Raw genomic sequence first — 115,343 nt, forward strand, 5'->3', positions numbered from 1 at the left:
TTAATTTTAAGTTCTACAACTTAAAATTACCTTACACTTGTAATCAAAATCTTGTTCAGTTTTCAAAGATCTACTCTTGATTGTTGCCGTTTGATTCTTCCTCAACGCAACATATATAATTGTACTACGTTGTGTTTTCAATGTCAACAGATAAACTCAATTATTTTAAATTTATTTGTTCAAGCATCGTATCCGGAGAACCCAGACAACAAAGACTATTATACAACGCTCATAATGAAGATGCAAGAGAAATGATTAAAATAATTAATTCAGTTCATAATCAGTGACTAATCGATTATTATCAAATCACTTTGTCTCCCTCACTGAGCATTTACTACTATACATGCGCTCAAATCATTTGTCAACACTTTTGGTCAAAAAAGGTCAAACTTTTTTAATTTTCATTTTTTATCAAGAAAATTGGCCTACTTTTTCTTTGAATATAAGTCAATTCCATCTTGCGGGTGTTGTCTTAGATAACGCGTCGTAAAAGCATCCACTGCACTCTTATCCTCTAAATCAACGTCAGCATCTTCCATCGCACTAACCAATTTCTTATAAAAGGCATCAAAATTAGAATCGTACATTGAACGTAATGCTTTACTATTATTTTCTACCCATTTATTCAAACTAGGACCATTACTAATAATTCCCTGATCGTTTAAATAAGAAAATAAATGGATTAAGGCAAAGGGAATTAGTTGAAACAGCGAGTCCGTTTTCTCATCACTATCTAGCATCAAAGTAAAACGATTAAACATTACGTTAGTAACTAAATCAACGTTCCAGTCTTTGGGCTGAACGCCTAAACCAACAATCGCAATTTCAGCAAAACTATCAATGATGGTATCAATCTCGTCAATCTCATCCTGCGTCTTCTCTAAGACATCAGGTTCATCATCAATATCATTTAACCAACGATCGATCATTTCCCCTACTTGTTGTACTTCTTCATCCTTATCCATGACTTCATCTCCTAAAGTATTTTTATTATTCACTTTATTATAGTAGAAACTCGAAATTAACATTAACTTTTGCACTTTAAAAAAAGTTAAGTAAAAACATGTATAATTATCAACGAATCATGTCAAAGGAGCATCGAATCTATGAATGACAATATCGTAATTGTAAGCGCAAAGAGGACTCCGATTGGTAAAATCAACGGCACCCTCGCTAGCCTAACTTCGGTTGATCTTGGAACCATTGCCGCCAAGGCAACCATCAAAGACGCGGGCATTGATCCAAAACAAATCGACCAAGTCATCTTTGGAAACGTAATTCAAGCGGGCGGTGGACAAAACGTCGCCAGACAAATCGAGTTAAACGCTGGCATTTCTGACACAGCCACTGCCTCCACCATTAACCAAGTTTGTGGTTCCGGTATGAAAGCAGTCCGACTGGGGCAATCTGCCATCCAAATGGGCGATGCTGACATCGTCCTTGTCGGAGGAACCGAAAGCATGTCGAACGCTCCATACCTAAATATGAACGAAAGAAGGGGCCACAAGTTTGGCCCAATCACTTTAGAGGACAGCATTCAAAAAGACGGACTAAACGACGCCAGGAGTGGAAAACCGATGGGAATGACCGCCGAAAACGTTGCCGACCAGTTCAACATTTCAAGAAGGGATCAGGATGCTTTTTCCCTTCAGTCCCATCGAAAAGCCAGTGCCGCCCAACAAAATGGTTACTTTAATGAAGAAATGATCCCAATTGAAATCCAGAATCGCCATGGGAACACTATGGTTGATAAGGATGAGGGCGTTCGTTTTGATACCTCAATGGAACAATTAAAAAAGTTAAAACCATCCTTTAAAGAAAATGGCACGGTGACGGCCGGAAATGCTGCCAGCCTAAATGATGGGGCTTCCGCAATCCTATTAATGAAGCAAAGTAAGTCCAACGAGCTTGGTCTAACTCCGCTGGCGGTGCTGGATGACTACGCCGAAGCTGGATGTGACCCTAAAATCATGGGATATGCCCCCTACTACGCCGTTAATAAACTACTGGATAAGACGGGTCAACAAATCAGTGACTTTGATTTGTTTGAACTAAACGAAGCCTTTGCCTCTCAAAGTTTAGCGGTAGCACGGGACCTTCACATCCCAGACGCTAAGCTTAACATTACAGGTGGTGCCGTCTCAATGGGTCACCCCCTCGGCGATTCCGGTTCTAGAATCCTCATTACCTTAATTAACAACCTCAAACGGACTGGTCAGACTAAGGGACTGGCCACCCTCTGTATCGGTGGTGGAATGGGAATGGCGATGACAGTTCATACACTATAATGAAGATACAAAAAAAGATCTCGGTAGTTAGATTCATTTCTAACTACCGGGGTCTTTATTTATCCTTGCTTCAATTGTTTTCTGGTCTTTTTCGCTGCAAGAATCAATCCAATCGCAATTCCAATCAGGGCGAACAAAACCCATCCCATTCCGTACTGCGCCAGTGGCAAAAGATCATTGACCTTAAATAACCATGATAGTCCTGGCACGTGTTTCAACTCTGAAATGGTGGTAATTCCACTTAGAAAAGCTGGAATGGCGATGAACCAGATCGTCATTTGGTAAACAATCTTAGAGTTTTTAAGTAATGGTTTAATTAACGAGATCAAAATTAGACAGATGGAAAACGGGTAAACAATCATCAAGACTGGCATGATAAATTTAATCATTTCAGTCAGGCCCAGCGTTGCCAAAAGTGCTGACATCACCACCGCGAAGATCAGAACGGGAAGATACTTAAACTTGGGAAAAACATCTGACATCGTATCCGCAAAGGCACTACTCATCGCAATCGCCGTCTTAAGGCAGGCCACGATCACAATTAGCGCCAACAAAATGTTCCCATACCCACCAAAGTAGTGCGTCGCAATCTGAACAAGGGCAATGCCACCATTCGCCGACGGCTGAAAATCGCCCAGACTGCTAGCGCCCATGTAACTTAATAGAACGTAGACAACTGCCATCATCAATCCACCAATCAAGCCGGCCTTTCCGATGCTAACGGCTAACTGCTTGGGGCTTTTGGCTCCTAGTCCACGCACGGTTTCCACAATCACGATTCCAAAAGCAATCGATCCGGCCCCGTCAAGCGTGTTGTATCCCTCAACGAAACCCGAAAGGAGCGGGGAATGCCCGTATTCACCCATCGGATGATAGAAATGTGGCGACCCCATTGGTTTAACAATCGACATGACGATGATGACCGCCAGTAAAATCAAAAACAACGGAGTCAAAAATTTTCCGATGTATTCCAGTAAGCGCCCTTGATTATACGAGAGTAAAAAAATGGCAATGAAGAAAATTAAAATAAATCCGATTAAGCCTAACTGCTGACGACCAGAACTAAGAAATGGTGCAATTCCAATCTGAAATGAAGTGGCTGCCAAACGAGGAATGGCCAAAAGTGGTCCCATTATAAAAGAAATTAAAATCGTAAAGACGTACGCAAACGACTTGCCAACGTTTGAAGAAATTTCAAAGGCTCCGGAACTGTCAGTAACCCCTAACGCAATGATGCCTAGGATGGGGAGACCCACTCCAGTTAAAACAAATCCGAGGGTTGCCCACCAAACGTTGCCACCAGCCATCTGTCCCATATTAACGGGAAAAATCAAATTGCCAGCGCCAAAGAAAATCCCAAACAACATAATTCCAACGTAAATAATCTGCCTTACACTTAATTTCTTTTCCAAGTTTTCTCCAACTTTCCTAAATTACTGTTCAATGCATTTTACCAGAAAAAAAGCCGGCGCCCTAATTAATTTGGTGGTTGAAAAACCACATGAGCTTCACTATAATTATTTATCGTCTGATAATAAAAGTAAGGAAGTGTTATTATGTCTACTATTTACGTAAGAAAAGCTACCGAAGCTGACTTAAACGATATCTACACTATCATCAAAAACGCCAAAAAGTTTCTGGGAGAGCAAGGCATCGACCAATGGCAAAGTGATTACCCGAGTGAAGAGGATTTAGCCAGAGACGTTAAATTTGGCATCTCATACGTCCTAGATGTTGACGGAAAAGTTGCTGGAACCGCCACCCTGCATTTAGGAATCGACCCCGATTACTTACACCTTGAAGGTGGCGAGTGGGAAAATGGTGACCAAGGTCACTACTCTGCCATTCACCGTATCGCCGTCTCAAACGACTATCGTGGTCAGGGACTAGCATCCAAATTCATCAGTGGCCTATTCACCATCTCAGCCTTTCGTGGTTTTAAAGACGTCAGAATCGACACTCATCCCGACAACAAAGGAATGCAGCACGTCATTCTCTCAAATGGTTTCACTAAACGTGGTATCATTTACGCAAACGGTAAAAAGAGTCATGGAACAAAACGTTTCGCTTACCAAATCGAATTAAAATAATAACTAGGAAGTGGCCAAATTGGGCGACACAGCGGTATTAATCAAATTAATCATAATGGCAACGTTCGGATTGATCGTAATTTTGGGCTGCATGGGATGGACCTATCATAAGACCCACAAATTGACGTCAAAACGTTTTTTGGCATTATCAGTGTTGGCAATTTGTTTCATTATCATCCTAGTTATTCTGGCATAAAAAGAGGCTCAACCTATGATATTCATGGGTTGAGCCTCTTTTTTGAAATTTTAAAACATCTTACTTACATAAATTACTAATTCATTAAACGTCTTTAAGTGTTCCATAGTTATAGATGATGTGTTCCGTAAAAATATGCTTAATAAGTGAACCATACAAATCTTGTACATAACTTCCATAGGATCCTGTACTAGCAAACGCCTCAGTTTTAATAGCTTGATCATAATCATCTAAAGTAACGTCACTACTTTCATCGTTCAACTTATTAACGGCGACGATAATTTTAACCTTGTTACCAGAGCGTGGTTCAAATGTAACAATATCTTGGTAGCCTTCGGAGTCAATCGCACTAATAATTGTATTTTTATCCAATTTAACCTTGTTGTATAGGTCACTATCGCCACTTTTTCCAGCTTCTTCTATATTAGATGAAACTTTCGACCAACCATTCTTTTTTAACAATTGCGATGCTAATTTATAGTCCATATGTTCCACTCGATACCTTGCATGTTTTAATTCTTGTTCATGCTGGTAATTACTATAGCCTATAATCATTGCCAAAAATATAAATACCAAAACAACAACTAGAGTAACTTTTACAGGAGTAGAAGCATTTTTAAACCTTTTTACCATTTAATCATAGTCCTCCATTATTTAATGATTTAACCCTAAATCACATAATTATATAATACTGCTACTCCTCATATCTAACTACATTATTTTTATAATTGTACGAGATTTCACGTTAAACCTATTAATTATGTCATCTAAAGAATATAATTATTTATGTGTCAAAATTTAATAAAAAGTTAAAGGGTGTAAATTGGTTTGAAAAACAAGAAGAATATAATTATAGTCGTTTTAGTCGTTCTCCTAGCATTTGCTTTAGGAATAATATTTGCATTTAAAATAAATGGAAATAATAACAATAGTAATAAGAAAAATACTACCAGTATATCTAAGAAACGTAAGCCAAATAACCACAAAGATAAAAAAGCAACTAGCAACAAAAATAAGCAAACAACCGATCAATCTTCAACTAAAAATAACAGTTCAGATGCTGAGGAAACCGGAACAACTTTGCCTCAGTCATTACAGGGAGATTATAAAGGTCCCGACGGAGAAGATGGGATAACAGATACATTAACAATTGCTAGTGAAACTGTGGGACTCGGAACTAAAGATAGTAGTATTCTAGTTAAATCATATAAAAGGAATGGTAATACTTATACCATTAAAGGTGGTAGTAATTCTTACGATGGTGATACCACGGCATCATCAACTATGAGTAAGCCTGAAACAATTCAACTTACTAAAAATCAAAATGGTAGTATAACTATAACAGGAAGCACAAATGCCCATTTAAATAGTACATTTAGTGCCTCTAATTCTAGCGATAATAATTCTGACAACGATTCCTCAGATACCGATACCAATTCAAACGACGATAATTCAGATTCCAATACTGATTCTAATGATGACAATGACAATAACTCAGATACTGATACCAACTCTGACGATGACACAACTACAGAACCCAATACCAATAATGACCAAGATAATGATTAATCAATAAAAATATTCGGTTTTAATTATCATCCTAATTATTCTGGCATAAAAAGAGGCTCAACCCATGATATTCATAGGCTGGGCCTTTTGTTTTGGAATTTTTGAAATGACGAAAAACGTGTAAAATGAAATAGAGGTGAATTATAGGTGGGAAATAAATTAGACTATGATAAAAATCAAAAGGAAATTATAAGTAAAGCTTCAAAAATATCTAGGCACTTATTACTTTCATTAATTATAGCAATTCTAATCTTTATAATTGGAATTTTGATTTTATCTTCTACGAATAACAAACTAATTAATTATATTGTCTCATTTATTTTTGGTGTTTCTTTTACAATTATTGTCTCTAAAACTGGCTTAATTTTAATGCTTCACAAAAAGACAAAGAAAAAGGGAGCCAAACAATTACAAAGAAAGTCAGACATGATTAAGCTATTCACTATTATTTTAATGCTTTTAGCATTTTTTCTATTAATAACATCAATTATTATAGTAGTGTTTAGTAACAATCAGTTTGTAATTGATTATTTTACAAGTTTAGCAGGAGTATTCACTTCATTTACCCTACTATATTATTATTTATGCAAAAGCGTATTGAAGTAAGAAAGCATTGTAATTAAAAAGTTTAAGCAAAAAATACATCTTAATAGTTATTCCTATTCACTGACTTAACCGTAATAAAAGAGTATGCATCAAAATGCTGACCTTTTTGCATATTAAATAGTTTACTAGGAGTACATAAATGATATTTCATGACTTATATACAACATTTAAATGGATAACTTACATTTTAGCTTTATTGGGCTTTCTTTATATTCTTGTTGCATCTATTCGTTCTAAAATTTATTTAATAAAAAACCCATAATTCTAAATACAAATTGCATAACATTAAATATATGATTATGATATTTTTCTATTGTTGCATAACCAGTTACTTTAGCCACGCCTTCTTTGATAAACATTACATAACCAATAATGCAGAGAAGCGACGTCAATTTTTACTCCACAATAATCTAGTCTTTTTCATTTTAACTGTGTTAGCTGCTTACTTCATTATCCTCATCTTTTTAACTACTAGAAAAAAGTTAAATGATGATGCAAGTTTAACTGTTAAATCTATAGCATATCGAACATTAAAATCAAAGTTTTTTAAACACATTAACATTGCGTATTGGTTGGTAATTTGTTCTTGCGTCGCTGCAAGTGTAAACATCGTGTTAGTCACTATCTATCATTTACTTTAAGAAAAATAACATTTGAGGTGAAATAAAATGCCAGAAAAGGCCAATTACATTAAAGATCGAAAAGAATTTTTACATAAGTATCATATCGCTTCTCGCTTATTGATTCCTTCTATTATAATATCAGCAATTTTTTTAGCCATAGGATTTACCCTTATCAAGCTAGATGTAAATAGGGTTATTATTTTAATAATGGGATTACTGACTGGAATTGTACTGGCATTATTTATATCCTCATTAGGAGCATGGTTAAATTTAAAAATTAAAAAACCTAAGAGTGTAAATTTAATGAGAAAGAAATACTGCCTTAATTTATGGATCTTAATAATTTTATTTGTCTTTGGTATATTACTTTTTATTATTTTAATTGTACTGATGCCAATTTTACATAATTTAAGTTATATATATCTTGTTTCTAACATAACCACATTTTCAATCTTTGGAAGTATATTTATTTATTCGATGGAAAAAGACATCTTAAAGTATCGAAAAAAGAAGTATTTAAAAGAATTTACTGAAGGAATTAAAAATGATGAAATATAAGGGCATTGATAACGTACTTTTACTGGAGGGATTCTCTTGCAATCATATTTTCAATTAGGTTATTATTTGCTGGCTAAATTATTCTTTTTTTGTATGCTTATAGTAATTATCTATGAAATTGTTGCCTATGAGCGTTCCAAACATTATTTTAAAAAAAGGGGAGAAATATTTAACAATATTTCTCCCCTAATATACATTTTGATTCTTTTTCTATATTTCGCTTCTAATAATATCATTGGGCATACTTTAACTGACAATTATATGTGGAACAAAACATTAACAGATCGCTGGAATTATTTAATCGGGAACCCTAGTGGACTAATTATGCTAATGTCATACGTAATTATTCTGACTAGTATTGTTTTGTGCATGACAATTAAACGCTGGAACATTTACAATAATGGGAACCAACAGCCAAAATTAATTAAACAACTGAAACAATCATTTTTTAGACATATTAATTATATCTATATATTAATTATATTTACTTGCATAATTTCATTTATTAATGTTGCATTAGGAATAATCTACCATTTTATATTTTACTAATAAGGTAATATCATAATTGTGAGGAGGAAGATAAATGTATGAAAAACCGGACTACATCAAAGACTACCAAGAATACTTACATAAATACCACATTATGTCACGCTTATTGTTGCCATCCATTATATTGGTAATTATTACCTTCACTTTGGGATTCATTCTCCTTAATATGCATGCAAACAAATTCATCCTTTGGATCATGGGGACAATCGATGGAATTACATTCTCGCTATTTATTACCGCACTAGGAACTACAATAAGATTAATGATAGAAAAATATAAGATTAAGCATATGCGACCTTCAAGGTTAAAACATTATTATTGTTTATGGGTCATTATTTTATTTCTGTGTTTTGGAATTTTTGTTTTCATTGGATCAATTGAAATACTATTACTTTCAAACAATTTATGGGAGGCATATGAATCTCCAATGCTGCCAACGTTTTTAATTTGCTCTGGATTTTTATTATATTATCTTTCTAAAAGCACCTTAAAATATCGGAAAAAGAAATATTCAAAAGAACTTACTGAGGGAATTAAAAAGTTTAAAAAAAGTAAGCTACCTTAATAGATGATTTCTTTATTAACATAATCATAATAAGAAGGATCAGAATTAAGGAAAACTATTCAGCTTGATAGAAAAACATTAACGAACATTCTTATTGGAGGAATTCTTTTGCAATTTACTTTATCAACTACCTACTACATATCTTCCCATATCATTTACCTATGTTTTATTATAGTTATCATATATCTCTACATCGCATATGAACGCTCTAGAAGATATTTAGAAGGAAAAAACAAAAATTACAAAAACAATTCTTCAATTTTATATATATAGTAACTCTACTATTATATTTCTTTTTTCATAATATTATAGAAAATACTCTCTACAGAAAAAGTTTGTGGAAAATAACTTTAGACGATCGTTGGGACCTTTTATTAGGAAATACAAATTATTTTCTTGTATTAATGATATGCTCAACATTGTTTACCTCATTTATCCTATATTTAACCATTCATAAATTAAAACACTTTAATCATATGAGTAACACAAATAACGAATTTAAAAATCTAAAACAACACTTTTTCAAGCATGTTAACTTTATCTACTATTTAGTGATAGTTGCTTGTGCTTTGTCATTTATAAATATCATTTGTGGAATAGTTTATCATTTTATATTTTATTAATTAGGTAACCATAGTTATAAGGAGAAGAATAAAATGTCAGAAAAAGCCAATTACATTAAAGATCAAAAAGAATTTTTACATAAATATTATAAATTAACCAAATTATTTCCTCTTTTATGTGCTATCACAATTCTTTTTTTATTGCCAGCTTTATTACGATACAAAGTAATATCAATAAAATCATTATTTCTGTCATTGGAATTGTTGCGGGAGGATTTCTAATCTTTTAATTCTGTTCTTTAGGTGCAATCTTAGGAATTATCATTGTAAAAAATCGAAAAAGAAAAGATAGTAACTACCAAAATATTCGCTTAAAATGTACTATACTATATTTTCTCATCATACTAATATTCACTTTTAGCTTTTTGACAATAATACGTACAATTACTGGAATAGCTTTTTCAAACGATATAACACAAATTTATGAATTCTCTTTGATATCAGGTGGATTATTTAGTTTTGGCTCAACATTAACTTGGTTGCTTAAAGATATTTTAAAATACCGTAAAAAATCGTAAAAATAAGAAGAAAACAGTGAAGAGATGTAATTCCCTTCACTGTTTTATAGCAATATTCTTATAACATTTTTACATAGTCAGCAGCAATCCGCCTAAAATAACAACTACACTAAAACTAATATCAGCCATTACATACATTACCTGTGCGGGAGAAAGAGTTATGTTATCGATATCTTCTCCAACTTTAGATGAAATTTCATCATATGCATCTTCAAACTTTTTAAAATCTGGATAATCATGTGGATTAGACTCTATATCAATAGTCAATGTGAGATTAGTTTCAAATGTTCTACTATTAATTTTAACTTTGAAAATATTAATTTGAAAATCCACATACCAAGTCATATTTGAATGTTTAATTGAGATAGATAGCTGACCACTATCTATTTTTTGTATAAAGGTCCAGTTGTCAAATTGAGCTAAAATGTATTCTATTGTAGATTCATTAATATTATAAGTTTCACCTAACCACTTACCCATATCAATGCGCGGTAATTTCCCATTACTAATGGTAAACATCCCAGATCCATGGACTGGCTTAATATCAGCTTCACCTACTAAAGTAATTTTTAATGATTTATTATCATTGTATAGCACATAAGGAACATCAATTTCTACCTGTGTATTATCAACAATATTCTTTAAAGCTTCTTTAGCAGACATTTCTCCAATTTCCGTTGGCTTAATCTTATTAGTTCCATCATCTCTACCAGACGACGCATCTTGGTCAATCGCAATGTCACCTAAACTGTATTCAACAAATTGGTCAATTGCCCAATCTTTAGGCATCTGATAACCCAAATTTCCACTATATCCAGTTGACATATCAGATACAAAGGCCGTTTTTGCAAGTCCTTTACCAAGGACTTGAGCACAAACATTTCTGGTTCCGTAAATTCCTGCTTGATAACTTGAGCCGCCTAATGCTTTTTTGACTCCCTCCATATATGGAATAACCGTACTATCAATGTCACCAGCCTGAATATCAGTATCAACAGCAAAGTAAATAATAGTATCTTTTGGGAATCCAAGCCGTTGTGCTGTTGCATTTGCAATTCCTGCATCAGCACAACCCTGGCCGTAATTAAAGTATTCCTGACTGCCATCATTATCTTGATAGATTGGAAACACCTTTAGGCCACCATCAGTAATTCTTTTCAGTTCATCATCAGTCAGATTTTTGTTACGACGTTTTGAGCCAGTGCCAACTGATCCAGTTAAATAACGACCAACAATTTCAAAGCCATAATTTTTGATGTTTTTAACGTCTTTATCACTTAATTGAAATGAAGTATCACAAGCATTTGAATCTCGATTAGTATTCCCATTACTGGTAAGCAATCCTTTGATAACGGTTAAATCAGCTTTTTCCGTAAATGGTGGTAAATTCATAAACTTCCTAAAATTAACCACATCTTCAGCAACCGAATTATTAAATACTCCATCAACAGATCCACTCAGAAAATCATTAACCATTAATCCATATTGAAGTAGCTTAACGCCTGCACCTTTATCCCCTTCAGTTAAAGTTGGCGTTTTATTAATGGTTCCAGGTCCATAAACTCCGTTTGCTTGTCCAGGTGTCATTCCTTCAACAGCTTGCAGGGCATAAATCAAAGCTGTGTTTGTATTTCGTTGATACAAACCATCAGTTGAAACCAAGCCAAGATCATCACCAAAATAATCTAAATAGTTATGGTTTAAATATTGTTGCATTTGACGATATTTCCTTTTACCACCATCAAGTAATTCAAAGGCAGCCATATCAAATAGACCAGCCATTAATGGAACAGTAACTCCACCTTTATCTAATCCAGCATCATTACGTAATTTATTTACCGCATTCTGTGTATTTTTGGTATATTTTTCATCAAACGCATTCGGGCTAATTCCCTTACACCAAAAAGCACCTTGAATTAACTTCGCAATCTTGCCCTTGTAACCGACCTTCAACTGATCGACCATTCCACTTAGTGCTTTTTTGGTTTTGTCACCAAAACCACTGCCAAGTGGACTAATCCCTAGTTCATGCTGAAGTCCCATTCTTAAAGCATAAATTGTTGGCCAACCCGTCTTTCCATTCTCCTTGACCTTATCAAATCCCGAAACATTACCGTATTCTTCGTTCAACCACTTTTGAACGCTTAAAACTTGTTCATCCATAATTATTTCCTCCTAAATTTATCTTTATAAAATTTAAGAGCTAGCGCTAACTCGCACGTAAACACATCAAAATCAATTCGCAATCATGTAGAATAATCATTGAATCTTATAGACAAAAGTTCTACAATAATGGTAAAGAAAATCAGCTGAAATAATCTAAACCGACCTCTCTTCAAGGTTGTTGCTTGATTTCTCATCTGTTTACAGGAACAATCATATATCTACTATTTCTACATGTCAACAATTTTATAGATTATTTTTCTATGTAAGTAACTCAAAGGAGTCAAAAATGTCGATCTACCAACGTGTTAAAGAACTTGCTAAAAATAAAAATATTTCCATTCGCGAACTAGAACATCAACTTGGGTTCTCCAACGGAACCATGCAAAAGTGGGACCAAACCGCTAATTCGCAAAAACTAAAAAGGGTTGCCAACTACTTCAACGTCTCCGTTGACTATCTCTTAGGAAACTCAACCGGCAATTCGGCTGACTTAGATGACCTCTCAACGATCATGATGTTTGGGGGCAAACCCATCCCAGAAGAAGACCGTGAAACAGTCGTGGAAATCTTAAGGAAACTTCGAAATGCACGAAATCATCAATAGTCTTTTTAACTATGCGTTAGATAATGACATTGCCGTTGTATACACGGACAAACTCCATCAAAATACCCAATCCTTTGCGGACGTTCGTTCCCATTCAATTGTGATTAATGCCAACTGGCAGCCACGAAAACAACTTCCGTTTATCATTGCGCACGAGATTAGCCACGTCCTGCAGTGCGATCAGGATGACGCCATTCTTAGCTTTACCACTCTAATGAATCCCAAGTACGAACAGAAGGCCAACGTGAACGCCGTTAGGCTCCTAATTCCCTTCTACGCTGACAACAAGGAAATTGACCAGCTTAACCTAGAGGAATTCATGGATTTATTTGCCATCCCGGATTCATTACGTGACGTGTGTTTTACTGAAATTAAAGACTATGTTGATTGAAACATCAAAAAAGCTCAACTTCATTTCGAAGTTGAGCTTTTCATTTACGATCATCTATTCAAATAATTTTTTAGCGGCCTTGGCCAGAATCTTCGGATTCTTATCAAATCGTGGGTTGTCCACGAGTTTTGACATTGGAACACCAGCAAAGTGGTAAGCGGCCATTTCACCAGAACGAACTGCACTTTGTTCGGTGAAGACCATTTGGTAAGGTTGTTCAACAAACTCACCGGTGAAGGCTAGGTTCGTTGAATGGTCAGGGATGACCTTGGGACGGTCAATCTTAGCTCGGTTGTTAAACAATGCCGAAGCATACGGCATGTATACCGGAACCGAGTTGACAATTGAATCCATGATTTCTTTTTCTTTATCACGGATGTTTACGGGACCCGGATCGACCTTTGAAAGTTGTCCGATCAACTCTTGAACCATTTCTTTTCCAGTCATCTTGATGTACTGCTTGTCGACGAATTCACCGCGACGGTATGGATACAAGAAGTAACCCCAAAGAACGGTTTCGTTTGGCTTTTGGTCGGTGAAATGAGGTTGATGATGAACCACAATCGACATTCTCACGTCTTTTTGACCTAACGGAGTAATTGGACTCGTTGATAGGAAGGAGTTCAAAGCATTCCCAGGTAGTTGCGTAGTAATACGGGTGATTTCGTTTAAGAAAGTATGATCCTTAGTGGTTACGGTAAAACTACTCCAGCCACTGGCGTTCCGATCGGCGAAGAATTTGTCTGGATTCCCCAAGTTGTAGAAGTGATTGGTGGCTTTCTTCCACAGACTTGAAGCAGCTCCATAATCGGTGTTTTCACCGGACGGGGTGTTGAAGTCTCCAAGCGTAGCCGAATCGGTAATGGAACCATTGGTGAAGAAGACCGCGGTCTCGTCATCAACGTCAACGTGTTCATCTTTACCAGTGTCAACGTTCTCCATTTCTAGGCCCTTAACGGTAATTTCTTCGTTCATTGGAGTTTCTTTGAAGTCCCAATCATTAACCCGACGGTTCAAAACGAACGTTACGCCTTGCTTCTTCAAGTAATTAATTAATGGTAGCATCAAACTTTCGTACTGATTGTATCGAGTTCGGTTAACCCCCACGAGCGTGTTAATTTGGGTAAATTCGTAAATCATTTGGTGCATGTAACGCCTGAGTTCTTGAGCTGAACTTTGGGTACGAAAGGCAAAGGTCGTCTCCCACATGTACCAGAAGTTGGTTTGAAACATGTGGGGATCGTCCTTGAAGTAGTCAGCGATGGAGACGTTATCAAGTTCAGTCTCCTTGTCGTCTGGCATCATGATTAACTTCGTCAATAAGAACCGATCCTTGTTGTTAAAGCCCATTTTAGCGGAATTAATAATGCCCTTTTCGCCTTCCATCAAACGCGCTTTATCGTAGGTCCGGTGTTTAGAATCAAAGTCGCGCGTGTCCTCTGCGGCAGTCATCCCTTCTTCAGTGACTGACGGAACCCGACTTAAGAGATCCATCAAATCAACGTAGGTTCGGTAATTCAACATTCTTCCCCCACGAGCGACAAAGCCAGTCTGGTCAGACGTTTCGTGATTACGATTCCAGTATTCATTACCGGTCACGTCAGTTTTGGCACCATCATTTGCGCCATGGTCGTCCAAGGAATAGAAAGTGATGTTCTTTCCATCCCAGTGACCTTCTTGAATCAAGTAAACGGCGGCGGCCATGTTGGAAATGCCGGCGCCAATCATAATTGCTTTTTTCTTAGTCATATTAAACCTCCTAGATTTAAATACGTAGTAAGCACTGGTCTCTATGTTAGCAGTTTCACATATGCTTATATTTATATTATAACGTACCCAAAAGTTGGAGTGTAACTTATCAATTTGATTTAATAATTTATTTAATTAATGTTCTAATGTCAACCATTAAGCAACTCACATATCAGCCTGCGAATAGATAATTAAGGTCGTAATCTGGTACAATATAGTAGAAGAAAGGTGGTAATTACTATGCCAGAAACAGTATTTTTCAATCCCGGCGACTCACTTGGAAACTTTCACGACTATAATGATGCAGTTCGTTCTGCTCAACTTTACCGTGACAAACAAGTGGAGGCCAAAAACGTCGTAGTAGTTCATGGAAAAGACAAAAAATCATTCGATATTTTCCTTTCGGATAACGCTCAATCAGATGCTAAAAATAACGATCAAACTTCGCCCTATTACGTTAATAAACGAATCTAATTAATTGATTTAATTTAATTGGAAATTACGTAATTATTAGTGTACAATTGATTATATTAAATAACCAAACGTATGTTCGCAATTACGTAATATGTAAAAAGAAAGGAATTTTATGGCAAATTCTAAAAACAGTGTCGACGGGCGTCAAATCGAGCTCGATAAAGCACTTAGCAAGATCAAAAAAGAATTTGGGACCGGTGCTATCATGCGGATGGGCGAGTCCCCTAACCAAAACGTTGATTCCATTTCAACTGGTATTTTATCGTTAGATATTGCCCTTGGCATTGGGGGATTCCCTCGTGGTCGTGTGGTTGAGATCTTCGGTGCCGAATCATCAGGTAAAACCACGATCGCTCTTCAGACCGTTGCTGCTTTACAACAAGCTGGCGGAACGGCCGCATACATCGATGCCGAAAACGCGATGGATCCGGAATACGCTCACAGCCTGGGAGTTAACATTGACAACCTTTTGTTATCGCAACCAGGAACCGGTGAAGAAGGACTGCAAATTGCCGATGCACTGGTACAATCCGGTGCTATCGACTTAATCGTTGTCGACTCAGTAGCTGCCCTAGTTCCGAAGTCTGAAATTGAGGGTGACATTGGTGATTCTCACGTTGGTTTACAAGCTCGTCTAATGTCACAGGCACTTAGAAAACTAGCTTCCAGTATCAACAAGACCAATACCGTCGTTATCTTCATTAACCAACTAAGAGAAAAAGTTGGTGTGATGTTCGGTAACCCAGAAACAACTCCTGGTGGTCGGGCCCTTAAGTTCTACTCAAGTGTGCGACTCCGTGTTAGTTCTGGTAAGCAATCAAAGGAAGGTCAAGACGTCGTTGGTCGAGAAACCAAGATTAAAGTCGTAAAGAACAAGGTGGCTCCCCCATTCAAGACCGTTGACACTTTGATGAGTTTTGGAAAGGGTATCGAACCGATTGCTGACATGGTCAACCTAGCCGTTGACAAAGACATCGTCGACAAATCTGGATCATGGTACTCATACGGTGAGGAACGACTGGGACAAGGCCTAAATAAGACCGTGGCCAATCTGCGTGACAAACCTGAGATGGTCGAAGAAATCAAGAACAAGGTCAGAGAAGCCTATGGCATTGCCAATGATGAAGAATCAAAGGACGATGACAGTGACAAGGATGCAAAATCCAAGTCAACTGACAATAAGGCCACTACTAAGAAAACAACCAAAGCAAGTACCAAAAAAGATAGCGAAACTAAGTTAGACGTTTAATTAAATGGAAAAGCATCAAATCATTATGTAATGATTTGATGCTTTTTTAATACAAATAATAATCTTGATAAAGCTTTAAACAATATTTTAATTAAATCTACATAAGTCAAATATCGAATACTCAAATGAATTTTCAGTGTAATTACACAACTATAAAAAACAATTTTTATAACTTTTAAAAAATTGTTGACTTTCTATATCGTTTAATTTATATTAATTATGGTAATTAAGCCTCTCACAAGAAAGGAAGATTTAATATGAAGTACTTGCTTAATTTACAAGCACAACCAAACGTGGAGTTAAAGAAGAAGCGTCGTCATCACCATCACGGAGTACGAAGTAATATCAGTGTTCAATGTGATGTTCGAAGCAATGTAAGTGTCTTCTGTCAGTAATTTAACAATAGGTGTATTTATTATGAAAACTTTGCTAGACCTCCAAAAGACTGTGGGTAAAAATGCCAAGAAGCTTGTTGGCGGGAAAAAAGATTCTCATATTAGTGTTATGGGATGTGGCAACAACAGCAATATTAGTATTATGTGCAAATAATACTATAGGAGCATTTCATGAAACCTATTCTGCAATTACAACAACTTGATAATGTAGCATTAAGAAAAAAGCGCCGAAAAGGACGTAAGGGTTCTCATCTGAGCGTTGGATGCACAATTAACAGTGACGTTAGTATTCTTATATGCAAGAGATAAGAGAGCCCTAATAGGACTCTCTTTTTATTTTAAACTTAAAGGATGTAGTTATGGATTTAAGATATTTAGATTATTTAAAAAAAGGATCATTATTTTATCAACCCACCACAGCCGAAACAAACAGTTTAATTTATAAAGTTACTATTCACGACAAGGATAAATGGAATCATCATATCGATAAAAATTGGAATTATTTTATCAATAAAAATAGACAACTGCCAAACCAAGGGTGGAAAATTCATGTAACATCTCCCATTGATTACGCGCAAAAAACATTGGACCAAATCACACCGTATTTGATAGAAAATAACATTTCTTTTAAATTTGTTCCTACCAAAAAAGAATTAATTATGAAAAATTCAAAATATGGTGATCGATCTGCATGTGGAAAATTCATAACAATTTACCCCAAAGATGAAGATCAATTTATTCAACTATTAAGTCCCCTAACTGACCTAACCAATGACATCCCCAAGGGTGCATATATTTTAAACGATAAACAGTGGTACAGTTCCAACATCTTCTTTAGGTATGGGGGATTTATTGGAATGCCAATGGTACATGATGGAAAAACGATCATGGGAATCAAAAATCCAAATGGAGAGTTAGTGCCAGACTTAAGGGTTCCATACTATAACGTTCCCTCATTTATTTCTGAACCAAAAGAAATTAAAAAAATGGATAAAATACAAACGATTGAATATTCCAAAATTGATTTAACTAAATTCAAACGCTATGAGGTTATTTCCGCAATTCACTTTAGTAATGGTGGCGGCGTCTATCAAGTCACAAAAGATGGTAAAAATTATGTAATGAAGGAGGGACGAAAACAGTCTGGAATTGATGCACAAGGGAATGATGGTTTTTTCCGTGTAAAGAATGAATACAATACCCTAAAAAAATTAAATGGGATTAACAGAACAGTTAAGGTCTATGATTATTTTGAGATATGGGAAAATAATTACTTGATTGAAGAATTTGTTCCTGGAAATTCATTATCCGATTTCATTCCAGAAAACTTTCCTTTCTCATACGAAAAGAATCGAAATGAATATTTAAAACTTATAGATCAATTAATCAAACAATTAAAAGTGGCAATCACAGAAGTTCATCAGGCTGGTTTTGCTATTGGTGACTTAAATCCAAATAATATTATGGTTACTCCTAACAATAACATTAAACTAATCGATTTTGAGACTGCTACCCTCCTCTCAAATGAATATCATCCAGAACTACAAACTACGGGATACGTTAATTCTAAAATTAGTGACTTTAAAAGTGCTGATTGGTTTGCTTACATGAGGATCTCAAGATTTTTGTTACTACCGATTGAGTTCGTTTCTGATTTGTCTTTAAAAATTGAAGAAAATCAAAATAAATGGATAACAGATTATTTTGGAGAAAAAGCACTTGATATATTACAAAATACAGAAAAGGATTGTAAAAATTTCATTCCAAAATTAAAGAACATTTTCGACGTCCCAAAATTTGAAATCAATATAAAAGCAGTAGACAAACTCATCAATGGGTTAAAAACCGGAATAATTGAATATTCATCAAATCAAAATGATAGTTTTTCAGGTGGTGACATTAGACAATTTATTGACAAGCTTGGAAAAGTTAACATCGCTAATGGTGGTTTTGGAATACTAATGGCATTAAATCGGAGTAATACAAAGTTAACAAAAGAAATCAATTGGGCTAATAATAGCAGCAAAAATCTTATTAGCCACTTCAATGAAGACACCAGTCTTGGACTATTTAATGGTATTTCAGGAATCGCGTCTATTTTAGATGATTTAAACTTACAGGAACATTCAAACCAATTTCTTGAATTTATACTTGATCAAAAAAATAGAATTTTAAAAGAAACAGATTACACTCTTTACTCTGGATTAAGCGGAATTGGTTTAAGTTTACTAGCCTTCTTTAAAAAAAATAATAATAATAAATTTTTAGAAATGAGTAAATTAATCGCGATCCGCTTAAATACATTATTTATAAATGGTTCGGGAACTCAACCAGATGATGAAGATACCATTCCTTATGGATTAATGAATGGATGGTCAGGCGCGAGTTTATTTTTATTACTACTATTTGATGTAACAAAAAACAAAGAAACTCTGAAAAATGCCAAAGATATGTTGAATTTTGAACTAGATAAAAACATTGAAATTTCCGACTCACAATCTGCAGAGATTTTGGATAATTCAATTGGTTTTCCCAGAATACTTCCATATCTAGGAGAAGGAGGAGTTGGTGTCGGATTAGTATTGAGCCAATTTATTAGGCGCTTACATGAATTTCAAAACGAAAAATATTTAAACCTTCAAGAACAATTCACTAAAAATCTCCAAACTTACTGCACATACTCATCTGGACTAACCAGAGGGATCAGTGGAATTATCCTTATAGGAATTGATAATAAAAACAAATTATCCGACATCGATAAATTAGTCCAGTCATTAGAAAACTATCTGCTTGTAGATTCTAATAATAATATTATGTCACCCGGAACATATGGATATCGTTTTTCAAATGATTTGTTTACTGGAAATGCTGGTCTAATGACTGTCTTACAAGGCATTAAAGATAATAACGCTTGGAAATGGATGCCAGTGCCTAAATCTGTCTTAAATCAACTGTTTCTTTCCTAATCAAAATTAAATTAATGTCATCGTATAAAATCATTTATTATGATTAATTCTTAAATAAATTAAAAGTAGGAAAATAATGAAAAAGACAAAAATTAATTTCATTAAACTAGATGCCGGCTTCTTCGTTGGACTCGGTTTAAGTCTGATTGGAACAATAGTTTCTTTATTTATTCCCCTATTAATTGGTAAGGCTATCAACATTAAATCGTTACTCAGTCAAAAAAATAATACGTGGACAATTATTGGAATTTTGGCCTTGCTAATTTTTAGTGCCATTTTTACAGCAATTAGTGGATATTTGCTTAGTCGTTCAGGAGCCAAACAAATTGCAAATATTCGCACTCGTATTCAAGATCATCTTCTTTATTTACCAACTACCTATTTTGATAACCAATTAAGTGGAAAACTTTCTAGTAGAGTTATTAATGATGCCTCAATAATTCAAAACTTTACTACTGAAATAATCCCCTCTTCAATTAGTGGAATAATTACTGTGGTGGGAACATTTGCAATTTTATTTTCACTTGATTGGAAACTATCTTTACTTATCTTAATTGCATTTCCACTAGACGCGATGGTTACCATCCCAATTGGAATAATTGATGAGAAGGTTTCAATTAAATCTCAAGAGAAACTAGCTCAAATGAATGAAACCAGTTCTGAAAGTCTTAGAAACATTCGAGCGGTTAAATTAAATAACGCAGAACATAGTATCCAAAATAAATTCAAAAAAGACGTAAATGCTCTTTATCATTTATCACTAAAAATGAATGCAATTTTTGCTATAACAGGTCCAATTCAAACCATGTTTGGACTTTTATTGATTATTATAATCATTTGGTACGGTGGTGTTCGGGTATCAGCTGGAACTCTTTCCATTGGAACCCTAGTCGCTTTTCTAATGTATCTATTCCAAGTAATTGGACCAATTAATGTCATAGCTGATTTCTATGCAAGCTACAAGCAAGCAAAGGGAGCAACAAAACAAATTACTAGAATCTTACAGTTAAGTCCAGAAAATAACTATAAAAATCCTGTTATTAAAAACACTTCAAAAAATTCAGTTATTAAATTAAAAAATGTATCTTTTTCTTATGAAAATCACCTAGTACTAAGTAATGTTTCAATGGATTTTACTCCTGGTGATAAAATTGCAATCGTTGGTCCCTCAGGCGCTGGGAAAACCACTATTATCAATTTATTAACAAGACTTTATCCAATCCAATATGGAAAACTCTTGTTTGATGACAATGACGCTTCTAATTTTTCTATTTCGCAATGGCGTTCGCTTTTTGGAGTAGTAACTCAAGATAACACTATTTTTTCTGGAACATTTTATGATAACTTAGTTCTTGGTTTAGTAAATATCCCAAGCAAATCAGAAATATCAACAGCAATTAAAATTGCTGATTTAGAAAATTGTGTATCATCATTACCAGATGGAATAAAAACAATCATTGGTGAACAAGGACTTAAATTATCTGGAGGACAAAGACAACGATTACAAATTGCTAGAGCATATTTAAAACATCCTAAATTCCTAATTCTTGATGAAGCAACTTCTAGCCTGGACTCTGATTCTGAACAATTAGTAACATACGAAATTGATAAGATGATGACCGGCAAAACAATTATTGCCATTGCACACAGACTTTCAACCATTATAAATGCCGATAAAATATACTTTCTAGACCGTCACAAAATATTAGGCTTTGGAAACCACGAAGAATTAATGAATCGAGTTCCAGAATATCATCGCTTCGTAAATGAACAATTCATTGATAAAAACTAAAAAAGCATCAAATCATTATGTAATGATTTGATGCTTTTTTGTTTGTTATTAAATTAAGCTTTTCTCATCAATTTACTACCTACATAATAGATAATGGCAATCACAATCATAGAAATGAAAGTGGCTCCAACCGTCGCCTTAATAATTGGCAACATGTTTAGCGCAATGTACAATACCACCCCGATGGCGATACATAACATCGCAAACCAGTTAATTCCATTTTTGTACCAATATTTTCCTGCGGGAGTTTCTAAAGCTTTCAAATCGTATTTCCCATCTGACAACCCAAAGTAATCAACCACCAAGATGGCAATGATTGGACCAAGGAACATTCCAGTATAGTTTAGAAATGCGGTAAAGGCATCAAGGAAACTACCGTTAATCAAAGGAACCAGTGTCAAAATCATGGACAAGATGGTAACGATGAACAATGATTTATTCAAACTAATCTTAGGAATCAGATTATTTAGAGCGGAGCCACCAGACTGAATGTTGACGGCGTTGGCGGTCATACTGGTCAAAACAATGACAACCATCGCAATAACTCCCAGTCCCAATTTATTAGCAACCGTACTAGGATCGGAGTTATTAGGATTAAAGACCCCGGACGTCAAAGCAACACTCAGAGTCGTGCACAGACCAATAATGACAAAGCTGACCATCCCAAGAATGGCACCGACGTATGGAGCCTGGGTGGCAATGCGTTTACTGGAAGTGAACCGGGTAAAGTCAGCTCCACCAACTACCCAACCAAGGGCAGCCGCAGCAATCGTATCGAGGGCGACCCCAAATGGCATCCGGGCTTTCATTGGAACTTGATACTTGGCAATCTGTGAAAACGAAACGTCACGAAAAACCACGATGACTTCGATAATCACAAAAATAATTACCAAAATCACTCCAATTCGTTCGATAATTTGAACGGACTTGGGACCAGCGATGATACTAAGTAAGTGCAGAATGCTCATGATGATAATTCCAACAATAATCCCAAAGTAGCCGCCGGGTTGACCAAACAACGCCCAGCCAAACATACTGTGGAACAGATACGCAAGGGAAGTAGCGGCGATAAACGTGTTAACGGCCGTCCACCCCATAAAGAGCGTCAGATTAATGACTGATGGCACGACACTTCCCCGAATTCCAAAGGGAGCTCTGGACAAGATCGTGGTCGATGCCCCCGTTTGATATCCCATGTAGCCCACCATGCTCAAAAACGCGAAGGCAATTGCCGAAGCAATGATGGCCGAACTAATCCCACCAAAGAAACCAGCGGCGGCAATCACGCCACCAATGAACCAGGTTCCGTTGTTAGCGTTCGCTCCGAACCACGTGGCAAACATATCCCAATAATTCATGTCTCGTTCGGAAATTGGGATTGACTCAAATGCATATTTCTTATTTCGCTCCATTTTATCCTCCAATTATTAACGACTGGTTTGGTTTACTGTCTGATGGTCGTATTTGCAACTTATTTCAAGTATACCACTGAAAGAATCCTTCACAACGAATAATTTGAACGCATCCTCAATTACGAAAATTCTAAATTACATTAGGTAAATCATTAAGTTACCACAAATTTTATCATTCGTTTTTCTTTGAATCAATTAAGTTGTCTAGCCAATATTGTTCGCTTTTTATGAAAATAAAAACGCCAATCATTTTTGACTGACGTTCTTACTATTTACTTCTTAGCCCTAACCCGCTGCAAGGTATTATTTGATAGCAGGTATAAATATTCGTCTTTAACTGGTTTACCCAAGATGTCTGATAAAGCAATGCCATAGATATTTACCTGACCACGATACTGGTCAATGATCTTCTTGACACTCGCATCCGGTCTCTTCGGATTAACGAAATCGGTCTTGTAATCAAACAGAACGGCTCCATCGTCTAAATCAAGATAACCATCAATAATTCCGTGGACCAACAACTTTTGTTTTGAATCGTTTTCAAACTCAGAGAAAATTTGATCGGCCGAGACCAGCAGCGAAAACGGAACTTCCCGATGAAGTTGATCGGGATGAGCCTTAATTAGTTTGCCTAGGTCACTTTGATAAAACTCGACAACCGAATCAACGTTGACCTTTTTGGCAACCTCCGGCGTAATTAACTTATCATTAACCAACTGTGCCAAGAGTTCTGAAACCGTCTTGTGATTAACCGGTTCTTTGACGTTAATCTTCTGCAAAATCAGATGCGTTGCCGTTCCAATCTCCATCGAGTTGGGTTGTCCGACCGATTGCATAAACTGCGGCTGCATAAACGTTGAGTTATTGTATCGCGTTCGCCTTAAAATCATGTTGCGACTTTCGGCGACACTTCCCAGTTGAATGTTGTCCGGATCATCAAATAATCGTTTGATTTCCGAAACGGATTGATAGGCCGTGGTAGTAGTGGCTGCTTTGTATGGATATTTGAACCCCATAATCTGCTGAATTTGTGATTGATCAATTTGATCAGCTGGAAGTTCCTGTTCCTCTGTGGCCGACTTTGTTTCGGTCGTCCCAGGTTGCTTCAAATCCTTCGCCGTCACAAATTCGACCTTAAAGTTCGTCGGATCCTTCGCCAAAACGTGGGTGGCATCAACTTTTCCGCGGTCCTGATAGTAGTTCGGATGACGAGCAAGTGCGGCCCCAATCCAGTCCATAAAGTTATTCGCACTACTTCTCGTGGATTGATTTAAGACCAGGTCTGAACTCTGATAGGCACGTTCCCACTTCTTGGTCTCATCTTCAACCGACTTCTTGTTCTTAACAATCCCAGTGATATAGAGTTGTTGCTCAGCCCTGGTCAGCGCAACGTACAACTGCCGCATCTCTTCGGCTAACATACTGTTGTATTCTAAATCATTAATGGCCACGTACTGCAAACTGGGCAACAGTTCATGCTTTTTTTGATCTAAGTATTTAACCCCAATTCCCAATTTATTATTGAAAATGTAGTTTCCCCGGCTGTCAGAGTTATTGAACTGTTTGGTAGCGTCCATCAAAAAGACCACCGGAAATTCCAGCCCTTTGCTACCGTGAATCGTCATGACGTGGACCGAGTCGGTCTCAATTTCTGCAGGGGCCTCCGCTAAATCGTCGTCCTTGTCCTGCAATCGTTTGACAAACTGCACGAAGGCAAATAAACCCTTAAAACTACTCTTTTCGTATTCAGCGGCCCGTTCGTATAAAGCGTGCAGGTTAGCCTGGCGCTTCTTTCCGGCCGGCATCCCACCAACGTAGTCCAAGAAACCAGTCACACTGTAAATGTGCCAGATCAAATCTGAAAGTTCATGTTTTGTCGCAAAGTCCTTAAAATCATTCAATTGATCCAAGAACAACTGCACTTTTTTGGAAACCAAATTACCAAATTCGGTTGGTTCCTGTGTCGGATAGTTGTGGTAGAAATCAAGAAGCGACGTGAAATAGTCACCGGTCTTGTGGTTAATTCGCAGATAAGCCATCTCATTTTCATCCATTCCCACGATTGGCGAACGCAGGACCGCCGCGAGCGGAATATCTTGATAGGGATTATCAATAATCTGTAAGAGTGACATCATAATCTGAACTTCAGTGGTTTTAAAGTAGCTCTCGCCACCATCAATTGAAAGTGGGATCTGTTTTTGGGCAAATTCCTTGGAAATATCTAAATTGTTCTTACGGGTTGGTTCCAAGATGGCAATATCACCGTAACGAATGTCACGCATCTCGTGCGTAGTCTTGTCGTAGATTTGCATCTTCTTTTTCATTAGGTCCTGAATTTGATCGGCCACCATTTTAACCTGACCTTCAGAACTACTGTCTGGTTCAAGGGTCAGATCGTCGTCATCATGGTCTGAATCATCTACATACATCATAACGTTGGCGTTTGATTTGACGGCATCACCGTAGTAAGTGGCCCCGTACTTCAACTTGGCGTTGCCGGTATAGTTCATCTCACCAAGACCCCGGTCCATGATTTGAGAAAAGACTAAGTTGGTAAAGTCATCGACGTTTTTGGCCGAACGGAAATTATCGGCCAAAACGACCGCCGTATCCGGATTATCGGATTCTTGATAATCGTCTAGTTTTTCCAGAAACATCCCGGGATCGGCCAACCGGAAACGATAAATCGACTGCTTGACGTCTCCTACCATAAACATGTTCTCATGTTTCGGATTCTTCATGGCGTTTAAAATGGCGTCTTGAAGACGATTATTATCCTGATACTCATCAACCATGATTTCATTAAAGTAGTTCTGAAACTGATGTTGAATTTCAGGACTGTCCTTGCTGTTCCCAGTTAAAATGTTTAACGCAAAGTGTTCAATATCAATAAATTCGTAAGCGTGCTTTTGTTTTTTGACCTCAGCATAGCGCGTCGAAAACGTCTTAACGACGTCCACTAACTTGTTAACGATGGTTTCAGAATGATGAATCACATCCAAATTGTCAGCTTGTTTGGCAAAAAAGTACCGATTGGTAAGGTTCTTTTTGATCGTATCATCAGCATTTTTACGCAGTTCCATGGCTTGTTTCTTGAATTCTTTTTGAGAATCATCCACCTTTTTCCGAGACATGGTTCCCAGTTTAAAATCATGAAATACATCATAGAGGGCATCCCAGTCCGCTGTTTTCAACCGATCGTAAATCTGATTCAACTTTTTAATGTCAGCTTCAACCAAATCGGCCCGATCAGACATGGCACCGTTTAAAAATTCCTGACGGGACTGTTCAAGTAAGCTAATGGCCTGCTTCATTTTGTTTTGAAGTTCTGGGAGGAGGTATTTCTGGTAAAACGCACTCCGAGTGATACTACCGTCCATTTGATACAAGTCTGAAAGCTTATCTAACCACGCCACTGGATCTCGATCAACGTTTGCGAAATCATAAAGTCCCAGAACCACGTCGGTTAAACCGTCGTCACCTCGATCACTAGAAAAATTGCGGGTCAATCTGGCAAATGACCCATCCTCATCGTCTCCGTACAGGTCTTCACGCACGTCTTCCCAGACGGAATCCCGGAGCATCTCCAGCTCCGTTCGGTCGGCCAAAATCCGAAAGTTGGGATCTAGGTCAATAGCGTAGTAGTACTTCTGGACCAACCACTGGCAAAAAGCATCCATCGTTGAAATGTGGGCCACTGACAACTTCCGAATTTGTTTGACTAAGTTTCGTTTTTGCGCATTGTCACTGGTCTGATTAATTTGATCTTGGAGACCCTTTTTAATGCGATCCTGCATCTCCTTAGCGGCGGCCTTCGTGAACGTCACAATCAACAGATGGTCAACGTCAACGCCGTGTTCGACCTTATTTAGGACTCGTTGAACCAACACCCGGGTCTTTCCCGAGCCAGCTGAGGCCGACACTAACGCATTTCCCTGAAACTTTTCCGTAATGGCCTTTTCTTGTTCGGGGGTAAAATTCATACTATTGTTCGCCATTATCACGTGCCTCCTTTCTTAAGAAGTCAATCACGTCCTTGTTGTTCCCCATGTCTTTCACAATTCGATAGTTATTTTCAGTTAATAATGGGTCAAACTGCATCACCGGTTTATAGGGAGAATAAATAATCTTGGATTGGTCTTTATACTGAGACGGTTCCAATTTAATGTTTCCGGCAAAAATCTGCTTACCGGCATTCTTAATCCGATCCTCAGTCCGTTTCAGTAGAAGGTCCAAGTCACGTGGTTCAACAATACTGGTCTTGACCGCATTACTGTATAAATCACCCTTACTGGTAAACTGATATGGATAAATATTACCGGCATCGTCAACGTTATTGACCATGTCTTTTAACATACCATCGTTATTAACCAAGAGGCCCGTGTACTTATGAGCCTTCATCAATGCGGCTTCCAGCTGCTTCGGATCATCAAAATTCTTAACGTCTTGCGGCTTCAAAATCGGGTCAAAGATGTGCATATAAAGCGCTCCCGCTAACTTCACCTTGTCAGTAGTAGATAGCTTATCCTGATTTCGTAGCACCGCATCAAGGTAAGTCATCATCTGCATCCGCGTTCCGTCATAGGCTTCCGATAAATCAATCTTCTTTTCACCGGATTTATAGTCGACCAACCCGAGATACTCAGTCCCATCAATGAACATCTGGTCAATCCGGTCAATTCGGCCCCGCACGTTCACCGAGTGTTGACTGCCTAAATCAAAGTTCAGACCGTCAATGCCATTCGGTTTTCCGGGTTCACCAAAGATGACCTCGGTGTTTTTCGGTCGCATTCTGGTGTAATGGGACTGGTCTCTAAGTGCCGTCGCCATCTGGATCACCGTCTGGATTAACTGCTTAGCAATGTACTCCATCCGGTTGGAACTCTTCAGGATTTCGTACTGCAGGTTCGGGTCGTTTTCAATAATGGTATCAGTGATTTCAGTTACCATGTTTTTAATCTGTTCGTTGGTTAACTTAGTAATGTCAATGTGTTCGGCATTAATCTTCTTGACCAACTCATCAAGGGACTCGTGGTAGAACGTTCCCGTACTGCTGGGGTCAAGATTAAACTCGTCTCGTTCTCTTAGTCGTAGTCCATACTTCAAAAAGTATTCGTACGGATCATAGTAGAATTCTTCTAGCTTAGAAATGGAGGTATTAATCGTGTTCCCGTACAGCCCCGTCACAATTTGTGGCTTCAAAGAAGCTGGCACGTTCTCATACTTCAGACTACCAAGTAACTTCTGCGTGATGGTCCGCATCGTTGGGTCATTTTCAAGGTTCGCTTTAATCTGATTCCAAGCTGGACTCAATTTTTTACCACTAACCTTAGCATCGAGTGCGGCCTTGACCAAGAACTTTAAGGTGGCACGCTTGGAACCAATGAACTGCCGAACATCGTTAGAATCAGATGCTGGCGTCCCACTTACATGTTGCTCTTTTAGGTTAAAGTGATCCCTAATTCTGGCGATGTACGGTGAGATGGACTGAGTCACGTCTTCCTTTCCGCCACCCAAGTTGTACGAAAAGACCAATTTATCAGATGGGGTCATGAAGGCTAAATAATTTAAGTAGGGTTCGTTGACCATTTGGGTCTCACTGTTGTCATTTAAATACTGGTCATCAGTAAAGTTATCATTCATCTGGTCACGATCGGCGTCGTTAAAAAGACTATTGTTTTCAATCGTGGCTGGCATGCTATTGTCGTCAGCTCCCATTACAAAGGTCACTTTTTTATCGTTCAATTGGACTAGTCCGGTTTCAGAGATTGTGACCTGATCCAAGGTTGATGGAATCTGGGAATATGACGCTCCCTCAAAACCAGCCTTTAAGAGGTCCAGGAAGGTGTCCATCTCAAAGGGATGATCACCCAAAAAAGTAACAAAGTCGTCCAGTAAACCGCACAGTGTGTTCCAAACTTGTTCCGACTGACCAGCTTCCTGTAGGTCACCACGTTCAGTGGCATGATCCTGCCAGTGTTTTAGTTCATTAATTACACCATTTTCATCCAAAAATTGGTACAGCAGGTTGGCAGCATCTTTCCCCGTCTTGGCTTGCGCCATTTTCTTATAAAATGGTGGTAACGTTTCTTTTACAAAGTGGCGAATGACGTTGATGTCAGTGGAGATTTCCTTATTTCGATTTGACATAATGCCCGTATCGTTGTCAGAAACAGTGGCGTACTCCCAGTCTTCGTCCTGAGTCCAACATTTCCCCTCGTAGCCATTTTTTAGGACTAAATTTTCACACAACGAAAGACAGCGACGGTAACGATCAATGTTCATCGGCTTTCCGTCTTGATCCCTTGGCAGTAGTAATTCTGACTTTAGTAATCGCATCACATCGTCGTAGCGGTAATTCCGTTTCCGATCGGTACGATAGATGGAAAACAACGCGTCGATTAGTTCCACTAGGGGATGATTGTCCATGTGTTTCTGAATGTCCACGAAATACGGAATTTGTTGCATCTGAAAAATGGGATCAATGACGTTTTGATACTTGTCCAAATGTCTGGTAACCACCATGAAATCGGAGTAACGAAAGCGTCCCGTGGCAACCATCTGACGAATCATGGTCGCAATGTTCATCAACTCGTCATAATTGGAATCAGCCCGAAAAAGTTCGAGGTCCGAGTTGCCATTCGTGTTCGGCGAAATTGGTGTCCCGACCTGGCTACTTGAAATCCAGTAGTCCTCTAGTTCCTTAATGCCATCACTACAACGACAGTCGCCCGCGTACTGATCGGTCATGATTTTGACCCCGCTTGCCTTAGCGTACTGGTACAACTGGTTGTACAGTCTTCCCGAACGCAAAAAGAAGGCCGAGTTATCGGGCATTTCATTTGGATACGAACGGTCCAAGTTGAGGTCAATCGTGATGTCTTTGGCCTTATCAATCAACGTTTTGACGATGTCTAGTTCCGAAGCAGAAAATTGGGAGAAACCACTGATGTAAAAATGCATCTGGGACAGGTCGGTGTTTAGTAGGTACTGGTTTAACATTGTCAAAGTCTGTGAACTATAGACGTATTTTCCGTCCGTTTTTTTCAAGAATTCGCGATAAATCACGCTAATGTCTTTCAGTTTTCCCTGTAATTCGGGATTAATCGTTCCAGGATCAAGATCAGCAATCTTATCCAACGTATCGGGGTCAATCTTGCCCTGCTGCAGTTCGTTAATCTGATCAGCCACCTGCGAAATAAAACCTGGTTGGGCTCCTTCACCCTTAAATACGGATAATTGCTCTTGTTGATTTTCAATAATCTGAAAAATAATCATGTTGATGGCATCTTTTGAAAGCCGAGGTAGTTGATACTCCTTACTGTTGCCGAGAAAATACCACATCAATCGCGAAAAGGAAAAAACCTGGACCCGTGTCTCAGCAAACGTGTTCTGCTGCTTATGATTCAATTGTTTCAGCGTCCCTAGTTCGGACTCAAACTTAATATGGTTCGGTACCAAATAAAAATATGCATCGTGTGGATGCTGCTGCATGGACTGATCAAGATTTCCGACCACTTTTTTAAAATGGTCGTTACTGGCTTTGCCTAAGACAAATTGTAGTGCCATTATGCTTTCCTTTCTGAACGCTCCTCAATGAGTGCTTGTGACTGATTGATAAATTTCTCGTTCACGATTGCGTCAATTACAAAATGTGCAACCGTTTCATGGGAAACGTCTCCAACTGGAACGGACTTTCCTTCTTCAATCGTATGACCATCGTTGTGTTTGGTATTAACTACGTTAACCAAGCGAAAAACAGTGTAGGGGATTTCCGATTCATCAATGACTTTTATGGCATACTGTTGCTGCTTTAAAAATTCAGAGACGTCATCGACTCCCGGATAATCAAGTTTTCCGTCAACTTCTTTGTCAATGCCTGCTACCGAAAGAAAAATAACTCGTTCTAGTTGAAGGCGGTGCGAATAAATCACGGAAAACAACGCTTCCATGTCCAAATCAACGTCCATCGGTCCCAGAAAAGAAACCACGATATCAACATCCTTTAAGTGTCCCCGATACGTCCGTTCCTTAGTAAAATCGCCCGCGGTAATCTCAAAAACCTGAAATTTATTACTTCTATTAAAGTAGTTAAAGACCATTTGTTCGGCCGGAGTATTTCCTAATAATAAAATCTTCTTCATCTCTAAAACTCCATTCATACTCTAATTCTAACAAACATGTCAACGGACGTTAATGCACGATTTTTGCCTTGTAATTAGTATCGTTCGTGATTTGACACATTTTAACTTTGTGTTATCCTATTATCGTAATTCGTTTTTGAAAAACCGAATATTAATTTGATAGGAGTTGTGGAAATGGCTAATCGAATTGCCTCGTTTTTTCACTTTCAGGAATTAGGAACTAACTTCACCCGTGAAACGGTTGCGGGAGTTACGACTTTTGTTTCCATGGTGTACATTTTATTCGTAAACCCGAATGTTTTGGGTGCCGCAGGAATGGATAAAGGTGCCGTCTTTACGGCAACGGCCCTCGCCTCTGCCTTTGGCTGTTTCCTAATGGGAATCATCGCAAACTATCCGTTTGCATTATCCGCCAGTCTGGGGCTCAACGCCTTCTTTGCGTACTCCGTATGTATTGGGATGAAGATTCCATGGCAGACCGCACTAGCCGGCGTGTTTGTTGCCTCCATTCTTTTCGTCATCTTGACCTTGCTCAAGTTGCGAGAAAAAATCATTGATTCGATTCCATCTGACTTAAAGTCAGCCATTGCTGGTGGGATTGGCCTGTTCATTGCCTTTTTAGGATTAAACAATGGTGGGCTTGTGGTTGCTAACAAGTCCACTTTGGTGGGTCTTGGTTCGTTCAGTAACCCTCTTACTTTACTGACGGTTGCCGGCTTAGTCATCACCTTGTTCTTGATGGCCGCTAACGTTCCAGCCTCAATCTTCATTGGGATGGTTGCTTCAGCCGTAATTGGAGTCCTTTTCGGATTAATCAAAATGCCTACCGGAATCGTCTCGGCAGTTCCCAGCATTAAGTCCACTTTCCTAGTAGGACTATTCAATGTTGACAAGATCAACACGCCCCAGTTAATTGTCGTCGTGTTGACGTTCCTTTTGGTAACCTTCTTTGATACCGCCGGAACGTTAGTTGGATTAGCCGAACAGGCTGGTTACATGAAAAACAATAAAATTCCACGAATCGGCCGTGCTTTAGGTGCCGACTCGGTTACCATGCTGGTTGGTTCACTTCTTGGAACTTCGCCAATGGGTGCCTACGTGGAATCATCAGCCGGCATTGCGGTTGGTGGTCGTTCTGGATTTACGGTAATTGTGACCGGAATTCTGTTCTTGTTAGCAATGTTCTTCTCGCCACTATTGACCGTTATTACTAGTCAGGTGACAGCTCCCGCACTGATTATCGTTGGAATCTTGATGGCCAAGTCACTTGGTAACATTCATTGGAACAAGTTTGAAGTGGCAGCCCCAGCCTTTCTGATTGCAATTGGAATGCCACTAACGTACAGTATCTCTGACGGAATTGCACTTGGTTTCATCGCCTACCCAATTACCATGATTGCCGCTAAACGTGGTAAAGAAGTCGGTTGGATGATGTACTCGTTAGCAATTATCTTCCTAGTCTTCTTGTGGATCTTAAACGTAAAATAACAAAAAGCCCCAAAATGAATTTGAAAGTTCATTTTGGGGCTTTTTTAAGAAATGATAATACTAAGTTTTTTACCTAACGCCGTCGCAATTTTTGAAAGCGTCTTTACACTAACGTTATCACCCTTCTCAACGCGGTTAACGGTTGACTGAGGAATTCTAGCCTTTTTAGCAAGTTCTCTTTGAGAATATCCCGCATCTTTCCGTACTTTCATAACTGAAACAGCACCTTCTAATTTGCCTTCTTCTTTTTGAACCCCACTCTTAAAGCCGGGTTCTTTTTTATCTCTATCTAAGACATACTTTTCTAACTTATTCATTATATTCTCCCCTTATCAAGTATATATTTATTTTTTGTTCTTTTCCCACTTGCAAGATTTTTGTATCTTTTTCGTAAATATATAGGTAAATAATTTTTTCAAAACAATTAAGCCAATTTCATTGTAACCGCTTCCGAATGGATTATACTCAAGGTGAGATATGAGTTAGCTAACTGATTCTCATAGTTATTTGGTCACTAAAGTTTAATTCAAGTTTATTTATAATAAGGGAGAGTTATTATGGCATATGAGACTGTAAATCCATTTAACAACGAAACAATTAAGACTTATCCAAACGCTACCGACGCAGAATTAGAGCAAGTCCTAAAAACTGACGAAGCGCTTTATCAAAAAACGAAAAAACAAGACATTAAAAAACGAGCTAAAATCCTTCACAACGTTGCCAAGGCTTTGCGTGACAACAAGGACGATCTAGCTAAGACCGCTACCATTGAAATGGGCAAGTTGTTCCGCGAATCTCAAGGTGAAGTTGAACTTTGTGCCATCATTGCTGATTGGTTCGCCGACCACAGCGAAGAATTGCTTCAACCAAAGGCCATCTCTTCAATTGTAACTGGTGAGGCTGAAGTTCACTACCACGCCCTCGGGACGTTAGTCATGGTTGAGCCATGGAACTTCCCTTACTACCAGATCATGAGAGTCTTTGCTCCCAACTTTATGGTAGGAAACCCAATGATTCTAAAGGATGCCTCAAACATCCCAGACTCAGCCCAATCATTTGCGGACGTCATCAGAAAGGCTGGGGCACCAAAGGGCGCTTTAACCAATATGTTCCTATCATACGACCAGGTCACAAAAGCCATCGAAGACAAACGGGTTCAAGGAGTAGCACTAACTGGCTCCGAACGAGGTGGATCTTCAGTCGCTGAGGCCGCTGGTAAAAACCTCAAGAAAAACTCAATGGAACTGGGTGGAATGGATCCATTCCTGATTCTAGATGACGCTGATTTAGACAAAGCGGAAGACATTGCTTGGCGGGTTCGTCTCTATAACGACGGTCAGGTCTGCTGTTCTGACAAACGTTTCATCGTCATGGACAACGTCTACGACAAGTTTGTTGAGAAATTAAAGGAAGACTTCAGCAAGGTTAAAATGGGTGATCCAATGGACCCATCCACAACGCTTGCTCCAATGAATTCCAAGAAAGCTAAGGACAAACTTCAATCCCAAGTTGATGCCACCATTAAAGCCGGCGCTAAGGTAGTCTATGGCAATGAACCAGTTGATCTCCCAGGCCAATTCTTCATGCCAACCATTCTTACCGACATCGACAAGTCTAACCCTGGCTACACCACTGAATTCTTTGGTCCAGTTGCTTCGGTCTACAAGGCCCACAGTGAACAAGAAGCCATTGATCTTGCAAACGACAACCCTTATGGACTAGGTGGAATCGTCTTCTCCGGTGATCCCCAACATGGCGCCAAGGTTGCCGACCAGATTGAAACCGGGATGGTCTTTGTTAACAACTTCCTTGCTTCCCTTCCAGCCTTACCATTCGGTGGTGTAAAAGGTTCTGGTTATGGTAGAGAAATGAGTGACATTGGTCAAATGGCATTCGTCAATCAACAATTGATCGTTACCGCTCAAGAACCAGATATGCATAACCTGGCAGGTGCACTGGTTGCCACTGATCCTGAAAAATAAATCAAACTAAGAATGAACTTAAATAATTCATCCTTTTTAATAAAGAAGAGTCTAGATCGTTTAATCTAGGCTCTTCTTTATTTTTAAATTTGAACGTTAGAGAATTGGTGACAATAAACGGCTAAAGTGCTGCTTAAAGTTTAACCACCATGATTCCGATTCAAACATCTTCGTTGTCTGCAGGGTACTATTCTTCAAGTCCTCTTCAAAAATTGCTCCCATTTGTTTTCCAAATGCTTCATCATAGGTAAATGAATTAATCTCGAAGTTTAGTTTAAAACTACGATAATCCATGTTAGCGGACCCAACTGAGACAATTTTATCATCAACGACAACCGTTTTAGCGTGCATAAAGCCGTTATTGTAGTAGTAGACTTTGACCCCCAGTTTGGTTAACTGACGTGCATAGTACTGGGTGGCCCGGTATACGAACGGATGATCCGGCATGTCTGGCACGATGATTTGGACGTCAACGCCTGACATGGACGCAATCTTCAAGGCATCTAAGACCGATGGGTCAGGGATTAAATATGGCGTCGTAATCTGGACCTTGTGTTTGGCCATTTCAATCATCTTAATGTAGCCAATCTTAATTTGTTCCATACTGGTATCAGGGCCACTGGAAACAATCTGCATGACCGCTTCACCGTCGGTATGAATGATTGGATAGTACTTCTTGATCATTTCTGGGTTGTTGGGATTAATTTGGAGTTTCCCATCAGTGGCGTTCCAATCCAAAATAAACTGGGACTGGAGTCCATAAATGGCGTTTCCGTGAATTCGAATTGAACAGTCCTGCCAATTACCAAACTTCTTACTCCAACCCATGTACTGGTCGCCGATGTTAAAGCCACCGACGTAAGCATGCTCACCATCGATCACTAGAATCTTGTGGTGATCTCGAAAGTTAACCCGAAAATCAAAGAAATTAGAATGGGTGTGTAAAAATGGGTAAGCATGGCCACCCGCTTCAAACAGCGGTTTAAAGAATTTCTGCGTGGTCCCCATCGAACCCCATGAGTCATAGATGACCCGGACGTCAACGCCCTCTTTGGCCTTCTCAACCAATGCCGCTAAGACCTTTTTCCCAATTTTATCAGCATAAAAAGTGTAGAATTCAAGGTTAATGGAACTTTTCGCGTTCTTAATGTCAGAAAACATCTGATCCATCAACTTGTCGCCATTAGTGAAAACGTCGATTTTGTTGTTGTCATAGAGTGGCGAGGTATCAGAATTCATAAACATGCGAACCATGTTAGCTGACTCCCACGCAATCTGTTTTGATGGTGTGTCAGCATCCTTCGGTTTTTTAAGCATTGCTTTTTCTTCACTAAGTTCGTGTCTCACGTGTTTTTTCACGCTACCCTTTAACCGAAAGAACTTACTCTTAGGTAGTTTTCTCCCAAAGAAAGCGTAAATAATGAAACCTAGTAATGGTAGAAATACCAGTACTAAAAGCCATGCCCACGTTGCGGCGATGTCTCGGGGTTGCCTGAACACGGTAATAATCGCAAAAATCGCATTACCGATGACGATAATGTGCCAAATTAACATCCAATCAATTGCCATTGTAGATCCTCCTAGGTTTTATACGTCTATAATACATAATTTTAAAAGACTTTGCTTACTTTTTTGCTAACGATGGATTAAAATGATATGTACTTCGCATGAAATAGCAGGTGATGAAAATGAATTCTTACTTTGTCCTTGGACTACATGGTGTACACAGTTTTTCGATTCTTCATCGATTAGTCAACGCCCTGATTGCCAATCCGCAGGTCGCAACCGTGGTCTTTGCCGCCATAGTAATCGCGATCTTAGTTTATCAATTGTTTTTGAAAAAATAAAAGTGTTTCATAGTTGGCGATTAGTAAACATCGTTCACAACTACGGAACACTTTTTATTATTTGTTCATTTATATCGATAATGATGATTAATTGTACTCTGAACACGTTGATTAATGATTAACAAGAATGCCAAACTGGAGAAAAGCAGTATTAGCATCGGAAAGTAATCGATGGGGAGACTAATTAGTACCAAAGATAACGATCCAAATATCATAAATTCAACGACGTACAATCCAATTTTTAAAAACCACTTCATCTTACTCTCCCACCTATTCTACTGCTTGTTTAATAATTATTGATGCAAATTATACAAGCAATATAAATCGGTGTCTACCGCTTAGTAGCGGTGTTTTGGAATTTTAACCCGCTGTTAAATGGATTGTAATAGTGTATAATGTCACAAACACTTTTTTCATGCCAAAACAACGAATGTAAATCTAAAAAAGAGGTAACCTACTGTGAAACGAACTTACGTTAAAACCAAAAATGGAATATTTACCAATAACATTTTGTGATCAATAACTGTCCTAGCTATGCATCCCAATAACGATTCATTAAAGTATGAAGCAATTGTACGGGCAGCTGTATATCAATGCGACTGCCTTTTTTTATAATTATATATTATCATACGGAATAAAATAAGCCATAAAAAAACACCCTTCCCATCGGAAGAGTGTTAAATTAATTTTTATTGTAATGAATCCCATGGATCCAACTTGATTGGAGTCTTCTTCAAGACCTCTTTTTGGGTGTGTTTTAGATAACTCTTCTTAACAACCACTTCGTAAACGAAGTCCTGCATCCATTCGTCGGTCATTGCGAAGTAGCCGTCGTCTCCAACCTTCTTGCCCCAACTGTTTTCAACTTTCCATTTCGTTGGAACGTCGTTGATTAAATCAACACCGGTCAACGTCATGGCGTGGGAAACTTCAGCTTCGTGGTACTTGAGGCGTTCAGCCTTGGTCATGGTCATATCAACCCCGAATAAGGCAGATTGACGGTAGAGTTTGCTATCCAAGTAACCCTTTTGTCGGTTCATTTGATGCAAAACATCATTTCCAAACCAAACGGTCTCGCCATCTTTAAGTTGCTTAATGGCGGCTTCCTTCAGTTCGTCCATTGGGGCATTCAAGAACTCAATTGGCATGCCACCCTCAACGTTGTTTTGACTTGGAAGAGAATACATCTCATCCATCTTCTTATCAGGTGAATTGGTCAAAACGACGTAATCGTTTAAGTCAACGCCAATGTACTTGTCGTAAAATTGCTTGGGAGTCAAACCCTGGTCTAAATGATACTTCTTATCATCATCACGATATTCAAGGTCAAAGGTCTTTGGTGGAACACCAAATGAGTAAGCCGTCATGCGGTAGACCTCTGTCATCATTTTCTGTTTCATTTGATTAATATCATCGTCTGAGGCATCAGAATTAACCAAGTCTCTGAGGACCATCCCGTCGTGACGTAACTTTCGATCCATCACCTCATCGTAGTCGGTGGTGTCATCGGTGACGGCCGTTTCTGGAAAAGCCTCTTTGGGCATAACGCCGTACTTTTGGACCAGTGCCGCTGCCATTGCCCATTGGCCACCGTCTTCACCCGGCATGCTCAAGTAAAAGTCAACGTCCCGGTCACTCGTTGGTCGATCGGCCAATGCAATCATACGGTCGTAAAACATATTCGCCCGTTCAATCTTGTCCCAGAAGAACAGGTAGTTTTGGGATAACTCAAAGTCTTTCTTGTTGTACTTGACCGCAAATTTATGTCTCAAGGTGTTTAACAATGAAAATAGCCAGCAGCGGCCACTGTGTTTCTGATTAGAAACCGTTCCCGTATCAATGTCAATTGAGAAGGTGCGGTTCAGACGCACCGCCGTCTTAGGGTCCTCTGAAGCCTTATCAATCCCATTAGTCATGATGGCCCGTGAGATCACTTCATTTTTAGGTTGCACTTCCAGATCGGCCTGCATTTGATCAACGTCGTCTGGTGTAATTGGATGATTAAATTCCGTCATTATCTTCGTCCTTTCTTTCGATTAATTAGTTAATTGTAATTCTAAGTCTCAACTAATCGTTTTACAAGCGAAGGGACTAAAAATTAGGATTCGTCATTCGCATCAGCTCGGGACCACGGTTTACCAGCAACATGCCCTTCCCGTTTTCAAACGACAGTCCCTCAAATTCACGGTGACCATCGGTGATAATCGTCCGGATGTCACTGGTCTTTAAGTGGCCTAACTTATTGACCGGAATCCGCATGATGCCACCATTGGAAACGAGATATAGGTTATTATTCTTATCATTGTACGCTAGTGACTGAGGCACAATCCCAGGAGCGTGTCGGATTAACTGCGGAATTAGTTTGAACTTAGCTCCCCGCTCGTTAATCTGGCCGCGATAAATCTTGACGGCTCCCCTTGGAGCAATTCCATGATGGGTGATGCTGTAAAAATACGCCCGACCGGTTTTATCAAAGGCGAGGACCATTCCCATTGGAACCTTACCAGGAATGGTCGACTGAACCCGTGCTCTGACTTTTTGTTCTGGCTTTAAGGTGTCCATGTTCAGACGTTGGACAACCGGTTTGAAGCCATTCTGTTTGATAAACCACATCTGTTTATTCTTAGGGTTATAGGCCATCGACTGCCCGTGCCCCGTGTGAAAGACGGGCCCAACCTTGATGGCGGCCAATTCGGTCTTACTATGACGAAACTTCCCCATGTAGCCTGGCAAGTCAAATCCCAGTTCGTTTAGCTTTTTTAAATCATAGCGCACCACGAACCCGGTGTTGGAGCCACCGTAGAAGGTGTACATAACGTACGCATACTGTCCGTGTAGCACCACACTCTGTGGATTACGCATCAGCCGGTGATTGCGGTCGTTCAAACGCGCGTGTCTACTGGTATAAGTAGGTAAAAAGTATTGGGTAACAAAGTCAGAATGACCGTCACCCCGAATCGTATGTAAAGTGTTCGGATAGTTCTCATCGGGTTTATAGGCCGATTCGTATGGATAATAGCCCCGTGAGTAATCCTTGTTGTCAACTACCTGATAGGCGTGTGCTTGTTTTGATGATTGGGTCTCATTTTGATTTGATTTCATAAATTCTAAAAGGTAAAAAATGACGACCAATCCAACAAAAAGCAGACACATCACAAATAAAAGCTTCTTCATCAATCCCTTCATATAATCCCCCAAAAATTAATTTAAATAAAAAGCTCATCATAAATATGATGAGCTTTTATTGATTTAATATCCTAATTCATTAATATTATACCGCTTTTGCTTGGTGGTACTCCATGGGAAGGTCTTGACAACCCCAACGACCTTCTTCTTTGGAACAAAGCCCCAGTAACGGCTATCGTTTGAGACGCTCCGGTGATCACCTAGAACGAAGTACTCACCTTTAGGTACTTTAACGGCACCCTTATTTTTAGGCCAGTTCTTGGATAAACTAGTTAGATCCCAGTCACCAGGCATCCGGTTGTAGTAAGTTCCCTGTTGCTGCTGACTCTTACTGATGTAATCCTGGTTAACCTTCTTGTTGTTAACGTAGATACTGCCACCCTTAAAGGCAACAGTATCACCAGGAAGTCCAATCACCCGCTTAACGTAGTCGGTGTTCGGGGCAGCGGTGGGATCCTCCCCCGCCGCATTAAACACGACGACACTTCGATGCTTAATCTTCGCCTGTCTGAAGACCATGATCCGTTCCCCATTTTCAAGGTTCGGCTGCATCGACGGTCCATCAACCTTGGCCAGCGTAAATAGATATTGTCTGATTATTAAGGCTAGGATCAGTCCAATCACAATCGGAATCACCCAACTCATGACGCTCTTAAAAAATTTCATTTCAGATTCTCCTCAATCATTATGTATAATTTTATTCTATCACTAATGATTTGTCAGGGATGAACTCCATCCCGAAAATTTCCTTTATATATTTAGTAAGTATACCTTATAATAGCAATTAGTGCGTCATTGATCGCAAATTTTTTACTAGGGATGAAAAAATGGAAACAAAGAAAAGTCACGTCATTTGGTTAGCGGTCCTCCTTGGGATCGTGAGCGCAACAGGTCCACTATCAATGGACCTATACATGCCGGCGCTCCCACAGATGATGGCAACGTTTCACACCAACGCCTCTATGATGCAACTAAGCATCACTGCTTGTCTGATTGGCCTGGCGGTTGGACAAGTCATCATCGGCCCCTTAAGTGACCATTATGGTAGAAAACCACTACTAATCATCGGTTTTGTCCTATTTAGTGTCTCATCTGCAATGATCGCGTTCATTCCCAATATCTATGCCTTAATCACTTTAAGACTCATTCAAGGAATCGCTGGAGCAACCGGTCAAGTCATTTCTAGAGCCGTCGCTCGTGACATGTTTTCAGGAAAAATCCTGACCCGTTTTTATTCACTATTGACTGCTGTTAACGGCATCTTCCCAATCATTGCTCCCATCTTTGGTGGTTTAATCATTAAAATTACCGACTGGCAGGGAATCTTTCTCATTTTAGGGGTGATCGGAATCGTCATCGTTTTCATGTGCCTCTTTGGCATTCCCGAAACCTTAACGCCCAAAAACCGCAGCACCGGTTCCCTTTTTCAATCCGAAGTACAGATGTTTTACCTACTAAAGGATCCCAAGTTTCTCCGCCTGGTGCTCGCAACCGGACTGGTCTACGGGTCGCTATTTAGCTACATTTCTTCCTCTTCCTTTGTCTTTCAGAGTCAGTTTCACATGTCAGTCACCGAATTTAGCTTCTTATACGCCATAAACGGAGTTGCAATTGGGATTGGTAGTGCGTTGCCGGGTCGTTTGGTAATGAAAACCGACTCCATCACCCTATTAAAATGGTTCATTAAGGCCACCATCATCACTAGTTTCATCCTGATTCTCAGTGCCATCTGGTTTAAAAACCTGTTAGTGGTTATTATCCTAGTCTTCATCATTCTCATCTTTATCGGTGCCATGCTGACGTTATCCACGACCGTCGCCATGAACGCTGCCAGTAAGAACGCCGGCAGTGCCTCAGCTCTTGTGGGTCTAACGCAAAACGCCATGGGTGGAATTGTTTCACCACTCGTTGGTATCATGGGTGAAAATACGTATTTGCCAATGGGACTCATCATTTTAATTGCCATGATTCTGATTAATTTATTGTTGGTCAGACCCAAAACTGTGAGAAAATAAAGCAAAATCATTAATTTTTTCTGCAGGTTTTCTTCATGTTTTCTGCAGGTTTTCAGCACCCTTAAGTACCCAAAGACTATCAAATCAACGTTTTTACATCATCTTTTCTGCAGGTTTTCTGCAGATTTATTCTATCAATAAGGAGAACACCCCCCATGCTCACCACCAAAAACAAACGCTTCGACTCCTTCTCACTTGTAGTCGGACTCTACTTTTTATTTGTTGCGTTCCTCCTATTTATCCGACCAATTGGCTCTTTAATTACCATTATGGCACTTGGAACCCTACTTGCCGGAATTTACCGTTACGTCCTGTACTACGAGTTGTCCAACTATTTCAATGTGATTAATAAGACCCTAATTGTAACGGGAACGATTGAACTCGTAATCAGTATCATCTTGTTTTTTCATCAGTTACTAAACTTTCACGTGGTCCTGATCTTAATATTTACCTGGATAATCGTGGACTCCCTCACCGAACTTTTAACGGTCAAATTCATCCCTAAGGTTCGGAAGTGGTACCACTCAGTCGTGATTGGCCTCGGGATTTTGGGCATTATCGTTTCAGTGGCCCTCACCATTCTGTCGTTTGTCTCCACCTCAGAAACGGTCATCTTATTGGCCTTGTTCTTCGTCGCCGATGGCATCGTCATTGCCGTTCGAGCATTTTAAGGAGTGAACCAATGATCGAAATTATTTTCAGCTCAATCGTGGCTTATTTTTCAACCAATCTGGATTACTTACTCGTCTTGGTCCTCTTGTTAGGAGCTTATAAGAGCCCAAAGTTGGTCCTAACTGGTGACTTAATTGGAACGGTGGGGCTCACTCTACTGCCAATGATAATTGCGCGAATTCTCGGGGCCGTGCCTCAGATGTGGATTCTCGGTCTTCTTGGGATCTTCCCCATTTTATTCGGAATTAAGGAGTTATTTCCACCAAAGCCGCACTCAAGTAGTGACATCAGTACCAGTAAGGGATCGAAATTCAAAATCGTGATGAAAGTCGTGGCGATCACCATCACTGCGTGTGGTGCCGATAACGTCGCCGTTTTCATTCCCATTTTCATCCGCAAAACTAATTTAGAACTACTCTTGGCACTCATCACCATGCTCATCATGGCGGTCATCTTTTTCTTCTGTGCCATCCTCATTGAGGATAACCAGCCCATCAAGAAGCTGTTAGGAAAATACGGCCGTTACCTGTCATCAATCGTGTACATTCTTTTGGGAGTCTCCGTTTTAGTTCAAAACGGAACGATTGCCCATTTCTTTCATTAATTAACAAAAAGGCATCCCACTAGGATGCCTTTTCCTTTTGTTTCATAACTCGTTTCATGAACTGATCCTTCTGGTCAAACACGGTCTCATTCATAAAACCACTTGGACCATGGGGAACGCCGTCAACAATGTGAACCTCAACGTTCTGTTTGCCAATGAACTTGATGAGTTCGGCCGCCATGTTAATCGTCTGAACGTAAGGAACAACTCGGTCACCGGTTCCCGCGTATAGAAGCGCCGGAACCATGGCATCATTTAGGTACGTCACCGGATTGGCCTCGGCAACTAAATCAGGAACGTCAATCGGTCGGTGAAATCCCAGCATGGCACCCTCAAAAGAGTCGGCGTCACCGGTTTCATAAAAATTGGGCTTTTGACCGAGCGCCTCAAACTCCGGCTTTAAAAGGTCCATTTCGTACAATCCGTACGAAGAAATCACACCATCAACCTGACTCGAATAGTCAAAATGACTACCAAAATCACTTTCAAGGTGGCCACTGGCTTCAGAAGCTGCCAGTAACATCGCTAATTGAGCCCCTGATGATTCACCCATCATGAAAACTGCGTTACTATCAAAGTGATAACTATCAGCGTGAGCTTTCACGAAGCGCACCACGGCTTTTAATTCGTAGATTGCGGTGGGAAATGGTTTCATGTAACTAAGCGAATAATTGGGACTGACAACCGCGTAACCGCGCTTTAACAGTTCCAAAGCACCGTTTAATTTAAAAGAACTCTTCTGTCCGAAGTACATCCCACCGCCATGTACATCAATGATGACCGGGTAACGGTCACGCTTTTCATTTGGTAGGTAAACGTCTAGTTTGTGTCGTTCTCCATCCGCATAGGCCACATCGATGAACTTGCGGTCCACGAAGTCAGAATCGGCAGGCGAAAATTTATGTTCACGTTCAATGAATTTAACCATTTTAAGACTCCTTTGAAGTAGTTAATTTTATGATAATTCAAAAGCAGAAGGCCGGCAATTATTCCTACTTAATCGTGATGGTTTTGCCCTGACTCAGGTTAAATTAATTTATTTTACAAAAGTCAGTTTTTTCTATTGCTTTTTTAAAAAAAGAGGCTAAAATCAGTCCACGGTTGTTTAGAAGCACATTCTAAACGATATTTGGAAAAAGGGGTGAGAAACATTGGATAACAAAATTCTAACTGACGATGATTACGCCAAAATGCCATTGTCAGATCTCACTAGCACGCTAGACACCTCGAGCACCAAGGGTCTAACTACCAGCGAGGCCAAACAAAAGTTACAAAAAAACGGATACAACGTCATCAAGAAGGGTAAGCAGGAATCGGTTTTAGTCGCCTTCCTTAAAAACTTCACTTCACTAATGGCCATGCTGCTGTGGGTCAGTGGTGTGATTGCCATTCTGGCAGGCACCGTAGACCTTGGAATCGCAATCTGGGCGGTCAACATTATTAATGGTCTCTTCTCATTTTGGGAGGAACACGCGGCCAAAAAGGCTACCGACGCACTGAGCAATCTACTACCAACCTACGTCAACGTCATCAGAAACGGGAAATCAGTTCAAATCAACGCTGATGGGATTGTCGCCGGCGACCTACTACAACTACAAGCCGGTAACGCCATCCCAGTTGATGGAGTCGTGGTCCATTCTTCATCACTACAGGTGGACGAATCTGCTCTAACTGGTGAATCACTTCCGGTTGATAAGAACAATAAGTACCAACACGGCGACGGAAAGTTTGCCATCAGTAACGTGGTCTACGCTGGGACCGTTGTCACTAACGGAACGGCGACCGTCTTAGCCGTTAAGACCGGGATGAACACCGAATTTGGTAAGATTGCCAGCCTGACGCAAAACCAAAAGAAGACGGACTCACCACTTACTAAGGAACTGAACCGTCTCACTCGTCAAATCTCGATTATCGCCTTTGCGATTGGGATTACGTTCTTCATCCTCGCCATCTACTTCGTTCATTACCCACTTGCCAAGTCGTTTATCTTCGCACTGGGAATGATTGTGGCCTTTATCCCAGAAGGACTCCTTCCGACCGTCACGTTGTCTCTAGCCCACGGCACCCAGGTCATGGCCAAACGCCACGCCCTTTTAAAAGACTTAGACAGCGTTGAGACCTTGGGTGAAACCAACGTAATCTGTTCTGATAAGACCGGAACGCTGACCCAAAATCAGATGACGGTCAACCACGTTTGGCTTCCAGACAAGGAGTATACCGTTACCGGAACGGGGTATTTCAACAACGGCAAAATCCAGTTCAACGGACAAGACGTTGATCTCGCTCACGAACCGGATTTGAACCTTTTGTTAAAGATTGCCCTGCTAAATAATGATACGGCCATTAAGTACGACCCAGACAACAAGAAAGCTCCGTCAATTTTAGGAACCCCAACCGAAGCGGGATTGAACATCTTAACCGACAAGGCTGGTTTAACCCGTGATGACGCAACAAAACAGACTCCGAGGCTGAAAGAACTTCCATTTGACGCCAATCGGCGCCGCATGACCACGATTCAAAAGACGGCGCCAGACGGCAGTAACGTCATTTACACTAAAGGTGCCCTTGATAACATTCTTTCGATTTGTGACAAAATCCTAGTAAACGGTCAGGTGCGCCCCATCACCGCAACTGACAGGCAAAAGATTAACCAAGCTAATGCCGACTACGCTAAACAAGGACTGCGTTCACTCGCTTTTGCTTACCGCGATGACGACACCGATGATCCGAAACAAGCCACGATTGACAACACCGAAAAGAACCTCGCGTTTGTTGGTCTAGCCGTCATGTCCGATCCCCCACGAGAGGAAATCTTTGACGCCGTCAAGAAATGTAATAGTGCCAACATTCGGATCATCATGGTCACCGGTGACAGTTCCTTAACCGCCAAGAGTGTTGCCGTCCAAATCGGCATTACCTCTAACAAGGCGCGGGTCATCACCGGAGAAGAATTAACCAAGATGTCAGACGATCAACTTCAAGAAGCCGTCAAGGGTGAAGTCATCTTTGCCAGGGTGGCTCCGGAAGACAAGTATCGAATCGTCTCCATGTGTCAAAAAAACGGTGACGTGGTTGCCGCTACTGGTGACGGTGTCAACGACGCTCCAGCTCTAAAGAAAGCTAACATCGGCATCGCCATGGGGGTTAACGGAACCGACGTCGCCAAGGATGCCGCCGACATGATTTTAACCGACGACAACTTTGCCTCCATCGTTTCTGCCATTGAAGAAGGTCGAACCGTCTACAGCAACATCCAGAAGTTCCTCCTTTACATCTTGAACAGTAATATGGCCGAAGCCTTTCCATCAATTCTATTCCTAATCTCAAACGGTGCCATTCCACTCCCACTGACGGTTATGGAGATTTTAACCGTTGACCTGGGGACTGATCTCCTGCCAGCTCTGGGACTTGGAACCGAAAAGAGTGAACCGGGAATCATGAAACGGCCACCACGTTCAAGAAGCTCGCACCTGTTAAACAAGGGACTTATTATCAAAGCGTTTGGTTGGTACGGACTATTTGCGTCTATCTTGTCAACTGGCGGTTACTTCTTTGCCAACTACCAACACGGTTGGCCCAAGATTCCGCTAGCTGGCAGTGGCACGTTTTACGCCGAAGCCACTACCATGACGCTAGCTGCCATCGGATTCTGTCAAATCGCTGCCGTCCTTAACTGTCGAACCGATTCGACTTCCCTATTTAAAATTGGGATCTTTAGTAACCACCGCATCATGTGGGGCATTGCCTTTCAGATTGTCCTAATCACCCTTCTAATCTACGTTCCGTTCCTTCAAGGTGTCTTTGGAACCGCTGCAATTGGTGTCAGTGACTGGATCTATCTGATTGCCATCCCAATTCCACTGGTTCTAATCGATGAGGTCAGAAAGTACTTCGTAAGACGACACATCCATAACAAGTTCAACCAACACATGTCTCACCTACAAAAATTAGAAAAAGCCCTATAAAATTAAAAGAGGATGCTGAACAAATTGTTCAACATCCCCTTTTTGGTATGGGTTTTAAAAATTGAGGTTTTAATAATTTAATGGCAATCAATCGTTACTTCAGAATCTGACAAAATTCAATACGTTCGTGGTTAGGACCATAGACGTTAAAGAATTTAATTCCCTTTGTCCAGTACGCCCCAATGTATTGAATTTGATCATCATCGACGTTCAGTCCCATTTCTTTAGCGGCCTTAAAGGCACTTTCAATGTCAGTGGTATTTAAGGCAAAGTGGTTAATCGCGCCATCAACCGGGTTGGTTGGCTCACCTTCCCAAATTTCAAGGGTGAGGTTGTCGTACTTCATAAAGGCACAGTGAATGTTACCATTTGGGAAATCGCCAATCTTTTTAAATCCAAGTTTTTCATAATACTGAATGGTTTTGTTAAGGTCTTTAGTAGGAATTCCTACGTGTTGAAGACCAGTAAAGTAATCACTAATATTCATTTTCTTACTCCCCTTTTTATTATGCGATAATTGGTGTTCATCATTATCAACGTCGGTTGCCACCGTTGAATCTTCTATGCCATTAGACGTATCTAACGCTTGGTGCTTGAGGCTTGGAAAGACGACCTTATCGGCAATTCCGGTAATGCCACCCTGGAAAAGAAAGGCAAAAACCGTTCCAATCCCATAGTATTCAATTCGATGTGTGATCAAAATCGCAATTATTCCAATAACAGTCGGTGGGATGTATGAAGCCCACATTGCTTCAGCGGCGTTCCCCTTAAAATACTTGAAACGTAGGATCTGCATTAGATCGTCATTTGGGTGTAAGACCAGGTTGACCCGTTGATAAATCGAAATTCCAATCGCAATAAATGCAACTCCGATAAAGTTGACCAGCACGTAAACGGTGATTAAGCCCAACGAACGGGCCTCCGGTAACTTGATAATCTCGGTCAAAAGGTCATAGAATACCTGAACTAACCAGGAAAACGGAATCATGAAAATCATGTTTCCAATGGCTCTGCCCCAGTCCCATTTTCCAAGCAAGAGTGCATTCAAAATGATGATGGCGACTCCGATCAGGACGAAAGTCCAAAAAAGATTCCAATGAATCGCAATACTAAAGTTGGTTTCGGCCGCCGTCCAGTACGCGGACCCCAAAAACTGGGGAACCACCTTGGCACTGGTGACCAACGTCAGAACGTTTCCAAGTGAATTGATGATGATTGAAATAATAAAATAAATAATCGAAGCACTCATCGAAATCGTTCGTGGTGTTTTCTTTGCAGTCATAACAATCACCACATTTTTTTATTTAAGTTCTGGGTTAACTGCGACAATCGACTTCCCCATCTTAGGGGTCGTGTGATTTAGAACTCCTTCAACTTCGTCAAGCTTTAAAATATTATCCTGGAACGGAGTGGTCTTAACGGCACCAGATGCCAGTAAAGCAATCGCATCTTCAAAGGCATGGGGATTAATAATCGATCCCTTAATCGTTAACTGTTTCTTAAAGACGTTGTAAGTATTCATTGAGAAGGTCTGATCAGGTTTACCGACTCCAAACATCAGCACTTGAGCACCCTTGTTGGTGTGCTCAGCAGCTTCTTCTTGAGTCTCAGGACGACCAACGGCTTCAACCACAAAGTCATAATTTTCTTTAATCGGGGTCTTCGTCGTGTTAATCACGTTGTCTAACTTTAATTCAGTCTTCAAACGGTCAAGCACCGAGTCGTCTAGGATCCCGGCTAAATCAATTCGTTGAATCCCGTAGTCACGCAGGATTTGAGCGAACAGACGAGCCATGAAACCATCACCAATGATTAAAGCGTGTTGGTAAGGGGTAATGTTCTCGGTAATCTTCATTGCGTGAACCACACAAGAGATTGGTTCAAGTGAACATGCAGCTTGAAGTGAGACTGAATCTGGTAACTTGTAAACCACTTTTTCAGGTGCTGTAAAGTATTGAGCAAGTCCACCATTACGAGTTACTCCAATGGCTGACAAGTTGTCACAGAGTTCATAACGACCAGTTCGACAATAGAAACACTTGTCACAATAAATATTGGGGTCAACGGCCACCCGATCACCCTTTTTAAATTCTTGGACGTTTTTACCAACGGCGGCAACAATCCCAGAATTTTCGTGACCTAACACGATTGGTGGGGTAGCGTCAGTGGAGCCTGGTAGTCCGTTGAACAGCCCATTATCAGTCCCACAGATTCCGGCATAGGCCGTTTCAACCAAAACTTCATCGTCTTTTGGAGTTGGAGTGTCAATCTGCTCCATCTTCATCTTTTGTTTGGCAGTCATTACTAAAGCATTCATTTTATCGTTCATAATAAATAGCCTCTTTTTATCATGTTAAATTTAGTATTAATTAATAGTAAGTAAAATAAGCGCTTGTTTTTATTTACACATTCAATATATACTCGGAATTTTAATAATGCAACCGCTTACACTATTGGCATGGCAATAAATAACAACTTCACAAGCACTTCTGAATCAGCAAATATACTAAGATCAATATTTCAAATCATTTTGATTCTCATTTTATTTTGAAATAAATTAACATAAATAATAATTTCACAATAATTGTTTTGATAAAACGAAATAAAAATGAAAATCACACGAATTGTTCGGAAATAAAATCACCCCCAAACCGCTAGAAGATGTCCTAGTGGTCCAGGGATGATTATCAAATTAAATTATTTAGATTAACTACATGATCAAAGTACTGTAATTCGGACTTATTATGAATGACAGAAATAATGGTACTATTTTTTAAATACTTTCCCATTAATTTATAGAACACACTAACCGATTGTGGATCAAGTCCACTACTACTTTCATCAAACAAAACCACTGATGGATCTTGAATAAACGTTCGCAAAATTAGGATTTTCTGTTGCTCACCACCGGAAAAATGACTCTTAAATTCTTTGGTAGAATAATTTTTCAAAGCATCATCTTTTGAAACCTTCTCTAACCCGATTTCGTCAAAAAGTTGATTAATTAAGTCAAATGATGTTTTATGATTTCCTGGATACGTTAAATTATCGGATAATGATCGATTAAATAACGGTGTGGCCTGACCAAGATACACGACATCGGTCGAGCTTTGAGCCGGAATTATAATTTCACCCCTTTGTGGCATTATCAATCCACCAATTATTTTTAACAACGTGCTTTTCCCTAAGCCATTATCACCAACAATCGCCGTCTTTTCACCCTTATGAATGTTTAATGACAAATGGCTAAAAATGTTTTTGCTATTACGATAACTAAATTTAATTTTTTTAACCCTCAACCAATCACTACCTGGGGCAAAAATTCTGCCTTCATGAACCGAACCCAAAACAGGATAGTGTAAATCGTCTAATCCTGACCGGATACGATCAAAAAGCTCAATCATCTCCAGATACTCGGACCCAAATTGACTCAAACTAATGATTGAATACACTAAAATTAAAAGTCCAGAAATACTGTAATCCTTGTTCTTACCAACAATGCTGATAAATACAATAATTCCGAAAGCCATCACCACAATGAATAACTGCTGGATAATCGCAGATCCATTAATTTTATTTTGTAATTTATAATAGATTCTTCTCTCATTATTTAGTAGGTTATTAAAAATACCGTTTTCGTAGCTTAAACTTCTTAGTGAATAAATTGTTTCTTTATTATTATAAAAATCCAAGATGTATTCATTCACTTTGGAAGTTTTACTTAAAGAGTCGCGGACATATTGCCGATTTCTTCCCGACAATTTAACGGAAAGTAAAATGTAGATGAGAAAGACAATTAAATATGCAATTCCAATCATTAAATTCATTTTAGCCAAAATAACGGTATATAAAGAAAGTAAGGCAACTCCCTTAATTCCTGCTGGCATCACTTCTTGAACCAACTTACGACATGAAAATGAAACTTCATCAATGTAGCTTTGGAGTTTGCCCACTTTTTCTGCTTGAAAGTACTTGTAACCACCCTTTTCGATGTTTGACCAGATCTCCTGTTTAGAATACTTACGGGTAGCCTGTAAAAAATAATTACTAACATAAGTGGTAATCGAAGGAATCATTAGCGTTAAAAACAATAAACAACTCGTAAAGATGACTTTCTTACCGTTTGAATTAATGATGTTACTTAGTAAATACGGTTGTAAATAGAAGATAGCATACGATACAAATAAAAATAAAAGGTAAATGATAATCTTCAAAATACCAATTCGATTAATCAAATGTTTAGCAAAATATTTCATCGGTCTGCTCCCAATAATTGTCGTTAATCTTCATGTAATTCAAATTAATTGAGACAATCATAGCACCATCAAAAAAGATGTTGAACTTAATGTTCAACATCTAAAAACAATCGTTTATAAAATCTATTCATTCTGGATCTCTTAACTTTTCCTCAAAACATTGATTATCATAGACCCAACAAAGAAAATTAATACAACTACATTTAAAACCATCATTAAATTACTATTCGACACAAAAGCCGCAATAAACCACAAAGTGAGAGCGGCAACAATCATTGATAAGAATTCCATGATAAAAATAAAAGTGGACATCATCTTACTACTAACGTAATGCTGAAATTCAATATTAAGTTGATACGAATAGACATTGAAGGGAATCTGTAAGAGCGTCAAAAAGACGACGGGCATAAAATCAAGCCTGAACACATTACACAATGCAAATAAAATCAGAATAAGTATTAGATTAATAACATAAGATATCTTTGAAATTTTGATGTGTTTTAACATCATATTTCCAATAATTGAAAAGAGTTGAAACAACACATACACAATTCCGAAGTAAGCTTTAGAGATGTGGTCTTGTAACAAGATAAACTGCCAATATTGATAGAACACTTGGGCAAACATCTGCAAAAAGCACATCAGTACAATGATTACTGATAATTTACTGTTACTTTTAAGACTTTTAAGTCCGCCTACCATTTGACTTAAGGTGATCCGATCTTCCATCTTGATGTTTACTTTTGGAATTAAGCCTTGAATTAGTATAAAGGCAAGCACAAATCCTAATAAAGACACAATGTATATGTTAATTCCGATGTAGTTATAAATGGTTGCACCTAGTCCGCCACCAATTAATCCACTAAACAAAATCGCATAGTTGTTTTTCACGTTGAATTTTTTGATACTACCGTCATGATTTTTAATGGTTTTGACAAAATAGGTGTCTAAAGACCCTGTCATGCCCGCTGATGACATCCCATACAAAAACCATGCCACGCTGATTAGCAGAAATGATTTGGTCATAAAAGTTAAAAAATAAGAAATAAAAATCAAAATTAGGGAAAGTTGGTACATGTTCTTCTCTGAAATAATATCTGAAACAATACCAGATGGAATCTCCATTATGAGAGTTGCAACCATAAAAATACTTTGAATGATAGATATTTGACTGATAGAAAATCCCTTATCCAACAGAATTACGGATAAGATCGCATGCGGGAGGACCCTGGAAAAATTATACATAAAGTTTCCGGTTAAAAAGCTTTTTATTTGAGTACTTAAAGCATCGATAGGATCTCCTCCAATCAATCAGATTCTAAAAAAAGGGAAGAATATTTCTTCCCCTTTTACAATTAAGTTAGCTCTATTAAACAACTTCCATTCTTATTGTTCAAATACTTTTACTATTTATCGCCCTCACAAGCTCCTTTGCCACTGCTTTTGGCGATTGCGGATTCTGTCCCGTAATTAAGCGTCCGTCTCTCACGACATGGCTTTTAAATGGTCGTACTTTTTCAAAATGGGCCCCGTGCTCTTTGGCAACTTTCTCATTTAAGAACGGCACTCTTTTATAGTTGCCACTTAAAACTTCTTCAGCAGTCGTAAAACCAGTAATCTTTTTATTAGAAATCAGATATTTCCCATCTGGCAACTTAATGTTAAGGATTCCCGCGATACCGTGACACACCGAACAGATGTATCCACCGTTATTATAGATTTCCAAACTGATTTTCTGTAACTGCGGGTCATCGGGGAAGTCCCACATCACGCCGTGTCCGCCGGTATAATAAATTGCCAAATAGTCTTTGGGGTCAATGTCAATTGGTTTCAGAGTGTTAGACAATCCGCGATTCTGATAGTCGCGATCTTGATACATCTTTAGAGTATCAGCCTCAACATACGACGACTTCATGCTTCTCGGATCAATCGGAATGTATGCCCCTTTTGGACTAAGATAGTCCACGTCGTATCCAGCCTTTCGAACTTCCACCACAAACTCAGCTGATTCACCCAACCACAGACCAGTCAGTCGATTACTCTTGGGGAAATTAGTCGTGTTAGTCTCGACCACTAAAATTTTTTTCATCGCAGTATCCTCCTATTTATCTTGACTCAGATATGGCACTAAAATTGCCTTCACTCTCTTAGCCAGTTCACCCTTATCAACCTGTTTGTCTGATAAAACTAGCTCTTCGATGATGCCATCAATTCCGTAGCAAATGAAGTCTAGTTCCGTTTGACTGATATCTTTAGTGACAAACTCCAGTTGTTCCCTGGTAAAATCGTTGAATTCTTTTCTGAACTGATACGAATCTTGACTTTTTAATAGATTACGAAAGAAGTTACGGTCCTGAGTGAAGAAATTAATCCAAAGTTCAATCTTTTCTTGAACTTTCGTGTCGTCGACATTCTGACAGGTCAACCTCAACTCTTTGAAATATGAATTCATAAAGTCCAAAACCAGCGCTGACTTGTCAGAATAGTGATCGTAAAAGGCTTTTCTCGTAATGTCGGCTTGATCGCAAATCATTTTCACCGAAATTTGATCTAAACTAGGTTTCCCCTGCAATAATTCACGAAAGCTGTCTTGAATGGCTTTTTGGGTTTTCCGAACTCTTCTGTCAATCTTTTTTTCCATTAATAATCACCTTTTTTTGAGTTCATAGTTGCAAATGCAACAGTTGTATTATAATATACTCGTGTAACTTAATCAACGAAACTTATATCATTTAGGAGGTAACTAATGAAAACAATCTTAATCACAGGAGCTAGCTCCGGAATGGGATATCAAACCGCTAAACGACTGGCAAACTCAGGTTATCAAGTTTTTGGGGCTGCCAGAAACACAGACGCAATGGAACCATTAAGGGCTTTCGGAGTTACTCCAATTATCATGGACGTTACCAACCAAGATTCGATGCAAAAAGGTGTTCATCAAGTTATTCAAACCGCCGGCAAGATTGACGTCTTAATTAACGGGGCCGGTTATGGTTCTTTTGGTGCCATCGAAAACGTCAGCGATGAAGAAGCCAAACGCCAATTCGACGTCAACGTCTTCGGGTTAGTTGCCTTAACGAAACTGGTTTTACCCTACATGGAAAAACAACACGCGGGCAAAATCATCAACATTTCTTCAATGGCGGGCCGGTTTAGTAGCCCACTCGCCGGCTGGTACTTCGCATCCAAACATGCACTTGAAACTTTAAGTGATTCACTTCGAATGGAAGTAAAAAGGTTTGGCATCCAGGTGGTCTTAATCGAACCGGGTGTCGTTAAAAGTAACTGGTCCAACATCGCTATGAACAAGCTAGTTAATTCATCTAAGGGAACCAAGTACGAAGCAGCCGCTAAAGAAATGGCCGAGAAAACTAATAAAATTTATGCTTCAAAATTAGCGTCACAACCCACTCTGATTGCCAAAACAATTCAAAAAGTCGTTTTAGCCAAAAAGCCCAGACCACGATATCTCATTGGGTTTGGTGCGAAGCCAACCGCTTTCTTCAATGCCGTTTTACCAACTCGACTGATGGATCGTTTGATCCCCAAATTTATGTAAGAGGTGCCTAATATGACTAACATCCCCAAACAAATGACCGCTCTGCAACTGCTAAAATACCGGACGCCCTTTGTAAAGGACACCATTTCCGTTCCTCAAATTAATGACAACGAGGTCTTGGTGTCAATCGCGGCCTCGTCACTTAACCCAATCGACTACACGATTCAATCCGGTAAGGTAAAAATCATCATGCCGTACAAGTTGCCAATTACCGTCGGAAACGACTTCTCTGGCACGATTGTCAAAATCGGTAAAAAGGTAACTAAATTCAAATTGGGTGACCAGGTGTACGGGCGTCCTGATGATTATCAAAGTGGCACTTTAACCGAATTTATCGCGATTGACGAGAACGACATCGCTAAAACGCCTAGTAACTTGAGTTTAGTTGACGCCAGTGCCGTTCCCCTAACCGGATTAACGAGCTACCAGGCTTTAATTGAAATTGGCAAACTGAAAAAGGGCCAAAAAGTCTTCATTCAAGCCGGATCTGGTGGCGTTGGTACCATGGCAATTCAGATTGCCAAAGCGCGAGGTGCCTTCGTTGCGACAACCACGAGTCAAAAGAACGTGGCGTTAATGCGCTCTTTAGGTGCCGATCAAGTGATTGATTATCATACGACGGATTTTTCCGAGGTGTTAAGTGATTACGACATTGCCTTTGACAGTCGTGGCGGTAAGACCCTCAAAGATACCTTTAAAATCTTAAAACCTGGTGGCAAGCTAATCACAATCAATGGAATTCCAACCTTTAAATTTGGAATGAAACATCATCTCGGCTGGTTTAAATCGATTTTGTTTGAGATTGCTAGTGGTCCCTTGCGACTTTTAGCCAAAAAACATCACGTTGAATACACCTTTTTCATCATGCATCCCAGTGGACCTCAACTGGATATTTTAACCCAGATGATTGAAGACCAGCAGTTAAGGCCGATTATTGACAAGGTCTTCCCGTTTAGTGACGTGCTAACGGGATATAAACTACTGGAATCACACCACGCTACTGGCAAGATAGTGATTGAGATGAGGTAAAACTATTTAACAAAAACCGTAAAAATAAAATGAAGTGCCAGATAAAGTTAAAATTCTATGTCTGGCACTTCATTTAATTTATTTAAATACATCAACAATTTCAGGAACAAACCATCCTATAAATCCTCCAAAAACGAACAACAGTCACCAATAATGAGAAATAAAATACCAAAAATTCAAAACCAATTAAGAGGTTCTAAATATATTAAAAAGTTTAATTAACAATAAAAAAAGAAAAACTATGTACTCTTATGTTCTTCAGTGTTACATGTGATACAATGTAATTAAGGAGATGATGTTGATGGAAAAAGTTAAAATCAGAAAACGCGGAAACTCAATTGGTATTAACTTCAATAGTGAGACTCAAAAAGAATATGGATTAGCTTTGGGACAAGAATACTTTCTAACTAAAGATCAACAGGGAGCACTTATGTTGGTCCCAAAAATAAAACAAATTTATGGCGACAAAAAATATGCCAACGGAAAACTTTACCAGTCTCCCATTAATAATAAAAGTCAACTAGAGGGACGTGAAATGATTTGAATAATCAATCGTATTGTCCAAATCAAGGAGACGTTGTTTGGATTGATTTTGATCCCAGTAGAGGAAACGAAATTAAAAAAAGACGTCCTGGCCTAGTAATCAGTACCAAAGCCTTTAATGACGCAACTCGTTTTGTTGTTGTTTGTCCAATTACGAGTACAATTCGGAACTATGCTGGTAATTTTAATTTAAATGGATACAAAACACATGGTCAGGTTATAACTAGTCAACTAGCAAGTTATGATTGGTCTAGTAACAGTGATAGAAATATTAAATTCATTGAAAAATTAACTCAATACGACTTACTAATCATAGAACAACTAGTAGGTCAGATCTTTAATTTCCCTAGCCAGGGATAAAACAAATAGTAATAAAAAACTGATACGCCACAAAAAGCCTCTAACTATCGAATTAGTTAGAGGCTTTGGCATTCATATTGTTAGTACTAACAGTATTATCAAATCATTCCACGTTTCAAAACGCTAAAACCAATTTCACTCTTAATCATGCCTTTTAATTGGTTTGGCCGGATCGCCTACGTAAGTTGAATTGGCAGGAACATCCTTATTGACAACCGAGCCAGCACCGATAATGGCATTCTCACCAATGGTAACACCTGGAAGGACAATGACACCAGTTCCAAGCCAAGCATTTTTGTGAATGTGAATGGCACCAGTAGTAATCAAATTCCGGTGGTCTGGTCGCGTATCATGGTTAAGCGTGATCAGTGAAACTCGTGGTCCAATCAAAACGTTTTCGTCGAGATAAATCCCACCAGCATCGTCAAAGAGACAATCGGTGTTAATTAAAACCCCTGGTTTTAGGAAAATGTTGCGACCAAAATCAGTCTGAAGTGGTGGAAAGACAATCACGTTTTCCGGTACTTCCCTGCCAGTAATTTTCGCCAAAATTTCCTGTTGTTTAACTGGATCTGGTTCACTGTTAAACTGTTTCAATAGTTCAGCATTTTTAAAATGAATATCAAAAGTTGGTTTAAATGACGGGTCACGAAAGTCAAACGTTCCACCGTTTAAGGCGGCTTTTAAAAGATCATCTTCTTGTGACATAGATATCTACCTCGATTTTTGTTTTTTAGAGTTATAAAGGCTCCTGTGACAATTGTATCATCATTATAATGAGAAACAGAAAATCACATAAATGCCTACCTATAATATCTAATAGCACTTTTTCTAATTTCGATACCATGCAGTTTTAGGCCAATTATGATGCTTCTTTTTTTGGCTTTTCCATGATGAACAATCTTTAACCCCATGTCCATATTCATTAAGTCCTTGACATTTTTCCATACTTGGAATTGATCCACATCCATAATCATGCGCATGCCAAGCACAATCACTACCAATAAAATCTCTAAATGCGTTAGCATGGTTTTTACCCCAGTATCTATGATCAGAATATTTTCCGTTAAAGCGATTGCAATGAACATGAGTCCCCCGTTTTACACGTTGTCCATTTTGTTGTCCTTTCCACCTTTTCAAAATACTTAAAGGAGTTCCATTTGAAATTCCAGTTTGGTTATTCATATGATCCATGTTTTCAATAAAATCAGAAAATTTAATGACTTTTAAGTTCGGATTATCAAACATTGGACTTTTAAGTGATCCAGAAGATTCTACTACTGAAGTCATAGGAAAACCAGACTGATCTGATGTTGGTAATAACATCTCAATTGTTATTTCATCATTATTGATTGTTTCTCTTATATTATAATATCTAGATACTTTGACAAAAACCTTAATTGTATCTGGACTAATATTAGATAACTTATATGTATCTCTTACTTCAACGTTACTTGATCTCGTATCCATCATTGACGATGCATTCACAGAATTAATATTACTAAAAACAACTAAAAGCACTGAGAAAATTGAAATTACAATAAATAAAATTAGCTTATCCGTTTTCATTTTATATTCTCCTAAAATTCTTTATATTTACATAAGTATTATATTACATAAATAACTTTTTGTGATAAAATATTATCACAAAAAATAATAAATTAAAGGGGGCCTACAAGATGAAAGCTAAAACAATTCTTATATCAACATCACTCACCATCATTTTATCGATTGGTTTTCTTGCTTTCGACCTTTTGTTTGCTGACCATGCAGCAGTGAGCATTCAAATGAGAGCAATAACTTTATCAAATACTAAAATTAAAAAGTTTAGCAAAAATTTAGCCACTTATAACTACATAAAACGCCATAAATATGAACCACTCAAAAATTTATCTGATGATCAAGGGTCAGTTAATCTTCATTATTATGTAGGATCAATTGGCAACAAAAGCATTGGCATTTATGGTTATCTAAACTATTCTGGGTTCAAAATTTTATTCCCACAATTTCAAGTGAAATACATAGAGCTAGAATAATCAAACTGAATAGATAATATTAACAATATTGGTTTTAAAATGAAAAAAATAAAATCAAAAACGTGGTAATTCAATTGGCATTAACTTCGATAGTAAGACAAAAAAGAGCCCACCAGCTTTAGCTGATAAGCTCAATCATCAGTTCACCACAAACTGGTGATTTGTGTATCTCTTACTATCAGTCATTATTCCAGTAATAATTAATTTATTAACTCATTTGATTGAAAAATTAATTGACTTTTTACTTAATAGGCAAACTACATAAAATTATTTTCTTTCATGTTATCCTAGCGATTAATCGCATCACAATCAATTCGTTCCTTATGCTCGCTCAGGTCTAATCCCTTAGCCTCTTCTTCTGGAGTAACTCGCATCTTCGTAACGTGCTTTAGCACTAACACAATCAAGAAAACCATGACGGTCACAAACACGATACTGAAACCAGTTGCCAGCAGCTGAATCCAAAACTGATGGAGTGAACCACCAGCGAAAATCCCGCTAAACTTCACCTGCGGATTGATTGCCTTACTAGCGAACAGTCCGGTCAAAAGACTACCAACGATTCCAGATACCCCATGACAACCGAACGCATCCAACGTATCGTCGACGTGCAAACGGGGCTTTAAGTATTTAATGAAGGTGTAACTACATAACGTGGCAATGATGCCAATCGCAATCGCACTGCCAATCCCGACAAACCCACAGGCCGGAGTGATGGCAACCAGGCCACACAAAGTTCCGGTACATGCGCCCATCAGGGATGGTGCGCCTAAGATAAAGACGTCTAAAATAATCCACGTTAACATCGAGGTTGCCGTGGCAATCGTGGTCGTTAGCATGGCCTGAAAAGCGATGTGATTAATGGCGAGTGCTGATCCACAGTTAAAACCGTACCAACCGAGCCACAAGATGACCGTTCCCAAAAAGACCCAGGTCAGATTATAAGCCTTGTCGTTTTTGCCGCGCTTGTGTCGTCCGAGCATGATGGCCAACACCAGAGCGGTAATCCCAGCGTTAATGTGAATGACCGTTCCACCAGCAAAGTCCAAGACTCCCATCTGTTGTAAAAAGCCTGCACCCCACACGATGTGAACGAGTGGATAGTAAATCAAGATACACCATGCAATCGTGAACAGGATTAAGAACTTAAACTTCATCCGGCCAACGATCCCGCCAATCCAAAGGGCTGGCGTGATGATGGCAAACATCATCTGAAACAGCATGTATGAACCGTTGGAGATGGGACCGGCAGTTGCTGGAGCGGTAAAGTTGAAATTATGTAACATGAAATCATGCAGCCCACCGATAACGTTGAAGTAGTTCCCCGAAAATGAGAGCGAGTAGCCAATGATGACCCACAAAAGAACGGGAATGCTGCACATGATGAAGACCGACATCAGGGTGTTCACCACGTTTTTTCTTGAAACCATCCCGGCGTAGAAAAACGCCAGCCCCGGTGTCATGAAGAACACCAAAATCGTACAGATAAATACAAAAACCTCGTTTGCTGCCATGTAAGTCACGCCCGTTCATCAATTTAGTATACTAATAGTCTAGGCTTTAATTTTCATTTGAACAGGTTTGATGTCTCAATATGTGACATGAAAGACGGAAAAGTTTCATCAAGTCGCCTTTCTTGACGTTTACGCCATATGAGGGTTTACCATTTACCTGTATTAAGAAGGGAGTTGTTATGATGTCTGTTAAAGATAAAGTTGTAGTTATCACCGGTGGCTCTTCTGGAATGGGAGAAGCTACCGCTAAGTTGGCCCTCAAAAGAGGTGCCAAAGTGGTCGTTGGATCACGAAATGAAGAAAAATTAGAACGAATGGCCGATGAAGTTGACCATCCCGAAAACTTTGCCTATCAACAAACTGACGTTACGAAAAAAGACGAAGTGCAGTCCTTAGTCGACTTAGCCATCAAAAAGTTTGGCAAGCTCGATGTAATTTATAACAACGCTGGAATCATGCCGCAGGGAATGGTTGACGATCCAGCTAAATTGAGCGAATGGCAGGATATTTTAAACACCAATATCATGGGAGTATTAAACGGGATTGTGGCCGCGGTTCCTCAAATGAAGAAACAGGGTCACGGCTTAATCATGGCCACCGATTCGGTCGCTGGTCACGTGGTTTACCCTGGTTCAGCCGTTTACAATGGTTCCAAGTATGCCGTCAAAGCCATCATGGAAGGCCTGCGTCAGGAACAACACCAAAACGGCATCAAGACCGGGATTGTGTCACCCGGTGCCGTTGATACCAACCTGATGTCAACCGTTCACGACGATCAAATCCAAAAGAGTATTGAACAAAATAACAACACTAAGTATGGCTGGTTAGAACCTGATGACATCGCAGAAATTGCCGTCTTCATGATGAGTCAACCAGAAAATGTTGACATTAACGAAGTCCTGGTTCGCCCAACCGACCAAAACATCTAATAAAACTTTGATTTGACTCCTACTCAATGAGTAGGAGTTTTTTGTCACAGAATCTTAATCAATTTTAGAACCCATTTACTTGAATCAGGATTAAATTTAGCGTTAAATGATCTCGTATCGGAAGTCATAAGTTGGAAGAGGGGTTTTATTATGACAATCGAAAATAAAGTTGTAGTTATCACCGGTGGTAGTTCTGGGATGGGAGCTGCCACCGCCAAGTTAGCTTTGTCTCGGGGCGCCAAAGTGGTCGTGGGTGCTAGAAACGGGGAACAACTTGAAGAGCTTTCCACCGAAGTTGATAATCCAAAAAACTTTTCTTACAAAATTACGGATGTCACTAAGAAAGAAGACGTTCAGGAACTGACCGGCATGGCAATCGACAAGTACGGTCAACTAGACGTCATGTATAACAACGCTGGCATCATGCCACAGGGGCCTGTCGACGACCCGGATCGGTTAGCCGATTGGAAGAAAACCATCGACACCAACATCATGGGAGTCTTGAACGGAATCGTGGCCGCCGTTCCCCAAATGAAACAACAGGGTCAAGGTTTAATCATGGCCACTGATTCGGTTGCTGGTCACGTGGTTTACCCTAATTCCGCCGTTTATAATGGTTCCAAATACGCCGTCAAAGCCATCATGGAGGGTCTCCGTCAGGAACAACACCAAAATGGAATTCGGACTGGGATTGTCTCACCCGGCTTTGTCGACACGAACCTGATGGACACCATCAACGATGATAAGATTAAAAAACAGATTGAAGCTGGCAAACATGGTTGGTTGAGTCCCGAAAACATCGCGGAAATCGCGGTTTTCATGATGAGTCAACCAGAAAACGTTGATATTAACGAAGTCTTGGTTCGTCCAACCGACCAGGATGTTTAAATAAATATAGGTCCCTCAGTAGCTAGTGAGGGACCTTTTTGTTTTGTTACTCAGCAACTCTTTTAAAGAAACCACGGTAAAAGAAAAGAATCAAAAACGTTGAAATCAGTGTAATTGCGAGAAATACAAATGCATAAGCAAGTGAGTTGGACAGGATGTGACCCATGATGAAACTCCCCACCGGCATCGCAATGTTCAAGCAGAAAAACAAGACCGAAAAGACCTTGCCAATTAGTTCCTTATCAACGTTAATTTGAATAAACGTTTGACTAATCACGCCATAGCGCAAAAGAACAACGTTTGCGAAGAACGATAACGCATAAACCGAATAAATATTCTGGAAAATAAAATTCTCAATTAAAATTAGAAGCAAGATAAATATCAGGAAGAATTCACTTTTAAGATTATTAGTCGATTTGAAGAATTTAAGCGAAAAAGCTCCGAATATCCCACCAATGGCTTCCGCACTAATCACCGTTCCGTAGAGTGATTGAAGATCCAAGTTCTTTGACACAAAGACGGGAAAGAAAACGTTTAGTTCCGATGAAAAGAGAGACAGTAAAATACCAAGTAAAACAATAATTTGTAAATTAGAATTATTTAACAAATATTTGATCGCAATGGCGTATCTGTTCTTGGTATGACCGGAAGATTGATAGTGAACCAATTTCAATAAACACAAAAATGCGATTACAAAGGATGCTGCATTGATAGCAAGCGCCCCAATGATGTTTAAATACGAATGGGTAAATAAGTATGTACTAACAGCTGGAACAACCACCGTCGCAACCTGCCCCGCAATTGAGATGGATTGATTAAACTTAGGAATCCGGTCGGTTTGAATGTACTGACTAATCGCTTTCTTCATCAACGGCGACAATAAAAATCCGTTAAAGTTCAGGACAAACAAAAACAAATTAACGACCCAAATACTGGGCTTGACTCCACCAAGGGAAGAAAGGTACACAATGTTTAAAACCGAAAACAAAAATGAAAGTAATTCGGACACTAGTATCGCTTTTCCCATATACTTTGAATCCGCTATATAACCACCAAAGAAACTAGCCACAAAGTTCGCCGTACTAGCAATTGCCAGACTAGTTCCTAACGTGGCAGACGAGTGAAACACATTCAAAATCCATAGATCAATCAGGGTATTAAAAACCAAGTCCCCAATTTGAGAAAAAAGTCTTGAAGAAAACAATTTAAATTCCAAGATAATTCACTCCTATCCTTTTAATTTGTGTTATGATACGAAAAATCAAAATTATGTTGGCCCCATGTTACATTTTTAATTTAAAATTGCAAGAATAAATGTGAAGTCAATAGCATTTTAAAGGATAGTGAAACCAATGAACGTAGTAATCTTAGCGCCAATTAGTAATCAATTTATGAACTACTTTGATGCCGTTAAAAACGATCAAGATAATCAATATTTAATTTTTATTTTGAAACGCCATCGCAATAACTATCCAGCCCAGTTGCCCACTAATATCAAAATTATCGAACTAGCTAACTGGAACGAAACGTACATTGATTACGAAATGCAACAGCACTTTCAAAATCAAATTGATGTCATCTTTGCATACTCTGAAGAAGAAATTGAATTTGCTGCAAAGATGAGAAAGAAATATAACGTGCCAGGACAGACCGTTAGGAGTGCTAAGGAATTTAGAGATAAACTAACGATGATCGAAACGGCGCAAAAATCTGGGGTCAAAGTTCCAAGTTTTAAACCAATCAATTCGGTCAATGACTTAATTAATGCTTCAAAACAATTCGGTTTTCCCCTTATCGTGAAACCACGTGATGGCATGGGATCGATGAATTCTTACAAAATTCAAAACAAACAACAGTTGATGAAAATTGCCAAAGAACAGAACCTTACTAACTTTATTGCGGAAGAATATATGGACTGGGATTTGTATCACGTTGACGGAATGATATTGAATAATCAACTCGTTTATTTAATTCCATCCAAATACTTTCACAATTTACTTGAATTTCATCATGGCACTTCAACTGGTAGTGTACAGATTGATCCCAATACCAATATCTATCGACAAATTCATGATTTTACCGTTCAACTATTGAGTGCCTTTGAAAAACCAAACAATTTTCTGTTTCATCTGGAGGTTTTTGCCAATGGGAAAGACATTTGTTTTCTTGAAATTGGTTCGCGTCTTGGCGGCGGACGCATTCTTCCAGAAATTCAAAACGAATTTCATTTTAATCCAATTCAAGAACTGCTTAAGGCTGACATTTCTGAAGATCAAAGTCACGTTGTTAACCACTCATTTACAACCAAAAACATCAGGGGATTTGTCTTAACCAGTCCTGAAAGCGGCAAGTTACTGCAATATCCTCAAAAAATTCCATTTAAAAACGTTTATGACGTTATCCCCTTCGGCAAAATCGGCCGGATTTATGACAACGCTCATAGTAGTGTTGATGCCATCGTTGGTGTATCAGTCGTTGGAAAAAATCCAGAAGATGTTCAAAGGGAACTGACTAAAATCGATCAGTGGGTTAAACAAAATACGCTTTATCAAAAATAATCACTCATCTACTAAATGAGTGATTTTTCATATAAAAAAAGAAGTAACCATCAAGTTACTTCTTTTAAATAATTATTTAGGTTCAATCTGCACCGTGGCACTCACCGGTCCGTCCGCTAACATTGGTGGCATGTACGGACTTCCAGCGTACTTTCGTTTATATTCGTCACTAACGGCATTTTTGATTTTGTCACTGTCATCAGCTTTAACGAAATTAACCTCGTAATCTTGGTTCGCTAGGTGAATCCGTCCAGCACCCTGCTTCATGGCTGACTTGTACCAGCTGGAATTCTGACCGTTAGCGGCCCGAACGTATAACTTTCCGTTTACCACAACCGACCAAATCCAGGTTGGCGTTCCGTAGGTCACCCCATCATCATAAAACGGTGAAACGTGCATATCATCAGCTTTTGAAAATGCATCTAATTGTTCTTTCGTCCAATCTTTTGCCATTCTTAAGCCTCCTCAACTAATCATTATCAACAATCAATAACGATTTAATGGCTTCCCGCTTATCCATAGCAGCGTAAGCATCCTTGACGTGATCTAAATCAAATTCCTTGGTAAAGACTTTTCCGGGATTAATCTTGCCGTCAAGAACCGCCTTCAACAATACATCACGGTCGTAGGTGGTAACGGGCGCAATGCCGCCACGCAAACCGGTGTTGTTGTAAAAAAGTTTGTTGGTATTCATGTCAGCCTTTTGGGGAATTCCCACTCGGCCAACGACAGCACCTGGTCTAGCAACCTTAGTTGCCGTATCCACCGACTGCTCGGTTCCAACACATTCAAGGATGGCATCAGCACCAGCACCGTCGGTTAGTTCCATCACGTGCTTCACCGCTTCATCCCCACGTTCTGGGACAATGTCAGTGGCGCCAAATTCTTTGGCTAACTTTTGGCGGTCCTCGTGACGACTCATGGCAATGATTCGTTTTGCGCCACGCAACTTGGCCGCAATCACACCACAAAGGCCGACGGCCCCGTCACCCATGACGACAACGGTGTCACCGTCCTTCACTTCGGCGCTGGCAGCCGCATGATAACCCGTTGCCATGACGTCAGAAAGGGTAACCAGTGACTTCAACATTTCGTCTGAATAGTCCGATGGTTGACCCGGAATCTTGACGAGTCCCCAGTTCGCGTTGATGTATCTGAAGTACTGAGCTTGATAACCAATGTTGGCGCCTTTCTCCTGGTTCATACAGTTACCGTCAAAGCCCGCCAAACAAGCGGCACAGTGACCACAACCATGGGTAAATGGGGCAATCACAAAGTCTCCGGGTTGAACGTCCTTGACGTCTGATCCAACTGAATCCACAATTCCAATGGCTTCGTGGCCCACAAAGGTATCGCGTTTTCGTTCGTCAATGCCACGATACCACCAGAGGTCAGAACCACAAACGCTGGCCCGTACCACCTTAATAATGGCGTCGGTTGGCTTTTCAATCTTAGGTTTAGGCGTGTCCACGAGTTCGACATCACCCGGTCTGATAAATTCAGTTGCTTTCATTTTAATTCCTCACATTCATTTAACTAAGCTTTTCGATTAATTCCTAAACTTTCTCTTACATCCAACTGGTCATCTTGAAGCAAGCGGGTCGCTAAATCAGCAATACTGGCAACGGCTACCCGATTGCCGCTAACATCTTGACCTTTATAGGTAATCTCGTACTGACTACTGCCATTATCAAACCATCCCGGTCGAATTAACGTGTAATCTAAATCAGAACCTTCAATCACATCGGCCGCCTCTCGATACGGTGCCAGTCGTGGATTGTTCTTCAGGTTCCCACTTGCCGAGATTTCTTCAGGGACTTCATTATAAATACCCATTGACGTAATGAAGACCAGGCGTTTGACGTTTTCATCATCCATGGCGGCCACAATGTTCCTGGCCATTTCCGGTAAGTTGCCACTAAGCGCCACAAACACTTCGTCCTGACCATGCACAACTTTTTCAAGGTCAGATAAATCATTTACGTCGCCACTTACGGCTCGTTCATGATCATCATCACTAAACTTTTGACCTGCACTTCTTGAAAAGAGTGTCAAAAAATCATCGGTCTTTTCCAACAGGTTCTTTTCAACCTCTTGACCGACGTTTCCGGTCGCTCCAATAATTAAAATTTTCTTCATGAATTATGCCTTTCACATTCTCATTACTTAACGAAGTTTTGAATGGTCTTTGGATCACGGTGGTCAAAGAACTGGCTTTCACCCTTATCTAACTTGGCGATCTCCTTCATATCATCGTCACTTAATTCAAAGTCGAAGATATCGATGTTTTCTTCCATCCGATTCTTATGAGTTGATTTAGCCAGGGTCACGATTCCACGTTGAAATTCCCAACGTAAGATGACCTGACCAACACTCTTTTTGTACTTAGCACCAATTGCTTTCAGGGTTTCGTTATTAAAGATAGCGTGTTTGCCCTCCGCAAATGGAGCCCATGCTTCTGGACGAACATCAAATGATTCCAGATAGTCGACGGCGGTCTTTTGTTGTTCCCACGGATTAATCTCAATCTGGTTGATGGCGGGCTTAACGTCGTTAAATAATGCCAAATTGGTAATCTGATCATCGTAGAAATTGGAAACCCCAATGGACTTAATTTTGCCCGCTTTTTGAAGTTCTTCAAGGGCCCGCCATGAACCAAAGGTGTCGCCGTAAGGCTGGTGAATCAGGTATAAATCAAGGTAATCCAGTCCCAATTTTTTGAGGCTGGTCTCAAACATTTTCATGGTTTTGTCGTAACCACTGTCAGTGAACCAGACCTTAGAGGTGACAAATAAATCCTCGCGTTTTACGCCAGACTTCTTCAGCCCCCGACCCACGGCTTCCTCGTTTTGGTAGTATTGAGCCGTATCGATTAAACGATAACCCGATGCGATGGCGTCGATGACCGATTGTTCGGCCTCTTCGGGGTTGGTGATTTGAAAGGTCCCAAAACCAGTTGCGGGCATTTGGTTGCCGTCATTTAATGTAAAGTATTCCATGATAACTCTCCTTATTTGTTATTTATTAACTACCTCATAATTTACACCTTTACTTGGACTTGAATGCAAGTAAAGCGTTTTGTCGAAAAGAAAAAACAACCAAAGATTGGTTGTCTTAAACCGATTCATCTTCAAATTTTGCCATCCAGTACACGTCATGGTAACTTCCGTTAACGTAAAACTGGTCTTTGAGCGTTCCTTCAATCTTAAACCCAAACTTTTCGTAAATGTAAACGGCGGGTTTGTTTTGCACGTCGACGTACAAGAAAATCTTGTGGAGGTTCAACGTCTCAAATCCATAGTTCACACAGGCATCAAACGCCGCCTGGGCAATGCCGTTGCCAACGAATTCGTCACCAAGCGCAATCTCAATCTCAGCGTTTCGATCGCGTGGATTAATATCAATCAACGCCACGATTCCAGCAAACTTGCCTTTGACGTCAATCGCAAAATTGCGAACGGCCGGATCATTGTTCTCACGTTCGTATCTTTCGTTAAGGGACGACACAGAAAGATACGGTTCGGTGAACCAGTAGTCCATGGCGCGTTTATCATTAAAAAGTTCGTGGAGCTTGGGTAAATCAGTTTTCTCTAAAGCACGTAATTTCATTCAAAATTCCTCGACGATCTTTTATTAGTGCCTAAATCTTATCAATCTTTATTCACTTTGACAATTTATGAAAAAGAAACAGAAGTAAAACAAATGAACCCATAAAGTCGACTTTTGGTCCGACTCTATGAGTTCATCCCGTTTCTAATTATTAATATTGATTATCATTTTGCTTTATCAGGGTGTCCCTGCAAGTAGATGGTGTGGGTATTTAAGAATTCATCAATTCCATGTTTACCATCGTCGCCACCAATTCCAGATTCTTTCCAACCAGAATGTGAACCATTAATGGCTTCGAAGTTGTAACGGTTAATGTAGGTTTCACCGTCTTCGAGTTCGTTTGCGGCCCGATGAGCGTTATCCAGATTCTCGGTAAAGATTGAGGAAGTGAGGCCAAAGTCACTATCGTTAGCCATCTTGATGGCATCACTTAGAGTCTTAAAGGTCACAACCGGGAGAACCGGTCCAAAGATTTCATCTTGAATAATCTCAGAATCCTGTTTGACGTTCGTGATGACCGTTGGTTCGTAGTAAAAGCCACCTTCGATGTTCAACTTGTGACCACCAGCGGTAACCTTGCCGCCAGCTTCAACGGCTCGGTCAACCATTTTCGAAACTTTATCCAAAGCTCCTTGGTTAATCAACGGACCCATCCCAACGTTTTCGTCCTTCATCGGATCGCCAACCGTGATTTCTGACATTTTCTTCGATAATTTCTTGGTGAATTCGTCGGCCACGTCTTCTTGGACGTATACTCGTTCACAGTTATTACAGATCTGACCATTATTATCAACTCGGGAATCAATGATGGATTGAACCGCCAAGTCAATATCAGCATCCTTACATACAATGGCGGGAGCTTTTCCACCGAGTTCAAGTGACACTTTGGCCAAATGGGTAGCGGCACTCGTCATGACTCGTTTCCCTGATTCAACCGAACCAGTCAGACTGATAATGCCAACCTTTTTATTCTTTGACAATTCGTCGCCAACAACCGAACCAGGTCCCGTGACAATGTTAACAACACCCTTGGGAATGCCAACTTTTTCAACGATCTTAGCGAATTCAAGTGCTAAGTTAGGGGTGTCAGAACTTGGCTTCATCACAATGGTGTTCCCGGTGACTAGTGCTGGACCCATCTTTCTGGCAATTAAGAAGAACGGGAAGTTCCATGGTAAAATGCCGGCCGCAACGCCAATTGGTTGCTTTTCAATCATGATACTTTCGTCTTCGTTATCAGATTGAAGGATTTCTCCCTCATAGGTTCGACTGGCACTTCCCATGTAGTCAAAGTAATCGGCTGAGAATAGGATCTCAGTGGTGGCAAGTGACTTAATCTTGCCCTGTTCTTCTTGAAGCATGTAAATCAAATGGTCTTTTTGTTTACGAACTTCGTTTGCGACCGCGTGCAAATACTGACCACGAGTGGCAGCTGGAACCTTCTTCCATGATTCTTCGGCTTTAGCTGCGGCATCGATAGCCGCTTTCGTCTCTTCCTTACTAGCACTAGGAACGGTTGAGATTGCCTGTCCCGTCGCTGGATTGAGCACCGTTAATACTTTTCCTGAATCCGAATCTTTAAATTCTCCGTTAATGTACATTTGGTAATGTTTTAATTCAGCCATAATATGATGCTTCCTTTCAATAACATTTAATTTCAACAATCATGTTAAAGTGATTTAATCAACCTTATTTTCCGGGTTGGTAGTCCTTATCAATTACTAGTACCGGTTTAATCGTCTTTCCGCTGATGGAATCAGCATTGGCTTCGTTGATTTCATCAAATGGGTAGAACTTCTCGGTCTTATCAAAGTCGAACATGCCTAATTGGTAAAAACGAATTAAACGGGGAACGTCGACTTGCGGGATCGAATCACCCATGTTAACACCGACAACCTTGCGATCACTGGTACAAAGGTCGTTCCAAGTATCCAAGTTAATGTGCTGGTCGGTGACGGCAATCGTAGCCGTTGTTCCGCCTTGAGCCAAGGCTTGAATCGAACTTTCCATGACCTGTTTAACACCAGTGGTATCAACGGCGTAGTCAACTCCGTGCCCATTAGTTAATTTCTTGATGGCTTCAACGGGATCCTCGTCTTTACTGTTGATGGCATCAGTGGCGCCGAGTTCCTTGGCCAACTTCAAACGGGAAGGAACGATGTCAACGGCAATCACACTGGTACATCCGGAAATGCGACCAGCCATCATGGCCGCCAAACCAACGGCTCCAGTCCCAAAGACCGCAATCGTTGAGCCGGGCTCGGGCTTTAAAGTATTAAAGACCGTTCCACTACCAGTCACGTAGCCACAACCTAATGGTCCTAACTTTCTTAAATCGAGGTCCTTTGAAACCTTAACGGCGTTTCGTTCACGAACCACCGTGGTCGTGGTAAACGATGATTGGTCAAACATGTCGGCAACATCGTGCCCATTTTCGGTAAAGTGCGCACTGCCGTCGGGACGAACCCCCGATAGGTTATTGGCCGCATAGTTTAAACATTGAGTGGGAATTCCCCTTAAACAGTTAATGCAGTTTCCACAACCATAAAATGACAGAACGACGTGATCGCCGGGCTTAAAGTCTTTTACTTCCGAACCAACCTGTTCGACAATCCCAGAACCTTCATGACCCAGAATAATTGGATAACCAATCTCGGCCGTGCCCTTTCTCAAGGCTTCATCTGAGTGACAAATTCCAGTTGCAACCATGTGAACTTGTAAATCATCTGGTTGCATTTTGGCTAATTCGACATCATCTTTGATTTCGAATTTGCCATTTTTCTTATTAACGACCGCTGCTTCAATCTTCATAAGTAAACCCTCCCATAATGTAAAATTGTTAATTATTGAGCAATTATGATCAAAGAAAAAGCTGATTTCATTAATCAACAATTGATTTTTTAAACTCTTTTCTATTAAACAGGATTGGAATTTTCGAAATGATTGGTTTGATCTGTAACCGCTTACAGATTGTTATACTCGTCTTCTAAAAAAATTCAAGTTATAACACATCAAAATCATAATTATCTAAGAAATTATTCTTCCAAACCCTTGTGTTTCTAGTAGAGTCAAAAGCCAAAAAAATTCCCCAATATTGTGATGGAATAAACTTTAATTATGTATAAAAAAGAGAACCCAAATAAATGGATTCCCCTTACTTAATTATTTAATTTTTGCTGGATTCAAGATTGGCTTCTCCCAGAAATCAAGCGCACAAATCGAGTTAATAATGTAATAGATGTATTTGCCAACGTTTGCGAAGTTGCCCTGCACGATGGCTTTTAGTAACTGGATCAGATTGTAGACGAACCAGTACTTCCACTGAACGGTCAGTTTCATGGCGTTTAAAATGTTCGCAGTCAGCGACAAATCAAACGCAATCACAACAATCCAGAATAACAAATGCGTGTAACCATTAGGCCACCCCACTAAATTGGCCGCAAACGAAAATATGAGACTCAAAAGTAAAATGCTGGTCATGACGACCCACTTCTTGATTCCCGTATACGGTTTGGTCGCCTTGTACTTAGCGGTCTTCATCCACTTATTAATCGCAAACGTGTAGATGATGAAAGTCACCGGATAGGTAACGACCGCCGCTTTATTACCTAAAACGTAGTCAATAAAGCCGGACAACACCACGTTAATGATGCCAATCACATTGCCGAGGTTATTCATTCTCCCAGTTAAACGCGTTGAATAAATGGAGAGGACGGCGTTTACGATCGAAATAATTCCAAACGGAACAAAGACCACCCAGGAGCCCCAGTGCGTGACGTCTGCCAGATTCTCCGTCAGATAACCACTCGCAATCGACGCAATCACCACGATTGCGACTCCAACTAGGTCAAACCATCGACTTTTTGCTAATGCATGTAACATTATGAACATCTCCTCATTGTTTTTAGCGAGGCGTATCGGAAGCAACCCTCGTTATTTAGTTTTTTGTTACAAACAATTGAACGGCTTGATTATAACACCATTATCATTACTAGAAGCCAAATTTTGAACGTAAAAAAAGACAACCCGGATGGATTGCCTAATTAATCTAGTTCGATTTGCTTTGACTATCTTTCGCTGTTTCTTGATGCTTATTCTTAGAACTATCTTTATTCGTAAAGTGATTAATGACCATGTGTAAAACAATAATAAACAGGATGGCACCAACTAGGACGCCGACAATTCGCTTCAAACTACCGTTAATGATGTACATCCCACCAACAATATAAATAATTGACTGTGGAATTGACCCAATCACAACCGCCAGAAACAGTAGTTTGCGTGATATTTTGAACCGTGAAGCCGCGTAACTAATTAAATAAACGGGGAAGAACGGGATGGCATAACCAATACACAGAATGATAAAGGGATGCTTAACGTTACTAAAACTCAATTCTTTATCTCGATAATTACTTGCGATATTACGGACGGACTTAATCAACTTAACACTGCATAGTCCACCAAGGGTTAACCCAATTAAATTAATAAAAAAGCCCAAAACGTTCCCGAAACAAATACCGGCTAGCACACAGATTACTTGATAAGGAACAAACGGTAACAGCGTCGCAAACGTTAAAACAATTAAAAACAGAGCCGCATCAATGACCCCATGCTCATGAATTTCTTTGACGGCCACGCCCCTCTGACTCGGATCAAAAAACATCCGAATCTGTGGAAAATAATCTTTAAACAGAATCACTAATCCAATAACAACGATAATCGCTAAAAGACAGTATACGATTTTCTTGTTTTCTAATTTTTTTATGATGATAAACTTCCCCTAACATTAATTGAATAGGGAGATTCTAACACATGTCACGAAACGATAAAACCGATTTTACAAAATTAAATTCGATAATGCCATTTCTTTTCTGACTTTCATCACTAGTCTATAATCAATCCTAATAGTCACATTCAAGGAGGTATTTACTTTGCACATTGACACAAAATTAATTCACGGAGGCATCACTGGTGACAAGGAAACGGGAGCCGTTTCCGTCCCGGTCTATCGCGCCTCAACTTTCAAACAAACTAAGCTTGGCGGGAATCCACGCTGGGAATACTCACGGACGGCCAATCCGACCCGGTACGCCCTTGAAACCCAGATGGCAGAACTCGAAAACGGAACCGCTGGTTTTGCCTTTAGTTCGGGGACTGCTGCCATCAACACCATCCTCTCGATGTACTCCAAGGGTGATCACATCATTGTCGGCCAAGACCTGTATGGTGGGACGATTCGTCTAATTAATCAAGTAATGAAACGTTTCGGACTTGAGTTCACGGCCGTTGACATGCAGGATACTGATGCCGTTGAAGCTGCTTTTCAGCCCAACACTAAGGCCATTTACTTTGAGACCCCTACGAACCCACTGCTGACGGTAGCCGACATTCATAAATTATCCGAAATGGCGAAAAAACACGTTGCCAAAACCATCGTTGATAACACCTTTGCGACCCCTTATAATCAGAACCCGTTGGATTTGGGCGCTGACGTGGTGGTTCACTCAGCTACAAAGTATCTCGGTGGACACAGTGACGTCGTGGCGGGCGTTGCCGTTACTAACGATGACCAGATTGCCGAACAGTTGGCCTTCCTGCAGAATTCCATCGGTAGTACCCTTGGTCCTGATGACAGTTGGTTGGTTCAACGTGGCATTAAGACGCTGGGTGCTCGCATGCGGGTTCACCAGGATAACACCAATGCGATTCTTGATTTTCTCAAAAATGAACCCAAAGTTGCGAAGGTTTACTATCCTGGTGATCCTGACAATCCGAACTACGAAGTGGCAAAGAAACAGATGCGTAACTTTGGTCCCATGATTTCGTTTGAACTCCAACCAGGACTTTCAGCGAAGACGTTTGTCGAAAGTTTGAAAATCATCACCTTGGCCGAAAGTCTTGGTGGTGTTGAAAGCTTGATCGAGGTTCCTGCGGTCATGACCCATGGTTCCGTTCCAAGAGCAGAACGTTTAAAGGACGGAATTGCTGACGGTCTGATTCGTTTGTCAGTTGGGATTGAGGATAAGGAAGATTTACTGGACGATTTGAAGCAGGCGTTTGATAAAATTTAGGAAGTAAAGAACTAGCATATTTAGATACGAATATGCTAGTTCTTTTATTTTGCCGAACAATATTTTTTAATCATGAGGTACCAAATTAACTTATATTGACAATTATTCTAACTTCGGTAAAATTATTAAAAAACAAGGAGGAAGTTATGAATTTATCTAAAAAGTTTGTAATTCCAATTCTTTGCGTAACAATGTTGTTTATTCTAAGTGGATGTAAGAATTTCTCGTTAAATAGCTCCGGGAAAGATTACTTAAAAGTATATGATGCAAATAACAAAGTTATTGAAACGGCAAAGGGTCATAAAAGCACTGATATTCTTTCAAAAATAGATAAAAACTATAATTCAGTAAAAAAAGAAAGGGTTCCTAAGGATGCTAAAGTAAGCTATAAATATGTAAGTCATGAAAGCAAACACAATATTAAAACTTCTTTGACCGTATATTCAAATTATAAGATCGCAAAAGTGAGCGGAATTCCAATGATTGGAAATGGCATTATCCACTTAAATCAAAATGAATTTAACGAATTAAATAATCCTAATAAGCTAATTAATAAATACTAATAAAGTTAATTATTGGAAACGATAAATTAACGGGTCGCTTTAATATCCATATATAATAAAAAAAGCTAATCATCACTGATTAGCTTACCCAAATTAACGCACCTGAAATACGCGCTTGGAAGAGATGCGCAATATCTCTTCCTTTTTTATTACACTATTATTATATGTGATAAATGCATAAATGTCAATCCAACTTTTTTTACTCCCAATCAACCTCAATCTGTTAAACTGAAACCAAATAATTAATGGGAGGCATATTATGACTAGAAAAATTGGAGTCATTGGTGACGGTCACGTGGGATCAACGGTGGCAAATTACATCGTTGTGAACGGTTTCGCCGATGACTTAGTAATGATTGATAAAAACGACGCCAAGGTCAACGCTGACGCAATTGATTTTCGGGAGGGCATGCCTAATTTACCCTTTCACACCAATATCATTGTGAATGATTACAATGCTTTAAGGGACGCTGACGTTGTTATCTCAGCCCTTGGTAAGATTAAACTGTCAAATAACGACAGTGACAATCGTTTCGCCGAATTATCCTACAACATCGAACAAGTCAAAGAGGTCGCACCTAAGATTCGTGATTCTGGTTTTAATGGCGTTCTAATTGCCATTACCAACCCGGTGGACGTGATTACCCAGTTGTACCAACAAATTACTGGTTTACCAAAAAAGCACGTTATTGGAACGGGAACACTCCTAGATTCTGCCAGAATGAAACGTGCCGTTGGTGAAAAACTAGGAATTCACGCTCAGTCACTGGTTACAACCTTGGTGAGCACGGTAACTCCCAATTTACCGCATGGTCGACCGTTCGGGCTCTTGACCAACCAATCGAAAAGTTAGCCAAAAGTCGTCATCTTGACCTCGACACCTTAGACCAGGAAGCGCGCCACGGCGGTTTTAGAGTAATGCAAGGTAAAGGCTACACCAGTTATGGGGTGGCCAGTGCTGCAGTACGGCTCGCCAACACCGTTCTCTCTGATGCACGCACCGTTTTGCCAGTCTCAAACTACCGTTCCGACTATGGCGTATACTTCTCCTATCCAGTTGTAGTTGGAAGAGACGGCATCATTGAAGATGTCCCACTTGATTTAACCGATGAAGAGAAAGACAAACTCCAAGCTTCCGCCAACTTTATCAAAAAGAACATTGAAAAATATAATTAAGAAATAAAAACACACCATAACCACTAGATTTTCTAGCAGTTACGGTGTGTTTTAATACTGTCAGCAATTAAAATCGCCACAGCAGACGTAATAATAAAAAAGCCAATCATAGTGGACTAACTCACCTATGATAATCGCATCCAACTTGCGATGAGAAAAAAGTTAGAGATTTCTTCTCGTTTTTTATTATATGGAATAAATGGTTGGGTGTCAATTTAAATAAACTCACTAAATCGTGGCACTATAATCGTTCAAATCAATTACTTTATCGTATCTAGCTAAATCCTTCTGACTATAATGGTGAATAATTTCTATCAGGGTTTTATCCGACTTCAATAAAATATTATGAATCTCACTGGCTGTCTTTTGATCTAATGCCGAACTAATTTCGTCCGCCAGAATCACAGGTCGATCCGTGTATAAAGCTCTTGCGATTCCGATCCTTTGCTTTTCACCACCAGATAAATTAATTCCATTACTACCAAGCATAAAATTCATTCCATACTTTTTTACCACATTAGTCAGACCAGCTTTAGAAATAACTTCATTTATATTAGTTTTTGATTTTTTTCCAAAGGTAATGTTGTACAGGAAACTATCGTCAAAAATATAGGTATCCTGGCTAATATACCCAAACAAATCTTGAAATTTACGTATGTTATGGAGATTGATCAAACAACTATTAATAGAATATTCTCCATGAGATTGAAATTGATCATTTAAAATTAATTTAAATAAGGAAGACTTCCCCGAACCGGATTCACCAATAATAGCTACTTTTTCACCATTTTGAACGTTAAATGTGAGATCCCTTAAAATCAGCTTATTACCAATGGATAAATTAACGTTGTTCAGCGTCAGTTCATAAAAACGTTTTTCATCATTTAGATTGTCAACTTCAACTGGTTTCATCATACTTTCGACTTTTGATTTAATGTCTTTAGTCGAAATAATCTGATTCCTTAGCTGAATGATATCCATACTTGGCCCTGTAATCGTGTTCGATAACTGAACTACAGCAAAGAAAGTTGCTAATTGAAGATGACCACTAATAACTAATGCAATTCCAAAAACAAACGGAATAACTAGACTAAATATCATCCCCGAAAATTCAACGATCGTGTTGGCATTACTGGTGATGAAATTAAGACTAAAAAGTGATTTTTCAAGTGTATGAGTATCAACTTGATTCTTTTTTGCCGCATTCTGCTCACCATTGTAAATCTGTAAAGTATCCCTACCATCGATTAAGTTCTTTATGTTATTTAAATAATTTTTACTAGCTGAAGACCACAACATAGAAGCGCTTTTGATACCATTTTGCGTAAAATGAGAAATAACCATGGGCATCAAAGCCCCGATGACAAATAAAAGGGTGATTTCCCAACTTAAGAGTAAAGACGATATGGCTGAAAAAATGATTGAATAGCTATATTTCATGATTTGCAACTCAGAATTAATCCCATTAGTTTCTAATAATTTATAATCATTCGTCAAAAAACTAAGATATTTATCACTATTCTCATGAGAGTAAAGCATGTTATTAAATAATTTGGACCTTACATTTTCATTAATTTGTTGCTTAGATTTGGACTCAAAATAATTTCGACAAATCGTAGCGACAAACACAATAATGGCAAACACGGTCGCACTGATAGCGAATCTTGGAACACCATCTAAGTTTCTTTTAGTGGCAAATGCAATCAGAGAACTAATTACGTAAGCAATGATAATATTATCAAAGCTTCCAATCATGGCAGTGATGTTTAACAATATTAAGTTAGTTTTAGATTCGTAACGTAACATGGAGACGACCTTCCTTATTAATGTAAAAGGTGTGTAAAATATTTATTCTAAATAAAATTAATTCCAATATGCTTTAGCCAACCTGATGATTTAAATATCATTGCTAGATTTGTTTTAAAAACATTAAAGCTACTAACATCACATAATGACGTATATAATATCAATAAAACTAAAGCAAAAATAACAAACAAAATAATGATTTTAAATTCACTTATTTTCATATTAATATTCCTCCAATTATTTATTAATTATTAGTAGAAAAGAGATTAACAATGGAACTCTCTAAAAAATTAAAACATGCTCGTATGAAAAATAATTTAACCCAAGATTACGTTGCCAAAAAATTAAATGTTTCTAGAAAAACCGTTTCCAGCTGGGAAACTGGACGTCATTATCCTGATGCCGAAACTTTAGTTGATCTTAGTGACCTTTATCATGTATCAGTTGATAATTTATTAAAAGATAACGTAAAAACTACTAATAATCAGACGGTTTCAAAAAAGCATTTTAATATTTCCACTATTTTTTATTACGCAAACATCTTATTTTTGCTGTTAAGCATAATGAACTTGTTTAAGCCCTTTCATCTTCATTTTGAATGGGTAACCCCATTCTTAGTAATCAACCTTTGTTGTTACATTGTTACTTATCATAAATGGATAACAATCACTAAAAATAAACATAATCTAATGAAAATTGTTCTAGTTTCAATCATCTTCTTTTCAATTACTCTTTTAGTCGGGATGATTTCCATCGAGCCAGGACTATCAACCAAATATGCAATTCCAGATACAATCGGCGTCTTCATCCATATCTTTACAATGACGATTAGTTTCATCGTAGCGTTATATTTTAATTAGTTTTTTTCATAACATTATTTAGAAGTTAGTTCATTGTATAATTATCTGAGAATAAATTACCTAAAAATTTGGTTTTTGGCATTTCTAACAAATCATCTATTATCATCTTTGGTATAGCAAATGCACTTAAAAATCCATTTAATATGGAGCCCGAATTCTCACTAATATAATTCCTAGTAATAATTGAATTTCTATCTTTAATTGCATCATTAATGAGTTCATTATAATTATTTTTTGTTATCAGATCATCGGTATGAAGTAAGAATGAATAGCCACCATATGTCATTTTTATTGATGGATAATTTAAAAACAAAGACTTCATTAAACTTATTTGTAATTCAAAATCATCTGCACAATTAATAAAAAAATCAATATTCGACAAATCGACTAGTTTAGCCAATTGATTATATGAAAATATTTTTTTATTAATTGTAGTTATATTTACCTTATTGCAGTATTTTTCATCAATCACATTAACTTTATATTTTCCAACATCATCTAAAGAATAGTTTTGCGCTTCAATATTTTTTTCTTCTATCTTGTCCCCATCCACCAATATAAAGTTATTAAAACCTAGTTTAGATAAAGTTTCTAGAAGATAACTACCACCTGTACCTAACCCTAAAATTAGTATCGATACATTTGATACAATTCTTTTATAATCTGCAAAAGTAACCCCAGGATAAGAATCAATAAACCTACTTAATCTAATATCATTAGTTGATATTTTACATGATAATTTGTATACCCATTTATTATCTACGAAATAATTAAATATATCTTCGAACTCTTTATTAGATAAAAATGTACATTTATCATTTAATCTTTCTTTGTCCATCGGACAATTAAATGATTCAATGAATTTAAAAATTTTAACGTTATCGTCTGCTATAATTTCTTTTTGCAAATATGGATTGCCATAATAAACAAATAAACGATTATGATTATTTAAATACCAGCCAATCTGTTTCATAAAAAACATAATAATACCCTTTCATTACATAAAAATAATAAATGAGCCTAGAAAAACTTTCCTAGGCTCATTTATACTAGTGTGCAATTAAACACCAGTTTTCACGAATTGCTGATGATGACTTAACAGTTTGGATATGCATTTAAAACACCTCCCATCTTTAGAAGTTATTATTTACTAGAATTATTTGAATTAGTATTCGTCAAATAATTCTTGTTTATCATATTATGTAATTACTAATGAACCAAGCTCCCATCACGTAACACTAGATAATTATTGTCTACTAAAACGTTACATTTACATTAATTAACTCATATAAAATAACTAATTAGTGGTCTAGCATTGTAAGACAAGTTACTAATTAAAGATAATAAAAAATAATTGTTCGCTAATTTTCTATTATTAACGAACAATTATTATATTTTATGACCCTTATCATAAATATGATTTTTATTATCTTGATAAACTATAATTTTTAACTTTCTTTCACGAATATCAACTTTGAAATTTTCTTCAACAATTTTTTTAGTATGGTTGGGATTAGTGCTTGAAAATATATTTACTACATCATAATCACTTTTATATATTTTTTTAATTACTTTACTTACCCTTTCAATAAAATTCTTATTATACATTCTAGAGCTTATATCTTCATGAGGATTATTTATTTTAACTGTATAAGTATCATACTTTTTTATATTTTTACCTAATTTTCCGTCAAGAGAATAAGTATCTTCAAGACATAAATTAACTATTTTCCCACTCACACCCTCTACAAAATTGACTTGAACTTTGGCCTCAGAACTATCAAGATCTTTTAAATCTACTCCCCAATATGATGATTTATATATCTTAAATTGTACCCAGATAGGTATGTTTTGTGTGTTAATTATATTATATCCACATAAAAATCCCATCAATGTAATTAGCCAGTATGGGAAATTCAAATATCCAATTCCATTTTTATGAAACACTTTATCTTTATTACGTTTTTTCAAACATAAACAAATTGCACTATTTTCTACCAAAAAAAACGCAGGGACAGAAAACCATTTTGGAAAAATAGCAATAAAATTAACTATACTAACTAACATAACAGGCAGAGCAGCCATAATCTTTATCCACAAACTTCTATTAAAAAAACATAATATTAAAATTATAAAACCTATAACATAACAAATAATAGGAAGTAAAAGTTCATTCCAAAAAAAATTCCAAAAATCATTTGACATCATTTATTTTTCTTTCTGCTATTATGGTTCAATTCCATTACCATACCAAACGCCTGTAATAACAAATAGTTCATAAAAATATAACCATTCATATATCCATGGAAGGACATTTTTCGTTAACAATAATTTACGATCGTATTCGTCATAATAATAATATAAGCATAAATTAGCAGCATGCTTTTCAGTATTATAGTGATACATATGTGGACACCTTTCATTACTATATGGATATTCTTTAATTCCATATGCCCAGACTTCAAACTTACCGCCAATTTTATAAAAAAAACTAATTTTATATGAATTACTACTTGAAGTAGGTTTAATATTGAATATTAATTTAAAGTTTTTTTTCTTATAATTTGAATTTATATATCCTTTTCCATTAGTAACTTTTTTCAAATCTTTGAATTTAGTTATCATGCTAGCTAAAGTTTCTTTTTTATTTTTAATCATCTATTAATTCCCATAAAAAGTATTTTTAGGAACATTCTTATTCTTTGGATCGCCCAATTTTATACCATTTTCTTTGCTAAAAGATATATTACCTCTGGATTGTTGTAATTTATCATTCTCACCCATTCGTTTAAATGCTTCTTGAGCAGGCATCCCAATTGACTTAATAAGTCTATTAGCAAATTCTATTTTAGTCTCAGACTCACTTTGCTTTATCAAATCTTCATATAACTTTTTTGTCCAGTCAATAAATGCTTGTTTACGATCAGGATGTTCAATCCATTTGTCTGTAAAATTTTCATCACTTTCAACCGGATTACAGATACGATAATTGCCATTACTATCTTTGTGATCATACAGATAAATAGGAATTTGAATAACAATATTTTTAATAGAAGAAAATAAATCTTCATTTCCGTCATACAAATCTGCAGCAATCGTCGTTATTAACATAGATATAGGTTTTACTTTATTTTTATCTTTCATACCTTCAAAGTAAACATTTCTGTGATACTTTAATATTTGAACAACTTTTTGAAGATTATTCCTATATGTATAATCAGGAAGTTCTTCAATACTTGCTGTAAATTTGTCCTCTCTTGATGAAAAATTTTTAGATTGTTTCCCTTTCTCTTTAAACCAATCCTGAAATCCCTTAGGATTACTCCTTAAGAATTCATAGTCATTATTACTTCGCTTATTAGTAATATATATAGTTTTACCAGATATTTTTCTGGCAGGAACAACATCAATATGCGATTTATTATAGGTAATTGTCCATGCCCGTCCTTTTTCATCAATCTTACTACTATATCTATCACTAGCTTTTAATGCTTTGCCAATTGAAAGTTTAATTTTAGATGGCTCACTATTAATATCATTAAATAAAATTACAAAATCAACATCAAAATCATCATTTTCTGCATTTAAAGGTTTTATAGTGGTACCCAAGCTATATGAACCCTGTGGAAACATTTCTACCTTGTCATTACCAAAATAATCATTTAAATATTCGGTTAATGTATTAAATTTTTGTTTAATACTATCTTTGGCTGTCTTCGATAATTGGATCGTATCTGATAAATTATTATAAAACAATGAAAGTTCTCTAGAATTTAGCATTTTAATATCCCACCTATTAATTATTAATAATTCACATATTAATAATATAACAAAACATAAAACACTTTAATTTGAATATAAAACAATTCACTAATTTTCTTAGTTAAAATACCATAATATAAAAAAATGATTGCCCCACCAGGCAATCATTTTATTTTACATTTATATGAGCAGCCAAGGACTTGAACCTCAATCTCACGAATAAAGAATTCGTTGCTCTAACAAGTTGAGCTAGCCGCTCGCAAGCAAAACTCAATTACATTTACTAGTATAATGCATATTAGCACGTCCGACAACACTTTTTGCAGTCGATTAATGAAAACTTCATAATTTTAATTACTAGCGACGATGTCGATTAAACTTCCTGATTTGCAGAATTAAGTAGACTAACAACAGAAGGATAACCAGTAATTCAATCGCGCCCATGACCATCTTCATCACATTTACTGGATTGGTCGATTTGTAAACGACGGGGACACTCATGGAACTGTTTGGTAATAAGTCTAATTCATTTTGAGACGCCTGGATGTTAACCGTTCCAACCCTCTCGCCCTTCGTAATTGGAGCAAGTGGCGTTTTGAAAACCCTAGAGTGGTTGGTAGAGACAAAGTCTGTCTTTAATTTTTCACCCTGCGGTAACCAGTACGTTTGAGGTGCAGTCAAGCCAATTTTAGTTTTAGGATTTTGTCCGTTAACAACGTTGACGGTTTTATTTTTAATCACGTTGTCACCAATCGTAATTGGTTCCAGGCTCTGACTGATTTGATTGAGCATTAATTGAGTTTGGGCGAAACGCTGTTCCTTAGGGGCTCCCAAAACGACGGTAATCACGCGGTCGTTGTTGCTGGTACCGGTTCCCACAAAATTCTCGCCAGCGGTATTACTGGTTCCCGTCTTTAATCCGTCAATCTTGAATGGATTAGTTTGGCCCAGAAGTAAGTTAGTGTTCTTGTGCGTCTTTCCATCCCATTCCAATGTGGTCATTGAGGTAGTCTTTAAGATTTGCGGGTATCGAGTAATTAATTTCTGTGACAATTGAGCTAATTCCCTAGCTGACATCGTATTCTCAGCGTCATCACTTAGTTTAGGATTCTTTAGCGCGCCTAAATCATGATTAGCCAATCCACATGCGTTATAGAATTGCCCGTTCTTAATTCCCAATTTTTTGACTTCTTGATTCATCATTTGACCGAAGTCGTGGTTAGGACCTGCCAAATATTCGCCAAGTGCCATGGCAGCACCGTTAGCAGAACAAACCAGACTCGCGTCGTACAGTTGTTTAACCGTGTATGATTGACCAGCTTTCAACGGAACGTTGGTAAAATCACGTTTCTGACTCAAATTAGCAACTCCAGCGCTAATTTTAACCTTACTGTCCCACGAGATCTTTTTTGCTTTTATTTGGTTTAATACAATATATGTAGTAATAAGTTTACTAACGGATGCGATCGGCAACTCTTGGTTAGCGTTTTTGCTATAAATGATCTGGCCGCTGGTGGCATCAACGGCAATGGCACTTTTGGCCTTTATGTTAATTTCATTCTGTGAAATGGGCGGCTGTTTGTTACTAGCATCGACCGTACTAGGATTGAAGATCAGCGGCATGATTAAAAACACCAGCGAAAATATCACGCTCAGCGCCAGTAATTGATGTTTTTTGCTTTTCAAAATTAAATGACCTCTTTTTATTAAATGATATTTTTTGTAGATAACACTTATACGTCTATTGTACTAAATTAGTAAAATAATCAAAATATGGCATTAAAAATAAAAAGCCAATCATCACTGATTAGCTCAATCAAAATATTTCGTTATTCAATATTGATAATTAGTTCCACCACAACATCATATAAACAATAGTGGCAAACGCAAAGAAAATTCCATTAATTACGTACGTTTTCTTGGTTGGATAACACAAGAAATCGATTAAGTTCAGAATTAGGATAATGGGCAACCCAATTATCGTAAAACCACTCACAATGGAATCAATAAATTGTGGCATTTTCATTCCAATCATGATCAAACCAAGCAGCAACGCGGAAACCACATAGATCAGGTTGATGATAAGCATCCCAACTGATGCGTACTTATTGTATTTAGTGGAACTTGGTTTACCCTTTTTAAACAAGACGTTATAAAACAAAGCGTAAACTACGGCGAACACCACCATTCCGTAGATTAAAATAATCCAAAACATGGCGGGACTAAGGGTGAGGCTGGTCTTAATGTTTAAAACCGCAAACAATTCAGGAAAACTACCGAAAACAATCAAAGCCGAAAGCAATGGTGCCAAGATAAACTTACCTAATGACTTAAGAAATCGCATATAGACACTCTTCTCTCAATTAAATTCAATCCTTAGGTAAATTATACTATAAACGAAAAAAATACCAACTAACTCCCGTTTGGAATTAGTTGGTATTTTACACTATTAATTAAATTAATTTCTTTCTAATGTATCCGGAACAGCCATCAATTACCATGACCATGATGACGATCCCCAACAGGATGATTCCTACTCTCGGCCAATTCCGAGTGTTCAATGCCATAATCATTGGCGCCCCGATTCCGCCAGCACCAACCAAACCAAGGATTGAAGCAGCTCGAACTGAAATTTCAAAGCTGTACAAAGTGTATGAAATCAAAGCCGGTAGGATGGTCGGCCATGTGGATAGTGCGAAGACCTGTGGTTTGCTGCCGCCAGCCGCCACGATGGAATACTCCGAACTATGATTCATTTCCTCAATGGATTCTGAGAAGAGTTTCCCAAGCATCCCGATGGAGTGAATCCCAAGTGCCATGACTCCGGCAAAACTACCGGGTCCTACCGCTTTAATGAACATAATGGCTAAAACAATTTCGGGGAAAGCTCGAATGGCGGTCAAAAGGAAGGTTCCCACCTTAGACGTTACGTTGTACTTGCTACTCTTACTATGAGCGGCAAAGAAGGCAAACGGGACACTGATGACGGCGGCAATGATGGTTCCCAAAAATGCAATGGCAAGCGTCATAATCAGCTGGGAAATCAGGTCTTCTCCACTACCATTGTAGATATAGGACCAATCGGGATGAATCAGTCCCATGAAGATGGACTTGGAAACCGTGCCAGCCGATTCCTGAATCTGACTAAATTTCATGTCAGAGAAACACCAGCCATAAATCAAAATGATGATGATTGCCCAAACGATCCAGCTGTAGCGGTCCCATCGTTTTTGTTTTTCGTTAATTTTTGGAATGGTCACTGTAGTTTCCTCCTCAAGTAATTACTAAGGATGTCAATCACCAGAACCGTTACGAAGGTTGCCAAAATTACAACCGCCGTCTCGGAGTAGTTGAATTCATCGATGGTTTGTTGAAGGTACAGCCCAAGTCCTCCAGCACCAACGTATCCTAAGACGGTTGAAGAACGAACGTTAACTTCCAACGTGTACAGGAAGAAACTACAAAATTGACCCGCAATCTGGGGAATAATTGCCAAACGAATAATCTGAAGGATGCTGGCACCAGAAGCTTTCATGGCTTCAGCTGGTCCCATATCGACCGTCTCTAATACTTCATAGAACAGTTTAGAAATCATCCCAAACGAGAAAATGGCAAGGGTAATCGTTCCAGTCGTTGGACCAATCCCAAAGATGGCAACCAAGATAGCTGCCAATAGCAGTGATGGTAACGTTCTGACGATGTCCAGTACGAACCGAGATGTGCCGTGAATAACCTTACTGTGGTCAAGGTTCCGCGCAGCCAGAAACGCGGCAGGAATCGCAAAGACGGTTCCAATCGTGGTTCCAAGGATTGCCATCTGAACGGTCTGAACCAGTGGGTCCCAGATAAAACTAAAGTACGACCAATCCGGGTTACTCATTTGACCAATCAGAACCCCAAACTGGGCGATGTTCGAGATAAACAAGCTGGGATCAACCCCACAAATTTTCATGGAGTAAATAAACAAAACGATCAAAATGGCAATTACAATGATGCCCTTAACGTGATACTTTTTGACAAAGGACATCTTCGGCATGTCGCTAGTGTGCATTAGCTATTGCCTCCTTCGTAAATCGCCTTCAAATCTTCTGGAGTAGAATCAGCCGCTGGCTTGTCGAATACCAATTTTCCATCCCGAATTCCAACAATTCGGTCCGCAAATTCAAGTGCTAGTTCAACTGAATGGAGGTTCACCAGAACAGTATCGTGATCCTTGACGTTTAAATTCTTCAAATCCTGCATAACTCCGTGACTGGTCTTGGGATCGAGGGAAGCAACGGGTTCGTCAGCTAGAACCAAATCAGGCTCCTGCATCATTGTTCGCGCGATGGCAACCCGTTGCATTTGTCCACCAGAAAGGGAGTCCGCCCGATCGTATAATTTTTTGAGCATGTTAACGTGGTCCAGTGATCGAACGGCCTTCTCCTTGTCTTCTTTACTGTACAAACCGAGGAGTGTCTTCCAGATTGGATAGTAGCCGACCCGTCCACTTAAGACGTTTTTTTGAACCGTAAGTCGGTTCACGAGGTTGAAGCTCTGAAAAATCATCCCAATTTTTCGGCGAAAATGACGAAGCGCTTTTCCCTTCAATTTAGAAATATCAGTCCCATTGATGATAATCTCGCCGTCACTGATATCTTGCATCCGATTAATGGAACGAAACAGGGTGCTTTTCCCAGCACCTGATAGTCCAACAACGGCGATGAATTCACCCCGTTTGACGTTAAAACTAATATCATCTAATCCTTTAATACCACTAGGATAAGTTTTGGTAACATGATTAACTTGTAAAATATCCGAATCGCTCAATTTAATCCCTCTCGCCTATTCTTTGGTTTTACTAATCTTGTTGGCTTGGTCCATATACGAATGAAGTTGCTTAAATTCTGACTTCTTGTACGGAACGTAGCCCTCTTCTTGATAAATCTTAAAGATAACGTCATGACCTTCTTTAGTCTTCGCCATGTTCTCGTAGGCCTTGGCAATCTTCTTCTGCCACGACTTCGACATGTCACTTCGACAAGCAACCACGTCATTTGGAATAGCTTTAGTCGTGTAAATAACCTTGGTATCCTTCATAACGTTCGGATTGTCCTTTTGGACTAAGGTTTGAGCTCCTTGGAAAGTGAAGGCAGCATCGTTGTTCTTGTTTAAAACGGACAGTACAGCTTGATCATAACCGTTGATAACGTCGGTCTTGATGCCATCCTTGTTAATATTAATTCCGTGTTTCATAAGCTCAACGACCGGGTAAATATAACCCGCCGTTGAATTCGTGGTACCAGTGGCAATCTTTTTGCCCTTTAAATCGTTGATGTTGTTGATACCACTATCTTTTCTGACAACAATTGTGGAATAAAAGTGATCTGATGACTTATTAGTGAGTTGCAAAGTCTTCGGATCGCGTGCTTGGCGCGTCGCTTGAACGAGGGGAACCACCTTGTAATTCTTTTGCGCTAAGACAAAGTCCCCAGGATTCATTTCAGAAACATCTAATGTCTTTGAACCCATGGCCTGAATAAGTGAATTCCCGTCAGTTGAAACCTTGACCGTAACCGGGATATGAAGCTGTTTTTCTAACTGTTTGGCGAGTGGCTTGGCTTCTGCATTGGCCTGCCCAGCGTTCACTGACGGAGTAAAACCAACCGTCAATTTCTTTGGTTTGTAGTTACTAGACTGTTTCCCACATCCAACTAATCCAACCGACAAAAATGTAAGTGCAGCACCAGCTGTGATCCATTTCAAAGCTTGCTTGAGTTTCATTACGAGTCCCTCCCAAAAAAATTGTTGTACCAGACAAATTAATCATATCATGATACATACATTTTTCAATAAATATCTTTTAATTGTTCGTATTTTATTTAAATATGCATTCGATATATCCTTTAATTTCCAATATATTAATTAATTAACGAATATTAATAATCAGTGTAATTAGAGCAAACAAAAAGGGCAACACTAATAAGTACGGGTTGTCCAAGTATGAATTTTATTTAATTAAACGGATACCAAAATCGACTGCCATTGGTCAAAAGGAAGATAAATTCAATTAGAATTAAAGTAACGGATATCCCTAACGCAATCCAGTCAATGATTGCCATTTTCTGTGAACTATACCAAGAACGTTTCTTTTTTTCTCCAAAGCGTCTCAAATCCATCGCATGGCTGACTGTGTCAATTTGATCCAAAGCGGAAAACATTAATGGAACCATGATGCTAACGGCCCCCTTTAAACGATGCCATAACGACATTTTCTTTGATAAATCATACCCACGAGCCTGCTGAACTTTACTAATCGTATGATATTCAACTTGAACATCAGGAATATAACGTAAAGCTAGGTTAACAGCATAAGCAATCCGATAAGAAATTCCAATTTTATTCAAACCAGCGGCAAACTCACTTGGATTGGTCGTCATCAAGAAAATAAGTGCTAGTGGAAGTGCAAATAAGTATTTAGAAAATACGATCGTTTCATAAAACAACTGTTGAAAAGTCAGTGCATACATCCCACTCCCAAGTAGAACCGTCTTACTCCCAAACAGATGAGTTCCATATTGAGGCGCAAATACATAAATCAATATTAGATTCAAAACGGCAAAAAGGGTAACGACCCAAACCAGTGCTCGAACTTCTGACCACTTAATTTTAGCAATATATAAAGCAAAAATCGCAACAATACTCAACAGAATTAAATAACGGAGGTCAAAACTAATTGATCCTAAAATTGTTAAACCCAAGAAAATAATTAATTTCGTGGTTCCAGTTAATCGATGAATAACTGTTTTACCGGGATGATACCCAAAAATATTATTATTCATCTTGCGCCTCCGAGTCATGTAGTGCTTGAAAAATTTGTTGGTAAACAGGCAAATTAAATCTTTGTAATAACGTATGAATGGTGGTGGGTTTTAAATTAGCAACTTTCATAACTGATTTATTTTTCAACAATTTGTGAGGAGTTGTGTCCGCCAATATTTTCCCATTAACTAAAGCCACAGTACGATCAGACAAGAAACTCATTAAGTCCATATCATGAGTCACAAATAAAATTGTCAAAGAATATTCTTTCTTCAGTCTCAAAATTAAATCAACTAGCTGCTTTGCATGCTTAGGATCTTGTCCAGCCGTGGGTTCATCCAGAACTAGGACTTTAGGTCTTAAAGCCAAAATGGAAACAATAGCTAGCCGTTTCTTTTGGCCAAAGCTCAAACTACTTGGCGGCCAATTTCTCATGGTATATAATCCGGCAATTTTCAGAAGTTCATACACGGTGGTTTTAATTTTTGACTCATCTTCTCCTCTTAAACGCAAGCCGTCAGCCACTTCATCAAACACAGAGTTCTTAGTTAGCATGTAATTAGGATCTTGGGTCACATATCCGATAACGTTAGCACGTTCAGTAATTGACATGTCTTTTAGATTTTTGCCTTCTAATGTTAATTGACCACTAACATCCTTTGAACTGATAAAGCCAGTTAAAATATTAATTAAAGTTGATTTTCCAGATCCATTTTTACCAACCAAGGCCACTGTTTCATTTTCATTTAAATGAAAATCCAAATGATCGAATAGTAAATGATCGACATCATATCCAAATTGAAGATCCTTCACGTTCAAAAGGGTCTTTTTATTTTTAAAATCCTTTCTTTTCGGAAGTTGGTCAATATATGCTGCTACATTCTGCTCTAACTTAAGACCACTCACTGACTTAGGTGATAATAAATTATCCATGTCAGATAAATTCAAACCAGCATTTGCAAGAAGTTGAACATAACCTGGTTCATCTAACCCATATTGAGGCAAAAGCCGAGCACGTAAAATTTCTAGTGGTGGCAGATCATGCTTAATTTCTCCATTGTCTAAAATCACTAATCGGTCAAGGGGATGCTGCAACACTTCTTCCAAACGATGTTCAATTAAAATGATTGTAAGTCCATGTTCCGATCTTAATTTGTTTAGCAAATTTAGCATATCTTCACTACTCTTTTGATCCAAACTAGCTAATGGTTCATCTAAAAGAAGAATCGGACTATTATCGATTAAAACTCCAGCAATAGCAGTTCTTTGCTTCTGTCCTCCAGAAAGAACGTGAGGCGATAAGGTAAGTCGATTATCTAAATCAAGTTCTTTAGCCCACTCTCTTACTCTATCATGCATGGTTTTGGAATTTACATAATCATTTTCTAAAGCAAAAGCAATGTCCTCAGCCACGGTTAATCCTACAAATTGTGAATTGGTGTCCTGTAGTACCGTCCCAACGTTTAATGATCTTTCAAAAATACTTTGTTTGTTACACAATTTTCCATTAATCCATATTTTTCCTGATAATTCACCAGAATAAGCTTGTGGAATAAGTCCACTGACCAACCGTCCTAATGTTGATTTTCCTGAGCCAGAAGGTCCGACAACAACGATCAGTTCACCTTTATTAACGGTTAAATTAAGGTGTTTTAGGGTTGGTTCTTTTTGAGCTGAATATTTAAAATTAATATCTTGAAGTTGTAACATTGGCTGTTCTGCTTGGCTAGACATACTTATCCTCTAATCTTCGTGTTCTAGTGAATTCTTTTTAACCTGCACATGATTATAAATCGCAATAATAGCGGTTCCTAAAATTGCTGTAGAAATAGAGTTCACGATCGCTGAAGCTACTCCCTGAGTAAATACTTTAGCAGCTGGTTCACTATAAATTAAAATATCCCCAATTGGAGCAACAATAACCCATGAAATAATGTTTGAAAAGACTTGAGAAACATTAAAACCAATCATCTTTTTCACATTAAAATTACCATCAGTAATATGTAACCGTTTAGAAAGGTACCCGATCAAAATTCCGTACAATCCATCAGCAATGACCCAACTCCACCAAATTGATCCATATGAAATAGCATCATTTAAAGCATGGCCAATAAAGGCAACTAGTCCACCAACAACGGGACCAAAAATGGCAGCAATCAAACTTAACCATGCCTGGGCAACATTAATTTGAGTGTTAGCAATTCCTGTTGGAATGGCTAAAAATTTAAATAAGATAATAAACACAGCTGTCCCAATTCCAACAGCAACGACAGAACGTGTTGATAATTTATGTTTTTGATTCATTTTATTTACCTCCAATATTTTCAACTTTAATTTGCCAATCTTCACCGCTTGAAACTTCATTGGTTTTTGAAAAGTTGCCCTTTCTTATCGCAAGTCCAAGTGTTCCTACTGAATTGATATACAATAATTCTTCGCCAGGCTTCACGTCTGAAAATGTTTTTTCGTACCTGATCTCTTTATCTAATTTAAGCACCCCTTTATAAAAAATCTTAATTTTATAATATGTGCCCATTTTAGCTTTAAATTGATCTTCCCATAAATTTTGCGAAATATTAGTCCATAAGGAACCAAAATTTATATCCTTTATCTCAACCGTTCCTTCAACCGTGTTATTGTGAAAATTAGCTTGTATTAAGGGTAAAGTTACAATTTCAGAAACTGGCAACTTTTCCCCAATTTTTTCAAATGGAATAATTCCAGAAGCTAATCTTGCTCCATTGTACGCATAAATATCTCTTCCTAAGAAAGTAGCGGATTTTTCTGAGCCAGGTAATCGCTGGGTCTTTTCATTAATAACACGCACCTCATCTAATCCAAAAACTTTTGCCACATGTGTTAAAGTCCCATTATCTGGAGTTACAACATATTGTCCAGTTTTCAATTTTGCTACAATTGATTTTCGCTTCGAACCAACCCCTGGATCAACTACTGATACAAAAGTGGTCCCAGCTTTCCAATAATTGATTGTCTGAAAAAGGCGAAAGGAAGCCTCAAAGACGTCAAAGGGCTTAATTCCCTGAGTTAATCCTGTAATACGGATATTATCGCTTATTCCATAAGCCACTCCACACATGCTGGACACAGCCCCATCATTAAGTCCGAAATCAGTTTGAATCACTAAATCTTCCATTTTATCTTTACCTCCTATTCCAAATAAAAAGCGTCCCAAAGATCCTCCTAGATCTTTGGGACGCTATGCCGTGTTACCACCCATATTCTTTTGAACATCACTGTTCAAAACTTGCCACGTATTTTTCAATACGTTTCACGATAACGGACGGATCCGGACATAATATTTTAGATTATGTCAAAATTGCTCGAAGACCATATTCCAAATTTTCTATGATTAGCTCTCACCAAACGCTAACTCTCTGTGCACAGTCAAGTTTGTACTCATCTTTTCATCACAAGTTATTAATTGCTTTTGATTGGTTCGAATTATAAAACTCTTTTAAAATAAATGTCAACCTAGTTTTTAAGTTTTGCTTAAATAATCGACTAAAATAACGCATAAATTCTAGTTTGTTTCAAGTGAAACTATTTTAATAACCATTTCATACCAAACAATAATTGACATTCTTTATCAACGGAAATAAAATAAGTGTATACTAAATAAAAAAGAAGAGATGCCGTTATCATCTCTTCTGCATAGGTTTAGTGTGTTATTTGGGTAAAAAGCTAATCTTTGCGGTTAGCTTTTTTTATTATCGCGTATGCTTTAGCAAAGTTAATTGCTACACACGAGATAACAAGAACCACTACTGCTAGTGGAACAATCCCAATAACCCACTTTCTTCTGTATTCAAGCGACTCACCTCTTCATTAATTATTAAGGTGGAGATGAGGCTCAACACAGTAAACCTACTAAAGCTCCAATTGGTGATCAAATCAATTATCACTCTGTATATAATCATACCCAATTATTCTAAATAATGGAATAGTTAATTTTTAAAATGAAGTGAAAGGAGAAAGTTTCTTGGATAATCCTAACGAACAACAATTAGCCAGCATTTTCAAAGCCCTTTCTGAACCAAATCGGATCAAAATTCTCAGAATTCTCATAGAAAATAAAGAAGAGATGACCTGCGGTGAAGTTAGTTCCCATCTTAATCTGTCTTTATCAACCGTCTCCTATCATTTCAAAATTCTCAGACACGCTGGTTTAACCAATATGAGAAAAGACGGCCAAACCAAATACTTGTCCGTTAACCAGGACTTGATTGACAAAATTCACTTAAATAACGTTATTGAACAGAAGCCATAATTAGACTTCTGTTTTTATTTTGCTATAAAGATACTTGCAAACAATTCGAGATGAGACTATTCTAATTATAATTTCGATACTTATCGAAATACATTTTACTAATTAGGAGGAATCATCTTGAAGAAAAAGAAAAAATGGACCAAGAAAAAAGTCCTCATCATCATTTCAGTGTTAATCGCCACGTTCATGACATCGGTCGAGACCACCATTGTCACTACAGCGCTGCCCTCAATTTTAAGCAATTTGCACGGACTGGCTTTTCAAAGTTGGGTGTTCGCTACATATCTATTAACTACAACACTGAGCACCCCTATTTACGGAAAATTAAGTGACCGAATTGGACGAAAGCCAATTTTTCTCTTCGGGTTAGCAGTTTTCACGATTGGATCGATGGCTTGTGGACTTTCAACGAATATCGGCTTGTTGATTGCGGCCCGAGCCCTTCAAGGACTTGGTGCTGGTGCCATTATGCCAATCACGTTTACCTTAATTGCCGACACGTTTCCACTAGAAGAACGTTCTAACATGATGGCATGGAATAACACGGCGTGGGGAATTTCGGCCTTAATTGGTCCCATCATTGGTGGTTTTATTGTTGACCAACTTAGCTGGCACTGGATTTTCTTCATCAACGTTCCACTGGGCATCATTGTATTCATTCTAATCTACTTTGGATACGCAGATCCCATTACCAAGAAAACATCCCTCAAAATGGACTATCTTGGCAGTACCTACTTGGCCTTGTTTCTAGTATCACTGTTAGTTACCCTTCAATTTTTGAGTGAACAAAAAATCAACTTTTTCGTAATTATTATTGGACTAGTCATTATTGCTACATCATTTATCCTGTTCATTCATGCCGAAAGAAAAGCCAGCGATCCTGTTATTCCGCTAAAACTATTTAAATCATGGACTTTTTCCGCTCAAATCTTAACGGCTTTACTACTGAGCGGAATTCAATTTGGCTTTCAAATTTACTTTCCAATGTGGTTACAATCCATCTACCGGGTTTCAGCAACGATTGCAGGTTTGGCAATTACACCAAGTCCCGTTGCCTGGTTAATTACTTCATTCTTCGTTGGGGCACTGATTAAACGTTTCGCTCCAAAGTTTGTTACCATTCCAATTGTGATTATTCAATTCGCGTTTTACCTCATTCTAGTATTCAGTTCCGTCTCCCTACCAATGATCTGGTTCTACATCATTTCAGGGATTACCGGTGCCGGACTGGGAATCGTAATCACGATGAACACGGTCGTTGCGCAGGCAATCGTGCCAAAAGACAACGTTGGTGTCGCTTCCTCAATGATTACTCTGGGGAGAACACTGGGACAGACCGTTATGACCGGCGTGTTTGGCTTTATCTTTAATTTATCAATCAATTTAGGTCACAACCATTACCCTGCCATTAACAGCAAACTTCTAAACGATGTAATTTCATCGAAAAATTCGGCTGGAGTTCATCTTCCAGTTAATATCAGTAATGATATCAATCAGATTCTACTTGGCGCCTTTCATAACGTCTTCTGGTTTGCACTGGTACTATTCATCATTATCGTGGTGGTAAATTTAGCGGATAAGTTGAATAAGCCGTTGGATGTAACAAATAATGAATCTAACAATTACCTAAATTAAGAAGAAGTTCTATATTTGCTATAATTAAAATGATAAATATAGAAATGAGGAAATAAAATGAATAAAGACTACAGTAATGACTTTAGGTCAAAAATTAAAATATTAAAAGAAACTAATGACAACTACATTTTCCGCGGGGTAAGATCAAATAAATTTCACTTAGAACCGAGTTTTGCTGTAGCATATCCATATGCAAAAAATAAACCCGAAATAACAAAAATAGTATCTAATCAAGAACTATCACCTGCTAATAATTCAAAAGATTTATCACAACATTATGGGGCAAAAACATTCGATCTAGACTGGTCATCAGATTGGAAAGTGGCACTATACTTTGCTTATTCTAGCTATATTAATTACAAGGGCTCAATTCTACAAAACATTTGGAATACAAAATGTAAATTAGAAAAGATAAAGCTAAGTAATAAATCATTAAAAAGTGAAGAACTTAAAGGCATACTAAAAGCACTGTATAGTCCTATACCTTATACTATGAAAATTTACTACTTTGATAAATCAAAGTTAAAAAAAGATGGAAAGATAAAGTTTATTGATACACCATCAAATGGAAACAAACGAATGAAAAGTCAACATGGGTTATTAACATACATTGACTCAGATAAAATAGAGGATCAAATTGATAACCAAGAACCATTTATTGTTGATAATAATAACAATGAAATTTTAAAGAGTATAGATATTAATTTTTATAGTGAAGATGCGGTTATATTTTTTAATTATTTAAATAATAATGGTATTAGTACTAAAGCTCTATTCCCTGATGGCTATTCATGGGTAGAATCGTCATTGAGATTAGCAAAAAATTTCACTCGATTTGTAGATTCTGATGTAGTGGATTTTTATAAAAATTTATTTTATAAACCTAAGCCGCATTTAAATCTTCAGCCAATTAATGATCCACACACACCAGAATCTGATTTAACAAACACTATTGCAAAGTATCCAAGTGAACTGACTAGATTTCTAAATGACCAATCAAATAAAGAACAATAATTACTCATACAATCAAAAAACATCCCCACTTCCAAAAAAATGAGGATGTTTTTTCGTATCTTATTTTGTGTAGGTTCTAATCTTTGGTGCTGTGTATGTGGTCATAAATTCATAGATTTCAGACAACGAATCCGAAAAAAGTAACTTTTTGCGATCTTCCACCGTCAAAAATTCCTTTTCGGTCATTTCATCAAACATTTGTTTAAGCGGATCGTAGTATCCCTGAACGTTATACAACACACATGGATCATCATTGTCGCCAATTCGAGCCCATGAAAAAGCTTCAGAAATCTCTTCTAGAGTCCCAGGACCACCTGGAAGTGCGATACAACCATCCGATTGAGTCAACATTTTTTGTTTGCGAATATCCATGTTGGGAACTACATCTAAACTAGTAAGGCCGTCCATGCTGGCACCACGGTCAACTAACTCTTTTGGCATGATGCCGTGAACTACTCCACCAAGTTTTAAAACTGTCTTGGCAAGCAATCCCATGAGACCAACACCGCCACCACCATAAACTAACGCTAAGTCATGGTTAACCAACCATTTTGCCAATTTTTTGGTGGCTTCTTGGTATGCTGGATCATTGCCAGGAGCCGCACCACAAAATACTGCAACTGCTTTCATATTTTATTTTCCTCATTTCAATTTATTTTTATATTAATAAATGTACCATGTCACTTCAAGTCACTAGCGACAGGTGCTTTGACAAATTGTTTCATGTGAAACTATCTTAATTTTGCTTATTTATCATAAATACTGGCATCATATTTAAAGGGATGGTCCCTAAATAACTGACTGTAAAACGCGATTTCGGAAAAAGCTCGATTTAATTTCCTTATGTCCACGGTTTTACCGGGAGCGTCTTTTAGAAAGCTCCCATCGTTAGCAAAGTTTTTATCAACGTTGCGCACTAAAGTTGGCTTTGGCAGGGTAAATAGGCCCAGTTGTCCAAGCGTTGGTAATAAAGCCGGATAAGAAGATTGGCCACCTCGTGAATTATTAGAATAGGTAATAATCTTGGCCGGTTTGCCCTCGGCTTCAAACGCCAAGAAGTCGAGCGCATTCTTTAGGACAGCCGGAAATGAGTGGTTATACTCGGGGACCAAAAAGAGATAACCGTCCGCGTTTCTCATGTCATCCACCCATTTTTGTTCATTAGGTTTTAAAATCCGATTTTGGTTGTCCATTGGTGCAACATCTTCATAGAAAAACGGCAAATCATAGTCCGCCAAACTAATAAAATTGAAATCAGTATCATTAACCCGCTCAAAATCACCCTGTCGATTACGTAAGTACTTAAAGATCCGACGTCCCAGACTGGCCTTCCTTGAACTACTCAAAATAACGTTAATTGTCATTAAACATCACCTCAACTCATTTTCTAATCATTATACCTTTAAAATCAAAATAAAAAACCGAACCAGCTTTATCGCCAATCCGGAAATTTATTTATCAACTATTTCTTAGCTTCTTCTTTCGGACGATCAATCACTTTAACCTTATCGCCACCGATAACCAACTGATCACAAATATTTAAGAACAGACCGTGTTCGACAACTCCGGTGTAGTTCTTCAAGTTATGAGCTAACTTTTGTAAGTCAGCGTCTTCTGGAATTGTAATGTCGATTAGGTAGTTTCCTGAGTCAGTTTGAAGAATATCACCGTCATCTCTGAAGCGGAACTCTGGCTTATATCCTGCTTCGTTCAGGTATCGGAAGACACCCATTCCACCAAACGGAATGACTTCAACCGGCAACTTTTGGCCAGCTAAGGTCTTGTGGTACTTGGTCGAATCAACGATCCAAACATTCTTGTCTGACATGGTTGCGACCAATTTCTCAAAGAGTAAGGCAGCTCCGCCACCCTTGATTCCGTTGAGCTTGTCGTCAACAGCGTCGGCGCCATCAACCGTCAAGTCCACCCGATCAATGGTGTTAACATCAAGCATTGGCATGCCAAGACTTTCGGCTAATTTCTCGGTACCAACCGAAGTGGCGACACATTGAACGTCTAAGCCTTCTTTTTTGATTCGTTCGTTAATGGCTTTGACGAAGTAGGCAGCCGTACTACCAGATCCAAGTCCTAACACAATGTGATTTGGAACTCGAGCAGCGGCGTATTCAGCAGCTTGTTTCTTCTCTTTTTCGATAACTTCTTTGGTCTTGGAAGTCTTGCTGATGACCTCCAAAACATCCTTTTCATAAGGAATAGAGTTTTGTGCTCCTGCCACTTGCACCGTCAGTGATGAGGCATGGTTGGCGTACAACATTGCATCTTTGATGTTGGCACTGTTTAAATCAAGTCGAGATGCCAAGGCCCCGATGAAGGTGTCACCAGCAGCGGTTGTGTCAACAGCTTTGACTTTAAACGCTGGAATGAAGGCATGACTGGCTGGGGTTGCGTAGAATGAACCCTTGTCCCCAACGGTAATGATCACCATTCTAATGCCTAGTTTAAAGAAGTACTCCGCGTTCTTCATCATGGAATCATCGTCAATCACCTTAATTCCAGTGAGGGCCTCTGCTTCCGTTTCGTTTGGCGTAATAATATCAGTCAGTTGAAGTAATTCTTCTGGTAACTTCTTGGCTGGTGCTGGGTTCAAAATGGTCTGAACCTCATTTTTCTTCGCAATCTTAAATGCTTCGATAATCGTTGGTACTGGAATTTCTAGTTGCGCAATCGCACGGTCCGCATTCTTAATGGCGTCTTCGTGTTGGTCAACGTCTTCCGGGGTCATGGCCATGTTGGCTCCACCATAGACATAGATCGAGTTTTGACCAGTACTATCAACGGTAATGTAGGCCTGCCCAGTTTGTTGCTCCTTCGTAGTAATCACGGAATCAAGGTTCATCCCGTCCTTTTTAAATCCTTCAATCATGAACTTAGCGTCTTCATCATCACCTAGTTTAGTGATAAAAGTCGTATCGGCACCAGATCTTGCCGCAGCAATTGCCTGATTAGCACCCTTTCCGCCACCATGAGATTCTTGGTGATTCTTCACCGCCAAGGTTTCACCAGGTAACGCATATTTGTCAACGTTTAGAACCTTATCAACGTTGGTGGATCCAATCACAACAACTTTTTTACTCATTTTACTGCCTCCCTATTTGCAACCGCTTTCATTATGTATATCATATCATTCCAAAGAAAAGTTGTACATGGATTTAGCTAAAATGATGTTTTTTAAACTTGTTTTCAATAGCAAGTTTATAAACATTGGAATTTTCACTCATTTAGCCATTTCAACCCTTCATCAGGATTATCAAATTTCTTATAATCATTACTTGTAATTGCTTTAGTTAAACGTTCATTTGGAGCATCAAATTGTTTTTTTGTTTCAGCATCTACTCTAAAACGAATTTGTGACCTACTAATAAACATCATGATTAATCCTCCTTATTTTTAAGGTACCATAAATGTCAATTTACACAAAAAAAGAGACACCCGCAGGCATCCCTTTCAAACAATTTAATTAATTATTTCTTTGATTCATCCAAAGCTTTTTTAGCTAATACGAAATCACCAAAGGTAGCGGAACCGTTGTGTGGTACGACCGGACGACTAATGTATTCGTCAAGGGGACCAACGTCAAGATAGTTATCAAACAACAGATTGAATTGGTCTCTAACCTTTTGCACAAATTGAGGAGTACATACTCCCCCACCAAGCACAATTTGGTCGGGACGGAAGTTAACCGTTAAACTGATAACCCCTTGGGCAATGTAGTACGCAATGATGTTCCAAACTGGATCATCTGGTGGAGTATCTTGACCCTTAATGTTGTTTCGGGCTTCAAAAGTCGGACCGGAAGCAACCCCTTCAAGACAGTCACCATGATAAGGACAAATCCCAGGAAAGTTCATGTCATCTTGGTGTCTCTTAACTCGAATGTGACCAAATTCAGGAGTTCCACGAACCCCTAAGAATTCATCTTTGATGACGGTTCCAGCACCAATCCCAGTTCCATCAGTGATGTAACTAACGGCTTCAATATTTTTATTAGCCTGTTTACGTTTGATGTATTCACCGTAAGCTGAACCGTTAACGTCGGTCGTCCAGTAAATTGGAACCCCAAATTCACGTTTCATGGTTCCAACAAAATTGACGTTACTCCAACCCTTTTTAGGGGTTTTAATAATCCAACCGTATTTGTCAGAGTCTTTTCGAACGTCGATTGGTCCAAATGATGCAATCCCAAATGCATCAATGTGATCAAACTTCTTAAAGTACTCAACGACCTTTGCTAACGTTTCTTCTGGTGTCGTAGTTGGAATGTGAACACTATCAACAATATTGAAATCGTCATCACCAACCGCACAAACGAACTTTGTTCCACCTGCTTCAATACTTCCATATCGCATAAAAATGATCCCCTTTGCCATTTTTTTGTATCGTTTATTGTTAATAGTATAAAGCGCTTACATATTGATTGCAATAGTTTATCATAAAAATTGTTAAAAACTTAACTTAGAAATAACAAAAAGCCGGACTATTCACGTAGTCCAGCTTGATCTTATTTTTTCTTCGCAATTTTTCCCTGTTGAATGTAAACGGAGAGAATGGCAATGTCAGAAGGATTGACCCCACTGATTCGGGCGGCCTGTGCGATCGTTTCCGGTTGGATTTTCTCCAATTTTTGGCGACCCTCAGTTGCGATCCCATCAATTACGGAGTAATCAATCTTATCAGGAATCTTCTTTGACTCCATCTTCTTCATGCGGGCGACCTTATCCTCTTCTTTTTTGATGTAGCCAGCGTACTTCGTTCTGATTTCAACTTGTTCAACCACTTCTGGATCCAATTTTTCGTCGGGTCCCGGAATAAAATCAAGTAACTTTTCGTAATTTACATACGGCCGACGTAAGAACTGGGCTGCGATGATGCCGTCTTTTAACGGTTTATCACCCTGAGCTTCAACGAACTGGTTGACCTTTTCACTTGGTTTAATCCGTACGGTGTTCAAACGCTTGATTTCATCCTCAACGGCATTACGTTTTTCAACAAATTTGTCATAACGTTCATCTGAAATCAGACCCAACTGGTGACCAGTAGGTGTCAGCCGCATATCAGCATTGTCGTTTCTAAGCAGGAGTCGATATTCAGCCCGACTCGTCAGGAGCCGGTACGGTTCGTTGGTTCCTTTTGTAACCAGGTCATCGATTAGAACGCCAATGTATCCCTGGTCCCGCTGCAAAATCAACGGGTCTTTCCCCTGAATTTTAAGAGCGGCATTAATTCCAGCGATCAAGCCTTGTCCCGCGGCCTCTTCGTATCCCGAGGTTCCGTTGGTTTGACCCGCGCTAAATAATCCGCTGACTTTCTTGGTTTCAAGCGTCGGCTTCAATTGATATGGTGAGATAATGTCGTACTCGATCGCATAACCGGGACGCATCATCTTAGCGTCCTCGAGACCCTTCACGGAGTGCAGCATCTGTTGCTGGACTTCTTCTGGAAGGGAGGTCGACATCCCATCGACGTACCACTCTTCGTTGTGGCGTCCTTCTGGTTCTAAGAAGACCTGATGGCGCTTTTTGTCCGCAAACCGAACAACCTTGTCCTCAATTGATGGACAGTAACGAGGACCGACCCCTTCAATGACCCCAGTAAACATCGGGGCGCGATCCAAATTATCCTTGATAATCTGATGGGTTTCTTCATTAGTGTACGTCAACCAGCACGAAATTTGCTTTGAAACCGGTAAATAATCGGCATACGGAGTGGTGTAACTGAAATGATGGGGCGTTTCGTCGCCCGGTTGCTCCTCCGCTTCATCGTAGTGAATGGTCTCACCGTTGACACGCGGTGGCGTTCCCGTCTTAAAGCGCTTTAGTTCAAAGCCCAAATCTTCCAGGTTTTCTGAAAGATGAATGGCCGGAATTGAGTTGTTGGGACCGGATGAATACATCAGTTCACCGATAATGATTTTACCACGAGCGGCCGTCCCGGCACAGATCACCACGGCTTTGGAGTGATATTTGGCACCCGTATTGGTAACCACACCCTCAACCTGACCGTCTTTCACGATCAGACGTTCTACGATTCCCTGGCGGAGCGTCAAATTGGGCTCTTTTTCCAGGGTGTTTTTCATTTCATGGTGGTAGGCGTGCTTATCAGCTTGCGCCCGTAAAGCTCTGACGGCGGGACCCTTCCCGGTGTTTAACATCCGCATCTGAATGTAGGTCTTGTCGATGTTTTTCCCCATCTCACCACCAAGGGCGTCGATTTCTCTTACGACCGTTCCCTTAGCGGGGCCACCAACCGACGGATTACATGGCATAAACGCCACCATATCAAGATTAATTGTCACAAGCAGTGTTTTTTGACCCATGCGGGCAGCGGCTAGTGCGGCTTCACAGCCAGCGTGGCCAGCTCCAACGACAATGACGTCGTAATCGCCACCATTGTAGGTCTGCTTCACTTCTTGCTGTATCATTTTATTCATTTAAAAACCTCCATTGAGTCAAAGTCTTATTTCCCCAAACAGAACTGACTAAATAATTGATCCAGTAATTCGCCATCGTAACTATCACCAGTAATTTCACCAAGTAAATCCCAAGCGTTCGTCATGTCAATCTGAACTAAATCAACGGGCATCCCGTTATTTAACCCATTTTCAACGGACTGAAGGGAATCACTGGCCTGTTGTAAGAGACTAATATGCCTGGCATTGGTGACCATAACGTCGTTTTGAGAACTCTTAATGCCACCAGTAAAGAACATCTTCGAAATCGTATCCTCTAAGGATTTGGTTCCGTTATCCTTTACGGCTTGGGTCTTAATCACGTTATCAGCATGATAGCGGTTCTTTAACTCATCAACATCAATTTTTTCTGGTAAATCAGTTTTATTCAATAAAATAATTCGTTTACTGTGTTGCGTTAAATCCAAGAGTTCACGATCTTCATCGGTTAACGGCTCACTAGCATTTAACACTAATAAGACTAGGTCAGCCTGCTTAATCGCTTTTCTAGAACGATCGACTCCAATTTTTTCAACTTTATCGTTAGTATCACGAATCCCAGCGGTATCAACTAGGTGCAGTGGCACTCCCGAAACGTTCACGTATTCGTCTAAAACATCCCGTGTGGTTCCCGGCACGTCGGTTACAATCGCCTTTTCTTCGTGTAAGAGACGGTTCAATAAACTCGACTTACCCACGTTGGGCCGTCCAATGATAGCGGTGTTTAAACCATCTCGTAAGACTTTTCCTTGTTTAGCCGTCTTTAGCAATTGGTCAATCTGCGCCTTTAGTTCCTTGGACTTATCCATTAAAAGCTTCGACGTCATCGTCTCCACGTCATCGTACTCCGGGTAGTCAATGTTGACTTCGACCTGAGCCAGCACGTCTAAGATGTCTTGACGCAGGTGCTTAATTAAATGAGAAAGGTTCCCATCGAGCTGATTTAAAGCCGCTTTCATCGATTCGTCAGTCTTCGCTTCAATCAGATCCATCACGGCTTCCGATTGTGAAAGGTCCAGACGTCCGTTTAAAAAGGCCCGCTTAGTGAATTCACCCGGCTCTGCCATTCTGGCACCGTTACTTAAAGCCAACTGCAAAATCTTGTTCGTTGCCACAATCCCACCGTGACAGTTAATCTCAATAATATCTTCCTTGGTATACGTCTTGGGTGCTCTCATGACCGAGACCATCACTTCATCAACTTCACTGTTGTGGTCTGCTGGATCAACAATGTGACCATAGTTAATCGTGTTCGATGCCACCTTTTCGAGGTTCTTGCCCCGATAAATCTTTTCAGCCACTTTCATTGCATCCGATCCACTAACTCGGACAATCGAAATGCCACCTTCACCAGGTGGGGTCGAAATTGCCGCAATGGTATCGTAATCAGTCGTTGTCAGTGCCATTTTGAAAACTCCTTTCTCATTTTTAATCGCATAAAAAAAGTACTTAAGCCACGCCCGTTGCGTGGATAAAGTACTTTCACTACTTTACCTATTCGAATTTACAATCCTACATATAATAGGACGAAAGTTTTATTTTGTCAATCATTTTACCGTGGAGCTACCACGATTGAACGATGGGGTTCCCGTCCTGCCGAATACGTCATCACGTAGGGGTTATCTTCAAGCGTCACGTGAATCTGCTTGCGCTCAAAAGATGGCATCGGGTCCAAATAGACCGGCTTGCCGGTGGCGGCGACCTCTCTTGCGGTTCGCTCAGCTAGACTAGTAAGGATCTGAAGGCGACGACTACGATAATTAGCCGTATCCAGCTCAACTTCAAGGTAGCTAATCCCCATGTTATTTAGATAAATTCCACTTAACTCCTGTAAGGCATTGATGGTCCGACCGTGTTTGCCAATCAAAAGTCCCTCTTTGGGCGTATCAAAATTAATGATCACGTGCCGATTGTTGGGCATCTCATAACTTAGTTCGGCCTCAATCCCCATCTGATCAGTAATTGCCTGTAAATATTTAATTAGTCCACTAATAGCTTCAACGTTTCTAGCGTGACGATCCTCTGTTTGAACCGGATTAGCAACCGCCGTGCTCGCTTCTCTTTTAATTTTTAACTTGCCACCTGCTGGTTTTGGGTCTGGAGCAGATGATTTCAATTCCATTTCAACTTCTGCGGGATGTTTAAAAAGTCCGAAAAATCCCTTACTTGCGGTTTTAATAACTTTAATTTCAACATTATTTCGATTAGTATCAAGTGATTTTAAGCCATTTTTAACGGCTTCTTCGATGGTGGCTCCGGTGTATTTCGTCATTATTGTTCTCCTATTTTTGTAAACGTCTAACGCTATTAATCTTAGCACAAATTAAATAGCTGTTGGAATAGGATTTTAGAGATGTAATATTACATTTGTCACAAAAATAAAAAAAGCAGACCAACGTCTGCTTTTTGTTTAGTAATCTATTTGTGATGTTTACTCTGCTTGGCCTTTCGAATGGCCTTTTTAACGGCGCGATCGTGTTGACGCTTTTCACGTTCTTTTTCTTCACGTTCACGATTAATCTTCCAAGGGTTCTGAATCAATAACGTTTGAACTACTTGGAACGCGTTGGTTACCACCCAGTATAGTGACAAAGCTGATGGCACGTTTAACGCGGTGAAGAAGATAATGATTGGCATCCCAATCGTCATCATCGTGGTCATTCCGTTTGATTCGGGTTGACCTTTCATTGACAACCACGAACTAAGGAACGTAAACACGGCGGCCAAAACTGGCAGAATGTAGTACGGATCTGGAGTTCCCAGCTGTAACCACAAGAAGTGACCAGTTCGAAGGATATGAGTTCGCCAGATGGCTTGATACAAGGCGAAGATCACTGGCAACTGGACTACCATTGGCAAACAGCCGGCCCATGGATTAATTCCTGCTTCCTTGTAGAGCTTTTGCTGCTCAGTCTGCAGTTTTTCCATGGTCTCTGAATCTTTACTGGAGTACTTCTTTTGCAGGGCCTTCAATTGGGGCTGAATTTCCTGGGTCTTCTTCATACTCTTGGTCTGATACATCATTAATGGAAGAAGAATAATTCTAACCAAAATGGTGAAGAGGATAATTCCAATTCCATAGTTATCGCCAAAGAACTTTGATAACCAAATAATCACTCTTGAGAAATTCAAGACAACTAAGCCATCCCAAATTCCCTTACTATGACTAGTAATTGGGGCGTTACTACATGCCGTGAGCACCAGACCAATACTGGCAATCGCAAGTGTAGTAGCGATTCGTTTAAGTTTTTTCAATTTTATTCCTCGCTATAATCAGAATCTAGTAAATGAGCTAACTTTAAAACATGAATTAGACTTGCCTTAACGTCTTTTTGTGACAGCGCATCCGCTCTCGGTCTCGCAATGATTAAAAAATCAACGTCCGTTTTTAGGTCTGGCTTTAATTCGGTGATCGACTGGCGAATTCTACGTTTAACCCAGTTGCGATGCACGGCATTTCCAATCTTCTTTCCAACGGAAATCCCGATGCGGAAATGTTTTTGTCCCGGCTTTTCCAGTTGATACACGACAAACTGTCGATTAGCAACTGAATCATGTTTTTCGAAAACCTTTTGAAAGTCAGCTTCTTTTTTGACACGGTACGATTTTCTCATGAATAATCTCCAAGTATTTTCAAAAAATAATGAAAAAGACCACTGAATGGTCAGTGGCCTATGCCGATAATACTTTTCTACCTTTTTGACGTCGATGTGCTAACACTTTGCGACCTTTGCCAGTGCTCATACGTTTTCTAAATCCGTGAACGCGGTTTCTACGACGTTTCTTTGGTTGGTAAGTTCTTTTCATTACTAACCCTCCTTACTAATTAATCGCCTATATTAAATTGTTTATTCAATAGCTTTTCTAACTTATAGTATCACAAATCGACCAATCTTCAAATAGGGATTTTAAATTCATAGGTAACACTCCGTTCGATTCAAAAAAGTTTCATAAAATTTACTTGTGGATTATTGTGGATAACTCATCCCGTAATTAACACGAATTCAACACGTTTTTAAACAAAAACACAGCATGTTAACAACGTTAACCACAATCTGTGGATAAAATGAATAATCATGCTGACATCCCTGTCACATTAATAATTAGTTGTCCACATTTTCGTGTTAATTACCTAAAATATTCGCGTGATTTTGATATTTATTAACAACGCTGTGGATAAACAGTAAACAGGGTGTGAAACATTTGTCCACACCCTGTTTTTTCTGTGGAAAACTTTTTTTAAAAATGATATTATACATTCATAATTTAAACACAAGGAGTCACTCTCAATGGATCAAAACGAATTATGGAACAAAATTAAAAGTAAATTTAAAGCGGATCCGAAATTTGAGGGAACGACATATGATACATGGATCGCCACCGTGAACCCAATCTCATATGATGGCGATACCCTAACACTCGAATTACCATCCTCGCTTCACCGTGACTACTGGGAGAAAATGCTTAAAAGTCAGCTGGTTGAGTACGCTTATGCCATTACTTACAAGAACATTTCACCAAAATTTGTTCTAGAAGAAGAATTAAAAAAGAAGCAAACCCCAGCTCCTACACCGGGAGACGAGAGCGAAAAGTCATATAGTTACACCGACACGCACTTGGAGCCCAATTACACCTTTGAAACCTTCGTGATTGGACAGGGTAACAAGATGGCTCAGGCCGCAGCGCTAGCGGTCAGTGAATCACCCGGAAAATTGTACAATCCACTCTTCTTATATGGTGGAGTTGGTTTAGGTAAGACCCACTTGATGCACGCGATTGGCAACAACATTATCAAACACGACCCGAGTCAGCGGGTGATGTACGTTACAAGTGAGAAATTCGCCAACGACTTTATCGGTGCCATCCAAAACAATAAGATGGATGATTTCAGAAACGTTTACCGAAACGTCGACGTCCTCTTAGTTGATGACATCCAGTTTTTTGGTAATAAAGAAGGAACTCAGGATGAGTTTTTTAACACCTTTCAAGCGTTATATTCTAATCACAAGCAGATTGTCTTAACGTCTGACCGTTTGCCAAACGAAGTGCCAAAACTAAAAGACCGGTTGGTATCCCGGTTTGCGTGGGGACTATCCGTTGACATTACTGCTCCCGATTTAGAGACACGAACCGCTATCCTTAGGGCCAAGGCCAAAGCTGACAACATGAACATTCCAGCGGACGCATTAGGCTACATCGCGAGTCAAATTGAGTCTAACGTCAGAGAACTGGAGGGGGCGTTATCAAGGGTGCAGGCTTTTTCCAAACTCAATAACGCTCCCATTGACACTGAACTAGTGGCAAACGCCCTAAGGCCGCTGAAGTTGTCCAAAGCGCGCTCGGCTCTGACCGTCTCAGACATTATCTCGAAAGTCGCCTCTTACTATCACATTAGTGTAAAGGAAATTAAGGGCACCAAACGGGTCAAGGCCATCGTGGTTCCTAGACAGGTTGCCATGTACCTGTCACGTGAAATGACCGACAATTCGCTTCCAAAAATTGGCGACGAATTCGGTGGTAAGGATCACACTACCGTCATTCACGCTTACGACAAGATTAGTAAAATGGCCGCAAATGACTCTGATCTGAGTAAGCAAATCTCAGACATCAAGACGGAACTCCAGCACTAAGCGTTGCTCGGTTTAAAAATGTTATAATGACGGGTGTGGATAACCGGGAAATTAACCGTTGATTTACCCACAAAGTTATCCACAGTTGATAACTTTTATTCCGTAACTAATCATTGAGTTATCCACAGTATTAACAGTGCCTACTGCTTCTACTGTTTTTTATCTTTTTAATTAAGTAAATAAACATGCATCACATTTTGAGGGGGAAATTTGGCAATGAAATTCGTAATTAACCGTAATGCTTTCATCAAAGCACTAAATACCGTATCAAGAGCAATCTCATCAAAAACGACCATTCCAATTTTGACGGGTTTAAAATTAGATGTATCGGAAAGTGACATTCTACTAACTGGTAGTAACGCTGACGTTTCAATTCAAACTAGCATTCAAGCTTCTAACCCAGATAATGAACTCACGATTAACTCAACTGGTAGCATCGTCTTACCAGCCCGTTTTTTTAGTGAGATTGTTAAAAAGTTACCCGACAAAACCATGTCATTAGAAGTTGGTGACAACTTTCAGACCACAATTAAGTCAGGCAACTCAGAATTTACGATCAACGGTCTTGATGCGAACGGTTACCCACATCTACCTGAAATTGATTCCGAGAATACGGTTGATTTAGCGGCTGATATTTTCAGACAGGTTATCGGACAGACGGTCATTGCGGTTTCAAAACAGGAAAGTCGGCCAATCTTGACTGGGGTGCACTTCACGCTTGCTAACAATAAGTTGCTTGCGGTTGCAACCGACAGTCACCGTTTAAGCCAACGAAGAGTTAGTCTTCCAGCTGATGACGACGGTAAGTTTGACGTGGTCATCCCAGGTGACAGTTTAAAAGAACTCTCACACATGCTTGACGGAATCGATCAAAACATCCAGATGAACCTGTCAGAGAATCAGGTCCTCTTTACCCTCGGCGACACCCGGTTCTACTCACGTTTACTTGAGGGCAATTATCCGGATACTTCGCGTCTGATTCCAAAGACCTCAAGTACCAAGATGGAGTTTGCGGCCGGTGACTTGCTCGCCGCAATCGAGCGGGCTTCGCTGTTGTCACATGAATCGCGAAATAACGTCATTAAGTTGACGATTAAACCAACCGACCAGGTTGTTACCATTTCGGGGAATTCTCCTGACGTTGGAACCGTTGAAGAGGATTTAAAGCCAAAGACTTCAGAGGGCGATGACCTTGAAATTTCGTTTAACCCCGATTACATGAAGGAAGCTCTCAGAGTTTTTGGGCAAACTGACATTGAGATTGCGTTTACTTCAGCTCTTCGTCCGTTCACGCTGGTTCCAACCGAAAATAAAGAAGATTTCATCCAATTGATTACCCCAGTTCGAACCTTTTAATTAAGAATGATTATTAACGACCTTCATTTTGAGGTCGTTTTTTTTATGTCTTTAAAATGAAACCAAATTATATTTACCAAAGACCTCAAAATATTAAAAAAGCTCATATTTCCATTTATTTACGAATATGAGCTTTTTAGATCATTTGAGGCATTTTTGTCTAGAAATGCGTACACGCGCATAAAACGCATAAAATCGCCCGATTTATGTACTTTTACCAAATTTTAGCGTATAATAGAAATAGATTGAAAGTGGGTGAATTCATGAAAAAAGACATTTTCATAACGACTCCGTACATAACTTTAGGGCAACTCTTAAAAGAAGAGAACATTGTTGAATCAGGTGGCAAAGCGAAGTGGTACCTAAAGGAAAATATGGTGTATCTAAACGATGAGCCTGAGAATCGACGTGGCAAGAAACTCTACCAGGGTGATACGGTCTCAATTCCAGACGTAGGGATGTTTTTTATTAAGACAAAGTAGGGTTAAGCATGCAGCTAGAAGAATTGAAATTACGCAATTTTCGTAATTATAAAGATGCTGACGTTCATTTCTCAGATGGAGTGAACGTGTTACTTGGACAAAACGCCCAGGGCAAAACCAATCTACTTGAAGCAATTTACGCGCTCGCACTTACCAAAAGTCATCGGACCACCACCAATCGTGATTTGATTAATTGGGAGGAGAACCATGCGCAATTGTGGGGTCGAGTTAAAAAGAACCATACTACCACTGAACTAGAGCTTGATTTTGGTAAAAATGGCAAGCGAGCCAAGGTCAATCACATTGAGCAGCCCAAGCTATCGTCTTACGTCGGGCAGCTGAACGTGATTTTGTTTGCTCCCGAAGATTTGTCGATTGTAAAGGGTTCGCCTCAGATTAGAAGGCACTTTATGGACATGGAGTTTGGCCAGATGAGTAATCGCTATTTATACAACATGACCCAGTACCGTCGAATTTTGAAACAACGAAACGCCTATTTACGTGAACTATTACTTCACAAACAGAGTGATCTGGTCTACCTGGATGTATTGTCAGACCAGCTTTCAGCGTATGCGGCCGAGATTATTTTTCAACGCATCCAACTGATTGCCAAATTACAGAAATGGTCTTCGGCCATCCATTACGAAATTTCACAACAAAAGGAAACGTTGCGATTTAAATACGTCACCACGCTAAAAAAGACCGATTTAACATCGGTGGAACGAATCTATCAGAGTCTGCTGGCTAAATTTAAGGCCAATCGAGATAAAGAAGTGAGGCAAGGAACGACGATCTTTGGGCCGCATCGTGACGATTTACACTTCATGGTTAACGGCAAGGATGTCTCCACCTTTGGTTCACAGGGTCAACAGCGAACGGCGGCATTATCCACGAAGTTGGCCGAGATCGATTTAATGAAAGAAGAAACCGGCGAGTACCCGGTTTTACTACTTGATGATGTTTTGTCTGAACTTGATGAAAGTCGGCAGACCCACTTGCTGACTGCCATTCAGGATCGGGTTCAAACCTTTCTAACCACCACAAGTATGAGTGGGGTCGCATCTGATTTAATCAACAATCCCAAGACTTTTCACATTGAAAAGGGAGTCATTGTATCCGAGTAACGTAGTTGAGGAGGAATTGTAGTGACTGATCAAGAAAAAGAAGCAAAAAGAGAACGGGCCGGGGAGTACGACGCTAGTCAAATCCAAGTCCTAAAGGGACTAGAAGCGGTCAGAAAACGTCCTGGAATGTACATTGGAGCCACTAACGAACAGGGACTCCATCACTTAGTTTGGGAAATTATCGATAACGGAATTGACGAAGCGTTGGCGGGTTTTGCTGACGAAATCAACGTTACCGTGGAAAAGGATAACAGTATTACGGTCGTTGATAACGGTCGTGGGATTCCCGTCGACACCCAAAAAGATACCGGTAAGTCGGCACTAGAAACCGTCTTCACCATCCTCCACGCTGGTGGTAAATTCGGTGGTGGCGGATACAAAGTTTCCGGTGGACTTCACGGAGTTGGAGCCTCAGTGGTAAACGCCTTGTCAAAGGAACTGGACGTTGTTGTTACTAAAGGTGGCAAGCGGTACTACATGGATTTTGAAAGGGGTCACGTCAAGACGCCAATGAAGGTCATTGGGGACGCACCCAGGGATGCTCACGGAACTAAGGTTCACTTTGTTCCCGATCCAGACATCTTTACCGAGACCACGACCTTTAACATGAAGACTTTGACCACGCGTGTCAGAGAACTGGCCTTTTTAAACAAGGGGTTAAGAATCACAATTAGAGATGATCGCCCCGAAAAACCCGTGGAACACGATTTCTTCTACGAAGGTGGAATTCGGCACTACGTTGAATTCCTCGATCGGGGTCGCACTCCAATCTTCAAGGATCCCATCTACATTGAGGGTCAGGAAAATGGCATCACGGTCGAAGTTTCAATTCAGTATACGAATGATTATCACAGTACCCTTTTGACGTTTACTAATAACATCAATACCTATGAGGGTGGAACCCACGAAGAAGGGTTTAAGCAAGCTTTGACCCGAATTATTAATAACTATGGGAGAAATAACAATTTAATTAAGGATAGCGAGCCAAACCTTTCTGGTGACGATGTTCGAGAAGGAATGACCGCGGTCGTTTCGGTTAAGCATCCCGATCCTCAATTTGAGGGGCAGACCAAGACCAAACTTGGTAACTCTGATGCGAGAACCGCTACGAATCACATTTTTGGTCAGGAATTTTCCAAGTTCATGATGGAACATCCTCAGATCGCGGAACAGATTGTTGAAAAGGGTTCCGTGGCCTCTAAAGCGCGAGCCGCAGCAAAAAGAGCTCGTGAAGTAACCAGAAAACGAAGCGGACTTGAAATCAACAGTTTACCCGGGAAGTTGGCTAACAACACCAGTAAGGACCCGAAAGTCTCCGAATTGTTCATTGTCGAAGGTGATTCGGCTGGTGGTTCTGCTAAACAGGGTCGTTCTAGACTGACGCAGGCCATCCTGCCAATTCGTGGCAAGATTTTAAACGTTGAAAAGGCCACGATGGAAAAAATTCTGGCTAACGAAGAAATTCGTTCTTTGTTTACCGCGATGGGGACTGGCTTTGGCAGTGACTTCGACATTAGTAAGGTTAACTACCACAAGTTAATCATCATGACCGATGCCGATGTTGATGGGGCCCACATTCAGATTTTGCTTCTAACCTTAATTTATAACTACATGCGTCCAATGATTGATGCTGGATACGTCTACATTGCCCAGCCACCGTTGTACCGAGTTCGTCAGGGAAACAAATTCCAACGATACGTTGATTCTGATGAGGAACTTCAGGAGTTGTTAGCCCAACTTCCGGCTTCACCAAAACCACAAATTCAACGATACAAAGGTTTAGGCGAAATGGATGCCTCGCAGTTGTGGGACACCACCATGAATCCAGATCATCGTCGGCTTCTAAGGGTTACTTCTGATGATGCTTCGGCTGCTCAAGAAGCCTTCACCATGTTAATGGGTGAAAAGGTGGCTCCAAGACGGAAGTTTATTGAAGACAACGCAACCTTTGTTGAAAACCTAGATGTATAAATTGTTTCACGTGAAACAATTAGGTTAATTGACTGATTTAACAAGGAATGGAGGCAAAATCTCTTGGTAAATGAAGAAAATAATAAACCAAGTCGAGTTCAAAACATTGAATTATCGAAGAAGATGAGATCATCATTCTTGGATTATGCAATGAGTGTGATTGTGTCCCGTGCGCTTCCTGACGTTCGTGACGGCTTAAAACCGGTTCATCGTCGAATCCTGTACGATATGCACGAACTAGGAGTTACACCGGATAAGCCTTACAAGAAATCCGCGCGAATTGTTGGGGATGTTCTAGGAAAGTTTCATCCTCACGGTGACAGTTCCGTGTATGAGGCCATGGTTCGAATGGCTCAGGAATTTAGTTATCGTTACATGTTAGTTGACGGACACGGAAACTTTGGTTCCGTCGATGGTGATGGTGCCGCTGCCATGCGTTACACCGAGGTACGACTCTCCAAGATTGCGATGGAAATGTTGCGAGACATCAACAAGGACACCGTTGATTTTCAGCCCAACTACGATGGCACCGAACGTGAACCAGTGGTCTTACCGGCTAGAATTCCGAACCTCCTTTTAAATGGAGCTTCTGGGATTGCGGTTGGAATGGCCACTAACATTCCACCTCACAATTTAAGCGAAGTAATTAGTGCAATTCACATTTTGATGAGAAATCCAGACGCTACCACCAATGATCTGATGGAAGCTCTGCCCGGACCTGACTTCCCTACTGGGGGAGTGGTCATGGGTAAATCTGGAATCAGAAGAGCCTACGAAACGGGTCGTGGTAGTATCATTGTTCGGGCTAAGGTTGACATTGAGGAACAAAAAAACGGCAAACAGCGCATTATTGCGACTGAATTGCCGTACATGGTCAACAAGGCTAAGTTAATCGAACGGATTGCTGAACTAGTAAGGGACAAACGAATTGAAGGTATTACCGCCATTAACGATGAGTCCGATAAGGACGGGATGCGGGTTGTGATTGATGTCAAACGGGATGCTTCAGCTGAAGTTATCTTGAACAATTTGTACAAGTTAACCCTGATGCAAACCTCCTTTAGTTTCAACATGCTAGCCATCGTTGATGGTGCGCCGAAAGTCTTGAGTCTGAAACAAATTCTGCAGTACTACCTGGAGTATCAGGTGGAAGTTATTACCAGAAGAACGAAGTTTGACTTACGTAAGGCTCAGGCTCGAGCTCACATTCTGGAAGGGTTACTGGTTGCTCTTGACAACATTGACGCCGTCATCAAGATTATTCGTAATTCCGCGACTGGCGATATCGCCAAAAACGAACTGATTAGCAATTTTGATTTAGACGACAAGCAAGCGCAGGCCATCTTAGACATGCGGCTGGTTCGATTAACCGGACTGGAACGTGGCAAGATTACCGACGAGCATAATAAATTACTGGCTAACATTAAAGATTACAAAGACATTTTAAACAGTCGAGATCGGATCAACGGCATTATTTACGATGAACTCCTTGAGATTCAGAAGAAGTTTGGTGACAAACGGCGGACCGAATTACTGGTTGGTGAAATTACCAGTATTGAGGACGAAGATTTAATTGAAGAGGAAAACGTCGTAATTACTTTGACCCACAACGGTTACATTAAACGACTACCAACCGACGAGTTCAAGGCCCAAAATCGTGGAGGTCGTGGAATTCAAGGAATGGGTGTCAATAAGGACGATTTCATTGAACATCTCCTGTCAACGGCAACCCATGATCGACTCTTGTTCTTCACGAACGCTGGCAAAGTTT

At 39.3% G+C, this 115,343-nt stretch carries 106 protein-coding genes, 1 tRNA gene, 2 pseudogenes and 1 other annotated feature (1 of these 110 running past the window's edge); of the genes and pseudogenes, 45 read left to right on the forward strand and 64 right to left on the reverse strand.

What is annotated here, in order from left to right; translation table 11 throughout:
• Positions 1-425: 425 nt before the first annotated feature.
• Complete coding sequence (locus tag AC6UDA_RS00005) at positions 426-965, reverse strand: hypothetical protein (RefSeq protein ID WP_500707572.1); 540 nt, start codon at positions 963-965, stop codon at positions 426-428.
• Positions 966-1,106: 141 nt separating this feature from the next.
• On the opposite strand from AC6UDA_RS00005, the gene AC6UDA_RS00010 reads away from it, so the two are divergent.
• Positions 1,107-2,288, forward strand: coding sequence for a thiolase family protein (locus AC6UDA_RS00010; RefSeq protein ID WP_500710225.1), 1,182 nt, complete (start codon positions 1,107-1,109; stop codon positions 2,286-2,288).
• A 59-nt stretch (positions 2,289-2,347) separates the two neighbouring features.
• Here the strand turns inward: AC6UDA_RS00010 and brnQ are convergent, their stop codons facing one another.
• Entirely contained in the window at positions 2,348-3,700 is a 1,353-nt protein-coding gene (gene brnQ / locus AC6UDA_RS00015; protein ID WP_500710229.1) for a branched-chain amino acid transport system II carrier protein, read from the reverse strand.
• 144 nt (positions 3,701-3,844) lie between these two features.
• Here brnQ and AC6UDA_RS00020 point away from each other — a divergent pair, with 144 nt between their 5' ends.
• Positions 3,845-4,378 (forward strand): GNAT family N-acetyltransferase, encoded by a 534-nt coding sequence (locus tag AC6UDA_RS00020; protein WP_500694276.1) that lies wholly within the window; start codon positions 3,845-3,847, stop codon positions 4,376-4,378.
• Positions 4,379-4,397: 19 nt separating this feature from the next.
• Complete coding sequence (locus tag AC6UDA_RS00025) at positions 4,398-4,574, forward strand: hypothetical protein (protein ID WP_500710232.1); 177 nt, start codon at positions 4,398-4,400, stop codon at positions 4,572-4,574.
• Between the two features lie 84 nt (positions 4,575-4,658).
• Here AC6UDA_RS00025 and AC6UDA_RS00030 read toward each other — a convergent pair whose 3' ends face one another.
• Complete coding sequence (locus AC6UDA_RS00030; protein WP_500710235.1) at positions 4,659-5,207, reverse strand: hypothetical protein; 549 nt, start codon at positions 5,205-5,207, stop codon at positions 4,659-4,661.
• Between the two features lie 195 nt (positions 5,208-5,402).
• Between AC6UDA_RS00030 and AC6UDA_RS00035 the strand changes: the two genes are divergently transcribed.
• The 5 genes from AC6UDA_RS00035 (at position 5,403) to AC6UDA_RS00055 (ending at position 9,889) form a co-directional block, all read left to right on the forward strand.
• Positions 5,403-6,143 carry a hypothetical protein gene (locus tag AC6UDA_RS00035; RefSeq protein ID WP_500710237.1) on the forward strand — a complete coding sequence of 247 codons (741 nt, stop codon included), beginning with the start codon at positions 5,403-5,405 and terminating at the stop codon, positions 6,141-6,143.
• A 147-nt stretch (positions 6,144-6,290) separates the two neighbouring features.
• A complete protein-coding gene (locus AC6UDA_RS00040; protein WP_500710241.1) occupies positions 6,291-6,749 on the forward strand; it encodes a hypothetical protein in 459 nt (152 codons plus the stop codon).
• Positions 6,750-7,417: 668 nt separating this feature from the next.
• The gene (locus tag AC6UDA_RS00045) at positions 7,418-7,930 is read left to right on the forward strand and encodes a hypothetical protein (protein WP_500710245.1); all 513 of its coding nucleotides are present in this window, start codon (positions 7,418-7,420) and stop codon (positions 7,928-7,930) included.
• A 583-nt stretch (positions 7,931-8,513) separates the two neighbouring features.
• Positions 8,514-9,044, forward strand: coding sequence for a hypothetical protein (locus AC6UDA_RS00050; protein ID WP_500710249.1), 531 nt, complete (start codon positions 8,514-8,516; stop codon positions 9,042-9,044).
• A gap of 656 nt (positions 9,045-9,700) precedes the next feature.
• A complete protein-coding gene (locus tag AC6UDA_RS00055) occupies positions 9,701-9,889 on the forward strand; it encodes a hypothetical protein (RefSeq protein WP_500710250.1) in 189 nt (62 codons plus the stop codon).
• A 365-nt stretch (positions 9,890-10,254) separates the two neighbouring features.
• On the opposite strand, the gene AC6UDA_RS00060 is transcribed toward AC6UDA_RS00055, so the two are convergent.
• Complete coding sequence (locus AC6UDA_RS00060; RefSeq protein WP_500710252.1) at positions 10,255-12,348, reverse strand: glycoside hydrolase domain-containing protein; 2,094 nt, start codon at positions 12,346-12,348, stop codon at positions 10,255-10,257.
• A gap of 289 nt (positions 12,349-12,637) precedes the next feature.
• On the opposite strand from AC6UDA_RS00060, the gene AC6UDA_RS00065 reads away from it, so the two are divergent.
• Entirely contained in the window at positions 12,638-12,955 is a 318-nt protein-coding gene (locus AC6UDA_RS00065; RefSeq protein WP_500706025.1) for a helix-turn-helix domain-containing protein, read from the forward strand.
• A complete protein-coding gene (locus AC6UDA_RS00070) occupies positions 12,936-13,346 on the forward strand; it encodes an ImmA/IrrE family metallo-endopeptidase (RefSeq protein WP_500710255.1) in 411 nt (136 codons plus the stop codon). The genes AC6UDA_RS00065 and AC6UDA_RS00070 overlap by 20 nt, the downstream gene beginning before the upstream one ends.
• Before the next feature lie 54 nt (positions 13,347-13,400).
• Here the strand turns inward: AC6UDA_RS00070 and AC6UDA_RS00075 are convergent, their stop codons facing one another.
• Positions 13,401-15,095: an oleate hydratase gene (locus AC6UDA_RS00075; RefSeq protein ID WP_500710258.1), complete on the reverse strand. Its 1,695-nt coding sequence runs from the start codon at positions 15,093-15,095 to the stop codon at positions 13,401-13,403.
• A 240-nt stretch (positions 15,096-15,335) separates the two neighbouring features.
• Between AC6UDA_RS00075 and AC6UDA_RS00080 the strand changes: the two genes are divergently transcribed.
• The 7 genes from AC6UDA_RS00080 to AC6UDA_RS00110 all read left to right on the forward strand — a co-directional run bounded on the left by AC6UDA_RS00080 (position 15,336) and on the right by AC6UDA_RS00110 (position 21,971).
• Positions 15,336-15,569 carry a hypothetical protein gene (locus AC6UDA_RS00080; RefSeq protein WP_500694270.1) on the forward strand — a complete coding sequence of 78 codons (234 nt, stop codon included), beginning with the start codon at positions 15,336-15,338 and terminating at the stop codon, positions 15,567-15,569.
• Positions 15,570-15,681: 112 nt separating this feature from the next.
• The gene (recA, locus tag AC6UDA_RS00085) at positions 15,682-16,818 is read left to right on the forward strand and encodes a recombinase RecA (protein WP_500694269.1); all 1,137 of its coding nucleotides are present in this window, start codon (positions 15,682-15,684) and stop codon (positions 16,816-16,818) included.
• Positions 16,819-17,075: 257 nt separating this feature from the next.
• On the forward strand, positions 17,076-17,213 hold the full coding sequence (locus tag AC6UDA_RS00090) for a hypothetical protein (RefSeq protein ID WP_500694268.1): 138 nt from the start codon (positions 17,076-17,078) through the stop codon (positions 17,211-17,213).
• Positions 17,214-17,235: 22 nt separating this feature from the next.
• Entirely contained in the window at positions 17,236-17,367 is a 132-nt protein-coding gene (locus AC6UDA_RS00095; protein WP_500694267.1) for a class III lanthipeptide, read from the forward strand.
• A gap of 17 nt (positions 17,368-17,384) precedes the next feature.
• Entirely contained in the window at positions 17,385-17,522 is a 138-nt protein-coding gene (locus tag AC6UDA_RS00100; protein ID WP_500694266.1) for a class III lanthipeptide, read from the forward strand.
• 50 nt (positions 17,523-17,572) lie between these two features.
• On the forward strand, positions 17,573-20,179 hold the full coding sequence (lanKC, locus tag AC6UDA_RS00105) for a class III lanthionine synthetase LanKC (protein WP_500710260.1): 2,607 nt from the start codon (positions 17,573-17,575) through the stop codon (positions 20,177-20,179).
• Between the two features lie 76 nt (positions 20,180-20,255).
• Positions 20,256-21,971 (forward strand): ABC transporter ATP-binding protein, encoded by a 1,716-nt coding sequence (locus AC6UDA_RS00110; RefSeq protein ID WP_500710262.1) that lies wholly within the window; start codon positions 20,256-20,258, stop codon positions 21,969-21,971.
• 53 nt (positions 21,972-22,024) lie between these two features.
• Here AC6UDA_RS00110 and AC6UDA_RS00115 read toward each other — a convergent pair whose 3' ends face one another.
• From AC6UDA_RS00115 to AC6UDA_RS00130, 4 genes are all read right to left on the reverse strand, one after another.
• On the reverse strand, positions 22,025-23,383 hold the full coding sequence (locus AC6UDA_RS00115) for a cytosine permease (RefSeq protein ID WP_500710264.1): 1,359 nt from the start codon (positions 23,381-23,383) through the stop codon (positions 22,025-22,027).
• 272 nt (positions 23,384-23,655) lie between these two features.
• Positions 23,656-27,381 carry a helicase-exonuclease AddAB subunit AddA gene (gene addA, locus AC6UDA_RS00120; protein WP_500710266.1) on the reverse strand — a complete coding sequence of 1,242 codons (3,726 nt, stop codon included), beginning with the start codon at positions 27,379-27,381 and terminating at the stop codon, positions 23,656-23,658.
• Positions 27,368-30,952, reverse strand: a complete 3,585-nt coding sequence (locus AC6UDA_RS00125) for a PD-(D/E)XK nuclease family protein (protein ID WP_500710267.1) — start codon at positions 30,950-30,952, stop codon at positions 27,368-27,370. The genes addA and AC6UDA_RS00125 overlap by 14 nt, the downstream gene beginning before the upstream one ends.
• Entirely contained in the window at positions 30,952-31,527 is a 576-nt protein-coding gene (locus AC6UDA_RS00130; RefSeq protein WP_500695890.1) for an NAD(P)H-binding protein, read from the reverse strand. The genes AC6UDA_RS00125 and AC6UDA_RS00130 overlap by 1 nt, the downstream gene beginning before the upstream one ends.
• A 174-nt stretch (positions 31,528-31,701) precedes the next feature.
• Between AC6UDA_RS00130 and AC6UDA_RS00135 the strand changes: the two genes are divergently transcribed.
• Positions 31,702-33,015 (forward strand): NCS2 family permease, encoded by a 1,314-nt coding sequence (locus AC6UDA_RS00135; RefSeq protein ID WP_500707948.1) that lies wholly within the window; start codon positions 31,702-31,704, stop codon positions 33,013-33,015.
• A 44-nt stretch (positions 33,016-33,059) separates the two neighbouring features.
• On the opposite strand, the gene AC6UDA_RS00140 is transcribed toward AC6UDA_RS00135, so the two are convergent.
• Positions 33,060-33,332 (reverse strand): helix-turn-helix domain-containing protein, encoded by a 273-nt coding sequence (locus AC6UDA_RS00140; RefSeq protein ID WP_500710269.1) that lies wholly within the window; start codon positions 33,330-33,332, stop codon positions 33,060-33,062.
• Between the two features lie 240 nt (positions 33,333-33,572).
• Between AC6UDA_RS00140 and AC6UDA_RS00145 the strand changes: the two genes are divergently transcribed.
• Positions 33,573-34,997, forward strand: a complete 1,425-nt coding sequence (locus AC6UDA_RS00145) for an NAD-dependent succinate-semialdehyde dehydrogenase (RefSeq protein ID WP_500696202.1) — start codon at positions 33,573-33,575, stop codon at positions 34,995-34,997.
• A 96-nt stretch (positions 34,998-35,093) separates the two neighbouring features.
• Here AC6UDA_RS00145 and cls read toward each other — a convergent pair whose 3' ends face one another.
• The gene (cls, locus tag AC6UDA_RS00150; protein ID WP_500706035.1) at positions 35,094-36,566 is read right to left on the reverse strand and encodes a cardiolipin synthase; all 1,473 of its coding nucleotides are present in this window, start codon (positions 36,564-36,566) and stop codon (positions 35,094-35,096) included.
• Positions 36,567-36,685: 119 nt separating this feature from the next.
• Here cls and AC6UDA_RS00155 point away from each other — a divergent pair, with 119 nt between their 5' ends.
• Positions 36,686-36,844, forward strand: coding sequence for a hypothetical protein (locus AC6UDA_RS00155; protein WP_500694255.1), 159 nt, complete (start codon positions 36,686-36,688; stop codon positions 36,842-36,844).
• Between the two features lie 65 nt (positions 36,845-36,909).
• Here AC6UDA_RS00155 and AC6UDA_RS00160 read toward each other — a convergent pair whose 3' ends face one another.
• The 4 genes from AC6UDA_RS00160 to lepB form a co-directional block, all read right to left on the reverse strand.
• A complete protein-coding gene (locus tag AC6UDA_RS00160; RefSeq protein WP_500694254.1) occupies positions 36,910-37,101 on the reverse strand; it encodes a hypothetical protein in 192 nt (63 codons plus the stop codon).
• Between the two features lie 432 nt (positions 37,102-37,533).
• Positions 37,534-38,859, reverse strand: a complete 1,326-nt coding sequence (locus AC6UDA_RS00165; RefSeq protein ID WP_500707951.1) for a C1 family peptidase — start codon at positions 38,857-38,859, stop codon at positions 37,534-37,536.
• 76 nt (positions 38,860-38,935) lie between these two features.
• Positions 38,936-40,030 carry a hypothetical protein gene (locus AC6UDA_RS00170; RefSeq protein ID WP_500707556.1) on the reverse strand — a complete coding sequence of 365 codons (1,095 nt, stop codon included), beginning with the start codon at positions 40,028-40,030 and terminating at the stop codon, positions 38,936-38,938.
• A gap of 63 nt (positions 40,031-40,093) precedes the next feature.
• On the reverse strand, positions 40,094-40,696 hold the full coding sequence (gene lepB / locus AC6UDA_RS00175; RefSeq protein WP_500699744.1) for a signal peptidase I: 603 nt from the start codon (positions 40,694-40,696) through the stop codon (positions 40,094-40,096).
• 161 nt (positions 40,697-40,857) lie between these two features.
• Here lepB and AC6UDA_RS00180 point away from each other — a divergent pair, with 161 nt between their 5' ends.
• From AC6UDA_RS00180 to AC6UDA_RS00190, 3 genes are all read left to right on the forward strand, one after another.
• The gene (locus AC6UDA_RS00180; RefSeq protein ID WP_500707555.1) at positions 40,858-42,045 is read left to right on the forward strand and encodes a multidrug effflux MFS transporter; all 1,188 of its coding nucleotides are present in this window, start codon (positions 40,858-40,860) and stop codon (positions 42,043-42,045) included.
• A gap of 155 nt (positions 42,046-42,200) precedes the next feature.
• A complete protein-coding gene (locus AC6UDA_RS00185; protein WP_500707554.1) occupies positions 42,201-42,716 on the forward strand; it encodes a hypothetical protein in 516 nt (171 codons plus the stop codon).
• Between the two features lie 11 nt (positions 42,717-42,727).
• Positions 42,728-43,321, forward strand: a complete 594-nt coding sequence (locus AC6UDA_RS00190) for a cadmium resistance transporter (RefSeq protein WP_500707553.1) — start codon at positions 42,728-42,730, stop codon at positions 43,319-43,321.
• A 19-nt stretch (positions 43,322-43,340) separates the two neighbouring features.
• Here AC6UDA_RS00190 and AC6UDA_RS00195 read toward each other — a convergent pair whose 3' ends face one another.
• Positions 43,341-44,249 carry an alpha/beta hydrolase fold domain-containing protein gene (locus AC6UDA_RS00195; RefSeq protein ID WP_500707953.1) on the reverse strand — a complete coding sequence of 303 codons (909 nt, stop codon included), beginning with the start codon at positions 44,247-44,249 and terminating at the stop codon, positions 43,341-43,343.
• A 262-nt stretch (positions 44,250-44,511) separates the two neighbouring features.
• Between AC6UDA_RS00195 and AC6UDA_RS00200 the strand changes: the two genes are divergently transcribed.
• Positions 44,512-47,286, forward strand: coding sequence for a cation-translocating P-type ATPase (locus AC6UDA_RS00200; RefSeq protein ID WP_500710857.1), 2,775 nt, complete (start codon positions 44,512-44,514; stop codon positions 47,284-47,286).
• Between the two features lie 94 nt (positions 47,287-47,380).
• Here AC6UDA_RS00200 and AC6UDA_RS00205 read toward each other — a convergent pair whose 3' ends face one another.
• The 7 genes and pseudogenes from AC6UDA_RS00205 to AC6UDA_RS00235 all read right to left on the reverse strand — a co-directional run bounded on the left by AC6UDA_RS00205 (position 47,381) and on the right by AC6UDA_RS00235 (position 54,183).
• Entirely contained in the window at positions 47,381-47,773 is a 393-nt protein-coding gene (locus AC6UDA_RS00205; protein WP_500696009.1) for a VOC family protein, read from the reverse strand.
• 72 nt (positions 47,774-47,845) lie between these two features.
• Positions 47,846-48,568 (reverse strand): annotated as a pseudogene (locus AC6UDA_RS00210) (DUF6198 family protein); the annotation flags it as partial.
• Between the two features lie 18 nt (positions 48,569-48,586).
• Entirely contained in the window at positions 48,587-49,603 is a 1,017-nt protein-coding gene (locus AC6UDA_RS00215) for a zinc-dependent alcohol dehydrogenase family protein (protein ID WP_500694283.1), read from the reverse strand.
• A 370-nt stretch (positions 49,604-49,973) separates the two neighbouring features.
• Positions 49,974-51,542 (reverse strand): ATP-binding cassette domain-containing protein, encoded by a 1,569-nt coding sequence (locus AC6UDA_RS00220; protein WP_500710270.1) that lies wholly within the window; start codon positions 51,540-51,542, stop codon positions 49,974-49,976.
• 141 nt (positions 51,543-51,683) lie between these two features.
• Entirely contained in the window at positions 51,684-52,787 is a 1,104-nt protein-coding gene (locus AC6UDA_RS00225; protein ID WP_500710859.1) for an MFS transporter, read from the reverse strand.
• 148 nt (positions 52,788-52,935) lie between these two features.
• Complete coding sequence (locus AC6UDA_RS00230) at positions 52,936-53,631, reverse strand: type 1 glutamine amidotransferase domain-containing protein (protein WP_500710272.1); 696 nt, start codon at positions 53,629-53,631, stop codon at positions 52,936-52,938.
• Positions 53,632-53,643: 12 nt separating this feature from the next.
• Positions 53,644-54,183: a TetR/AcrR family transcriptional regulator gene (locus tag AC6UDA_RS00235; RefSeq protein WP_500710275.1), complete on the reverse strand. Its 540-nt coding sequence runs from the start codon at positions 54,181-54,183 to the stop codon at positions 53,644-53,646.
• 105 nt (positions 54,184-54,288) lie between these two features.
• On the opposite strand from AC6UDA_RS00235, the gene AC6UDA_RS00240 reads away from it, so the two are divergent.
• The 4 genes from AC6UDA_RS00240 to AC6UDA_RS00255 all read left to right on the forward strand — a co-directional run bounded on the left by AC6UDA_RS00240 (position 54,289) and on the right by AC6UDA_RS00255 (position 57,033).
• Complete coding sequence (locus AC6UDA_RS00240) at positions 54,289-55,101, forward strand: oxidoreductase (protein WP_500710277.1); 813 nt, start codon at positions 54,289-54,291, stop codon at positions 55,099-55,101.
• A 12-nt stretch (positions 55,102-55,113) separates the two neighbouring features.
• Positions 55,114-56,130 (forward strand): NADP-dependent oxidoreductase, encoded by a 1,017-nt coding sequence (locus tag AC6UDA_RS00245; RefSeq protein WP_500710279.1) that lies wholly within the window; start codon positions 55,114-55,116, stop codon positions 56,128-56,130.
• Between the two features lie 301 nt (positions 56,131-56,431).
• Positions 56,432-56,674 carry a hypothetical protein gene (locus tag AC6UDA_RS00250; protein ID WP_500694239.1) on the forward strand — a complete coding sequence of 81 codons (243 nt, stop codon included), beginning with the start codon at positions 56,432-56,434 and terminating at the stop codon, positions 56,672-56,674.
• Positions 56,671-57,033 (forward strand): type II toxin-antitoxin system PemK/MazF family toxin, encoded by a 363-nt coding sequence (locus tag AC6UDA_RS00255; protein WP_500699733.1) that lies wholly within the window; start codon positions 56,671-56,673, stop codon positions 57,031-57,033. Before AC6UDA_RS00250 ends, AC6UDA_RS00255 begins: the two co-directional genes overlap by 4 nt.
• Positions 57,034-57,174: 141 nt before the next feature.
• Here AC6UDA_RS00255 and AC6UDA_RS00260 read toward each other — a convergent pair whose 3' ends face one another.
• Both AC6UDA_RS00260 and AC6UDA_RS00265 read right to left on the reverse strand, forming a co-directional pair.
• A complete protein-coding gene (locus AC6UDA_RS00260) occupies positions 57,175-57,741 on the reverse strand; it encodes an LbetaH domain-containing protein (RefSeq protein ID WP_500710282.1) in 567 nt (188 codons plus the stop codon).
• A 123-nt stretch (positions 57,742-57,864) separates the two neighbouring features.
• The gene (locus AC6UDA_RS00265) at positions 57,865-58,602 is read right to left on the reverse strand and encodes a hypothetical protein (protein ID WP_500710284.1); all 738 of its coding nucleotides are present in this window, start codon (positions 58,600-58,602) and stop codon (positions 57,865-57,867) included.
• Positions 58,603-58,712: 110 nt separating this feature from the next.
• On the opposite strand from AC6UDA_RS00265, the gene AC6UDA_RS00270 reads away from it, so the two are divergent.
• Entirely contained in the window at positions 58,713-59,069 is a 357-nt protein-coding gene (locus tag AC6UDA_RS00270) for a hypothetical protein (protein ID WP_500710286.1), read from the forward strand.
• A 287-nt stretch (positions 59,070-59,356) separates the two neighbouring features.
• On the opposite strand, the gene AC6UDA_RS00275 is transcribed toward AC6UDA_RS00270, so the two are convergent.
• A complete protein-coding gene (locus AC6UDA_RS00275; RefSeq protein ID WP_500710288.1) occupies positions 59,357-60,583 on the reverse strand; it encodes an ammonium transporter in 1,227 nt (408 codons plus the stop codon).
• A gap of 182 nt (positions 60,584-60,765) precedes the next feature.
• On the opposite strand from AC6UDA_RS00275, the gene AC6UDA_RS00280 reads away from it, so the two are divergent.
• Together AC6UDA_RS00280 and AC6UDA_RS00285 are read left to right on the forward strand one after the other, a co-directional pair.
• A complete protein-coding gene (locus AC6UDA_RS00280) occupies positions 60,766-61,512 on the forward strand; it encodes an SDR family oxidoreductase (RefSeq protein ID WP_500710290.1) in 747 nt (248 codons plus the stop codon).
• Positions 61,513-61,662: 150 nt separating this feature from the next.
• Positions 61,663-62,400: an SDR family oxidoreductase gene (locus AC6UDA_RS00285; protein WP_500710292.1), complete on the forward strand. Its 738-nt coding sequence runs from the start codon at positions 61,663-61,665 to the stop codon at positions 62,398-62,400.
• A gap of 46 nt (positions 62,401-62,446) precedes the next feature.
• Here the strand turns inward: AC6UDA_RS00285 and AC6UDA_RS00290 are convergent, their stop codons facing one another.
• Positions 62,447-63,616: an MFS transporter gene (locus AC6UDA_RS00290; protein ID WP_500710297.1), complete on the reverse strand. Its 1,170-nt coding sequence runs from the start codon at positions 63,614-63,616 to the stop codon at positions 62,447-62,449.
• A 136-nt stretch (positions 63,617-63,752) separates the two neighbouring features.
• On the opposite strand from AC6UDA_RS00290, the gene AC6UDA_RS00295 reads away from it, so the two are divergent.
• Positions 63,753-64,958, forward strand: a complete 1,206-nt coding sequence (locus tag AC6UDA_RS00295; RefSeq protein WP_500710299.1) for an ATP-grasp domain-containing protein — start codon at positions 63,753-63,755, stop codon at positions 64,956-64,958.
• A gap of 72 nt (positions 64,959-65,030) precedes the next feature.
• On the opposite strand, the gene AC6UDA_RS00300 is transcribed toward AC6UDA_RS00295, so the two are convergent.
• The 9 genes from AC6UDA_RS00300 to AC6UDA_RS00340 all read right to left on the reverse strand — a co-directional run bounded on the left by AC6UDA_RS00300 (position 65,031) and on the right by AC6UDA_RS00340 (position 73,266).
• Positions 65,031-65,411, reverse strand: coding sequence for a DUF2255 family protein (locus AC6UDA_RS00300; protein WP_500709349.1), 381 nt, complete (start codon positions 65,409-65,411; stop codon positions 65,031-65,033).
• A 16-nt stretch (positions 65,412-65,427) separates the two neighbouring features.
• The gene (locus AC6UDA_RS00305) at positions 65,428-66,471 is read right to left on the reverse strand and encodes a zinc-dependent alcohol dehydrogenase family protein (RefSeq protein WP_500710301.1); all 1,044 of its coding nucleotides are present in this window, start codon (positions 66,469-66,471) and stop codon (positions 65,428-65,430) included.
• A gap of 23 nt (positions 66,472-66,494) precedes the next feature.
• Positions 66,495-67,097 (reverse strand): NAD(P)H-binding protein, encoded by a 603-nt coding sequence (locus tag AC6UDA_RS00310; RefSeq protein ID WP_500710303.1) that lies wholly within the window; start codon positions 67,095-67,097, stop codon positions 66,495-66,497.
• Between the two features lie 23 nt (positions 67,098-67,120).
• Positions 67,121-67,957: an aldo/keto reductase gene (locus tag AC6UDA_RS00315; RefSeq protein ID WP_500710305.1), complete on the reverse strand. Its 837-nt coding sequence runs from the start codon at positions 67,955-67,957 to the stop codon at positions 67,121-67,123.
• Between the two features lie 115 nt (positions 67,958-68,072).
• Positions 68,073-68,567 carry a GNAT family N-acetyltransferase gene (locus AC6UDA_RS00320; RefSeq protein ID WP_500710307.1) on the reverse strand — a complete coding sequence of 165 codons (495 nt, stop codon included), beginning with the start codon at positions 68,565-68,567 and terminating at the stop codon, positions 68,073-68,075.
• Positions 68,568-68,731: 164 nt separating this feature from the next.
• Positions 68,732-70,192, reverse strand: a complete 1,461-nt coding sequence (gene aldA, locus AC6UDA_RS00325) for an aldehyde dehydrogenase (RefSeq protein ID WP_500710310.1) — start codon at positions 70,190-70,192, stop codon at positions 68,732-68,734.
• Between the two features lie 64 nt (positions 70,193-70,256).
• Positions 70,257-71,378, reverse strand: a complete 1,122-nt coding sequence (locus AC6UDA_RS00330; protein WP_500710313.1) for an NAD(P)-dependent alcohol dehydrogenase — start codon at positions 71,376-71,378, stop codon at positions 70,257-70,259.
• Between the two features lie 351 nt (positions 71,379-71,729).
• Positions 71,730-72,449 carry a nicotinamide mononucleotide transporter gene (locus tag AC6UDA_RS00335; RefSeq protein WP_500710315.1) on the reverse strand — a complete coding sequence of 240 codons (720 nt, stop codon included), beginning with the start codon at positions 72,447-72,449 and terminating at the stop codon, positions 71,730-71,732.
• 166 nt (positions 72,450-72,615) lie between these two features.
• Positions 72,616-73,266, reverse strand: coding sequence for a TVP38/TMEM64 family protein (locus AC6UDA_RS00340; RefSeq protein ID WP_500710317.1), 651 nt, complete (start codon positions 73,264-73,266; stop codon positions 72,616-72,618).
• Positions 73,267-73,498: 232 nt separating this feature from the next.
• On the opposite strand from AC6UDA_RS00340, the gene AC6UDA_RS00345 reads away from it, so the two are divergent.
• The 3 genes and pseudogenes from AC6UDA_RS00345 to AC6UDA_RS00355 all read left to right on the forward strand — a co-directional run bounded on the left by AC6UDA_RS00345 (position 73,499) and on the right by AC6UDA_RS00355 (position 76,377).
• Positions 73,499-74,638, forward strand: coding sequence for a trans-sulfuration enzyme family protein (locus tag AC6UDA_RS00345; RefSeq protein ID WP_500710320.1), 1,140 nt, complete (start codon positions 73,499-73,501; stop codon positions 74,636-74,638).
• A 146-nt stretch (positions 74,639-74,784) separates the two neighbouring features.
• Positions 74,785-75,201 carry a hypothetical protein gene (locus tag AC6UDA_RS00350; RefSeq protein ID WP_500699722.1) on the forward strand — a complete coding sequence of 139 codons (417 nt, stop codon included), beginning with the start codon at positions 74,785-74,787 and terminating at the stop codon, positions 75,199-75,201.
• Between the two features lie 259 nt (positions 75,202-75,460).
• A pseudogene (locus AC6UDA_RS00355) lies at positions 75,461-76,377 on the forward strand (L-lactate dehydrogenase).
• A gap of 228 nt (positions 76,378-76,605) precedes the next feature.
• Here AC6UDA_RS00355 and AC6UDA_RS00360 read toward each other — a convergent pair.
• The gene (locus AC6UDA_RS00360) at positions 76,606-78,183 is read right to left on the reverse strand and encodes an ATP-binding cassette domain-containing protein (RefSeq protein ID WP_500710323.1); all 1,578 of its coding nucleotides are present in this window, start codon (positions 78,181-78,183) and stop codon (positions 76,606-76,608) included.
• A 47-nt stretch (positions 78,184-78,230) separates the two neighbouring features.
• On the reverse strand, positions 78,231-78,404 hold the full coding sequence (locus AC6UDA_RS00365) for a hypothetical protein (RefSeq protein ID WP_500706058.1): 174 nt from the start codon (positions 78,402-78,404) through the stop codon (positions 78,231-78,233).
• Positions 78,405-78,455: 51 nt separating this feature from the next.
• Between AC6UDA_RS00365 and AC6UDA_RS00370 the strand changes: the two genes are divergently transcribed.
• Positions 78,456-79,043 carry a helix-turn-helix transcriptional regulator gene (locus AC6UDA_RS00370; protein WP_500710325.1) on the forward strand — a complete coding sequence of 196 codons (588 nt, stop codon included), beginning with the start codon at positions 78,456-78,458 and terminating at the stop codon, positions 79,041-79,043.
• Between the two features lie 25 nt (positions 79,044-79,068).
• On the opposite strand, the gene AC6UDA_RS00375 is transcribed toward AC6UDA_RS00370, so the two are convergent.
• The 15 genes from AC6UDA_RS00375 to AC6UDA_RS00445 form a co-directional block, all read right to left on the reverse strand.
• Positions 79,069-80,016, reverse strand: a complete 948-nt coding sequence (locus AC6UDA_RS00375) for a ThiF family adenylyltransferase (protein WP_500710327.1) — start codon at positions 80,014-80,016, stop codon at positions 79,069-79,071.
• Positions 80,017-80,432: 416 nt separating this feature from the next.
• Complete coding sequence (locus AC6UDA_RS00380; protein ID WP_500710329.1) at positions 80,433-81,248, reverse strand: hypothetical protein; 816 nt, start codon at positions 81,246-81,248, stop codon at positions 80,433-80,435.
• Positions 81,249-81,269: 21 nt separating this feature from the next.
• Positions 81,270-81,701, reverse strand: a complete 432-nt coding sequence (locus AC6UDA_RS00385; protein ID WP_500710332.1) for a type II CBASS E2 protein — start codon at positions 81,699-81,701, stop codon at positions 81,270-81,272.
• Positions 81,702-81,704: 3 nt separating this feature from the next.
• Positions 81,705-82,823: a nucleotidyltransferase domain-containing protein gene (locus AC6UDA_RS00390; protein WP_500710334.1), complete on the reverse strand. Its 1,119-nt coding sequence runs from the start codon at positions 82,821-82,823 to the stop codon at positions 81,705-81,707.
• Between the two features lie 167 nt (positions 82,824-82,990).
• Positions 82,991-83,064: transfer RNA gene (locus AC6UDA_RS00395), tRNA-Lys, on the reverse strand.
• A gap of 98 nt (positions 83,065-83,162) precedes the next feature.
• Positions 83,163-84,491 (reverse strand): D-alanyl-D-alanine carboxypeptidase family protein, encoded by a 1,329-nt coding sequence (locus AC6UDA_RS00400; protein ID WP_500710337.1) that lies wholly within the window; start codon positions 84,489-84,491, stop codon positions 83,163-83,165.
• Between the two features lie 160 nt (positions 84,492-84,651).
• Positions 84,652-85,149, reverse strand: a complete 498-nt coding sequence (locus AC6UDA_RS00405) for a hypothetical protein (RefSeq protein ID WP_500710340.1) — start codon at positions 85,147-85,149, stop codon at positions 84,652-84,654.
• Positions 85,150-85,258: 109 nt separating this feature from the next.
• A complete protein-coding gene (gene phnE / locus AC6UDA_RS00410; protein ID WP_500710344.1) occupies positions 85,259-86,065 on the reverse strand; it encodes a phosphonate ABC transporter, permease protein PhnE in 807 nt (268 codons plus the stop codon).
• The gene (gene phnE / locus AC6UDA_RS00415) at positions 86,062-86,856 is read right to left on the reverse strand and encodes a phosphonate ABC transporter, permease protein PhnE (protein WP_500710347.1); all 795 of its coding nucleotides are present in this window, start codon (positions 86,854-86,856) and stop codon (positions 86,062-86,064) included. Before phnE (AC6UDA_RS00415) ends, phnE (AC6UDA_RS00410) begins: the two co-directional genes overlap by 4 nt.
• Complete coding sequence (phnC, locus tag AC6UDA_RS00420) at positions 86,856-87,620, reverse strand: phosphonate ABC transporter ATP-binding protein (protein ID WP_500710861.1); 765 nt, start codon at positions 87,618-87,620, stop codon at positions 86,856-86,858. The genes phnE (AC6UDA_RS00415) and phnC overlap by 1 nt, the downstream gene beginning before the upstream one ends.
• Positions 87,621-87,629: 9 nt before the next feature.
• Complete coding sequence (locus AC6UDA_RS00425) at positions 87,630-88,568, reverse strand: phosphate/phosphite/phosphonate ABC transporter substrate-binding protein (protein WP_500710349.1); 939 nt, start codon at positions 88,566-88,568, stop codon at positions 87,630-87,632.
• A gap of 230 nt (positions 88,569-88,798) precedes the next feature.
• The gene (locus AC6UDA_RS00430) at positions 88,799-89,626 is read right to left on the reverse strand and encodes an energy-coupling factor transporter transmembrane component T family protein (RefSeq protein WP_500710351.1); all 828 of its coding nucleotides are present in this window, start codon (positions 89,624-89,626) and stop codon (positions 88,799-88,801) included.
• Positions 89,619-91,340, reverse strand: a complete 1,722-nt coding sequence (locus AC6UDA_RS00435) for an ABC transporter ATP-binding protein (RefSeq protein ID WP_500710353.1) — start codon at positions 91,338-91,340, stop codon at positions 89,619-89,621. The genes AC6UDA_RS00430 and AC6UDA_RS00435 overlap by 8 nt, the downstream gene beginning before the upstream one ends.
• A gap of 9 nt (positions 91,341-91,349) precedes the next feature.
• Complete coding sequence (locus AC6UDA_RS00440; RefSeq protein ID WP_500710355.1) at positions 91,350-91,910, reverse strand: ECF-type riboflavin transporter substrate-binding protein; 561 nt, start codon at positions 91,908-91,910, stop codon at positions 91,350-91,352.
• Position 91,911: 1 nt separating this feature from the next.
• Entirely contained in the window at positions 91,912-92,799 is an 888-nt protein-coding gene (locus tag AC6UDA_RS00445; protein WP_500710357.1) for an SAM hydrolase/SAM-dependent halogenase family protein, read from the reverse strand.
• A 14-nt stretch (positions 92,800-92,813) separates the two neighbouring features.
• Positions 92,814-93,044 (reverse strand) — a binding site (T-box leader).
• A gap of 562 nt (positions 93,045-93,606) precedes the next feature.
• Here AC6UDA_RS00445 and AC6UDA_RS00450 point away from each other — a divergent pair.
• The 3 genes from AC6UDA_RS00450 to AC6UDA_RS00460 all read left to right on the forward strand — a co-directional run bounded on the left by AC6UDA_RS00450 (position 93,607) and on the right by AC6UDA_RS00460 (position 96,543).
• Positions 93,607-93,894: an ArsR/SmtB family transcription factor gene (locus AC6UDA_RS00450; protein ID WP_500706069.1), complete on the forward strand. Its 288-nt coding sequence runs from the start codon at positions 93,607-93,609 to the stop codon at positions 93,892-93,894.
• Between the two features lie 117 nt (positions 93,895-94,011).
• Positions 94,012-95,529: an MFS transporter gene (locus AC6UDA_RS00455; RefSeq protein WP_500710359.1), complete on the forward strand. Its 1,518-nt coding sequence runs from the start codon at positions 94,012-94,014 to the stop codon at positions 95,527-95,529.
• Between the two features lie 57 nt (positions 95,530-95,586).
• A complete protein-coding gene (locus AC6UDA_RS00460; protein WP_500710361.1) occupies positions 95,587-96,543 on the forward strand; it encodes an FRG domain-containing protein in 957 nt (318 codons plus the stop codon).
• A 60-nt stretch (positions 96,544-96,603) separates the two neighbouring features.
• On the opposite strand, the gene AC6UDA_RS00465 is transcribed toward AC6UDA_RS00460, so the two are convergent.
• From AC6UDA_RS00465 to rpmH, 11 genes are all read right to left on the reverse strand, one after another.
• Positions 96,604-97,173 carry an LOG family protein gene (locus AC6UDA_RS00465; protein ID WP_500710363.1) on the reverse strand — a complete coding sequence of 190 codons (570 nt, stop codon included), beginning with the start codon at positions 97,171-97,173 and terminating at the stop codon, positions 96,604-96,606.
• A 116-nt stretch (positions 97,174-97,289) separates the two neighbouring features.
• Positions 97,290-97,907 (reverse strand): NADPH-dependent FMN reductase, encoded by a 618-nt coding sequence (locus AC6UDA_RS00470; RefSeq protein ID WP_500710366.1) that lies wholly within the window; start codon positions 97,905-97,907, stop codon positions 97,290-97,292.
• Between the two features lie 98 nt (positions 97,908-98,005).
• The gene (gene rbsK, locus AC6UDA_RS00475; RefSeq protein WP_500710368.1) at positions 98,006-99,640 is read right to left on the reverse strand and encodes a ribokinase; all 1,635 of its coding nucleotides are present in this window, start codon (positions 99,638-99,640) and stop codon (positions 98,006-98,008) included.
• A 134-nt stretch (positions 99,641-99,774) separates the two neighbouring features.
• Positions 99,775-99,933, reverse strand: coding sequence for a hypothetical protein (locus AC6UDA_RS00480; RefSeq protein WP_500710370.1), 159 nt, complete (start codon positions 99,931-99,933; stop codon positions 99,775-99,777).
• A gap of 92 nt (positions 99,934-100,025) precedes the next feature.
• Entirely contained in the window at positions 100,026-100,910 is an 885-nt protein-coding gene (locus AC6UDA_RS00485) for an ROK family protein (RefSeq protein WP_500694214.1), read from the reverse strand.
• A gap of 152 nt (positions 100,911-101,062) precedes the next feature.
• Positions 101,063-102,991, reverse strand: coding sequence for a tRNA uridine-5-carboxymethylaminomethyl(34) synthesis enzyme MnmG (mnmG, locus tag AC6UDA_RS00490; RefSeq protein ID WP_500710372.1), 1,929 nt, complete (start codon positions 102,989-102,991; stop codon positions 101,063-101,065).
• Positions 102,992-103,017: 26 nt separating this feature from the next.
• The gene (gene mnmE / locus AC6UDA_RS00495) at positions 103,018-104,415 is read right to left on the reverse strand and encodes a tRNA uridine-5-carboxymethylaminomethyl(34) synthesis GTPase MnmE (RefSeq protein ID WP_500710375.1); all 1,398 of its coding nucleotides are present in this window, start codon (positions 104,413-104,415) and stop codon (positions 103,018-103,020) included.
• A gap of 146 nt (positions 104,416-104,561) precedes the next feature.
• Positions 104,562-105,281 (reverse strand): RNA-binding cell elongation regulator Jag/EloR, encoded by a 720-nt coding sequence (jag, locus tag AC6UDA_RS00500; protein ID WP_500694211.1) that lies wholly within the window; start codon positions 105,279-105,281, stop codon positions 104,562-104,564.
• 146 nt (positions 105,282-105,427) lie between these two features.
• The gene (locus tag AC6UDA_RS00505; protein ID WP_500696254.1) at positions 105,428-106,264 is read right to left on the reverse strand and encodes a YidC/Oxa1 family membrane protein insertase; all 837 of its coding nucleotides are present in this window, start codon (positions 106,262-106,264) and stop codon (positions 105,428-105,430) included.
• Positions 106,265-106,266: 2 nt separating this feature from the next.
• A complete protein-coding gene (rnpA, locus tag AC6UDA_RS00510) occupies positions 106,267-106,623 on the reverse strand; it encodes a ribonuclease P protein component (RefSeq protein WP_500710377.1) in 357 nt (118 codons plus the stop codon).
• Positions 106,624-106,681: 58 nt separating this feature from the next.
• Positions 106,682-106,816: a 50S ribosomal protein L34 gene (rpmH, locus tag AC6UDA_RS00515; RefSeq protein ID WP_500694208.1), complete on the reverse strand. Its 135-nt coding sequence runs from the start codon at positions 106,814-106,816 to the stop codon at positions 106,682-106,684.
• Positions 106,817-107,298: 482 nt separating this feature from the next.
• Here rpmH and dnaA point away from each other — a divergent pair, with 482 nt between their 5' ends.
• From dnaA to gyrA, 6 genes are all read left to right on the forward strand, one after another.
• Positions 107,299-108,639: a chromosomal replication initiator protein DnaA gene (dnaA, locus tag AC6UDA_RS00520; RefSeq protein ID WP_500710379.1), complete on the forward strand. Its 1,341-nt coding sequence runs from the start codon at positions 107,299-107,301 to the stop codon at positions 108,637-108,639.
• A gap of 216 nt (positions 108,640-108,855) precedes the next feature.
• On the forward strand, positions 108,856-109,995 hold the full coding sequence (dnaN, locus tag AC6UDA_RS00525) for a DNA polymerase III subunit beta (protein WP_500694206.1): 1,140 nt from the start codon (positions 108,856-108,858) through the stop codon (positions 109,993-109,995).
• A 263-nt stretch (positions 109,996-110,258) separates the two neighbouring features.
• Complete coding sequence (yaaA, locus tag AC6UDA_RS00530) at positions 110,259-110,477, forward strand: S4 domain-containing protein YaaA (protein ID WP_500694205.1); 219 nt, start codon at positions 110,259-110,261, stop codon at positions 110,475-110,477.
• 8 nt (positions 110,478-110,485) lie between these two features.
• Positions 110,486-111,601 (forward strand): DNA replication/repair protein RecF, encoded by a 1,116-nt coding sequence (gene recF, locus AC6UDA_RS00535; RefSeq protein WP_500707982.1) that lies wholly within the window; start codon positions 110,486-110,488, stop codon positions 111,599-111,601.
• Positions 111,602-111,622: 21 nt separating this feature from the next.
• On the forward strand, positions 111,623-113,572 hold the full coding sequence (gene gyrB, locus AC6UDA_RS00540; RefSeq protein ID WP_500694202.1) for a DNA topoisomerase (ATP-hydrolyzing) subunit B: 1,950 nt from the start codon (positions 111,623-111,625) through the stop codon (positions 113,570-113,572).
• A 123-nt stretch (positions 113,573-113,695) separates the two neighbouring features.
• Positions 113,696-115,343: the 5' portion of a DNA gyrase subunit A gene (gene gyrA / locus AC6UDA_RS00545; RefSeq protein ID WP_500708065.1), read on the forward strand. It continues 794 nt past the right edge of the window; 1,648 of the gene's 2,442 nt are visible here — the first part of the coding sequence; its start codon is at positions 113,696-113,698; its stop codon lies beyond the right edge, outside the window.

This window comes from Fructilactobacillus sp. X8R4C1 (assembly GCF_059900905.1).

Bases quoted from the DNA above. Each gene is read 5' to 3' on its own strand.
- AC6UDA_RS00200 (WP_500710857.1), top strand. From the start codon at position 44,512: ATGCCATTGTCAGATCTCACTAGCACGCTAGACACCTCGAGCACCAAG.
- AC6UDA_RS00315 (WP_500710305.1), bottom strand. From the start codon at position 67,957: ATGGAATACTTTACATTAAATGACGGCAACCAAATGCCCGCAACTGGT.
- lanKC (WP_500710260.1), top strand. From the start codon at position 17,573: ATGGATTTAAGATATTTAGATTATTTAAAAAAAGGATCATTATTTTAT.
- AC6UDA_RS00055 (WP_500710250.1), top strand. From the start codon at position 9,701: ATGTCAGAAAAAGCCAATTACATTAAAGATCAAAAAGAATTTTTACAT.
- AC6UDA_RS00165 (WP_500707951.1), bottom strand. From the start codon at position 38,859: ATGACGGAATTTAATCATCCAATTACACCAGACGACGTTGATCAAATG.
- AC6UDA_RS00260 (WP_500710282.1), bottom strand. From the start codon at position 57,741: ATGTCACAAGAAGATGATCTTTTAAAAGCCGCCTTAAACGGTGGAACG.
- AC6UDA_RS00335 (WP_500710315.1), bottom strand. From the start codon at position 72,449: ATGTTACATGCATTAGCAAAAAGTCGATGGTTTGACCTAGTTGGAGTC.
- mnmE (WP_500710375.1), bottom strand. From the start codon at position 104,415: ATGGCACTGACAACGACTGATTACGATACCATTGCGGCAATTTCGACC.
- AC6UDA_RS00245 (WP_500710279.1), top strand. From the start codon at position 55,114: ATGACTAACATCCCCAAACAAATGACCGCTCTGCAACTGCTAAAATAC.
- AC6UDA_RS00095 (WP_500694267.1), top strand. From the start codon at position 17,236: ATGAAAACTTTGCTAGACCTCCAAAAGACTGTGGGTAAAAATGCCAAG.
- AC6UDA_RS00430 (WP_500710351.1), bottom strand. From the start codon at position 89,626: ATGAATAATAATATTTTTGGGTATCATCCCGGTAAAACAGTTATTCAT.
- AC6UDA_RS00305 (WP_500710301.1), bottom strand. From the start codon at position 66,471: ATGAAAGCAACTGAATTTATCAGACCGGGTGATGTCGAACTCGTGGAC.
- cls (WP_500706035.1), bottom strand. From the start codon at position 36,566: ATGGCAATTGATTGGATGTTAATTTGGCACATTATCGTCATCGGTAAT.
- recA (WP_500694269.1), top strand. From the start codon at position 15,682: ATGGCAAATTCTAAAAACAGTGTCGACGGGCGTCAAATCGAGCTCGAT.
- AC6UDA_RS00435 (WP_500710353.1), bottom strand. From the start codon at position 91,340: ATGTCTAGCCAAGCAGAACAGCCAATGTTACAACTTCAAGATATTAAT.
- AC6UDA_RS00280 (WP_500710290.1), top strand. From the start codon at position 60,766: ATGTCTGTTAAAGATAAAGTTGTAGTTATCACCGGTGGCTCTTCTGGA.
- AC6UDA_RS00225 (WP_500710859.1), bottom strand. From the start codon at position 52,787: ATGTATAATTTTTCCAGGGTCCTCCCGCATGCGATCTTATCCGTAATT.
- AC6UDA_RS00185 (WP_500707554.1), top strand. From the start codon at position 42,201: ATGCTCACCACCAAAAACAAACGCTTCGACTCCTTCTCACTTGTAGTC.
- AC6UDA_RS00020 (WP_500694276.1), top strand. From the start codon at position 3,845: ATGTCTACTATTTACGTAAGAAAAGCTACCGAAGCTGACTTAAACGAT.
- AC6UDA_RS00275 (WP_500710288.1), bottom strand. From the start codon at position 60,583: ATGGCAGCAAACGAGGTTTTTGTATTTATCTGTACGATTTTGGTGTTC.
- AC6UDA_RS00215 (WP_500694283.1), bottom strand. From the start codon at position 49,603: ATGAATGCTTTAGTAATGACTGCCAAACAAAAGATGAAGATGGAGCAG.
- AC6UDA_RS00350 (WP_500699722.1), top strand. From the start codon at position 74,785: ATGAATTTATCTAAAAAGTTTGTAATTCCAATTCTTTGCGTAACAATG.
- AC6UDA_RS00050 (WP_500710249.1), top strand. From the start codon at position 8,514: ATGTATGAAAAACCGGACTACATCAAAGACTACCAAGAATACTTACAT.
- AC6UDA_RS00010 (WP_500710225.1), top strand. From the start codon at position 1,107: ATGAATGACAATATCGTAATTGTAAGCGCAAAGAGGACTCCGATTGGT.
- AC6UDA_RS00235 (WP_500710275.1), bottom strand. From the start codon at position 54,183: ATGGAAAAAAAGATTGACAGAAGAGTTCGGAAAACCCAAAAAGCCATT.
- addA (WP_500710266.1), bottom strand. From the start codon at position 27,381: ATGGCGAACAATAGTATGAATTTTACCCCCGAACAAGAAAAGGCCATT.
- AC6UDA_RS00080 (WP_500694270.1), top strand. From the start codon at position 15,336: ATGCCAGAAACAGTATTTTTCAATCCCGGCGACTCACTTGGAAACTTT.
- AC6UDA_RS00320 (WP_500710307.1), bottom strand. From the start codon at position 68,567: ATGAAATTACGTGCTTTAGAGAAAACTGATTTACCCAAGCTCCACGAA.
- AC6UDA_RS00405 (WP_500710340.1), bottom strand. From the start codon at position 85,149: ATGCGATTTCTTAAGTCATTAGGTAAGTTTATCTTGGCACCATTGCTT.
- AC6UDA_RS00205 (WP_500696009.1), bottom strand. From the start codon at position 47,773: ATGAATATTAGTGATTACTTTACTGGTCTTCAACACGTAGGAATTCCT.
- AC6UDA_RS00425 (WP_500710349.1), bottom strand. From the start codon at position 88,568: ATGAAACTCAAGCAAGCTTTGAAATGGATCACAGCTGGTGCTGCACTT.
- AC6UDA_RS00140 (WP_500710269.1), bottom strand. From the start codon at position 33,332: ATGAATAAGTTAGAAAAGTATGTCTTAGATAGAGATAAAAAAGAACCC.
- AC6UDA_RS00220 (WP_500710270.1), bottom strand. From the start codon at position 51,542: ATGAAATATTTTGCTAAACATTTGATTAATCGAATTGGTATTTTGAAG.
- AC6UDA_RS00300 (WP_500709349.1), bottom strand. From the start codon at position 65,411: ATGGCAAAAGATTGGACGAAAGAACAATTAGATGCATTTTCAAAAGCT.
- yaaA (WP_500694205.1), top strand. From the start codon at position 110,259: ATGAAAAAAGACATTTTCATAACGACTCCGTACATAACTTTAGGGCAA.
- lepB (WP_500699744.1), bottom strand. From the start codon at position 40,696: ATGAAATTTTTTAAGAGCGTCATGAGTTGGGTGATTCCGATTGTGATT.
- aldA (WP_500710310.1), bottom strand. From the start codon at position 70,192: ATGGCTGAATTAAAACATTACCAAATGTACATTAACGGAGAATTTAAA.
- AC6UDA_RS00285 (WP_500710292.1), top strand. From the start codon at position 61,663: ATGACAATCGAAAATAAAGTTGTAGTTATCACCGGTGGTAGTTCTGGG.
- AC6UDA_RS00270 (WP_500710286.1), top strand. From the start codon at position 58,713: ATGAAAGCTAAAACAATTCTTATATCAACATCACTCACCATCATTTTA.
- AC6UDA_RS00130 (WP_500695890.1), bottom strand. From the start codon at position 31,527: ATGAAGAAGATTTTATTATTAGGAAATACTCCGGCCGAACAAATGGTC.
- AC6UDA_RS00060 (WP_500710252.1), bottom strand. From the start codon at position 12,348: ATGGATGAACAAGTTTTAAGCGTTCAAAAGTGGTTGAACGAAGAATAC.
- AC6UDA_RS00180 (WP_500707555.1), top strand. From the start codon at position 40,858: ATGGAAACAAAGAAAAGTCACGTCATTTGGTTAGCGGTCCTCCTTGGG.
- AC6UDA_RS00375 (WP_500710327.1), bottom strand. From the start codon at position 80,016: ATGAAACAGATTGGCTGGTATTTAAATAATCATAATCGTTTATTTGTT.
- AC6UDA_RS00460 (WP_500710361.1), top strand. From the start codon at position 95,587: ATGAATAAAGACTACAGTAATGACTTTAGGTCAAAAATTAAAATATTA.
- AC6UDA_RS00195 (WP_500707953.1), bottom strand. From the start codon at position 44,249: ATGGTTAAATTCATTGAACGTGAACATAAATTTTCGCCTGCCGATTCT.
- AC6UDA_RS00295 (WP_500710299.1), top strand. From the start codon at position 63,753: ATGAACGTAGTAATCTTAGCGCCAATTAGTAATCAATTTATGAACTAC.
- AC6UDA_RS00310 (WP_500710303.1), bottom strand. From the start codon at position 67,097: ATGAAGAAAATTTTAATTATTGGAGCGACCGGAAACGTCGGTCAAGAG.
- AC6UDA_RS00170 (WP_500707556.1), bottom strand. From the start codon at position 40,030: ATGAAGGGATTGATGAAGAAGCTTTTATTTGTGATGTGTCTGCTTTTT.
- recF (WP_500707982.1), top strand. From the start codon at position 110,486: ATGCAGCTAGAAGAATTGAAATTACGCAATTTTCGTAATTATAAAGAT.
- mnmG (WP_500710372.1), bottom strand. From the start codon at position 102,991: ATGAATAAAATGATACAGCAAGAAGTGAAGCAGACCTACAATGGTGGC.
- rbsK (WP_500710368.1), bottom strand. From the start codon at position 99,640: ATGAGTAAAAAAGTTGTTGTGATTGGATCCACCAACGTTGATAAGGTT.
- AC6UDA_RS00065 (WP_500706025.1), top strand. From the start codon at position 12,638: ATGTCGATCTACCAACGTGTTAAAGAACTTGCTAAAAATAAAAATATT.
- AC6UDA_RS00465 (WP_500710363.1), bottom strand. From the start codon at position 97,173: ATGAAAGCAGTTGCAGTATTTTGTGGTGCGGCTCCTGGCAATGATCCA.
- AC6UDA_RS00160 (WP_500694254.1), bottom strand. From the start codon at position 37,101: ATGAAGTGGTTTTTAAAAATTGGATTGTACGTCGTTGAATTTATGATA.
- AC6UDA_RS00470 (WP_500710366.1), bottom strand. From the start codon at position 97,907: ATGACAATTAACGTTATTTTGAGTAGTTCAAGGAAGGCCAGTCTGGGA.
- AC6UDA_RS00155 (WP_500694255.1), top strand. From the start codon at position 36,686: ATGAATTCTTACTTTGTCCTTGGACTACATGGTGTACACAGTTTTTCG.
- AC6UDA_RS00135 (WP_500707948.1), top strand. From the start codon at position 31,702: ATGGCTAATCGAATTGCCTCGTTTTTTCACTTTCAGGAATTAGGAACT.
- AC6UDA_RS00365 (WP_500706058.1), bottom strand. From the start codon at position 78,404: ATGAAAATAAGTGAATTTAAAATCATTATTTTGTTTGTTATTTTTGCT.
- AC6UDA_RS00075 (WP_500710258.1), bottom strand. From the start codon at position 15,095: ATGACTAAGAAAAAAGCAATTATGATTGGCGCCGGCATTTCCAACATG.
- AC6UDA_RS00390 (WP_500710334.1), bottom strand. From the start codon at position 82,823: ATGCTAAATTCTAGAGAACTTTCATTGTTTTATAATAATTTATCAGAT.
- AC6UDA_RS00090 (WP_500694268.1), top strand. From the start codon at position 17,076: ATGAAGTACTTGCTTAATTTACAAGCACAACCAAACGTGGAGTTAAAG.
- AC6UDA_RS00370 (WP_500710325.1), top strand. From the start codon at position 78,456: ATGGAACTCTCTAAAAAATTAAAACATGCTCGTATGAAAAATAATTTA.
- AC6UDA_RS00030 (WP_500710235.1), bottom strand. From the start codon at position 5,207: ATGGTAAAAAGGTTTAAAAATGCTTCTACTCCTGTAAAAGTTACTCTA.
- AC6UDA_RS00250 (WP_500694239.1), top strand. From the start codon at position 56,432: ATGGAAAAAGTTAAAATCAGAAAACGCGGAAACTCAATTGGTATTAAC.
- phnE (WP_500710347.1), bottom strand. From the start codon at position 86,856: ATGCACACTAGCGACATGCCGAAGATGTCCTTTGTCAAAAAGTATCAC.
- AC6UDA_RS00070 (WP_500710255.1), top strand. From the start codon at position 12,936: ATGCACGAAATCATCAATAGTCTTTTTAACTATGCGTTAGATAATGAC.
- rpmH (WP_500694208.1), bottom strand. From the start codon at position 106,816: ATGAAAAGAACTTACCAACCAAAGAAACGTCGTAGAAACCGCGTTCAC.
- AC6UDA_RS00480 (WP_500710370.1), bottom strand. From the start codon at position 99,933: ATGATGTTTATTAGTAGGTCACAAATTCGTTTTAGAGTAGATGCTGAA.
- AC6UDA_RS00265 (WP_500710284.1), bottom strand. From the start codon at position 58,602: ATGAAAACGGATAAGCTAATTTTATTTATTGTAATTTCAATTTTCTCA.
- dnaN (WP_500694206.1), top strand. From the start codon at position 108,856: ATGAAATTCGTAATTAACCGTAATGCTTTCATCAAAGCACTAAATACC.
- AC6UDA_RS00145 (WP_500696202.1), top strand. From the start codon at position 33,573: ATGGCATATGAGACTGTAAATCCATTTAACAACGAAACAATTAAGACT.
- AC6UDA_RS00230 (WP_500710272.1), bottom strand. From the start codon at position 53,631: ATGAAAAAAATTTTAGTGGTCGAGACTAACACGACTAATTTCCCCAAG.
- AC6UDA_RS00485 (WP_500694214.1), bottom strand. From the start codon at position 100,910: ATGCGATATGGAAGTATTGAAGCAGGTGGAACAAAGTTCGTTTGTGCG.
- AC6UDA_RS00360 (WP_500710323.1), bottom strand. From the start codon at position 78,183: ATGTTACGTTACGAATCTAAAACTAACTTAATATTGTTAAACATCACT.
- rnpA (WP_500710377.1), bottom strand. From the start codon at position 106,623: ATGAGAAAATCGTACCGTGTCAAAAAAGAAGCTGACTTTCAAAAGGTT.
- AC6UDA_RS00240 (WP_500710277.1), top strand. From the start codon at position 54,289: ATGAAAACAATCTTAATCACAGGAGCTAGCTCCGGAATGGGATATCAA.
- AC6UDA_RS00190 (WP_500707553.1), top strand. From the start codon at position 42,728: ATGATCGAAATTATTTTCAGCTCAATCGTGGCTTATTTTTCAACCAAT.
- AC6UDA_RS00330 (WP_500710313.1), bottom strand. From the start codon at position 71,378: ATGAAGATTGAAGCAGCGGTCGTTAATAAGAAAAATGGCAAATTCGAA.
- jag (WP_500694211.1), bottom strand. From the start codon at position 105,281: ATGACGAAATACACCGGAGCCACCATCGAAGAAGCCGTTAAAAATGGC.
- AC6UDA_RS00005 (WP_500707572.1), bottom strand. From the start codon at position 965: ATGGATAAGGATGAAGAAGTACAACAAGTAGGGGAAATGATCGATCGT.
- AC6UDA_RS00045 (WP_500710245.1), top strand. From the start codon at position 7,418: ATGCCAGAAAAGGCCAATTACATTAAAGATCGAAAAGAATTTTTACAT.
- AC6UDA_RS00100 (WP_500694266.1), top strand. From the start codon at position 17,385: ATGAAACCTATTCTGCAATTACAACAACTTGATAATGTAGCATTAAGA.
- dnaA (WP_500710379.1), top strand. From the start codon at position 107,299: ATGGATCAAAACGAATTATGGAACAAAATTAAAAGTAAATTTAAAGCG.
- AC6UDA_RS00440 (WP_500710355.1), bottom strand. From the start codon at position 91,910: ATGAATCAAAAACATAAATTATCAACACGTTCTGTCGTTGCTGTTGGA.
- AC6UDA_RS00125 (WP_500710267.1), bottom strand. From the start codon at position 30,952: ATGGCACTACAATTTGTCTTAGGCAAAGCCAGTAACGACCATTTTAAA.
- AC6UDA_RS00385 (WP_500710332.1), bottom strand. From the start codon at position 81,701: ATGATTAAAAATAAAAAAGAAACTTTAGCTAGCATGATAACTAAATTC.
- AC6UDA_RS00115 (WP_500710264.1), bottom strand. From the start codon at position 23,383: ATGGAGCGAAATAAGAAATATGCATTTGAGTCAATCCCAATTTCCGAA.
- AC6UDA_RS00110 (WP_500710262.1), top strand. From the start codon at position 20,256: ATGAAAAAGACAAAAATTAATTTCATTAAACTAGATGCCGGCTTCTTC.
- AC6UDA_RS00380 (WP_500710329.1), bottom strand. From the start codon at position 81,248: ATGTCAAATGATTTTTGGAATTTTTTTTGGAATGAACTTTTACTTCCT.